The organism is Isachenkonia alkalipeptolytica (genome assembly GCF_009910325.1).
GTDB lineage: Bacteria > Bacillota > Clostridia > Peptostreptococcales > T1SED10-28 > Isachenkonia > Isachenkonia alkalipeptolytica.
Window position 1 is genome coordinate 1 of sequence record NZ_SUMG01000004.1, and the last position, 115,343, is coordinate 115,343.

Annotated in this window: 111 protein-coding genes and 2 pseudogenes (1 of these 113 running past the window's edge); 94 read left to right on the forward strand and 19 right to left on the reverse strand. The window is 44.6% G+C overall.

The features are described from left to right. Window positions 1-299 precede the first annotated feature (299 nt). A complete protein-coding gene (locus ISALK_RS04405) occupies window positions 300-1,238 on the reverse strand; it encodes a helix-turn-helix domain-containing protein (protein ID WP_160719500.1) in 939 nt (312 codons plus the stop codon). A gap of 97 nt (window positions 1,239-1,335) precedes the next feature. Between ISALK_RS04405 and ISALK_RS04410 the strand changes: the two genes are divergently transcribed. The 7 genes from ISALK_RS04410 to ISALK_RS04435 all read left to right on the forward strand — a co-directional run bounded on the left by ISALK_RS04410 (window position 1,336) and on the right by ISALK_RS04435 (window position 6,276). Next, complete coding sequence (locus ISALK_RS04410) at window positions 1,336-1,476, forward strand: hypothetical protein (protein WP_160719502.1); 141 nt, start codon at window positions 1,336-1,338, stop codon at window positions 1,474-1,476. 212 nt (window positions 1,477-1,688) lie between these two features. After that, window positions 1,689-2,090: an IS200/IS605 family transposase gene (gene tnpA / locus ISALK_RS04415; protein ID WP_160719504.1), complete on the forward strand. Its 402-nt coding sequence runs from the start codon at window positions 1,689-1,691 to the stop codon at window positions 2,088-2,090. A 10-nt stretch (window positions 2,091-2,100) separates the two neighbouring features. Then, complete coding sequence (locus ISALK_RS04420) at window positions 2,101-2,907, forward strand: RNA-guided endonuclease TnpB family protein (protein WP_371723519.1); 807 nt, start codon at window positions 2,101-2,103, stop codon at window positions 2,905-2,907. Beyond that, window positions 2,789-3,256, forward strand: a complete 468-nt coding sequence (locus ISALK_RS15510; RefSeq protein WP_371723521.1) for an RNA-guided endonuclease TnpB family protein — start codon at window positions 2,789-2,791, stop codon at window positions 3,254-3,256. Before ISALK_RS04420 ends, ISALK_RS15510 begins: the two co-directional genes overlap by 119 nt. A 154-nt stretch (window positions 3,257-3,410) precedes the next feature. Continuing rightward, window positions 3,411-4,034, forward strand: a complete 624-nt coding sequence (locus ISALK_RS04425; RefSeq protein WP_160719506.1) for a hypothetical protein — start codon at window positions 3,411-3,413, stop codon at window positions 4,032-4,034. A gap of 184 nt (window positions 4,035-4,218) precedes the next feature. After that, on the forward strand, window positions 4,219-5,664 hold the full coding sequence (locus ISALK_RS04430; protein ID WP_160719508.1) for a 4-hydroxyphenylacetate 3-hydroxylase family protein: 1,446 nt from the start codon (window positions 4,219-4,221) through the stop codon (window positions 5,662-5,664). A gap of 162 nt (window positions 5,665-5,826) precedes the next feature. Further along, the gene (locus tag ISALK_RS04435) at window positions 5,827-6,276 is read left to right on the forward strand and encodes a hypothetical protein (protein WP_160719510.1); all 450 of its coding nucleotides are present in this window, start codon (window positions 5,827-5,829) and stop codon (window positions 6,274-6,276) included. Between the two features lie 90 nt (window positions 6,277-6,366). On the opposite strand, the gene ISALK_RS04440 is transcribed toward ISALK_RS04435, so the two are convergent. Next, complete coding sequence (locus ISALK_RS04440) at window positions 6,367-7,620, reverse strand: L-lactate MFS transporter (protein WP_160719512.1); 1,254 nt, start codon at window positions 7,618-7,620, stop codon at window positions 6,367-6,369. A 191-nt stretch (window positions 7,621-7,811) separates the two neighbouring features. On the opposite strand from ISALK_RS04440, the gene ISALK_RS04445 reads away from it, so the two are divergent. From ISALK_RS04445 to ISALK_RS04480, 8 genes are all read left to right on the forward strand, one after another. Next, window positions 7,812-8,687: a radical SAM protein gene (locus ISALK_RS04445; RefSeq protein ID WP_160719514.1), complete on the forward strand. Its 876-nt coding sequence runs from the start codon at window positions 7,812-7,814 to the stop codon at window positions 8,685-8,687. Between the two features lie 231 nt (window positions 8,688-8,918). After that, window positions 8,919-9,647 carry a FadR/GntR family transcriptional regulator gene (locus ISALK_RS04450; RefSeq protein WP_160719516.1) on the forward strand — a complete coding sequence of 243 codons (729 nt, stop codon included), beginning with the start codon at window positions 8,919-8,921 and terminating at the stop codon, window positions 9,645-9,647. Between the two features lie 204 nt (window positions 9,648-9,851). After that, window positions 9,852-10,643 carry an electron transfer flavoprotein subunit beta/FixA family protein gene (locus ISALK_RS04455; protein ID WP_160719518.1) on the forward strand — a complete coding sequence of 264 codons (792 nt, stop codon included), beginning with the start codon at window positions 9,852-9,854 and terminating at the stop codon, window positions 10,641-10,643. Between the two features lie 12 nt (window positions 10,644-10,655). Then, window positions 10,656-11,852 (forward strand): FAD-binding protein, encoded by a 1,197-nt coding sequence (locus ISALK_RS04460; protein WP_160719520.1) that lies wholly within the window; start codon window positions 10,656-10,658, stop codon window positions 11,850-11,852. Next, the gene (locus tag ISALK_RS04465; RefSeq protein ID WP_160719522.1) at window positions 11,849-13,243 is read left to right on the forward strand and encodes an FAD-binding oxidoreductase; all 1,395 of its coding nucleotides are present in this window, start codon (window positions 11,849-11,851) and stop codon (window positions 13,241-13,243) included. The genes ISALK_RS04460 and ISALK_RS04465 overlap by 4 nt, the downstream gene beginning before the upstream one ends. 9 nt (window positions 13,244-13,252) lie before the next feature. Next, window positions 13,253-13,612 carry a CidA/LrgA family protein gene (locus ISALK_RS04470; RefSeq protein WP_160719524.1) on the forward strand — a complete coding sequence of 120 codons (360 nt, stop codon included), beginning with the start codon at window positions 13,253-13,255 and terminating at the stop codon, window positions 13,610-13,612. Beyond that, a complete protein-coding gene (locus ISALK_RS04475; protein ID WP_160719526.1) occupies window positions 13,600-14,292 on the forward strand; it encodes an LrgB family protein in 693 nt (230 codons plus the stop codon). Before ISALK_RS04470 ends, ISALK_RS04475 begins: the two co-directional genes overlap by 13 nt. 135 nt (window positions 14,293-14,427) lie before the next feature. Further along, the gene (locus ISALK_RS04480) at window positions 14,428-14,841 is read left to right on the forward strand and encodes a pyridoxamine 5'-phosphate oxidase family protein (protein ID WP_160719528.1); all 414 of its coding nucleotides are present in this window, start codon (window positions 14,428-14,430) and stop codon (window positions 14,839-14,841) included. A gap of 81 nt (window positions 14,842-14,922) precedes the next feature. On the opposite strand, the gene ISALK_RS04485 is transcribed toward ISALK_RS04480, so the two are convergent. After that, a complete protein-coding gene (locus tag ISALK_RS04485; RefSeq protein WP_160719530.1) occupies window positions 14,923-15,156 on the reverse strand; it encodes a G protein-coupled receptor family protein in 234 nt (77 codons plus the stop codon). Between the two features lie 297 nt (window positions 15,157-15,453). On the opposite strand from ISALK_RS04485, the gene ISALK_RS04490 reads away from it, so the two are divergent. Further along, complete coding sequence (locus ISALK_RS04490; protein WP_160719532.1) at window positions 15,454-16,683, forward strand: cysteine desulfurase-like protein; 1,230 nt, start codon at window positions 15,454-15,456, stop codon at window positions 16,681-16,683. Window positions 16,684-16,761: 78 nt separating this feature from the next. On the opposite strand, the gene ISALK_RS04495 is transcribed toward ISALK_RS04490, so the two are convergent. Beyond that, window positions 16,762-17,457: a Crp/Fnr family transcriptional regulator gene (locus ISALK_RS04495; protein WP_160719534.1), complete on the reverse strand. Its 696-nt coding sequence runs from the start codon at window positions 17,455-17,457 to the stop codon at window positions 16,762-16,764. A 118-nt stretch (window positions 17,458-17,575) separates the two neighbouring features. Between ISALK_RS04495 and ISALK_RS04500 the strand changes: the two genes are divergently transcribed. The 5 genes from ISALK_RS04500 to ISALK_RS04520 all read left to right on the forward strand — a co-directional run bounded on the left by ISALK_RS04500 (window position 17,576) and on the right by ISALK_RS04520 (window position 21,884). Beyond that, complete coding sequence (locus tag ISALK_RS04500) at window positions 17,576-18,250, forward strand: 4Fe-4S binding protein (protein ID WP_160719536.1); 675 nt, start codon at window positions 17,576-17,578, stop codon at window positions 18,248-18,250. Window positions 18,251-18,296: 46 nt separating this feature from the next. Beyond that, the gene (locus tag ISALK_RS04505; RefSeq protein ID WP_160719538.1) at window positions 18,297-18,614 is read left to right on the forward strand and encodes a cupin domain-containing protein; all 318 of its coding nucleotides are present in this window, start codon (window positions 18,297-18,299) and stop codon (window positions 18,612-18,614) included. A gap of 258 nt (window positions 18,615-18,872) precedes the next feature. Continuing rightward, window positions 18,873-19,853, forward strand: coding sequence for a M23 family metallopeptidase (locus tag ISALK_RS04510; protein ID WP_160719540.1), 981 nt, complete (start codon window positions 18,873-18,875; stop codon window positions 19,851-19,853). A gap of 10 nt (window positions 19,854-19,863) precedes the next feature. Then, complete coding sequence (locus tag ISALK_RS04515) at window positions 19,864-20,253, forward strand: bactofilin family protein (RefSeq protein ID WP_160719542.1); 390 nt, start codon at window positions 19,864-19,866, stop codon at window positions 20,251-20,253. A 296-nt stretch (window positions 20,254-20,549) separates the two neighbouring features. Further along, window positions 20,550-21,884 (forward strand): dihydrolipoyl dehydrogenase family protein, encoded by a 1,335-nt coding sequence (locus tag ISALK_RS04520; protein ID WP_160719544.1) that lies wholly within the window; start codon window positions 20,550-20,552, stop codon window positions 21,882-21,884. Window positions 21,885-21,975: 91 nt separating this feature from the next. On the opposite strand, the gene ISALK_RS04525 is transcribed toward ISALK_RS04520, so the two are convergent. Next, on the reverse strand, window positions 21,976-23,289 hold the full coding sequence (locus ISALK_RS04525) for a hypothetical protein (protein WP_160719546.1): 1,314 nt from the start codon (window positions 23,287-23,289) through the stop codon (window positions 21,976-21,978). Next, window positions 23,279-23,761 (reverse strand): RNA polymerase sigma factor, encoded by a 483-nt coding sequence (locus ISALK_RS04530; protein ID WP_160719548.1) that lies wholly within the window; start codon window positions 23,759-23,761, stop codon window positions 23,279-23,281. The genes ISALK_RS04525 and ISALK_RS04530 overlap by 11 nt, the downstream gene beginning before the upstream one ends. Before the next feature lie 271 nt (window positions 23,762-24,032). On the opposite strand from ISALK_RS04530, the gene ISALK_RS04535 reads away from it, so the two are divergent. After that, window positions 24,033-25,385 (forward strand): hypothetical protein, encoded by a 1,353-nt coding sequence (locus ISALK_RS04535; protein ID WP_160719551.1) that lies wholly within the window; start codon window positions 24,033-24,035, stop codon window positions 25,383-25,385. A 176-nt stretch (window positions 25,386-25,561) separates the two neighbouring features. Further along, window positions 25,562-28,123, forward strand: a complete 2,562-nt coding sequence (locus tag ISALK_RS04540) for a hypothetical protein (protein ID WP_160719554.1) — start codon at window positions 25,562-25,564, stop codon at window positions 28,121-28,123. Between the two features lie 140 nt (window positions 28,124-28,263). Here the strand turns inward: ISALK_RS04540 and ISALK_RS04545 are convergent, their stop codons facing one another. Next, the gene (locus ISALK_RS04545; protein WP_160719558.1) at window positions 28,264-28,527 is read right to left on the reverse strand and encodes a hypothetical protein; all 264 of its coding nucleotides are present in this window, start codon (window positions 28,525-28,527) and stop codon (window positions 28,264-28,266) included. Between the two features lie 258 nt (window positions 28,528-28,785). Here ISALK_RS04545 and ISALK_RS04550 point away from each other — a divergent pair, with 258 nt between their 5' ends. The 6 genes from ISALK_RS04550 (at window position 28,786) to carB (ending at window position 39,043) form a co-directional block, all read left to right on the forward strand. After that, window positions 28,786-29,733, forward strand: a complete 948-nt coding sequence (locus ISALK_RS04550; protein WP_160719560.1) for a hypothetical protein — start codon at window positions 28,786-28,788, stop codon at window positions 29,731-29,733. A gap of 32 nt (window positions 29,734-29,765) precedes the next feature. Continuing rightward, entirely contained in the window at window positions 29,766-32,516 is a 2,751-nt protein-coding gene (locus ISALK_RS04555; protein ID WP_160719563.1) for a hypothetical protein, read from the forward strand. Window positions 32,517-32,557: 41 nt separating this feature from the next. Continuing rightward, window positions 32,558-33,589: a methionyl-tRNA formyltransferase gene (locus ISALK_RS04560; RefSeq protein WP_160719566.1), complete on the forward strand. Its 1,032-nt coding sequence runs from the start codon at window positions 32,558-32,560 to the stop codon at window positions 33,587-33,589. A gap of 58 nt (window positions 33,590-33,647) precedes the next feature. Beyond that, window positions 33,648-34,466, forward strand: coding sequence for a VanW family protein (locus tag ISALK_RS04565; RefSeq protein ID WP_201756840.1), 819 nt, complete (start codon window positions 33,648-33,650; stop codon window positions 34,464-34,466). Between the two features lie 285 nt (window positions 34,467-34,751). After that, window positions 34,752-35,843, forward strand: coding sequence for a carbamoyl phosphate synthase small subunit (locus ISALK_RS04570; RefSeq protein WP_160719568.1), 1,092 nt, complete (start codon window positions 34,752-34,754; stop codon window positions 35,841-35,843). Then, complete coding sequence (gene carB, locus ISALK_RS04575) at window positions 35,834-39,043, forward strand: carbamoyl-phosphate synthase large subunit (RefSeq protein WP_160719571.1); 3,210 nt, start codon at window positions 35,834-35,836, stop codon at window positions 39,041-39,043. The genes ISALK_RS04570 and carB overlap by 10 nt, the downstream gene beginning before the upstream one ends. A 68-nt stretch (window positions 39,044-39,111) precedes the next feature. Here the strand turns inward: carB and ISALK_RS04580 are convergent, their stop codons facing one another. Further along, window positions 39,112-39,402, reverse strand: a complete 291-nt coding sequence (locus ISALK_RS04580) for a hypothetical protein (protein ID WP_160719574.1) — start codon at window positions 39,400-39,402, stop codon at window positions 39,112-39,114. A 620-nt stretch (window positions 39,403-40,022) separates the two neighbouring features. On the opposite strand from ISALK_RS04580, the gene ISALK_RS04585 reads away from it, so the two are divergent. Next, window positions 40,023-41,135, forward strand: a complete 1,113-nt coding sequence (locus ISALK_RS04585) for a M20 metallopeptidase family protein (protein ID WP_160719577.1) — start codon at window positions 40,023-40,025, stop codon at window positions 41,133-41,135. Window positions 41,136-41,215: 80 nt separating this feature from the next. Here ISALK_RS04585 and ISALK_RS04590 read toward each other — a convergent pair whose 3' ends face one another. Next, on the reverse strand, window positions 41,216-42,442 hold the full coding sequence (locus ISALK_RS04590; protein WP_160719580.1) for an FMN-binding protein: 1,227 nt from the start codon (window positions 42,440-42,442) through the stop codon (window positions 41,216-41,218). 255 nt (window positions 42,443-42,697) lie between these two features. On the opposite strand from ISALK_RS04590, the gene ISALK_RS04595 reads away from it, so the two are divergent. From ISALK_RS04595 to ISALK_RS04640, 10 genes and pseudogenes are all read left to right on the forward strand, one after another. Then, complete coding sequence (locus ISALK_RS04595; RefSeq protein ID WP_160719584.1) at window positions 42,698-43,159, forward strand: YbaK/EbsC family protein; 462 nt, start codon at window positions 42,698-42,700, stop codon at window positions 43,157-43,159. 225 nt (window positions 43,160-43,384) lie between these two features. Beyond that, window positions 43,385-43,636, forward strand: coding sequence for a hypothetical protein (locus ISALK_RS04600; RefSeq protein WP_160719587.1), 252 nt, complete (start codon window positions 43,385-43,387; stop codon window positions 43,634-43,636). Between the two features lie 24 nt (window positions 43,637-43,660). Continuing rightward, window positions 43,661-44,059: pseudogene (locus tag ISALK_RS04605) on the forward strand (C-GCAxxG-C-C family protein); the annotation flags it as partial. A 353-nt stretch (window positions 44,060-44,412) separates the two neighbouring features. Next, window positions 44,413-45,201: a MerR family transcriptional regulator gene (locus ISALK_RS04610; protein WP_160719589.1), complete on the forward strand. Its 789-nt coding sequence runs from the start codon at window positions 44,413-44,415 to the stop codon at window positions 45,199-45,201. After that, on the forward strand, window positions 45,201-46,085 hold the full coding sequence (locus tag ISALK_RS04615) for an ABC transporter ATP-binding protein (RefSeq protein WP_306770696.1): 885 nt from the start codon (window positions 45,201-45,203) through the stop codon (window positions 46,083-46,085). The genes ISALK_RS04610 and ISALK_RS04615 overlap by 1 nt, the downstream gene beginning before the upstream one ends. 1 nt (window position 46,086) lies before the next feature. Further along, the gene (locus ISALK_RS04620) at window positions 46,087-46,809 is read left to right on the forward strand and encodes an ABC transporter permease (RefSeq protein ID WP_160719593.1); all 723 of its coding nucleotides are present in this window, start codon (window positions 46,087-46,089) and stop codon (window positions 46,807-46,809) included. 149 nt (window positions 46,810-46,958) lie between these two features. Next, a complete protein-coding gene (locus ISALK_RS04625) occupies window positions 46,959-48,971 on the forward strand; it encodes an alpha/beta hydrolase family protein (RefSeq protein WP_160719595.1) in 2,013 nt (670 codons plus the stop codon). Between the two features lie 206 nt (window positions 48,972-49,177). Beyond that, window positions 49,178-50,251, forward strand: a complete 1,074-nt coding sequence (locus ISALK_RS04630) for a cobalamin B12-binding domain-containing protein (RefSeq protein WP_160719597.1) — start codon at window positions 49,178-49,180, stop codon at window positions 50,249-50,251. Window positions 50,252-50,392: 141 nt separating this feature from the next. Next, window positions 50,393-51,130 (forward strand): DUF429 domain-containing protein, encoded by a 738-nt coding sequence (locus ISALK_RS04635; RefSeq protein ID WP_160719599.1) that lies wholly within the window; start codon window positions 50,393-50,395, stop codon window positions 51,128-51,130. A gap of 109 nt (window positions 51,131-51,239) precedes the next feature. Next, entirely contained in the window at window positions 51,240-51,692 is a 453-nt protein-coding gene (locus tag ISALK_RS04640) for a peroxiredoxin (protein ID WP_236660273.1), read from the forward strand. Window positions 51,693-51,785: 93 nt separating this feature from the next. Here the strand turns inward: ISALK_RS04640 and ISALK_RS04645 are convergent, their stop codons facing one another. Beyond that, complete coding sequence (locus ISALK_RS04645) at window positions 51,786-52,865, reverse strand: 4Fe-4S dicluster domain-containing protein (RefSeq protein WP_160719601.1); 1,080 nt, start codon at window positions 52,863-52,865, stop codon at window positions 51,786-51,788. 86 nt (window positions 52,866-52,951) lie between these two features. Continuing rightward, window positions 52,952-53,140, reverse strand: coding sequence for a PQQ-dependent sugar dehydrogenase (locus ISALK_RS04650; RefSeq protein WP_160719603.1), 189 nt, complete (start codon window positions 53,138-53,140; stop codon window positions 52,952-52,954). 334 nt (window positions 53,141-53,474) lie between these two features. Here ISALK_RS04650 and ISALK_RS04655 point away from each other — a divergent pair, with 334 nt between their 5' ends. From ISALK_RS04655 to ISALK_RS04665, 3 genes are all read left to right on the forward strand, one after another. Continuing rightward, on the forward strand, window positions 53,475-53,618 hold the full coding sequence (locus ISALK_RS04655) for a hypothetical protein (protein WP_160719605.1): 144 nt from the start codon (window positions 53,475-53,477) through the stop codon (window positions 53,616-53,618). A 171-nt stretch (window positions 53,619-53,789) separates the two neighbouring features. After that, window positions 53,790-55,298 carry a YjjI family glycine radical enzyme gene (locus tag ISALK_RS04660; protein ID WP_160719607.1) on the forward strand — a complete coding sequence of 503 codons (1,509 nt, stop codon included), beginning with the start codon at window positions 53,790-53,792 and terminating at the stop codon, window positions 55,296-55,298. A gap of 72 nt (window positions 55,299-55,370) precedes the next feature. Further along, window positions 55,371-56,162, forward strand: coding sequence for a radical SAM protein (locus ISALK_RS04665; protein WP_236660267.1), 792 nt, complete (start codon window positions 55,371-55,373; stop codon window positions 56,160-56,162). 72 nt (window positions 56,163-56,234) lie between these two features. Here ISALK_RS04665 and ISALK_RS04670 read toward each other — a convergent pair whose 3' ends face one another. Then, window positions 56,235-57,245 carry a LacI family DNA-binding transcriptional regulator gene (locus ISALK_RS04670; protein WP_160719609.1) on the reverse strand — a complete coding sequence of 337 codons (1,011 nt, stop codon included), beginning with the start codon at window positions 57,243-57,245 and terminating at the stop codon, window positions 56,235-56,237. Between the two features lie 150 nt (window positions 57,246-57,395). On the opposite strand from ISALK_RS04670, the gene ISALK_RS04675 reads away from it, so the two are divergent. The 5 genes from ISALK_RS04675 to ISALK_RS04695 all read left to right on the forward strand — a co-directional run bounded on the left by ISALK_RS04675 (window position 57,396) and on the right by ISALK_RS04695 (window position 61,585). Then, on the forward strand, window positions 57,396-57,998 hold the full coding sequence (locus tag ISALK_RS04675; RefSeq protein WP_160719611.1) for a lactate utilization protein: 603 nt from the start codon (window positions 57,396-57,398) through the stop codon (window positions 57,996-57,998). Between the two features lie 104 nt (window positions 57,999-58,102). Continuing rightward, entirely contained in the window at window positions 58,103-58,951 is an 849-nt protein-coding gene (locus tag ISALK_RS04680) for a hypothetical protein (protein WP_160719613.1), read from the forward strand. Between the two features lie 268 nt (window positions 58,952-59,219). Further along, window positions 59,220-59,462, forward strand: a complete 243-nt coding sequence (locus ISALK_RS04685; RefSeq protein ID WP_160719615.1) for a hypothetical protein — start codon at window positions 59,220-59,222, stop codon at window positions 59,460-59,462. Window positions 59,463-59,528: 66 nt separating this feature from the next. Further along, complete coding sequence (locus ISALK_RS04690) at window positions 59,529-60,332, forward strand: hypothetical protein (RefSeq protein WP_160719617.1); 804 nt, start codon at window positions 59,529-59,531, stop codon at window positions 60,330-60,332. Next, a complete protein-coding gene (locus ISALK_RS04695; protein ID WP_160719619.1) occupies window positions 60,329-61,585 on the forward strand; it encodes a BPG-independent phosphoglycerate mutase family protein in 1,257 nt (418 codons plus the stop codon). Before ISALK_RS04690 ends, ISALK_RS04695 begins: the two co-directional genes overlap by 4 nt. Before the next feature lie 140 nt (window positions 61,586-61,725). Here the strand turns inward: ISALK_RS04695 and ISALK_RS04700 are convergent, their stop codons facing one another. Further along, window positions 61,726-62,388, reverse strand: a complete 663-nt coding sequence (locus tag ISALK_RS04700; protein WP_160719621.1) for a PHP-associated domain-containing protein — start codon at window positions 62,386-62,388, stop codon at window positions 61,726-61,728. A 232-nt stretch (window positions 62,389-62,620) separates the two neighbouring features. Here ISALK_RS04700 and ISALK_RS04705 point away from each other — a divergent pair, with 232 nt between their 5' ends. Together ISALK_RS04705 and ISALK_RS15515 are read left to right on the forward strand one after the other, a co-directional pair. Further along, window positions 62,621-62,902, forward strand: coding sequence for a hypothetical protein (locus tag ISALK_RS04705; RefSeq protein WP_160719623.1), 282 nt, complete (start codon window positions 62,621-62,623; stop codon window positions 62,900-62,902). Between the two features lie 14 nt (window positions 62,903-62,916). Next, window positions 62,917-63,006, forward strand: a complete 90-nt coding sequence (locus tag ISALK_RS15515) for a TSCPD domain-containing protein (RefSeq protein WP_160719957.1) — start codon at window positions 62,917-62,919, stop codon at window positions 63,004-63,006. Between the two features lie 127 nt (window positions 63,007-63,133). On the opposite strand, the gene ISALK_RS04715 is transcribed toward ISALK_RS15515, so the two are convergent. Continuing rightward, window positions 63,134-63,880 (reverse strand): DJ-1/PfpI/YhbO family deglycase/protease, encoded by a 747-nt coding sequence (locus ISALK_RS04715; RefSeq protein WP_160719625.1) that lies wholly within the window; start codon window positions 63,878-63,880, stop codon window positions 63,134-63,136. Window positions 63,881-64,365: 485 nt separating this feature from the next. On the opposite strand from ISALK_RS04715, the gene ISALK_RS04720 reads away from it, so the two are divergent. From ISALK_RS04720 to ISALK_RS04735, 4 genes are all read left to right on the forward strand, one after another. Continuing rightward, window positions 64,366-65,442, forward strand: coding sequence for a M24 family metallopeptidase (locus tag ISALK_RS04720; RefSeq protein ID WP_160719627.1), 1,077 nt, complete (start codon window positions 64,366-64,368; stop codon window positions 65,440-65,442). Between the two features lie 101 nt (window positions 65,443-65,543). After that, window positions 65,544-66,938 (forward strand): sodium:solute symporter family protein, encoded by a 1,395-nt coding sequence (locus ISALK_RS04725; RefSeq protein WP_160719629.1) that lies wholly within the window; start codon window positions 65,544-65,546, stop codon window positions 66,936-66,938. 238 nt (window positions 66,939-67,176) lie between these two features. After that, entirely contained in the window at window positions 67,177-68,076 is a 900-nt protein-coding gene (locus ISALK_RS04730; RefSeq protein ID WP_160719631.1) for a DMT family transporter, read from the forward strand. A 108-nt stretch (window positions 68,077-68,184) separates the two neighbouring features. Beyond that, window positions 68,185-68,715 carry a hypothetical protein gene (locus tag ISALK_RS04735; protein WP_160719633.1) on the forward strand — a complete coding sequence of 177 codons (531 nt, stop codon included), beginning with the start codon at window positions 68,185-68,187 and terminating at the stop codon, window positions 68,713-68,715. A gap of 89 nt (window positions 68,716-68,804) precedes the next feature. Here ISALK_RS04735 and ISALK_RS04740 read toward each other — a convergent pair whose 3' ends face one another. After that, window positions 68,805-70,409, reverse strand: a complete 1,605-nt coding sequence (locus ISALK_RS04740; RefSeq protein WP_160719635.1) for a Na/Pi cotransporter family protein — start codon at window positions 70,407-70,409, stop codon at window positions 68,805-68,807. Between the two features lie 187 nt (window positions 70,410-70,596). On the opposite strand from ISALK_RS04740, the gene ISALK_RS04745 reads away from it, so the two are divergent. Continuing rightward, window positions 70,597-71,721, forward strand: a complete 1,125-nt coding sequence (locus ISALK_RS04745; protein ID WP_160719637.1) for a GNAT family N-acetyltransferase — start codon at window positions 70,597-70,599, stop codon at window positions 71,719-71,721. Window positions 71,722-71,863: 142 nt separating this feature from the next. Here ISALK_RS04745 and ISALK_RS04750 read toward each other — a convergent pair whose 3' ends face one another. After that, on the reverse strand, window positions 71,864-72,157 hold the full coding sequence (locus ISALK_RS04750; RefSeq protein WP_160719639.1) for a hypothetical protein: 294 nt from the start codon (window positions 72,155-72,157) through the stop codon (window positions 71,864-71,866). A gap of 329 nt (window positions 72,158-72,486) precedes the next feature. Here ISALK_RS04750 and gnd point away from each other — a divergent pair, with 329 nt between their 5' ends. From gnd to dut, 5 genes are all read left to right on the forward strand, one after another. Then, window positions 72,487-73,389 (forward strand): phosphogluconate dehydrogenase (NAD(+)-dependent, decarboxylating), encoded by a 903-nt coding sequence (gene gnd, locus ISALK_RS04755; protein ID WP_160719641.1) that lies wholly within the window; start codon window positions 72,487-72,489, stop codon window positions 73,387-73,389. Then, complete coding sequence (zwf, locus tag ISALK_RS04760; RefSeq protein WP_160719643.1) at window positions 73,389-74,831, forward strand: glucose-6-phosphate dehydrogenase; 1,443 nt, start codon at window positions 73,389-73,391, stop codon at window positions 74,829-74,831. Before gnd ends, zwf begins: the two co-directional genes overlap by 1 nt. Before the next feature lie 25 nt (window positions 74,832-74,856). Next, window positions 74,857-75,492 (forward strand): cyclase family protein, encoded by a 636-nt coding sequence (locus ISALK_RS04765; RefSeq protein WP_160719959.1) that lies wholly within the window; start codon window positions 74,857-74,859, stop codon window positions 75,490-75,492. Window positions 75,493-75,650: 158 nt separating this feature from the next. Continuing rightward, entirely contained in the window at window positions 75,651-76,427 is a 777-nt protein-coding gene (locus ISALK_RS04770) for a PhzF family phenazine biosynthesis protein (protein WP_160719645.1), read from the forward strand. Between the two features lie 157 nt (window positions 76,428-76,584). After that, complete coding sequence (dut, locus tag ISALK_RS04775; RefSeq protein ID WP_160719647.1) at window positions 76,585-77,013, forward strand: dUTP diphosphatase; 429 nt, start codon at window positions 76,585-76,587, stop codon at window positions 77,011-77,013. A 93-nt stretch (window positions 77,014-77,106) separates the two neighbouring features. Here the strand turns inward: dut and ISALK_RS04780 are convergent, their stop codons facing one another. Both ISALK_RS04780 and ISALK_RS04785 read right to left on the reverse strand, forming a co-directional pair. Next, window positions 77,107-78,924: an alpha-amylase family glycosyl hydrolase gene (locus ISALK_RS04780; RefSeq protein WP_160719649.1), complete on the reverse strand. Its 1,818-nt coding sequence runs from the start codon at window positions 78,922-78,924 to the stop codon at window positions 77,107-77,109. A 53-nt stretch (window positions 78,925-78,977) separates the two neighbouring features. Continuing rightward, a complete protein-coding gene (locus ISALK_RS04785; RefSeq protein WP_160719651.1) occupies window positions 78,978-79,553 on the reverse strand; it encodes a VanZ family protein in 576 nt (191 codons plus the stop codon). Between the two features lie 340 nt (window positions 79,554-79,893). Here ISALK_RS04785 and ISALK_RS04790 point away from each other — a divergent pair, with 340 nt between their 5' ends. The 14 genes from ISALK_RS04790 (at window position 79,894) to ISALK_RS04855 (ending at window position 95,352) form a co-directional block, all read left to right on the forward strand. Then, on the forward strand, window positions 79,894-82,023 hold the full coding sequence (locus ISALK_RS04790) for an adenosylcobalamin-dependent ribonucleoside-diphosphate reductase (RefSeq protein ID WP_160719653.1): 2,130 nt from the start codon (window positions 79,894-79,896) through the stop codon (window positions 82,021-82,023). A 265-nt stretch (window positions 82,024-82,288) separates the two neighbouring features. Continuing rightward, window positions 82,289-83,128, forward strand: a complete 840-nt coding sequence (locus tag ISALK_RS04795) for a pirin family protein (RefSeq protein WP_160719655.1) — start codon at window positions 82,289-82,291, stop codon at window positions 83,126-83,128. Window positions 83,129-83,213: 85 nt separating this feature from the next. Continuing rightward, window positions 83,214-83,879 (forward strand): Crp/Fnr family transcriptional regulator, encoded by a 666-nt coding sequence (locus ISALK_RS04800; RefSeq protein ID WP_160719657.1) that lies wholly within the window; start codon window positions 83,214-83,216, stop codon window positions 83,877-83,879. Between the two features lie 80 nt (window positions 83,880-83,959). Then, window positions 83,960-84,451: a DUF302 domain-containing protein gene (locus tag ISALK_RS04805; protein ID WP_160719659.1), complete on the forward strand. Its 492-nt coding sequence runs from the start codon at window positions 83,960-83,962 to the stop codon at window positions 84,449-84,451. A gap of 241 nt (window positions 84,452-84,692) precedes the next feature. Continuing rightward, window positions 84,693-85,481: a hypothetical protein gene (locus ISALK_RS04810; protein ID WP_160719661.1), complete on the forward strand. Its 789-nt coding sequence runs from the start codon at window positions 84,693-84,695 to the stop codon at window positions 85,479-85,481. 293 nt (window positions 85,482-85,774) lie between these two features. Then, window positions 85,775-86,557, forward strand: coding sequence for a heliorhodopsin HeR (heR, locus tag ISALK_RS04815; RefSeq protein ID WP_160719663.1), 783 nt, complete (start codon window positions 85,775-85,777; stop codon window positions 86,555-86,557). A gap of 277 nt (window positions 86,558-86,834) precedes the next feature. Further along, the gene (gene glpK, locus ISALK_RS04820; RefSeq protein ID WP_160719665.1) at window positions 86,835-88,331 is read left to right on the forward strand and encodes a glycerol kinase GlpK; all 1,497 of its coding nucleotides are present in this window, start codon (window positions 86,835-86,837) and stop codon (window positions 88,329-88,331) included. Between the two features lie 50 nt (window positions 88,332-88,381). After that, window positions 88,382-89,821: an NAD(P)/FAD-dependent oxidoreductase gene (locus ISALK_RS04825; protein WP_160719667.1), complete on the forward strand. Its 1,440-nt coding sequence runs from the start codon at window positions 88,382-88,384 to the stop codon at window positions 89,819-89,821. After that, the gene (locus ISALK_RS04830; protein ID WP_160719671.1) at window positions 89,818-91,071 is read left to right on the forward strand and encodes an NAD(P)/FAD-dependent oxidoreductase; all 1,254 of its coding nucleotides are present in this window, start codon (window positions 89,818-89,820) and stop codon (window positions 91,069-91,071) included. The genes ISALK_RS04825 and ISALK_RS04830 overlap by 4 nt, the downstream gene beginning before the upstream one ends. After that, entirely contained in the window at window positions 91,064-91,441 is a 378-nt protein-coding gene (locus tag ISALK_RS04835) for a DUF1667 domain-containing protein (protein WP_160719675.1), read from the forward strand. Before ISALK_RS04830 ends, ISALK_RS04835 begins: the two co-directional genes overlap by 8 nt. A gap of 122 nt (window positions 91,442-91,563) precedes the next feature. Further along, on the forward strand, window positions 91,564-92,343 hold the full coding sequence (locus ISALK_RS04840; RefSeq protein WP_160719679.1) for a SurA N-terminal domain-containing protein: 780 nt from the start codon (window positions 91,564-91,566) through the stop codon (window positions 92,341-92,343). 146 nt (window positions 92,344-92,489) lie between these two features. Further along, a complete protein-coding gene (locus ISALK_RS04845) occupies window positions 92,490-92,897 on the forward strand; it encodes a glycerophosphodiester phosphodiesterase family protein (protein WP_160719681.1) in 408 nt (135 codons plus the stop codon). Window positions 92,898-93,103: 206 nt separating this feature from the next. Beyond that, complete coding sequence (locus tag ISALK_RS04850; RefSeq protein ID WP_160719684.1) at window positions 93,104-93,796, forward strand: hypothetical protein; 693 nt, start codon at window positions 93,104-93,106, stop codon at window positions 93,794-93,796. 194 nt (window positions 93,797-93,990) lie between these two features. Further along, the gene (locus tag ISALK_RS04855) at window positions 93,991-95,352 is read left to right on the forward strand and encodes an SLC13 family permease (RefSeq protein ID WP_160719688.1); all 1,362 of its coding nucleotides are present in this window, start codon (window positions 93,991-93,993) and stop codon (window positions 95,350-95,352) included. 78 nt (window positions 95,353-95,430) lie between these two features. Here the strand turns inward: ISALK_RS04855 and ISALK_RS04860 are convergent, their stop codons facing one another. Next, complete coding sequence (locus ISALK_RS04860; RefSeq protein WP_160719691.1) at window positions 95,431-95,814, reverse strand: DUF3221 domain-containing protein; 384 nt, start codon at window positions 95,812-95,814, stop codon at window positions 95,431-95,433. Window positions 95,815-96,113: 299 nt separating this feature from the next. On the opposite strand from ISALK_RS04860, the gene ISALK_RS04865 reads away from it, so the two are divergent. The 20 genes and pseudogenes from ISALK_RS04865 to ISALK_RS04955 form a co-directional block, all read left to right on the forward strand. After that, the gene (locus ISALK_RS04865; protein WP_160719694.1) at window positions 96,114-98,660 is read left to right on the forward strand and encodes a hypothetical protein; all 2,547 of its coding nucleotides are present in this window, start codon (window positions 96,114-96,116) and stop codon (window positions 98,658-98,660) included. 28 nt (window positions 98,661-98,688) lie between these two features. After that, entirely contained in the window at window positions 98,689-99,195 is a 507-nt protein-coding gene (locus tag ISALK_RS04870) for a GNAT family N-acetyltransferase (protein WP_160719697.1), read from the forward strand. Between the two features lie 131 nt (window positions 99,196-99,326). Next, on the forward strand, window positions 99,327-100,820 hold the full coding sequence (locus ISALK_RS04875; RefSeq protein ID WP_160719700.1) for a DUF1538 domain-containing protein: 1,494 nt from the start codon (window positions 99,327-99,329) through the stop codon (window positions 100,818-100,820). Beyond that, complete coding sequence (locus tag ISALK_RS04880; RefSeq protein WP_160719703.1) at window positions 100,807-101,538, forward strand: P-II family nitrogen regulator; 732 nt, start codon at window positions 100,807-100,809, stop codon at window positions 101,536-101,538. The genes ISALK_RS04875 and ISALK_RS04880 overlap by 14 nt, the downstream gene beginning before the upstream one ends. A gap of 220 nt (window positions 101,539-101,758) precedes the next feature. Further along, window positions 101,759-103,168, forward strand: a complete 1,410-nt coding sequence (locus ISALK_RS04885; RefSeq protein ID WP_160719705.1) for a dihydrolipoyl dehydrogenase family protein — start codon at window positions 101,759-101,761, stop codon at window positions 103,166-103,168. A 43-nt stretch (window positions 103,169-103,211) separates the two neighbouring features. Beyond that, window positions 103,212-103,688, forward strand: a complete 477-nt coding sequence (locus tag ISALK_RS04890) for a glycine/sarcosine/betaine reductase selenoprotein B family protein (protein WP_160719707.1) — start codon at window positions 103,212-103,214, stop codon at window positions 103,686-103,688. Between the two features lie 114 nt (window positions 103,689-103,802). Then, window positions 103,803-103,955: a hypothetical protein gene (locus ISALK_RS04895; protein ID WP_160719709.1), complete on the forward strand. Its 153-nt coding sequence runs from the start codon at window positions 103,803-103,805 to the stop codon at window positions 103,953-103,955. A gap of 12 nt (window positions 103,956-103,967) precedes the next feature. After that, on the forward strand, window positions 103,968-105,326 hold the full coding sequence (locus tag ISALK_RS04900; RefSeq protein WP_160719711.1) for a M20/M25/M40 family metallo-hydrolase: 1,359 nt from the start codon (window positions 103,968-103,970) through the stop codon (window positions 105,324-105,326). Between the two features lie 44 nt (window positions 105,327-105,370). Further along, the gene (locus tag ISALK_RS04905) at window positions 105,371-106,066 is read left to right on the forward strand and encodes a TVP38/TMEM64 family protein (RefSeq protein WP_160719713.1); all 696 of its coding nucleotides are present in this window, start codon (window positions 105,371-105,373) and stop codon (window positions 106,064-106,066) included. A 77-nt stretch (window positions 106,067-106,143) separates the two neighbouring features. Further along, the gene (locus ISALK_RS04910; protein WP_371723545.1) at window positions 106,144-107,424 is read left to right on the forward strand and encodes an ABC transporter substrate-binding protein; all 1,281 of its coding nucleotides are present in this window, start codon (window positions 106,144-106,146) and stop codon (window positions 107,422-107,424) included. A 104-nt stretch (window positions 107,425-107,528) separates the two neighbouring features. Beyond that, window positions 107,529-108,410: an ABC transporter permease gene (locus tag ISALK_RS04915; protein ID WP_160719715.1), complete on the forward strand. Its 882-nt coding sequence runs from the start codon at window positions 107,529-107,531 to the stop codon at window positions 108,408-108,410. A 1-nt stretch (window position 108,411) separates the two neighbouring features. Further along, entirely contained in the window at window positions 108,412-109,242 is an 831-nt protein-coding gene (locus ISALK_RS04920) for an ABC transporter permease (protein WP_160719717.1), read from the forward strand. Next, window positions 109,239-110,285, forward strand: a complete 1,047-nt coding sequence (locus ISALK_RS04925) for an ABC transporter ATP-binding protein (protein WP_160719719.1) — start codon at window positions 109,239-109,241, stop codon at window positions 110,283-110,285. The genes ISALK_RS04920 and ISALK_RS04925 overlap by 4 nt, the downstream gene beginning before the upstream one ends. A gap of 89 nt (window positions 110,286-110,374) precedes the next feature. After that, window positions 110,375-110,968 carry a CDP-alcohol phosphatidyltransferase family protein gene (locus ISALK_RS04930; RefSeq protein ID WP_160719721.1) on the forward strand — a complete coding sequence of 198 codons (594 nt, stop codon included), beginning with the start codon at window positions 110,375-110,377 and terminating at the stop codon, window positions 110,966-110,968. A gap of 183 nt (window positions 110,969-111,151) precedes the next feature. Then, entirely contained in the window at window positions 111,152-111,784 is a 633-nt protein-coding gene (locus tag ISALK_RS04935) for a TetR/AcrR family transcriptional regulator (protein WP_160719723.1), read from the forward strand. Further along, entirely contained in the window at window positions 111,775-112,644 is an 870-nt protein-coding gene (locus ISALK_RS04940) for a DUF6920 family protein (protein WP_160719725.1), read from the forward strand. Before ISALK_RS04935 ends, ISALK_RS04940 begins: the two co-directional genes overlap by 10 nt. 253 nt (window positions 112,645-112,897) lie before the next feature. Further along, window positions 112,898-113,509 (forward strand): histidine phosphatase family protein, encoded by a 612-nt coding sequence (locus tag ISALK_RS04945; protein WP_160719727.1) that lies wholly within the window; start codon window positions 112,898-112,900, stop codon window positions 113,507-113,509. 68 nt (window positions 113,510-113,577) lie between these two features. Then, complete coding sequence (locus tag ISALK_RS04950) at window positions 113,578-113,946, forward strand: iron chaperone (RefSeq protein ID WP_160719729.1); 369 nt, start codon at window positions 113,578-113,580, stop codon at window positions 113,944-113,946. A gap of 55 nt (window positions 113,947-114,001) precedes the next feature. Continuing rightward, a pseudogene (locus ISALK_RS15520) lies at window positions 114,002-114,526 on the forward strand (GNAT family N-acetyltransferase); the annotation flags it as partial. Next, on the forward strand, window positions 114,512-115,343 hold the 5' portion of the coding sequence (locus ISALK_RS04955; RefSeq protein WP_371723579.1) for a serine hydrolase domain-containing protein. It continues 269 nt past the right edge of the window; only the first 832 of its 1,101 coding nucleotides appear in the window; the start codon lies at window positions 114,512-114,514; its stop codon lies beyond the right edge, outside the window. The pseudogene ISALK_RS15520 and the gene ISALK_RS04955, both read left to right, overlap by 15 nt.

Genomic DNA, 115,343 nt, shown 5'->3' on the forward strand with positions numbered 1-115,343 from the left:
GCAAAGAAACATGGCCTTTCTTGCTTTTTAAATGAAATATTCAATTTTAACATAAAAAACAAATTAATATTTGAGTTTTAGACGACCGAAGCAAGGGGCGGGGTTGCATTTATACGCAACCTGACGGTGGTTTTGTGAGGTTTTAAAATTATAAATTTCGAAACCCTTTAAATCACAACAACATAGCGGATCATCGCTTAAAATCTCAGGATTAACTTTCTGAGATTTTTCTCTTGTTTTTACCCCGTCTTTAAAACAAATGTAGAGTAGAATTGTCCCTGTAGCCTTTGTTTCTCTTATTATTGCAGCTGTATTCCATATTTTTCTTTTGTTATTTCAATATATTTTTTGGCAAGGGCATGATTATTTTCGATGATCATCAGATTAACGGCTTGTTGTAAAGTATCCTTGCAATTCGGGTCTTTTAAGAAGTGCTGCGCCACACCCTTGCGAGCCAGTAAATTTGCTAAAGCATAGGTAATATGGTTATTAATACAAAAATCTATTCCCCGATTCGCATAGTCCAGGGCCTTTTCATCTTCATAGAGTGTATGGTAATTATAAGAAATATTTGCAATGATTTTTATGGCTAAGATTTTTTCGTTAAATGAAGTATATTGATTTAAAGAGAGGGAATCCAACAAATGTTCTAATAGATGGTTGGCAAATAATAGATCGTGATCATCGGAGAACGAAAGAGCAATTAATAGTAAAATTCTTTTCTCCAAGACCGTATATTGGAAGTCTATATAGTTTTGCAGTGAGAATAGAGGGTTGCTTAGGTGCATGGATTCTACGTAAAGAGATCTGCTTTTCTTTAAATTTCCCTTATAGTATTCACTAAGGCCATCAAGGATTAACAAAAATTGTTTTTTTGAGTTATAGGCAATGGGCGGCTCATTATCATGGAGTTTCCCAAACTGTTCATAATCTTTCCTCAAATTTATTAATGTCTCTTCGTTATACATTGCAATCAATTTGTCTAAACGAGCATAATAACGCATTAGTATGCTTGATGAAGAATAATTTTTATAGGCATCGATCAGATCCGTTTTGTATACTTCGGATAAAATGATTAAGGTATCAAATCTTGCAATCACTTTGCCTTGTTCAATTCTGCGTAAAGTATCAACTGACAATCCGGACATACGGGCTACATTTCCTTGTGATAATTTAAGACCTAAACGGAGTTTTTTCGCATAATCCCCAAAATCTTTGAAGTTAAACGATTCAAACAACTTTGTCAACCCCCTTAGACCCTGCACTTGTGCGGGTACTCTTTTGAATAATTTTACTATATTATATAATTAATAGCAAAGATTGGAGGGGTAAAGCATGAAAAAACGTAATGTGGGATCATTAATTTTAATATTTTTGATGGTACTAACCGTAATGTTAGCTGATCCAAGTACACAGGGACGAGATGATGACTATCCTAAAATAGGAAGCGTTGAAGAAACGGAAATCATCGGGTAAGAAATTATTATTTTGAAAGCTTGATTTGGATAGTTTATAAAATAGCCGAGAATACTCGCGACTTTAGTCGTGTAGATGAATCGGCTTCGGTTGTGGCACCGCTGTAGCGATGGATAGCAACCGTAATATGTTGTTTAATCGAACCATTAAACAGCCTCTTTGCGATAGTATTCATCCCTTACATATGTTATAATTAAGTAGAGGTGATTCCCATGGCTACCATGCATTACGGACGTGGATACGTCTATTCTATTCAGTACCATTTGGTTTGGTGCGTAAAATATCGGCATCCTATTTTGCACGGACAAATTGATGCAGATGTTAAACAACTATTAGCAAAAATTGCTTCGGATAACGATATTCAAATTATTGAGATGGAATCCGATAAAGATCATATCCATTTACTGATCGACTGTAAGCCGCAGCACGTTATCCCCAGTGTTGTTAAAGCATTTAAAGGGGTCTCCGCCAGATTACTGTTTGAAAAACATCCGGAACTTAAACAACGCCTTCGGGACGGCCACTTATGGAATTCCAGCTACTTTGTAGCAACCGTCAGTGATCATACCGAAGAACAGATCCGGAGCTACATAAAAAGTCAGAAAAAGAAATGAGGTTAAAGCCGTGCTGCGCCATAAAGCCTATAAATTTCGAATCTATCCGAATCGGGAGCAGGAGATCTTAATTGCTAAAACCATGGGATGTTCCCGTTTTGTCTACAATCATTTTTTAAGTTTGTGGAATGAAGCCTATACTAAAACCGGTAAAGGGTTAACCTATCATGCCTGCTCGGCAATGATTCCTCAAATGAAAAAAGATGAACAAACCATTTGGTTACAAGAAGTGGATAGCATTTCCCTTCAGTCCTCAGTAAAAAACCTTTCCGACGCTTTTTCCCGTTTTTTCAAAAAACAAAATAAGAGACCGCAGTTCAAAAGTAAAAAGAACCCGGTGCAAAGCTATACAACGAAAAATGTGAATAACAGTATCCGAATTGTTCATCACTCCATTAAATTACCCAAGATCGGCCTTGTGAAGTTCGCTAAAAGTCAAGACCCTAAGGGTCGGGTGTTGAATGCAACCATCCGGAAAAACGCCAGCGGTAAATACTTTGTTTCTCTTCTATTGGAAGAAGACATTCAGCCCTTGCCAAAAACCAATTCTGCGATTGGAGTGGACCTGGGTATTACGGACTTTGCCATTCTTTCTGACGGGCAAAAGATCGATAACCATAAATTTACTTCCAACATGGAAAAGAGACTACAACGGGAACAACGGAAGCTGTCAAGACGGGGTTTGCAGGCTAAAAAGAATGGGATCAATCTCTTGGAAGCGAAAAATTATCAGAAACAAAAACGCACGGTTGCCCGGTTGCCCGGTTGCCCGGTTGCACGAAAAAGTAATGAATCAACGGAGCGACTTTCTGAATAAGTTGAGTACAGAAATTATCAAAAGCCACGATATAATCTGTATTGAAGACTTACACACGAAAGGCATGCTCCGTAATCATAAACTGGCGAAAAGCATTTCCGACGTATCCTGGTCCGGTTTTGTGAGCCGGTTACAGTATAAAGCAGACTGGTATGGTCGGGAAGTCATCAAGGTGGACAAGTGGTTTCCATCCAGTCAAATTTGTTCAGCCTGTGGCCACAAGGGCGGCAAGAAACCCCTGAGTATCCGGGAATGGACTTGTCCTATTTGTGAGGCCCATCATGACCGGGGTATCAATGCCAGTAAAAATATTTTGACCGAAGGTCTACGAAAACAAGCGAAAGCTTAAATAGTATCCAAAACCGTAGGGACTACGGGGATAGCTTGGTAAAGAAGAGAAACCGCTGTAAGTAAAGAAATAGGCTTGCAAGTATGCTCTGTTCCCAAGAATCTTATGACTTCAGTCATGAGAGGTTCAAGATTAAAATGTAGGAGTTGATTTAATGAGCTTTGAAATTTACCTGATAATATGTGTGATTGGGCTAATACTGATGATGAACGGATTTCGGAAAATTCGAAGAAGAGATCTGTATACCCAAAGTCCATTGGCAGGATGGTTGATTGTTTTCGCCACCTTTGTGTTTCAGCTGTTTCAATTGGAACTCTTTGTTAATGATCTCCAGGGATCCTGGTTTCTTTACGGACTTTTGGCTATCCTTGGCATTGCAACGGTAGGCCTTTTTATCAGAGCCCTTCGCCGGGAGATGAATCAAACCCGGATTCGGATTCACAATATGGAGCCGAAGGAAGCAGAGGAAATGGTCATCGCCCAGCTTGAAGAAAAAGAAGTGGACTACAGCCTTGAAACCGGCGGTGGGAAAAGACGGATATACAGCTTCCCGATCTTTAAAGGGCAGATCATCCTGGAAAGCGATTATATTTCGAAAAACCATCAGTTAATCAGTTTTCAACAGATCAGTGAAATTCCCATGGGTCGGGAGATCATTGAAGATCTTAAAGAAGAAAGCGAAAAACGGGAACGGCCCCTCTCTATGATCCTGGGGATTCCCGATCTCTTCATGGGAGGACTGTTTTTTGTAACGGGGATAATTCTAACTCAGATATAACCCTTGAACCAATCCTCAAAGAAGTTCAAGAATCACTTACAGTAAGAATCACTTACAGTAAGAATCGCTTACAGCAAGGATCGCTTACAGTATGAAAAATTGTAAACCTTCGGGTTTCTTTTATCAACCCTAATGGGGAATCATTTGCCCAAGGTGTAGTGAAATCAAAAGAAGGAGTGATTGTATGCCGTTGAAAACCCCAAAGGAATATGAACAGAGTTTACGAGCGCTGAATCTCGAAGTATATCTCTTCGGAGAGCGGGTCAAGTCCCCGGTGGATCATCCGATTATTCGACCGTCGCTGAACTCGGTGATGAAAACCTATGAACTGGCTCGGGAAACGGAATATAAAGACTTAATGACGGTAGAGTCCAGCTTAACGGGAAAAACCGTCAACCGCTTTACCCATCTTCATCAAAGCACGGAGGAACTGATTCAAAAGGTGAAAATGCTCCGGCTCCTCGGCCAAAAAACCGGGGCATGTTTTCAGCGATGCGTGGGGATGGATGCCTTTAACGCCGTCTATTCAACGACCTATGAAACCGATCAGGTTCATGGGACGGAATATCATAAGCGATTTGTGGATTTCTTAAAATATGTCCAGGAGGAAGACCTGACCGTAGACGGGGCCATGACCGACCCGAAAGGGGACCGGGGATGTGGGCCCTCCCAGCAGGAGGATCCCGATGTGTTTTTACGGATCGTAGAAACTAGGGAGGACGGCATCGTCGTCCGAGGGGCGAAGGCCCATCAAACGGGAATCGTAAATTCCCACGAAGTGCTGGTGATGCCTACCATGGCCATGAAGGAAGAGGATAAAGACTATGCGGTATCCTTCGCCGTCCCCACAGACAGTCCCGGCATTAAAATTATATACGGGCGTCAGTCCTGCGATACCAGGAAGCTGGAGGATGGGCTGATGGACCGCGGTAACTTTAAATACGGAGGCCACGAAGCTTTGGTGGTCTTTGATGATGTGTTTGTTCCCAAGGACAGAATTTTCCTGTGCGGAGAATTTGCTCATTCCGGGACCCTGGTTGAGCGATTCGCCGGGTATCATCGACAAAGCTACGGCGGATGCAAAGTGGGAGTCGGGGACGTGCTGATCGGAGCAACCGCCTTGATTGCAGACTATAACGGGGCGGCAAAGGCCTCTCATGTAAAGGATAAGATCATTGAAATGGTTCATTTAAACGAGACCCTTTATTCCTGCGGAATCGCCTGTTCATCCCAGGGAAGCCCCACCAAGGCAGGAAACTATCAAATCGACATGCTTTTGGCCAATGTATGTAAGCAAAACGTTACAAGAATGCCCTATGAAATTGCAAGACTGGCCGAAGATTTGGCCGGGGGAAATTTTGTAACCATGCCTTCGGAGCAGGATCTTAAGAGTCCGGAGATCGGACACTATGTGAAAAAATATTATAAAGGGGCCAAGGGATCTACGGAAGATCGCTGGAAGGTGAACCGCTTAATCGAAAACATGACCCTGGGTACCGCAGCGGTGGGCTACCGAACGGAATCCATGCACGGTGCCGGTTCTCCCCAGGCCCAGCGAATTATGATCAGCCGGCAATCAAATCTTGAGGGTAAAAAAGATCTTGCAAAGGATTTGCTGGATATTGATTGACGCGTAAGCTCGTAGAAGAGCATTCCCTCAACGCTCATAAAAAGCAGGTAACCTAGAAACGGGTTTAAAGAAATTTTCAAGTGCCCCTGATTTATGTAACTTAGTTCCGGCAAATTGTCAATACAGTAACAAAATTTAATATTTGATGGGAGAGATCAAGCCATGGGTAAAAGAGTAACCATCAGCACGATTGCGATCCTGGTATTAATCCTAGTGGGATTTGGGGTTGTAAGCTGTACCGGAGAATCGAATAATCAAAATCTAACGGTATCGATTCGTAGTTACGAGGAGGTTCCCGAACGGGTACAGGAATCCATTGATGAAATGTTTGACCGAATGATCGCCGAGGATCGGGATGAAGAAAGTGCATCAATGTCCTGGGGGGAAACCCAGTATCACGTCCTTGTTCCCGGGGAAGGAAGAGCCGTGGAAATTCTGGAAATGGGGGAGGATGAAGCCAAGGGTCGAGGAAAGAAAGTGGTTTATACCTTCGTAGAACAGGAGGGAAGCGATGTAGAAGAGGAGATACAGCGATTTAAAGAGGACATGGTGATCATCGAAGTTGAAAACTATCAACCAGGGCATTTTACCCTGACGAAAAGAGGAAGCTGATCCACTTATAAAAAAATCGAATTAAAAAAAGAACCTTGCCTTTTACCGGACGAGGTTCTTTCTTTATGATAATGAAAATATAAGGAGTTCTTAGACCGATGCTTCCGTGGTTGCGGGCTCCATTGTTTTTTCGGGAGTCGGAGCCGTAACTTTTAGCGCCAAATACATTCCTACGATACTAAGGAGTCCGGAGATGACATAGCTGTAAGCATAGCCCCCGGTATAGTCCCGAATGAGTCCGCCGACTAAAGGTCCGAATACGCCGCCGATACCCCAGGCAGTGATGACAAAGCCGTAGTTCACGCCAAAGTTTTTCATTCCAAAGTAGTCTCCGGTAATGGCCGGGAAAACCGTGAGCATACCACCGAAGGTAAAGCCCACCATGGCAACGCTTAGGATTAATAATGCGGGAGTTGCCGCAAAGGGTAAAATAATGTAGGCAACCACCTGTAACAAAAACATCGAGAGCAGGGATTTGGTTCGTCCGATCTTATCGGAAATAATTCCCCACTGGAGTCTTCCGAAGGCATTGAAAACCGCATAAATCGATGCCAGCATAAAGCCGTTGGTGATTCCCGACTGTTCCAGGCCGATATTGGAAAGCTGACCGATAATCAGCAGTCCTGCAAAGGTGCCGCAGGCAAACATGGACCAGATCATTTTAAACTGTTTGGTTTTTAACATCTCACCGGATTGAAATTCCTTCGTGGCGGTGGTGGAGAAAGAGGGTTTTACCTTAATGGTTTCCGATTCCTCCGGTGCCGGGGGAAGGTAGCCTTCCGGCGGGTTTTTAATCAGTTGAGCAAGGGCCATAATACCTACGAAAAAAGAACTGCCCAATACGAAAAAGGTGGTTTCGATGCCATAATTTCCAATAAGATAAGTGGTTAAGGGGCCTACGTACACCGGGGCTAAACCGAATCCGCTAACCACGGCCCCGGAGATGACCCCTCTTTTACTGGGGTGAAACCATTTTACAGCTGCAGGGGTGGGTGCGGAATACCCGGTTCCCATGGCAATGCCAAAGATCAGTCCGAAGGTTATGGTCAGGCTTACAGGGGTTAACAGTAAACCCGATAGATTCAGGCCGATTCCCGCAAGGATTGCGCTTCCCATAATAACCTTTCGGGGTCCGAATTTATCCTGTAGCTTTCCTCCGGGAACCATGGAAAATGCGAACATGGCACAGGCCAGCATATAAGGGATTTGTGTCGCTGTGGCACTCCATCCAAGATTCATCAGGGCTGCAGAGATTACCCCCCAGGCATAGAGGGTACCGAGCATTAAGTTCACGCCTAGTCCTGCCAGTAGTACGATGATACCTTTGTTAAAAGCGGTTTTCATCCATTCAACTCCTTTTAAATTTTTATAAGATGATAACGGTCAATTATACCATCTCCCATTATACTTATTCTTATATTGATATACAATAACTTTGACAGATATATTACTATTTTATATATTTATTTTAAAAACGGGTATAAAGTGGGAAAGAACACTGTGCATCAGGAAATTATAAAATGGAGGGTTTTCCAATGCGTTATCAAGGAACCGTATACCGACCGCCCAGCGAGAGAAATAGTCTGGTGATTCAAGGAACCATCGGCTGTCCCCATAATAAATGCAGCTTTTGTACCATGTATAAAGACGTTCAATTTCGAATCCGTCCCGTGGAAGAAATCAAAAAGGATCTGGATATAGCAAAGGAGTATTACGGAGCGTTCATTGAGACCGTTTTTATCGCCGACGGCAATAGTATTTTAATGAAGACCGAGGAGCTGTTAGGGATGTTTCGCTATACCCAAGAGCTTTTCCCCAATCTTCAGCGTATCACCCTTTATGGTTCGGCAAAGTATATTCTTCTAAAATCCCCGGAAGAACTTCGACAACTGCGGGCCGCTGGTCTTAAACGGCTGCACTCGGGAATGGAGTCGGGAGACGATCAGGTATTAAAACTTTTAAATAAGGGGGCCACCGGGGAGGAAGTGATTGAAGCGGCTAAAAGATTGAAAGAAGCGGATATTGAGACCAGCCAGTACATCATGATTGGCGCCGGGGGCAAAAAGTGGTCAAAAAATCATGCTCGTAACAGCGCCAAGGTATTAAACCAATGCAATCCGGATTTTATTCGCCTCAGAACCTTTATGGTATTTCCCCGAACCCCGATCTATGAAATGTACAAGAATAAAAGCTTTCAACTCCTTACCCCCTATGAAGCCCTGGAGGAAACCAAACTTTTGATCCAAGAGTTGCAGGGAATTGACAGCATGTTGTTCAGTGATCATCCATCGAATTATTGGAATGTAGAGGGAAGGTTGCCAGAGGATAAAAAGACTATGCTTGAGGAAATCGATTATGCCTTGACCTTGGACAAATCGGTATTTCGAGATCCCAGAAGGGCCCGGCTATAAAGATAAAAAATTGACCGCTGAAAGCTAGGGTGGTTATTTTTTTGTTAAATCCTACAGAAGGTGTTGACAAACAATTCAGAAAAATGGTATTATTGAAGAAATTGGTCAGACCATAGGACCTAAAAGACCATAAGACTTCCTGGAAATCCCTAGAGCCATTAACGGAACTGATACAGGGTATGCTATAATAAATAAAAAGATGGTGTATGATTAATCGATGGAGGTATGGTCATGTTTAAACCGATAAAAAGCAAAAAAATCTATGAATCCGTAATTGAAGAAGTACAGCAAATGATTATTGAAGGCACTTTGAGTAAAGGTGATAAATTACCCACGGAGCGTGATCTTGCTGAACAGTTGAATGTAAGTCGGACCTCGGTCAGGGAAGCAATGAGAGCTTTGGAAGTTCTGGGCATTGTCCAGGTCAAGCAAGGGGGAGGGAACTTCATAAAAGAACAGTTTGACGATGCTTTAGTGGAGCCCTTATCCATGATGTTTATCCTAAATCAGAGCCACCCCCGTGAAATTGTGGAACTTCGAAGAATCATCGAAGTGGAGAGCGTTTATCGGGCAGCAGAGCGGATTTCCGATGAGGATATTAAAGAACTCAGAGTGATAATCGATCAACTAAATATTCATACAAAAAGCAGAAATGAAATCAAAAGTGCCGAATACGATAAAGAATTTCATTACAGTATTTGTCGAATTGCGGATAACTATTTGTTTTCCAACATCTTGAATATGGTTTCGAATTTGATGGATGTTTTGATCAAGGATGCAAGAGGCACCATCCTCCTGAAAGAGCATAACCGGGATGTTTTAATAGAGCAACATGAAAAGATTTTCCGTGCTTTGGCAGCCCGCAACCCTCAAGGAGCAGCGGATGCAATGAAAGAACATATTGAGTTGATTTTCGATGAATATGTATCAAGTATTGAAGAACGGAAACCCTCCGTCTGATAAAGGGGAGGGTTCGTAAAAGAGTATGTAAAAAATGCACAGGACGAATTACTAAAAGAGCGCTGTGTATTTTTTTTAACATAAATGGTTGGACCATAATACCAAAATAACAAAAGCAATTGTAACATGCAACAGAAGTACTTCAGAGAAAAATGGCAAAGGATCAATGAAAAAAGCCACACAAAAAAAGAAAGGAATGATGTAATGAAAACCTTAGTATGTATTAAGCAAGTACCGGGAACCACAGAGGTGGAAGTGGACGATAATGGGAATTTAATCCGTTCAGGTGTCGATGCGAAAATGAACCCCTATGACCTTTATGCCCTTGAAACTGCATTGAAGTTGCAAGAAGATCAAAAGGGGGAAGTGAGTGTTATAACCATGGGGCCTCCCCAATCAAAGGAAGTGATTCGAGAAGCTTATATGATGGGAGTAAATCAGGGGTTTCTTCTAACAGATCGGAGATTTGCAGGCGCCGATGTGTTGGCCACCTCCTATACGTTAGCTCAAGGGGCTTATCAGGCGGGGGATTTTGATCTCATTCTTTGTGGTAAACAGACTACCGATGGAGATACGGCCCAAGTAGGTCCGGAAATGGCAGAGTACCTTGGAATTCCCCATGTGGCCAATGTAAAAACCATTGTGGAATGTAAAGAAAACTCTTTGATTGTAGAGGTGGAAATGCCCACATCTATACAGACGGTTGAAGTGAATTTCCCCTGTTTAATCACTGTGGAGAAAGGGATATTTCAACCCAGGCTTCCATCCTACCGACTCAAGAAAAAGACGAAGTATCAAGAAATTACGGAATTATCTTTAGACCACTTTAAAGATATTAATGAAAAACGATACGGTTTATCAGGATCGCCAACTCAGGTAGAAAGGATTTTTCCTCCGGAACAGAACACCACCAGTGAACGGTGGGAAGGGGAAAATCTTGGCGATAAACTTTATCAAACCTTAGTAGACTTGAAATTTCTCTATGAAAACAAATAAAGGAGGCCCATGATGGCGAAAATAATAGTTAACCAGGAAAAAATTAAGGATATCGATGAAGCAATTAAGCTTTGCCCCTTTGATGCGATTGAGTGGAATGAAAAAGAACGGGAAGTGGGTATTACAGCTGCATGTAAAGTTTGTATGATCTGTGTGAACAAAGGGCCGGAAGGAGCCTTTGAGTTGGAGGAAGATGACATTTACATCGATAAAAGTCAATGGAAGGGGGTTGCAGTGTATGTGGATCATGATGAGGGGCAAGTCCATCCGGTTACCCATGAATTGATCGGAAAAGCAAGAGAACTGGCGGATAAAATTGGCCATCCGGTATATGCGGTTTTTATCGGATCCGATATACAGAAACAGGCGGAGGATCTTCGTTATTATGGCGTGGACGAAGTGTTTGTCTATGATAATCCTGCTTTTCAAGACTTTACAATTGAGCCTTATACCGCAGCCTTTTCCGACTTTATTGACAAGGTATCTCCCTCAACGGTTTTAGTAGGTGCAACCCCCCTGGGACGGTCCTTAGCCCCAAGGGTGGCAGCAAGGTTCAAAACCGGACTTACGGCAGACTGTACGATCCTGGATATGAAAGAGGATACGGATCTTGTACAAATCCGACCGGCCTTCGGCGGAAATATTATGGCACAAATCTGCACACCGAAACATCGCCCCCAGTTCGCAACGGTAAGGTATAAAATAATGGATGCTGCCCAACGTTTGGATAAAGCGGTTGGAAAAGTTACGAACTGTGAACCACCGAAAAACCTTGCTTCTGCGATTAGGGTTCTGGACTCTAAGGCAAAAGAAATAGAAGAGGATATCGCCGATGCAGAGGTTATAGTGGTAGCAGGAAGAGCCATAAAAAAAGAGGAAGATCTTGAAATGATCCATATGCTGGCTAAGGAATTGGGAGGAAAAGTTGCGGTTACCAGACCTCTAATTGAAGCAGGATGGGGAGATCCGAAAACCCAGATCGGCCTAAGTGGAAGAACGGTAAGACCTAAATTGATGATTACCTGCGGAGTCTCGGGCTCCGTGCAATTTAAAGCCGGCATGACAAATTCCGACTATGTTTTTGCCATTAATAAAGATCCCAATGCTGAGATTTTTCAAGTTGCTCATTATGGAATAATCGGAGATGTTTACGACGTGATACCGGAATTGTTGGCGAAGATGAAAAAATCCGAGGAGGTTATGGCATGAAATTTAAAAAAGTAGAGCAACAGGACATTGCCTTTCTAAAGTCCATTATAGAAAAAGACCGAATTTTCACCGAGGAGGAAATCAGTGAAGATTTTTCCCGGGATGAATTGGCGGGAATGAGGAATATGCCCGAGGTATTGGTGGAACCTATTTCTACCGAAGAAACCTCGAAAATAATGGAATATGCTTATGAGCAAAATATTCCGGTGACCCCAAGAGGACAGGGAACAGGCCTTGTAGGCTCGGCAGTAGCGTTGTACGGCGGGATTATGCTGAACATGAGCCGGATGAATAATATTTTAGAGCTGGACGAAGAAAACTTAACCGTTACAGTAGAACCGGGCGTTTTGTTAATGGAGCTCAGTAAGTTTGTGGAATCCAACGACCTTTTCTATCCACCGGATCCCGGAGAAAAAAGTGCTACATTGGCAGGTAATATCAACACCAACGCCGGTGGAATGCGAGCAGTGAAATATGGTGTTACCAGGGATTATGTTCGTGGGCTGGAACTTGTGCTTCCCAATGGCGAAATCATGGAAGTTGGAGGAAAGATCGTGAAAAATAGTTCCGGTTACAGCCTGAAAGATTTGATTGTAGGATCGGAAGGGACCCTGGGAATTGTTACGAAAGCAACCCTTCGATTGCTTCCACTGCCCAAGAAAACCATCAGTCTTTTGGTCCCCTTTCACAAACTGGAAACAGCCATCGAAACGGTACCTAAAATTATTAAATCTAAAAATGTACCCACGGCCATTGAGTATATGGTCAAGGATACCATCCTTTCAGCGGAAGAATATTTGGGAAAGGAATTTCCAGACAAAACCTCGGATGCGTATTTGCTACTTTCCTTTGACGGGAACTCCAAGGAAGAGGTGGAAAAGTCCTATGAAGTGGTAGCGGACATCTGTTTGGAAGCGGGGGCAATCGATGTGCTGATTTCTGAGACCCAGGAACGGCAAGAGTCCATATGGTCGGCACGGGGAGCCTTCTTGGAGGCCATAAAGTCCTCTACAACGGAAATGGATGAGTGCGATGTGGTTGTTCCCAGGAACCGGATTGCGGAGTTTGTTAAATATTCCAATGAGTTGAAAGATGAGTTTGATATTCGAATTAAGAGCTTTGGTCATGCCGGGGATGGCAATCTTCATATCTATGTTTTGCGGGATGACCTTGCAGAGGATGTTTGGAAAGATAAACTGGACAAGGTTTTTCAAAAAATGTATGATCGAGCTAGAGAGCTGAAAGGTCAAGTATCGGGAGAGCATGGAATAGGGTTTGCAAAGAAGAACTATCTTGAAGAATCTCTATCCGTAGATGCTATGACCATAATGCGAGGTATAAAAAAATCCTTTGATCCCAAGGGAGTATTAAATCCCGGGAAAGTGAGCTAGGAGGTAACTATGGTTGTTATCCGTGAATTACTGATTATTTTAGGTATTCTTTTTGTTGGAGAAGTTATTAGCCGTGGAACAGGCATGCCTGTTCCCGGTAATGTTCTAGGCCTGTTAATACTTTTAGGGTTGTTATGGGGAAAAGTTATTAAAATCGAGATGATCGAAAAATCCACTAGCTTTTTTCTGGGGTATTTGGCCTTTTTCTTTCTTCCTGCCGCTGTGGGATTGTTGGGTATTTTCCATCTGATTCGGAGTCAGTGGTGGCAAATCACTTTGATAACTATCGGAACCACGATTCTGGTTATGGTGGTAACGGGTATCACGGTGCAGTTCTTAATAAGGAGGCAGAATCGATGGAAAACCTAACATCTACACCGTTGTTCGGAATACTGATTTCCTTGATGGCCTATCAAATCGGTTTGGTGATTTTTAAACGAACAAAAATTCAAGTGTTGAATCCGATTCTAACGTCCGCATTGATTATTATTGGCGTATTGGTAATGTTTGATATACCCCTGGAAAACTATGAGGCGGGGGGAGACTATATTTTATTTTTGTTGGGACCGGCAACAGTGGTTTTGGCAGTGCCTTTGTATCGTCAGCGGGAGCTTTTGGTAAAATACTTATTTCCCATTTTAATGGGAATCACTGTGGGAGCCGCTACGTCCATTGTCAGCGTATGGTTTCTATCCCATGCCTTAAACATCGATCAGCTGGCCATCATTTCTCTCTTGCCGAAATCCGTAACCACTCCAATCGGCTTTGAAATCGCGAGACAAACCGGTGGAAATCCCGCATTGGCGGTACCCGCCATTGTGATTACCGGTGTTACCGGCGCGGTGGTCGGTCCCACGGTGCTGAGATGGTTTAGAATCAAAGAGGAGGTGGCCCAAGGGGTTTCCATGGGGACTTCCGCACATGGGCTCGGGACGGCGAAGGCCATTGAAATGGGTGAGACCCAAGGCGCCATGTCCGGTCTTTCCATTGGGGTTTCCGGCATAATAACCGTGGTACTGGTCCCCCTGTTTCTTTGGATTATGCTATAAGGAGATTTCATGAAGGATTACCATAAACCATCGGGATTAATTGTGGCCCGGTGGTTTTTTTGGGTATCTTTACAACTATACCCTACTGTGGAGGCATCAAAGTTCGATATTTTGAATTCAGAAAGGAGGAGAATAATGGAAATTACAAAGGACGTTAAAGACTTACTGAAAAATGAAAAGTTATGTACCTTAGCAACCTGCGTGGAAAACAGGCCCTATGTATCCTTGATGAACTTTACCTATGTGGAGGAAGAAAATAAAGTGATCTTAAGCACCAGAAGAGACAGTAAAAAATATAACAACATCATAAAAAATAAAAGAATTTCATTGTTATTGTTTTCCAAGTCTTCGGAACTCAGCGCCACGTTTTTGGGAAACGCAATGACTCTTGATGGGGAGGAAGAAATGTATTACCGGGATATGCATATGAAAAAAACCAACATGCCCCAGTTCATTCTGGGAGACAATATCGGGGTGGTGGTTTTCAGTATTGAACAGGTAATCATCTCCGACAAACAGGACCGGGTAACCTATATTAATAATGATTAAACCAAAGGGTAAACCAAAGGGGACGGAGGTATTTGGTACACGATGTACCGAATACCTCCGTCCCCTTTGGTTTATTGGCTATTAGTTTTCTTCCAGAAAAAAGTACAGCCAGCTTCCCCAGATCACAAGATTTGCTACAAATACCATATTGATCAGTTCCATGATGCTCCCGGGGGTTCGAAAGCCTCCTATCAAAAGGTTGGTGCCGGTGCGCCCTTCTGCGGTAGCGGTAATGGCGGCCATACCTAAATAAAGCATTACAAGAACTCCTATGATTCCTATACCTAAAGCTATTTTCGCAGGTCGCTTCATCATTAATCGCCTCCTTTTTTTATGGGTTTTTAAGCGGAATCCCTGAAGATACAAGGGATACCAAGGGTCTTTAAAACATAATAACATTTTACGGCTCTATTTTTCCAGGGCATAAACCAGGACATTAGAATAAAAGAAAATATTGATTCACCGCCACCTTCGCTTTCACCTAGTGGGTTGGGTAGTTAACAGAAGAAGACTCATCTGAAATTCCATGAATAACAGCATTAGAATTGGCAGGAATTTTATACAGAGATAACGAATATGTATAGTAAGAAACGTATAAAGGAGTTGGATACCATGAATTATCCCATCGAAGCTGTTCGAAAAAGATTTCCGGCGCTACAACGGACCTATAAAGGAAAGCCCGTGGTGTATCTGGATGGACCGGGAGGCTCTCAAACTGTGGTGGAGGCAATCAATGCAGGACGGGACTATATGATGAGGGGAGGAGCAAATCTTCACGGGGCCTTTCCCACATCGAAGGAAACCATGGAAAAAATTGCAGAGGCCAAAGAGTATGTGGCCGCACTGTTTAATGGAAAAGCGGAGGAGGTAGCCTTTGGTCCCAATGCCACCACTATGATGTTTCATGCTGCAAGGGCTGTAGCTAAGACTTGGAAGGAAGGAGATGAGATCCTTCTGACAGAATTGGAACATCATGCGAATATCGATCCCTGGAGAAAAGAGGCGGAGGATAAAAATGTGACCGTTAAGTATATCCCGCTGGATACGAAGACCTTAACCTTGGATCTTAGTTCTTTGGATCAGCTTTTGACAGAGAAAACGAAATTTGTGGCCATTGGCTTGGCTTCCAACTGCATCGGAACGATTAATGATGTGAAGACTGTATCGAAGGCGGCAAAAAAAGCGGGGGCAGTGGTGGCCGTGGATGCAGTCCACGGGATTCCTCACTTTTATGTGGACCGGGAAGCCCTGGGAGTGGACATGCTCTTTAGTTCCGTGTATAAAATGTTTGGTCCCCATGTGGGGCTGGCCATGATAAAAAAAGATCTTTTTGATCAGTTAGATCCCTATAAAATCATGCCGGCACCGGACTATGCTCCGGATAAACTGGAGATCGGGACTCAAAATCATGAAGGGATCATGGGAGTGACGGAAGCCGTAGCATTTATCGCGGATTTAGGAGAAGGCAACACCCTAAAGGAAAGAATCATATCCGGATATGAAGCAATTGAGCAGTATGAAGAAGAACTGGTGCAGTTTGTTCGTGGGGAGTTGGAAAGTATCAAAGGACTGACCTTGTACCAGGCCCCCGATTCCGTTAAGAAGACCCCGACGGTGGCTTTTCGAGTAGAGGGTATGACCCCTCGGGAGTTCACATCCCGCATGTGTGAAGAGGCCAGTGTGTTCATTGCCGACGGTCATTTTTATGCCTATCGATTAGCGGAAAAACTGGGAATTGTGGAGTCCGGATCCTTTATTCGCGCGGGGATATCGGTGTATAATACCATGGAAGAGATGAAACGATTTGTTGATGGCATCAAAGCAATTGTGAACAATAAGTGATGAAATGAACCAAAGGGGACGGAGGTATTCGGTACATCGTGTACCAAATACCTCCGTCCCCTTTGGTTCATCTTTGGTCTATTGTATCAAAGCCTCCAGCTTCTCCGGTTGCAAAAGGGTGAAGTGATTCTTATGATACCGGATCAAACCTTGATCCTTAAGGTTTTGCAGTTCTCTAGAGAGGGAGGGTCTGGGCATCCCGAGGTAATCCGCCATTTCCTGACGATTGTGGGGGAGGTTAATAGAAGGACTGCCTTGCATTCGGTATTGATCCATAAGATACATGGCTACCCGCTGTTTTAGCCGGTCATAGGATAGAATCCGAACTTTGTTGCTCATCATCCAGACCTTGTTGGAGAGAAGGCCCATCAGATTTTTTAAGAATTCCGGCTTTAATTTACACAGTCGTAGAATGGCTGTTTCGGAAATGTAGAGAATCACTGTGTTTTTTTCTGAAAAAAGAGAAGAGGGAAAGTGCTTATGATCGGAAAAAATAATGACTTCACCAAAGGTGTCTCCCGGTTTTAGTTCCGTGATCGTAGTTTCTTTTCCTGAAAGGTGCAATTTTTTTACTGCCACGGAACCTTCCAGAACCAGACTGATACCACTGCAAACCTCTCCCTCGGAAGCGATTAACGTCGGATCGGGATAAGAAATAATGTCTGCAGTAAGGTCCCGAAATATCAGTTCCAGGGAAGAGGGGGGAATGCTTTGAAACAATAGGGATTTGGAGATGGTCTGTAGTTGAGGTTTGGTTAATAAAGAATTTTTCATAAAACCCTCCTTCGTAACATTTGTTACATACTCTTATCTTACATTATATTAAAATGAAGTTAGCAATACAAGTTCAGGATGATTCTATTACGATGAATATTAAATAGGAGGTGAGAGTATGGGAAAAGAAAAGAAGAAGAACACAGGTAAAACCATAGGAAGATGGATTGTCCAAGGTTTTTTTCTACTACTTTTTACAATCTTAGCAGTGCAAGGAAGACTTCAGGCATGGATCCTTATTTTAGGCCTGGGGGTCCTGTTTAGTCTCTTTTTTGGAAGGTTATATTGCGGATGGATATGTCCTATGGGTACAGTGATGAGACTTGAATCCCGAATTTATAAAAGCCTGGGAATAAAGCGAAACAGTCCCGGGATAAAAGATTTAAAAAGTGGAAACAAAGGATATATTTCCTTATTGCAAGGATTGTTGTTAGCGGTGTTTTTCGGAGGTATGGTCGCAACTCGACGCTTCGGCCTTCAGATCAATCTGATCGTTTATCTTGTTTTGCTGGGAGCCGGGATTTCTTTGTTTTTTAAAGAAGAACTGTGGCATAGAATTTGCCCCCACGGGATTGCTAACAGCCTTACCGCGGGGATTCAGAAACTCAAAGGAAGAAAAATGGTCATTGAGAAAGAACGCTGTATCGGATGCGGAAAATGTGAGCAGGTATGCCCTAATCTGGCGATAGTGGCCTCAGGGGAGGAAAAAAAACGGCGTATTGTTACCAAAGATTGTCTGGTATGTTTTGAATGTCAAAGGGTTTGTCCGACGCAGGCCATCGCCTATCGATAATCTGTCGGCCTTCTAGGCGATATTAAAAATTGAAAGGAGTATTAAAATGAAAATTATACGAATGCAAGAAATTGAAGGAAACAAGAATCAGCGGGGAGTTACGGTTAAAAAATTGATTGATCATGATAATACCCGGGTGATGAACCTGACCTTACAACCCGAGGACCATGTCCCCCATCACAAAGTGCCCGTGGATGTGTTTTTCTATATTGTAAAAGGGAAAGGAACCATTCAGATCGGAGAGGAAACATCAACTGTTCAGGCAACGGATATCATACTTTGTCCTCCAGAGGTGGAAATGGCTTTATGGGCGGATCAAGGAGAAGAATTTAGTGTGCTTAACGTGAAAACACCGAACTTTTAACGAAAGTGGCGGCAGCATATCCCATCGGCAGGAAATTATGACAACAAACAAAAAAATATGAAAATAATCTTAACGCCTGAAGAGTTCCTTAGAACTTTAGGCGTTTTTTTAAAGCCTATTATAGAGCACTTCATGAGGATAAGGGAAAAACTGGGCGGAATTTGGGGTTTATTTTTTTTGTAGCTTACTATATACTTGTTTTTGCAGACTTCTGTGTAATTGTGTATGAAGTTTTTGGAAGATCGGCAGGAGGTAATTATGAAATTCAGAAGGAAAAAAGAAAATTCGCATTTAGCCGAGAAAGATAAAAAGCAATTCACCATAATGCTCATTCCCCACGGGAAGGGAAAGCCCAAAAGCCTGGGAATATCACTGAAAACCATGTTTTTAACCGGGATGGGACTGGTTATGACTTTAGGATTTCTAACTTTTTTTTCGACCTACTATTTCCAGGAGTACCGAAGCACCCATGATGCCCTAGACATCGCTAAGGAAGTGAGGGAAGAGGTAATTGTCGAAAATCAAAGGCAGCGTGAGGAGATAGAGGCCCTTGAAGGCTATGCCATGGATGTGGAAAAAGAGGTTTCCGATCTGGCGGATCTGCAAAAGGAAATCATCGAACTGGTAGGATTAGACAGTGAAGCCTATGCAACTTTAGAAACTAAGACAGCTCCGGTGACCCGATCGAGAAACTTAAATATCGACGGATCGAATCCATTGGACAGACAAATTGTCCAACAAGGAGGAGAAGATCTTTTAGCACCGTTAATCGAACAACGTAAGACGGAGATGACTTCCCTGATTCCGGAAGTTGAGGATCAAATCGAATACCTGGATGCAAAACCCAATGTTTTGCCCGCGGAGGGGCGGATCACCTCACCCTTTGGGGAACGGAGAGACCCTTTCAACAGGACCCTGCGTCAGCATAACGGTGTGGATATTGCCAATGATTTTAATACACCCATACATGCGGCGGGAACCGGTGTGGTAACCTTCTCCGGTTATCAGGGAAGTTACGGAAGAGTGATCGTCATCTCCCATGGGAACGGCTATGAAAGCCTTTATGCCCATAATCAGAAAAATTTGGTCTCGGAAGGGGACCGGGTTGAAAAGCATGAGGAGATAGCAAAGATGGGAAGTAGCGGTCGAAGCACCGGACCCCATGTGCACTTTGAAGTGCGGGAAAATGGAACACCCATCGATCCGAAATCAATTTTAAGAGACGAAAACGAAAACTAAGGAGGATACCATGTTTCAAAAGAAAGAGAAAAACAAAGCCGTCAGTCAACCGCCGGAAACCTTCGACACGTTAATAGGAGAAGGCAACCTGTTGGAAGGCAATCTCACAAGCCCTCAATCCTTAAGAATTGACGGGAAAGTTATCGGAGATATAAAAACCGAGGGAACCCTGCACATTGGTGAAACCGGGAGAGTAGAGGGTTCAGTCAGCGCAGTAAATGTAATATTATCCGGAATCGTGGATGGAAATATTGAAAGTTTGGAAACCCTTCGAATTACCGATAAAGGAAAACTTATAGGAAATGCAACGATTAAAACCTTAATCATTGATGAAAATGGGGTTTTTGAAGGCAATTCCAAAATGCATCAGGAAAAAAGTCAAGAGCAAGATAGCGAATAGCCAAAGGATAGACAAAAGAAGAGGCCGTTGTTTGCGTCATAATGACGCAAACAACGGCCTCTCTTTAGATTTTCTCTTTCTTGGGTTCAGGGCTACTGAGGCACGGATTTAATGATACGCATGTTTTATTCATAAAAAAGAAGGGTAAATGCTAGATGATAATAATTTGACATCATCAAAAAGCTGCTATAAAAAGAGAAGATAACCCTGATCATCTCAAGCGCTTGCACGATCATATCCAATGTGAAATTATTTTTTGCAGGAATCTACATAAAATTTAACAAGAGGTGATAAAAATGAAATATGACATTATCGTAATTGGCGGAGGTCCCGGTGGAAAGGCCTGTTCCATTGAAGCGGCCCGGCGGGGACTAAAGGTGGCCTTGGTTGAAAAAGATGGTTCCGGTGGGAATGCAATCCATCAAGGATATATACCGATGAAAATTATGCTTGATGAAATGATTAAAAACACAATCGGAAAGGATCCTATAAACTTAACCGAAAGTTTAAAAACCCTCGGGGTCAGAATGGAAAAAGCAAAAGAAGGGTGGAAGCGTTCCCTGGAGAGAGCAGGGGTGAATAGCTACTATGGTGAAGCAGAAATAATCTCTGAACAAGAAGTGAGGGTTATGGTTGATGGTGGAACAACTACTTTAATGGGAGGAAGTCTTGTGGTGGCTACGGGTTCAAAACCATCTTCGCCAATAGCCCCGCAGCTGGACGAGGGTAGGGGGATAATCTCCTATAAAGAAGTTTTGACAGGAAAGTGGCTGAGTTTAAAAGATGTGGTGATCTTAGGAGGAAATATTGAAGGCTGTGAATTTGCCACATTATTCAATAAAATGGGGGCAAGGGTTAGAATCCTGGAACTGGGAGATCGGATCATGCCAATGTGTGACCTGGACCAATCTCAATTTTTGAAGGAAGAATTTGAAAAACAAGGGATCGAAATAAAAACCAATTCTACGGTTACGGAGAGCCAATACAACAAAGAGGGTAAGCTGGAAGTGCATTGTACTAATAAAGTTGACGGTACCAGTGAAAAACTGTTGTCAGATGCTTTGTTGGTGACCGGGGCAAGTAAGCCGGTGCTACCCCGGGGGATCGAAAAACTCGATCTTGATCGGGGTGAAAACAATACGATCAAGGTTAATGAGTACCTGGAGACTACTCAAAAAGGGGTCTATGCAATAGGCGATGTGACAGGGGGTATCACTTCGGCAAACGCTGCCATCCTCGAAGGCAAAACCGCAGCCGAAATTATTGCCGGGCAAAAGAACCCTGTAAACTATAAAGGGATGAGTTATGTATGTTTTACAGATCCCCAGCTTTCCGGTGTAGGGCTAAGGGAAATAGATGCCAGGGAAAGACAGGTTAATTACCAGGTGAAAAAGGCCTATTTTTCTGAAAACATGAGGGCGATAAGCCAAGGCTATGAAAAAGGCTTTATTAAGATCCTAGTGGATGCTGATAAGCAGACGATACTGGGGGTGCATTTGGCCGGGGATGACATTGCAGAATTAATTCCTATTGGAGCCTTAGCATGCCGACAGGACTTACCTATTGAAGTAATCAGAGATTTACCCCTGGCCCATCCAACCATGACAGAAATTATCAACGAAGCATTATAGGAAAAACAGCAAAAAGGGGACGGCAGGTATTCGGTACACAGGATGTACCGAATACCTCCGTCCCCTTTGGTTCATCTTTGGTTCATTTTCGTTATTGTTCATATTCTTCGGGAATTGCAAGAACCTCAATGGGAACTATAAGCATTTGACCCTCTTCACTTTCGTAGTTTTCATCAGGGTCTTCTATATGAATATACAAACGGTAAATCGGTGACAAGTAACGGGCGGTGGTGTAACTATAGTAAAACACCTCTGCCCTTACAATGTGTTCAAGTTTCAGTTCCTGTCCAAAAATTTCTCGGCCTTTCCGTTCTTCAACAATGTATTCCAGGGACCGAAGAGGAATTTCATCCAACACCTCAAAGGGCTCTAAGTGATAATAGGGAATTGAGATCCGCGGTGGATCCAGCAGATCACCCTCTGAATAATTTGATGCACTGTAGCCAAACCGGGTCTGATTGAATTGATCATGAAAAAACTGTTCTATAGGGTTTTCCGCGGTTTCCACGTATGTTACGGAGGAACTCAACCGATTGTTGTCATCGATACGATAACTAAGTTCTCTTTGAGGGCTCTGATAGTTGAGAAGATCGGAAACCATGGGATAGTAATACTCCTGATAGAACTCCATAGCTTCTTCCACGTTTTTTTCCTGAAAGGACTCTCGATTAATATTCTCCGGATATCCAACGTTGGAGATGTATATTTCTAGATTCGGTGTCATAAATATCTGGAGTCCGTTCTCCAGAGTGATACTGCTATTGTCCTTTTCCGCAACTTCCAGCCCCAATTTTTTGGCGATTTCCGTTAGGATAGATTGAATCTCTTCATATTCTTCGGGAGTGTACATACCCGGCATACCTGTAGGAACAGGGTTAATAAACACCGGCATGGATTCAATACCAAGCTCCTGCAACTCATCAATGTCTATATTCCTAGATAAAGGGCTATCCTGGAGTTTAAGTTCCAGTTCCGATAAATCGTCAACCAGGAACATAGGATCTCCCATTCCTCCCGGATCAGGGGGAATCTCAAAGGTAATATATTTTTCATCCTCCGGCTCCTCAATCTCTTCTTCATCCGGTTCTTCAGCGAGATCTTCATCCTCATCCTCTTCCTTTGGCTCTTCAATAACTTCTTCATCCTTGTCCCGGTCATCCTCATCCTCTACCATCTCTTCATCCTTTTCTTCATCCCCGTGCAGGGAGTCCTGTCCGCCCCAATCAAGAAACTCCTGCAGTAATAAAAAAGAGGTGATCAGCACAAGAATTCCTGCGGCAAGGGCAATCATCTGTCGGCGTTTCTTTTGTTTCTTTTTTTGATAAATCCCCTGAAGCATCCGGTCTTTATCGTCCTTATTTAAATCAATGGAGGTAAAAGCCTCACGAAAGCCTTTATTTTTCATTTTCTTCACCTCCCAGTGTCTTCTTCAACATTTCCCGACCCCTTGCCAGCTGAGAACGGACAGTGGGCTCCTTTGTCATCAGTAATTTAGCAATTTCCACCGAGCTGTAGCCTTCATAATAATATAGATAAATCGGGGTTTTGTACTTCTCCGGCAGTGCAAGAATTTCATCAAACACTTCGAACTCATAGTGATCCCGGTGTTTGACTTGCTCTAATCGGTCGTCGTCCCCGGTGCGTTTTTTTCGAAACCAATACTTCAATTTGTTTTTACAGATATTTGAGGCGGTCACAATAAACCAACCCTTTTCATGGCTTTCGCCGTTAAAGGGAGGGGCTTTTTCCATTGCCTTAAGAAAGGTCTCCTGAAGGGCATCTTCCGCCTCGGAGGAATTTTTCATGAACATATAGCATACCCTAAAAACGGGATCAGCGTTCCGTCGGTAAATCTCTTCAAATTCTTCCTTAGCCATAGAAAGCAAAACCGGACACCTCTCTTTCGGGATTGTTTAAACTCGCTGTTATAAAGGATACAATCGGCAAGACCGATTCGTTGCAAAATATTGTTCAATTGCTAAAATATAAAGTCGTCTTTAAAACCCTAGCATAAATACGTTGAATTTTCAATCAATAAAAAAGTTTGCAACGGATTCATCGCTTCGGTTGTGTCCTAAGTAGAACCCCATTTTTATAAGGGATGTTAAAAGGCGATTATAGCAGGGGGAAAACTAAGGAGGGAATACTATGTATAAGGGAACAGGAATGGAGAAGGGACCGGCAATCATTATTTTTATAGCAATTATAGGAATCCTCATGATGGGCTGTACCGAGGAAGAGGCATTAAACAACGGTCAGGAAGAGGGAGCTCAAGAGGAAACCGATGCGTGGGAAAATGAATCCGGTTTGGAAGAGGCGAAGGACGAAGAAGAAAACCAAGAGGATGAGAGCATGGGTAGGGAAATCAACGAGGTTTCGAAAGATGAGCTTCAAGATTTGGAAGTTTTGAATTATGAAATAAAAGAACGATGGACACTCTCCAATGATGAAAAATATATTCTGACAGAAATCCCCACAGCACCGGGGACGGTACATCAGATTTCGGATTTTGATGAGTGGAAAAGAGATTATGATGCTCAAGCAGAGTTAAGGGACAATAAAGAACATTTGGATTCCCTGGGAGTTGTCGTGCCATTGTTATCAGACGCGATGATCGACCCCGAAGACACCAGATCCACTCGATTGGAAAATCACCCGATAGATGCCGACTTATTTATCAGTACAATCAACCTATATGAGATTTCGCCGGATGGAAAGCAACTTCTCTACAGAGCCTTTATGTATGACGAAGAAGGGCAGCATGAAGGTCCTGACGGAATTTCCCAAACCTTTATTGCAAACTTTGGCATCCCAGTGGAGCCAAAAGAGATGGCCATAGGGAATGAATCTTTTCAAATAAACCCCTTTTGGTCAGAAAGCAGCGAGGAAATTTATTATGTTCTCGAGGATGGGTTGTATTCCTATCATATGCATGAAGATAGGGAAAAACTTGTACTCCCTTCTGAAGACCTGCCGGGGATCCCAAGGGAAAAGGACGAGGGAGATCGGAGCGAAATCTTTTATGATAACTACCGCAGTGATCAGGGGACCTATCTCTACTATGTCTATGAGGATAAAATTATGAAAGTCACCTTCGGCGGTGAACCTGAAGCGGAAATCTTGTATGAAGGCATTGAAGGGGAAGAGATAGAGGAAATGACAGTGCTGCAAGAAGACCTTTTGCTTGTGTCCTATGAATCGGGCATTTTCAATAAAGATGATGTTCTGCTCTTTAACGGCGAGAAAATAGAAATTGAAAAATCCATCCATAAAGCAAGTTTTCATAGTTATCATATCAGTGAATCCGGGGATATTTTTCTTCTTTTTATCGATCGTGACGGAGCGGAAGTACAGATCTTTGAACGGGATTTAAATAAAGAGAAGGCCTACCGGCTACCTGATTCCTTTGGTCATTCCTCTGTCTTAGGGGAAGTACCTGGTGAAAAGGGAGAATTGGCTGTGATCGGCGAAGGAGTGTACTACCCGCTTTCAAAGGAGTAATATCAAAAAACAGGAGACAATGGTGCAAATGGGCAGGGGCAACAGACTTGTTGAACAAGGCTGAAAGAAAATTATTGAAATTCCCATATTGTTATAATAGTATGAAGGAAAGTTGTATGAATATTTTGTCAAAAACCAGTCGCGGTAATTGTGGCGGTAATTAAGGAGGACTCTATATGAAGGATCTCAACAAAGAAGGAAAAGGAATGCTAATTATTATTCCTGTGATTCTACTGGCAGTGGTCGCTATGAGTTTGATCAATAACCGAACGACGAGGGAACGGGAAATGAAAGAAAGCATGGAAACCGCGGTAAAAGAACAGATTGCAGTTGGGATAGAAGAGGCCAGCGGATATCGTTTTCAAGAGGAACTGGAAACCATTGAATTTTTAGGGTTAGATGATATTAACGAAACCCGTTCCGGGGAAGCAACAGCTCGGGTAAATATTGGAATGATCAATCTTCCGAATTTATTGGAAGAATTTCTGGTAGATATGGATATTCAGGATCACTTAAAGGAGGGGCGGGATTATTATACTCGGGAGTATGAAGCGTTAAAAGAGGCCTACATGGATAAATCACCCCATGTTTTTTCCCCGGATGTGGAATTTCGCGAGAGTGACGAAGGAGAGTGGGAAGTTGTCTCGGAGGAAGACTTGAAAATCCATTCTGCAAACCGGGATATCCCGCTGTTTTATTACGGAGGATTGCAATTCTTATCCAAGAGCTTTGATAATGAAACTCCCTTCAATGATGATATGAAAAATGATCCGAAGGTACAATCGTTGGTCGCCTTCTATCAAAGGAAGTTGACCGCCGGAGGCCTTACCGTGGAAAGAGAAGGCGGCGAAGAAAAGCATCATTACGCCATTGGATATGAAGGATACGATCCCGCATCCCTCCATCAGGAAATTGAAACTATGCTTTTGTCGAAGTTTAATGATGGGGAGCTTCGAAAAGAAAATCACCGGGAGGGGGTCGGCCAAATAAAAGAGGTAATGGAGGACTTTTTCGATCAGGAAGATTTTAAAAAACAAAGCCTGGGAGAGATCACCCTAGAGGAAAAGGGCATCGGATTTGCCCTGGAAAGGGATTACCAAACCATAGAAAATCCTCACACAAAACTTGCGGAGTACCTGGAATTTATGAGTACCCCCTATGAAATTCCGGAATTCTTTACGGCGGGGTATCAGGAATTTGAAATCCGCCCAGAAGAAGAGCACCTGATTATTACCGGTATTGGTCAAGAGGAGGAAGAAAAAATCATTCTCTCGGGAAAGATTTCCGCCGGCCATCAGTTTGAAGGCTGGACCCTGAATGAGGAAGAACTGGAAAAGGGCAAGACCGTTACAGTGGAAAGAGAAGAACTGGATCTTCTTGAAAGTCATCAGAGCTTTGATTTTGCCAAGGTTTATCATAAAGAAAATGTATCCTCAAAGATGCTTCCAGTAAATACAGAGGATGGATCCGGATTTATTAATCCGGAGGGAAAAGCGGTGGTGGAACCTGTAGAAGGACTCTATCATTCTGCCTCAATGGATCAAGGAATACCCCAGGACGTCTATAATCTGCCCCTTATATTCTGTATACGCATTGAAGAAGGGGAACAGCCGGTGGATTATGTAATTGACGAAGAAGGTAAAGTGCATAAAGATGTGAGCTATGAAGAAATACGAGAAATAAGGGAAGCGGCACGAAGGTCTTCCAATAACGATCAAAATCAAAAGAATCGGTGGATGGAACCCTATGAAGAAAACGGTTTGTGGGGGGTAAAGCTGAAAGAGGGAGTGGCTACCGGGGAGTATGATAGCAAAATCATCATTGAACCTCAGTATGATGAAGTGAGGATCCCATTACCTCAGACAAGGAGGCAGCCCCCTACGGAACTGAAGGAAAACCAACAGACGGTTATTGCGGTAAAGGATGGGAAAGAGAGACTTATAAATCAAGAAAACGAAGGTTTACTGGATAAAGATTACGATGAAATAAAACATTTACTTTCCTTTGATCAGGAAGAACAGGGTTTTAGTCGAAGCATCTTTTCCATTAAATCCGGAGACCAATACGGGTTTTATATTCTTACAGAGGATACTTCATGGTTGGAAGAACCGAGCGTTGATGCAATAGGGCTGGATACTGAAGGAAACAGGAGGGATTATAGGAACCGATATCCTCATATGCCGAGGTACTTTGCTGCAGAAAAAGACGGCAAGTGGGCCGCTGTAGATGTTAAAGCCTTGGAGTATGCTACGGATTTTCTATTTGATGAACCCGGTGCATTAGAAGAGGGAACTTGGATCAATCATTATGACAGTGATGTAATTCAAGGAGTTATGACCGTTAATGAACAGGAAGGACTATATGATTTTTATCATAACCGATGGATTGTAGAACCGGGAGAAGAACAAGGGGAGATATACTTACTGCAGGATGATCGCAGAAGAGTAGAGCGGGATGGAAAGATGGGATACAAGGACGAAAAAAATGAATGGTTTATCGAACCGAAATATGAAATACCCGGTGAATATGACCAAGGGGGAGACTTTTATATGGGATTTGCCGGAGTTTCCACCGCAGAGGAGCGAAGGATCATTGATCAAAAGGGGGAAGTGATCTATCAAGAGCCCCTTAGGGGAGAAACAAACAACTTCACTATCCGTTACATCCCCGAGCTGGAACTGCTAAAAGGGGGAAGTCATGTGTACTTTACCTTAGAAGGGGAGCTGATTTATCCTTAGACCAAAGGGGGCGGAGGTATCCGGTTTATTGCAAAAAAAGGTGGCATAGAAAAACCGCCTTAAGTTCTCATCAATGGATGGAGATTTAGGCGGTTAATCTCTTCTTCCTATTCTGATGTTTATCATTGGTTCTAATTTTTTTATCCGAAGAAGTTTCCATAGTGGTAGTTCTCCTTCGCCTTTTGGATGTCTTTTTCCACTTCTCTATGGTTTAAGATCTGGGCTACTTTATCATGGGCTTTGTTAAAAATCAATGTAAGCTTTCGGCTGTTAGTTTTATCGATGGTAACGTTAAAGGTTTCGTTCTGTGCTTTTAAAGTTTTCTCCATTTGTTCTCCCTCCTTTATTTGTTCGATTTTTGTGGTGATGGTTTCAAATCCGTTCATTTCTAAAATGTTTTCCAATGTAATCGCTCCTTTTTTTATATTTTATGTAGCTTTTGATCTTGTGTATATTATAGTACGGATATTGAATTTCAATAACCGTCTAAGGTCTTCTTTTAAGTCATCCTGCAGGGCATTTATCAATCGGTCTTGGGGCGGAGTCAAACTCCTGTCGAAGAATGATGAAGGGAAATCATTGAAAGTAAAACGTCCCTATGTTAGGGTTAAAAAAGAAGTGCGAAAATTATGATAAATCCCAAAAATACGAGGAGGCTAAGAATGACAAAGGGGACTAAAGAAGTTTGGACGCTTAAAAAAGTAGGACTGCTTATTCTAATCTTACTGCTGGCCGCATCTGTTACAGCCTGCAGAGAGACCGATGAGGAACCGGCAGAAGAGGTTATAGAAGAAAAACGTGAAGAAGATGAAAACAGTGAGGAAGAAACTGAAGAACTTGAAGAGGATAGGGAAAACTTCGAAGAAATTAAAACCGCTTTAAAGGAGGAACAATGGAGTGTTGCCGGGGAACTTATTTCAAAGCTTTCCGGCGAAGGTAAAAATGCGGTGTTTAAATGGGATGAAGAATATTCGAACATAGGCAGCAGAGATCGGGTTATTGAAGCACTGTCCAAGGGAGTGGTAGTAACGGAAGAAATGGCGAAGGAATATATGGACGGCGTCATGAAAAACCGTTTTGAACCTCTGGATGAGGAAGTGCTACAAGGTTCAAAAGAAGGTCTTTTAGAATGGTTTCAGTCGATGGAAAGCTGGAGAATGGATGAGGTCATTCTATTTCATAATAACTTTTTAAATATAACCGATGAGATTAAACCGGACAGGTTAGAAACCGTAGTTTTGACAGAAGAAGCCTTAATGGAAGCGGAGCCTTTTGAGGAATATGTCCACCGTTGGTTTTATGGACATTCGGATAACGACGGTTCTGATCTGTGGAGGGGCGTAACACCTTTACAGATTACAGACGTAGATTTGGCTAGTGCTATGGGGGCGACTTTTGGTCCTTTGCACCCTGCCATCGAACTGCTTGCAGAAGAAAATGACCTTGTGGATACTGAGCTGAAGGATGATAGTCTGGTTCTAGTCATTGAAAATATTCAAGAAGGATATAGTTTATCTCCCGGAACATATGAACTTACTTATGAAATCGAAGAGGTGGAAGAGAAAAAATTCGGAGTACGAGGTTATGAAGTCAATGAAATCAGTAATTAAACATCGATATTCAATGATTAAGGGGGACTTTGATGAAGGATTTAAATAAGGAAGGAAAAAGAATGTTAATGATAATCCCTGTGATTCTTATCGTAGTGGTGGCTCTGAGTTTATTCAATACCCGAACGACGAGGGAAAGCGAAATGAAAGAAGGCATGGAAGCGGCGGTTCGAGAACATATTTCCAGTGGAATAGAAGAGGCCGACGGATACCGTTTTCAAGAGGAATTGGAAACCATTGAATTTTTAGGGTTAGAGGATGTTAAGGAAACCCGTTCCGGAGAAGCAACCGCCCAAGTAAATATTGGAATGATCAACCTTCCCGATCTTTTAGAAGAATATCTGGTTGGCATGAGTATCCACGATCTTTTAGAGGAGGACCGGGATTATTATACCCGGGAGTATGAAGCATTAAAAGAGATCTACTTAGACAAACCACCTCACGTTTTTTCCGTAGATGTGGAATTTAGAGAAAAGGATCAAGGTCAGTGGGAAATTGCCTCGGAGGAAGCCTTAGAAGTCCATTCTGCAAATCGGGATATTCCCCAGTTTTATTACTGGAGGCATCAATCTCTATCAACATTATTTGATGAAGAGATCCCCTTCGATGAAGAGATGGGAAATGCAGAGAAAGCAAAAGAACTGATATCTTATTATGAAAAGAAAGTGAAAGCTGGGGAATTTACCCTGGACAGGAAAGAGGGTGACGGGAAAAATCATTATGCCATTGAATATCCGTTATATGATCAAGCAGTCTTAAAACAAGAAATCGAAAGCATGTTACTGTCGGAACTTCATGATGAGGATCTTGGAGAAGATCGCAGTGGAGAAGGGATCCATAAAATACAGGAAATAATGCAGTCTTTTTTCGATGAGAAAGATATGGAAAAACAAGAGGTTAAAGAGATCACATTAGAGGAAAAAGGTATCGGATTCGCCCTGGAGGCAAGTGATAGTGGAGAAATGGAGCACTCTTCCGTAAAACTCAATGATTACTTAAACTTTCTGAACAAACCTTATGAAATTCCTGGTTTTTTTATAGAGGGCTACGAGGATTTTGAAATCCGTCCCGAGGAAGAACGCCTAATTATTACGAGGATTAATGAAAAAGAGGAAGATGAAATTGTACTTCTGGGGGACGCATACACCGGCTATCAATTTCGGTGGACCCTAAGGGGTGAAGATCTCGAGGAGGATCATGAGATTACTGTGAATAGACAAGACCTCGATCATTTGGAAAGTCATCAAGAGGAGCGACCGGATTTTCTAGTGGAAGATTTGAATTTTGCATGGGAAGGAGCCTTGGACTTTGAGGCCGATGCTGTTCATGACTGGCTGTTAACCGAAAAAGAAATTCATTTTCTCTACGAGAAGGAAGAAGCTCTGCATTATCAATCATTTAATGTGGAAAGTGGAAAGGAAATCGCCCGAAAAAGGGTGGAAGGGGCACCAGAACTGCCAAATATTGATCGAATGCTTGGTTTTGAAATGACTCTTAACAGTTTCAATGGCCGTATCTATGCTCTTATTGGTCAAAACCTCAGGATTACCGAAGATCAGTGGGAAGGGTTGCCTAAAGAGCTTAAAAATGAGCAGAGTATGCGGGTAATTGATCTTGAAGATGATGAAATACTTCTTTCTGAAACACCGGTAATCGAAGAGTATACCATTCCTGAAGTGGGATCTCCTTCGAGAACTTATTTGCCGGGCTTTGTCTATGATGTAACGGCGGACGGCCGCTATTTGATGATCCTTCATTCCTTTCCTGCTATGAGCAGCTGGAATAATTTTCTTAATTTCTCAACAGCTCACGAAAATGAGGATATTGAAGAGCAGAATCAGGAAGTATTAAGTCAAATGGAAGATGCCCCTTTATGGGTTTATGATATGAAAGACCGGGAGCTGACGGAGATTCCTTACGGGGATGAAATTGACGCCCTTGTACCCTATGATGTGGATGGTCTGGAGAATGGCAAGAATATGATATTTACCGAACAGGAGGGCTGGCTGACCTTAGATATTGAACAACAGCAGGTTCGAAAAACCGGAGAGGGCGGCACCTACCGAAGAACAGAGCCCGGAGCACCGGGAGTAGAGCAGTATGAATCCGGACAGATTTTTGGTGACAACCTCTTTTTTACAACGGTTCGTGAGGCAGCTGAAGTCGGTGGTATTCCTTCCTTTCATTATCTATGGAATATAGAAGGAGAGGAACTTCAGCATGTAGGGATCCTTGGACCAAATCAATATTCCAACCAGAGGTACTATTTTAATCACCAGACGGAAGAGATCGTTGTAAATAGTGGTGAGGAAATAACGGAAGATGAAACGGGTGCGGGTAGAGACGAGCAAGAGTTCGTGGAAAGAATCTACCGTATTACTTTTGAGGAGGAGAAGGCATCAAAAAATCAGGGAGATGAGCCGGTAAAAAGTTTCATGGATTTGGAAGGTTTTGAAGTTGTGGATGTGATGGAATTTCCCATCGGTAACTATCAGGAAAGCTATGATCGTTTAAGTACTTTGGGACATGGACATAGCTCCCATCCAATAAAAGATTATGCTCACCTTGGCTATGGGGTTCTTGCTGGGTCAACTCTTGAGAATTTTTCTCCATTCAACGAAACTTTCCATTATGTATATAAAAATAGTGAAGGGGAAGACAAGATTGTAAGCATTGATAAGGCCAACAAAGTTCTCAATACCGACACCCATATCATGATCATCAATGATGATCGACTGAGAGGCTATGCAATTGATGAATTCTTTGGTGCGTTAGAAGAGTAGATCGTTCAAATTCGAAAGAAAATGAGGTGAAACCCATAATCATGAAGATTCTTTATTTCGGCACCAATCATGCGAAATCCATAAAACCCCTTATGGAATTAGACCGAGAACATCAAATCGTCGGTGTGTTGGAGTGGAGCCCGAAGGGTAGTGCTTCGAAAGAATTTCTTCGGCAAATTTATCATTATGGAAAGAATTTTCGCGGTGGGATTAAAACCTTAAGGAGCTTTGCGAAAAGGAAAAACATCCCTCATATCAACACCCAGTCTTGTCCAATGGATACAGGGGAATTTCAAGAAAAAGCAAAGGAACTTCAGCCTGAACTGATCTGTGTATCCTATTTCGGGGACCGGATCCCCTTAAACATTTTAGAAATTCCAAAGTATGGAGGAATCAATGCCCACGGGTCCTATCTTCCTAATTACCGGGGTGCCATTCCCTGGTTCTGGCAGTACTACCATATGGAAAAGGAGGGCGGCGTAACCATCCATCGCCTGACGGAAAGGGAAGACGAGGGGGAAATCCTGCTTCAAGAGAAGTTTCCCATTGAATTAGGCTTAAAAGAAGAGGCGTTGCTGCACCGGATTACAGAACTAGCCACAAAGCTGATGACAAAGACTGTTCGGGAGATAGAGCAGGCGGGAAAGATCCAAGGAAAGAGCAAGGGAAAGCAACCGGAGGAAAAGCCTACAAAACAAAGCCATCATGGAAAGGGGCAGCGCAAAAAACACGAGGAAACTTCAAGGAATCTGTTCAAAGGCCGCTGTATTCAGCGGGGAGAGAAATTCATCGACTGGGAGAACTGGGATGTTAAGCGGGTATATCATTTTCTTCGAGGTACCGGCGCCATGGAGCTTAACCCTCCATACTTAGGCGGGTTTTGGGAAGTTGTCGATTACCGGGAACTAAAAGGACCCTCAGAGAATACCCCGTTAATGGCAAAAGGATTACAACCGGGGGATATCGAAAAAAGCAAAGAGGGATACCGGCTGATTTGCAAAAATGGAGAAGTCCGGTTGAAATCCCGTTGGTCAATGAAAGATTTGATAAGACAACTGCTAACTGCAAGATGAGATTCTGAGTTGATGGCAATATCGAAACACCAAGCAATTTCATAAGGAGGTTATCTATTTGCAGCCGATTCAGCGCAGCAAGTTCCGACTATTACTCGGAAAAAACTATTATACCCTAAGAAAACATCTTCAGTGGCAGTTTTCCAAGGAGCCATATGCCCATCGACAGGAAAAGGAAATCCGCCCCCATCTGTATTTCAGCCATAGAACCCCCTTATATCGAAAACTGAAAAACGTGGATATGTGGCTTCAGGAAAACAAAGTGACAAATCTAAAAATCGCCATTAAAAGATTAAACGGCCTGGTGCTATATCCGGGTGAGACTCTGTCCTACTGGAAACGAATCGGAAATCCCACCGCAAAAAAAGGGTATCTAAAAGGAATGCAGCTCTCCCATGGAAGTTTTATTGCCAATGTGGGAGGAGGGCTTTGTCAGCTTTCCAATCTTATTTACTGGATGACCCTTCATACACCGCTGAGGGTTACCGAGAGAAATCGTCATAGCTACGATGTGTTTCCCGACGTGAAGAGAAAGCAGCCCTTTGGCAGCGGTGCCACTTGTGTGTATAATTATGTGGATCTGCAGATTAAAAATGAGACCGACACCCCGATGCAGCTTTGTTTGGAAGTAAGTGACACTCATCTGATCGGCGCATGGCGGGGAGAAGCGGCTTTAAAAAACAACTATGAAGTCTATGAAAAAGAACACTGGGTAACCCATGAATACTGGGGAGGCTATCTTCGCCATAATATCATTCACCGGAAAGTGAAAAATTCCCAGGGGGTTATGATTGATGATCAGTACGTTACGGAGAATCATGCCATCATGATGTATCAGCCTTTTTTGGAACAGGGAGAATTGAAGGGGGAAGGTTAAATATCAGAATAATAAAAATAAACATAAATGCATAAATATCTATTGACAACTTAAGCCCCCTTTGGTATGATTACTGAAATCATAAGATCTTTTAAGATAGTCCAGAGAGGCTAACAAGGATTTTCATAGAATACATACATTCTATTTCCTTTAGGTGTCATCGGATATCATGCAGATATCTTTACGATATCCCTAAGCCTTGTCTCTTTTTTTGGACAGGGCTTATTTTTATGCATGGGGTGAACACTTAAGATCTTACGGTAATCTGCAATAGGAGGAATAGATATGAAGGCAAAACTGGTGTTGGAAGATGGAAAAACCTATCAAGGGGAGTTCATCGGAAGGGAAAAGGAGGTGTTGGGTGAGGTGGTGTTTAACACGGGAATGAACGGATATCAGGAACTGATGACGGATCCCTCCTACACCAACCAAATCGTGGTGATGACCTATCCCGAGATCGGAAACTATGGATTTAACGGGGAGGACGTCGAATCAAAGGCCCCGAAGGTACAAGCCCTTATTGTAAAGGAACTGTGTACACATCCGAGCAACTACCGATCCTTGGGAGGCTTGGAGGAATATATGGACAATCACCGGATCGCAGGCATAAAAGGTGTGGATACCAGAAGCTTAACCCGCTATATTCGAGCCAAAGGTTCCATGAGGGGAAGGATTTTACCCCAGTGGGATCCAGCAAACCGGGAAAAGGGGGAAACTGAAAACCGAACAATTAAGATGGAAAATCCGGTGGACTCCGTGACAACAAAAAGGTCTTATGCATTAGGGGAAGCCTCGGGAGTTCCGATTGCGGTGATGGATTTCGGTATCAAGAAAGGAATCCTAAAAGAGTTAGTTAAACGGGGTTTTCGTATCACCGTTTATCCAGCAAGAACCCAAGCCCAAGAGATCCTTTCCAAAAGACCCGGGGGAATCCTGTTATCCAATGGTCCGGGAAATCCGAAGGATCTGGTAGACGTGATCCCGGAGATGAAAAAACTGATCGATTCCAAAACCCCAATCATGGGGATTTGTCTAGGACATCAGCTTCTGAATCTGGCCTACGGCGGAGATACGATTAAACTTCCCTTTGGTCATCGGGGAGGGAACCATCCGGTAAAGGATCTGGAAACGGGAAAGGTAAGGATTACTTCCCAGAACCACAGCTATACCGTGGATGCTCAAAAAGTGCCGAAAAACATGAAAGTGACTCATATCAACTTAAATGACGGCAGCGTTGAAGGACTCTGTCATCAAACCGATCCGGTATTTTCCGTGCAGTATCATCCTGAAGCTTCCCCCGGCCCCATGGATTCGCAGGAATTGTTCGACCAATTCTATGGAATGACAGAAAAAAGCGGGGTGATGGGATGTCTGTAGATCAAAAGTTAAAAAAGGTAGTGGTAATCGGATCGGGCCCTATTATTGTAGGACAGGCGGCAGAATTTGACTATGCGGGAACCCAGGCCTGCCTGGCACTGAAAGAAGAGGGCATTGAAGTGGTCCTGATCAACTCCAATCCCGCCACCATTATGACGGATACCAAAATCGCGGACCGGGTGTATATGGAGCCCTTAACATCGGATTTTGTGAAAAAAATCCTGGGAAAGGAGCAACCCGAAGGTTTGTTGCCTACCTTGGGGGGACAGGTGGCCCTGAATCTCGCCGTGGACCTAGCGGAAGAGGGGTTTTTGGATAAAGAGGGGATTAAACTGTTGGGTACCCAGCCGGAGGCTATTCAGCAAGCCGAGGACCGGGACCTGTTTAACCGGCTACTGGGGAAGATTAGTGAGCCCATTGCCGAGAGCAAAGTCGTCACCAGCTTGGAGGATGCCATGGATTACGGCGAAGAAATCGGTTATCCGTTGATTGTGCGACCCGCCTATACCATGGGGGGCACCGGCGGCGGCATTGCTGAAAATAAAGAGGCGCTTAAGACGATTGCCGCTCTGGGAATCAAAAGCAGTCGGGTGGGACAAATACTGGTGGAGCGATGCGTAGCCGGCTGGAAAGAGGTGGAGTTTGAGGTTATTCGGGATAAGAAGGACACCTGTATTGCGGTTTGCAGCATGGAAAATGTGGATCCGGTGGGGGTTCATACCGGAGACAGTATTGTGGCGGCGCCCAGTCAAACCCTGGCAAACAAGGAGTATCAGCTGCTAAGAAGCGCATCGTTAAAAATCATTCGGGCGCTGAAGGTGGAAGGAGGGTGTAACGTACAGTTTGCCCTGGACCCCAAAAGCATGGACTATATCGTCATTGAAGTAAACCCTAGGGTGAGCCGCTCCAGTGCCTTGGCTTCCAAAGCTACGGGGTATCCCATTGCACGAATTGCGGCTAAAATCGCCGTAGGTCTTACCCTGGACGAAATACCCAATCCTGTAACCGGAATCGGTCACTCGGCCTTCGAGCCCAGTCTGGATTATGTGGTGGTGAAAATTCCCCGATGGCCCTTTGACAAATTTAAAAAGGCGAACCGACAGCTGGGAACCCAGATGAAGGCCACGGGGGAGGTCATGGCCCTGGACCGAAGCTTTGAGGGAGCACTGATGAAGGGGATCCGGTCCCTGGAGCTTGAACGGGAAAGCATCCTGTTGCCGGAGCTTGTGGCCCTGGGAAAAGAGGAACTGTTAAAGCGTATCCTTTACAGAGATGACGAGCGGATGTTTTATATTGCGGCGGGGATATTTGCCGGAATTAGTCTTCCCTGGATCCACAACAAAACCGGTATGGATTTCTTTTTCTTAAAGAAAATCGAAAATCTGGTGGAAACAGAAAAGGAAATACAGTCCCTGAAAGGGAACGGTTTCCAGGGAATGTCCCCGGAACTTTTGAAAAAGGCGAAAGCCATGAACCTTTCCGATGCTGTGATCGCCAAACACTTAGGGATGGAGGAGAAGAATTTTCGAGAACAGAGAAAAAAGCGGGGGGTGACAGCGGCCTATCATATGGTGGACACCTGTGCCGGAGAATTCGAAGCCAAAACCCCCTACTTTTACGGCAGCTATGGAGGGAAAAATGAAACCCGTCCCTCCAGGAAGAAAAAGGTGTTGATTTTAGGTTCCGGGCCCATTCGGATTGGCCAGGGAGTGGAGTTCGACTACTGCACCGTTCATGCTCTTTGGACCCTGAAAGAGCTTGGTATTGAATCCATTGTGATCAATAACAATCCCGAGACCGTCAGCACCGATTACAACGCATCGGATCGATTGTATTTCGAACCCCTTACTCCGGAGGATGTGATGAACGTCATTGACATCGAAGAACCCGACGGAGTGATGATACAGTTCGGCGGACAGACGGCCATCAATCTGGGAGAGGAATTGGCAAAACATGGGGTCAAGATACTGGGCACCTCCATGGATTCCATCGACTTAGCAGAAGACCGGGATAAATTCAATCAGCTGATGGAGTCTTTGGATATTTCCATGCCCCGGGGAAAAACCGCAAGGACGGAAAAAGAAGCCTTGCAGGCGGCAAAGAGTATTGGTTTTCCGTTGGTGATCCGTCCCTCCTATGTGCTGGGCGGGCAGAATATGGAAATTATTTATAGGGAAGAAGAGCTGAAAAACTATATGGAAACCTCTGTATTTGTTACGCCGAGGCATCCGGTGCTTCTAGATCAATACCTCCAGGGAATGGAAGTGGAAGTGGATGCCGTCTCCGACGGCAGGGAAGTGATGATTCCTGCGATCATGGAACATATGGAGCGGGCCGGTGTCCACTCGGGGGACAGCATCGGTGTGGTACCGCCTCTTCGTCTGAGCGACGGACAGAAAACCCGGCTTTATGAGAGCACCCGAAAAATTTCCCGAGGGCTGGGGATTAGAGGATTGATTAATCTTCAGTATGTAATTCATGGGAAAAAAATCCTTCTCCTGGAAGTCAATCCCCGGTCCAGCCGGACGGTACCCTTCTTAAGTAAAGTTACCGGTATTCCCATGATCAACCTTGCAACAAAGGCAGCGATGGGCATGACCTTAGAAGAAATGGGAATAACCCCGGGAGTGGCGGAGGAAATATCCTTCTACGGGGTAAAGGTCCCGGTATTTTCCTTCGGGAAGCTTCTTCAAGTGGAGCCCTCCCTGGGGCCGGAAATGAAATCCACCGGGGAATCCATCGGAATGGAAGCTTCGTACCCGAAAGCTCTTTATAAAGCCCTGTTGGCTTCGGGGCTTAAGGTTCCCCTGGACGGCAGGTTGCTGGTAACCATTGCGGATAAAGACAAGGAAGAAGCAATGCCTCTGATAAAAGGATTTCACCAAAAAGGCTTCAGTTTTTCCGCCACCGCCGGAACCGCCAAGAGAATGGGCGAGAGGGGGATCCCGGCACGGGAAGTCGGGATGGTTGGCGAGGAGCAAGGAAATGTGCTGGATTTGATTCGGACAGGCAAGGTGGATATGGTCATTAATACCCCGGTTAAAGGAAAGCAGTGGAAACGGGACGGATTTAAAATTCGCAGGGCGGCAGTGGAGGCCGGGATTCCCTGTATTACATCTTTAGATACCGCGAAGGGGATTTTAGAAGTTATCGATGCCTTATCTCTGAATTTGGTGGAAATCCAAGACACCATCTTTTAAGAGGGAAAGATCAAGGGGAAGCAATAAAAAAGGAGGTTACGGAACTAAAAACTGTTCCGTAACCTCCTTTAAGTTTGGATTTTCTTAAAAATACCCCCAAAGAGGATCTGAAGGCCACCGAAAATCACAAAGAAAACGATGAACTGCATCAACATCTCTCTAGAACCTTCAAAGTCCTCCAGGAAACTGCGAATTAGAATAAAGAATACTGAAGCCATAAATGTGGTCAGGCCATGCCTGAGCCAATCCCGTTTTGTCCAATGCTTAGCTTTCCCGAAAATAGGACCACCTCCTTTTTTCCTAGAATAACATCTGTCTTTGGTAGGATCAAGGGATAAACTGGGGATCATTCCAACCAACTAAAAAACCGCCTTAAGTTCCCATCATTTGATGGATTTTTCGGCGGTTATTTTTTACTTATCATTATTATGATTTTAGACAGTCTTAAGGTTTTATCCCATGAAGTTTCCATAGTGGTAGTTCTCCTTCGCCTTTTGGATGTCTTTTTCCACTTCTCTATGGTTTAAGATCTGTGCTACTTTATCATGGGCTTTGCTAAAAATCAATGTAAGCTTTCGGCTATTTGATTTATCGATGGTAACGTTAAAGGTTTCATTTTGTGCTTGTAAGGTTTTTTTCCATTTGTTCTCCCTCCTTTATCTGTTCGATTTTTGTAGTAATGGTTTCAAATCCGTTCACTTCTAAAATATTTTCCAATGGAATCGCTCCTTTATTTATATTTTATGTAGCCTTTGATCTTGTCTTTATTATAGTATGGATGCTAATGGGAAATAACCGTCGGAGGTCTTCTTGTAAGTCAGCCTCAAGGGTGTTTGTTGATCGGCCTTTGGGCGGAGAGCCACTGCAGTGGAAGAATGACCGGGGAAAAACATTGAAACCGGGATATCCCTGTGTTAGGGTAAAACAAGAAGTGCGAAAATTATGGTAACGATACATTCGTAAAAAGGAGCAATGAGCCATGAATAAGAAAAATCTTACAAAGGTCATCGAGTTACGTCATCGGCTGCATCAGTATCCGGAGTTGTCCATGGAGGAAAAAAGGACTAAGGAAACCCTTATCGGGTTCTTAAAAGAACATACGAAGCTTGAGATCCGGGATCGGGGTCGATGGTTTTATGCGGTATATCGGAAAAAGGAAGGGCTAAAAAACACCGCATTTCGGGCGGACTTTGATGCGATTAAAATGAAGGAAGGAATCAACCTTCCCTACGGATCCCGGAATCCGGGGGTCGCCCATAAATGCGGCCACGACGGCCACGCTGCTGCCCTTGTTGCACTGGCTATGGAAGTGGATCAACAGGGAGCAGATCAAAATCTGTTCTTTCTTTTCCAACATGCCGAGGAGATTGCCAAAGGGGCAAGGGAGTGCAGGGAGGTTATCGATGAAGAGAAGATTGATGAAATCTTTGCTTTTCATAATAGAAGCGGCGCTCCAAGACACGCCGTTCAAGTGATTGACGGAACTACCAACTTTGGCTCTGTGGGAATGATAATTGAAATGAAAGGGTCACCCACCCATGCCAGTCAGCCGGAATTCGGGAAGAATCCGGCCTACGCCATAGCAAGAGTGATTACGAAACTGGAGAAAATTACGGAAAAGCCCAGCAGTCAAGGATTGCTTCTCAGCACCGTAGTGGGAGTAGAGGTGGGGGAAGGCGCATTCGGAATCGCTGCATCAGAGGGCAAACTACTCATTACTTTTAGGGGAGAAATAGAGGCGGAGCTGGAGGGTTTATTACGCAACGTTGAAAAAATGGCAAGCATGGAAGCAGCATCCGACGGATTGGATATTAAAATTTCCTATGAAGACCGCTTCCCTGTGACCTCCAATAATAAAAAGAGCGTGGATAAAGTAAGACGGGTTGCCAAAGACAATGGGTTAACTGTAATTGAACTGAAGGAAGGTATGCGTGGATCCGAGGATTTTGGTTATTATCTGGAAAAAACCCGGGGGGCACTGTTTTTTATCGGAAACGGAGAAAATCATCCGGAAATTCACACCGAGGAATATGATTTTCCCGACGAGATCATAGAGACTGCGGTGAAAATGTTCAAAGGATTATTAAAATAGCACAAAGCAAAGGGAGGGGAGGTGTTTAAGTCATAGTGACTAAACACCTCCCCTCCCTTTGGTTATCTACGAGCAAAGATTTAGTAAATGCCCCGATTGAATCCGTCTTTAATTGCGGATAATACTTTGTTTGCCCGAAGGGTGGCTCCGGTGTAGACATCAATATCATCGATAAACTCTTCCGGGTAATATAGGTCGAACAGAGCATCCAGAGGTTGACCATCCAGATGGGCCAGTACATATTCGTACTGTACGGTAACGGGGTAATGTTCATCCCCCTCCTCCAACTCGTGGTAGTAAGTGTCCCCGTATTCTAAATGACGGTAAGTTAAATCGGTAAACTCTCCGTCCATTACATAAAATTGAACACTGACCTGCTGTTGGCCCCGCTCTCCGTAAACCCCCCGATAACGTCCTGTAGGATAGTCTGCGATCTCCCGGTCATAGTCCTCATCGGCAGGTTGGTATAGTCCTCGGTTAAGAGCATCCATCATCGAGGAGAAAACCTTGCTCGCTCGAAGGGTGGCTCCGGTAAACCCGTCAATGTCCTCAACAAACTCATCGGGGCCCGGCTCATGCAGATCAAACATCGTGGGAAGGTCACTGTCCTCAAGATAGTCTAAAACCTGCTCGTGTTGCAGTTTGATGGGGTATATACTATCTCCTTCCTCTGCCTCAAGATAATAGTTCCCCGCATAGTAAAGGTGGCGATAGCTTAAGTCCTGAAAAGTATTGTCGATTAGTTCAAACTCAATATTTAGTTGCTGGTCCCCGGTGTCAGAAAAAAATCCTCGGTAGGTTCCATCATCATATTCCCCGATCTCCCGGTTGAAATCCTCATTGGCAGGGGCGTAAAGTCCTCGGTTCAATCCATCCTGGATGGCAGAGCGGATTTTGGTGCCTCTTACAGTTGCGCCGCTGAATCCTTCATAATCATCGAGTAGTTCTCCCGGGCGGTAAAGATCATCAATATCATCGGGACTTCTTCCGGTTAAATACTCCAAGGCCTGCTCATGTTGGGAACGAATGGGATAGAAGGTATCGCCGGGTTCCGCTGAAAGATAATCATTGCTGGCGTAAAAAAGATTTCGATAACTCATGTCGGTAAAAACTCCGTTTTCCAAGTCGAATTCAATACTGATCTGCTGGTTTCCTTGATCCTCATAGACGCCCCGGTAAGTTCCGTCGTCATAATCATGGGTGATATCCACGTCATCCGGGGGTCCGTTGGGATCCGAGACAAAGATAAACAAAAGAACGATACTGACAGCCGCTAAAACTAAAACTGCTAAAACATGGTTTTTCATAGAATTCCCTCCCTGAAAGCACACTCTTTCCAATTCACGGACAGATATTCCTCATAAAGCAATATCGATTAGAGTACTATTGAAATTGAAGGATTATTATGGTTATACCCGGAATTAGTATATGTATGCAATGCTGGTTAATTAATTGACGAAAAAATTAGTAGGAAATAAAAAAACAGAGGATTTATGTGGATCTTTGTAGAATAAATTAAAGAGGAAAACAAATCATGAAAAGATCAACTAGGAGGGAATAGCATGTCTTTTGAAGATGTTAAAAAGTATTTTGTGGATAAAGGGCTGGGAAGTCGGGTAGAGGTTTTGAATACGTCCAGTGCAACGGTGGAAATGGCAGCCGATGCCTTGGGGTGTGAAGCGAAGCAAATTGCAAAAACACTATCCTTTATAGTGGATAAATCCCCGATATTGGTGGTAGCCGCCGGAAATGTAAAAATGGACAATAAAAAATTTAAAAGCCACTTCGGCAGACGGCCGAAAATGATTCCCGGAAAATCCGTAAAGGAACTGATCGGACATGACGTGGGAGGGGTTTGTCCCTTTGTTGTAAAGTCCGGGGTGAAGATCTACCTGGATGTTTCCCTGAAACAAAATGACCTTGTTTATCCCGCCGCCGGTAGCGAGAATAGCCTGGTTAAGCTCTCCATAGAGGAGTTGGAAGAGCATACCGGTTTTGAAGGATGGGTGGATGTGGGAAAGTAAACTAAGCAGAAAGAGGACGGAGGTGTTTGAGTCATCATGACTCAAACACCTTCGTCTCCTTTCTGCTATGCGCTATAAGCGTTACTTATGAACCATAGTAAAGTCTTATTTTATCTTTTGGCTTGTATTGGATATAATGATATTAACAAATAATTAACAAGTTGGCTATGCTAAAACATTCGTGAACAATTTAAAAATAGCCTCAAGATAAAAAGGAGGATCATAATGAACAGCGAAAAGAAAAATTTAACCCGTAAAGACTTCTTAAAAGGAATGGGGACCACTTTGGCAGGAGCGACTCTTCTTGGAGGAATGGGAAGTGTCCTTGCAGGATGCAGTGAAGCGGAAGTTGCTGAAGCGAAGGAATCAATGGGATTGGATGCAAAGCAGGTTGAATACCCTGTAGCCTATACAAGAATGGATCCCGATAAAGCAGCGGAAAGAGCCTATAAGTTTTATAAAGAAAAAGGCGGATGAGGGGTCGGTACAGCCGAAGGTCTTTTCGGTTACTTAGCGGAAGAAGTAGGATACCCTTACAATCAAATCCCAACAATGATGTATCGTTCTTTTTCAGGCGGGTTTGCTTTGGAAGCTTCCTTATGTGGAACCTTGGCAGTAGCGGCGGGTTTTATCGGTTTAGTTGCCGGTGATAAGCAAAATGCATTGGTAAAAGAGCTTTTTGACTGGTATAAAACTGCAGAACTGCCGGTGTACAATCCGGATTTCCCGGACCATGAAGTGACGGTGGCGGAATCCACAATGTGTTATGACTCAGTATCCAAATTTATTCAAAAGGAAGATGTTGCCTTTGGATCTCCGGAACGATCCAGCCGATGTGCAGGGGTTGCAGCGGAGGTTGTTCGAAAAACAGCAACCATGTTAAATCGGGAATTTGCTTAAATCAGTGAATCCATAGTAAATCATAAACATCAACTCCCCTTTAATTTAATAAAGTAATAGACCATGATACCGAAAATCCTTTTGGTATCATGGTTTTTTTTGCAAAAATACGTCTGAATTTCGAGTGAATCCATTGTATAACCGAAAGGAATCCAACGATCGAAAAATATTCAAATAATTATAAAAAAAGCATTGCTCATTACGTTACGTAATGTAGTAAAATGATAGTAACAAATACATAAAGCGATACTTTTATACTTTCGAATAAAAAAGAGAAGAACATAGAAAAACAGTAAAAGTGAGAAAATCGGTAATGGAAAAACTTGAAGGCTGTGAAAAAAGGAGGCTTGAATATGCTTGATAAAGAAAAAAAGCTGACCGTTGGAGAAGTGGCAAAGAAATTGAATGTGACCGTTCGAACCATTCAGTATTACGACCAGATCGGTTTGGTAACACCGACGGAGTTTACCGAAGGGGGCCGGCGGCTCTACAGTGTACGGGACTATGTAAAGCTCCATCAGATCCTCAGTTTGAAAGAATTCGGATTCAGCCTGAAGGAGATTAAAGAACAGCTGATGCCGGCGGGAACCGTGGAGGAAATGAATAAGTATTTAATCAAACAGGAAGCCCTGATTGAAGAGGAAATCAAAAGAAATCAGGTGACCTATGAACTGCTTCATAAATTTCGGAAAGAAATGAATCAACTGGGGAAAGTGGACTGGGAAGTGTTTCTGGAAATTATTCATCTGCTGAGAAATCAGGACGAACATTACTGGATTGTTAAATACCTGGATAAGGATCTCTATGAAAAAATCAAGGAACGGACGGTAAAGGAGGAAGGGCAGCACTATATTAAAAGAATGAAAGCCCTTTGCGATCAGGCGAAAGCATTACAAGATCAAGGGATTTTACCGGATTCCGAGGAAGGCATGGCCATAGCAAAGCAGTGGTGGGATGAGATTATGGGTTTTACCAAAGGGGATATGAAAATGATTCAGCAGTTGACGGAACTGACGGAAAAAAGCAGAGAAGAGAAGCCAACAGAGTTTTTACAGGTTTTTCGCAGCGTGGAGAAGTATATATCCAAAGCCCTGGCGGCCTATTTCGAGGAAAATGCCATTGAGTTAAAGGAGGAAAAATGATGATCGAAGTAAATAATTTGGTAAAAAGTTACGGTAAAGAAACCGTATTAAAGGGCATCAGTTTTACGGTGGAAGAAGGGGAGATTTTCGCATTGCTGGGACCCAACGGGGCTGGGAAAACCACCACCCTGGAATGTCTGGAAGGTCTTCGGGAGTATGATCTGGGGGAGGTTCAAGTCTTTGGAGAAAACCCGAAAAAAGCCATTGAAGGGGGAACCATCGGTGTTCAGTTGCAGTCCTCTTCTCTTCCGGCAAACCTCTCCGTAAAGGACTCCATGAAACTCTTTTGCCATTGGAATCAAATAAAATACCGAAAGGATTTGCTCGAAAACTTAGGTCTTGATGTATTGGAAAACAAAGCCTATAAAACCCTGTCCACGGGCCAGAAAAGACGACTGCATTTGGCCCTGGCCTTAACCCACCGGCCGAAGGTATTATTTTTGGATGAGCCCACCGCTGGATTGGACGTAGAGGCCCGGGTAAGCCTCCATGATGAAATTCGAAAACTGAAAAAGGGGGGCACCACCATCATTCTGGCTTCCCACGACATGGCGGAGGTGGAAGCCCTGTGTGACCGGGTGGGAATCCTGGTTCAAGGAGAGCTCCGGTCTATGGGAACCCCGGGAGAGATCATCCGGGAAGTGGAAAAAGAACAGTGGATTGAGGTGCAGTGGAAAGAGGAATTGTCGAATCCTGTATTTCAGCATCTCTTTGATCATCAAATCATTCAAGGGGTCCATCGGTTTAAAACAGAGAAACAATTGGAAGGGCTGCGGGAAATTTTGGATTTTACGGAAAACAACCAACTAAACTTATCGGACTTAAGAATCCAAAAACCTACCCTGGAACAGCGGTTTATTCAAATTGCCAAGGGAGGCATGTAAAATGATGAAAAGCTATTTATTCACCCTTTATTTAAAAACCAAGCTGGATTTAAAAAGCGCGGAAATACTGATCACCTATTACGCAGTCCCCCTGTTGTTTTTCCTGGTTATGGGGGCGGTATTCACCTCTACCATGCCCGAGGCCAAGGAAACATTGATTGCATCCATGGCGATTTTTGCCGTAACCATGGGGGCCTTAATTGGGACTCCCTCCGGAATCCTAGAGTATATGGGAACGGATCTGCGAAAAACCTTTAAATCCGTAGGAATCCCCCTGCATACCATTATCAGTACCACGGTAATTTCCGGGCTGGTGAATCTTTCCGTGATGAGTGTAGTCATTTTTATTATCGCTCCAATGGCTTACGACGCAACAAGACCGCAGAATTTAGGCGTATTTATCCTTGGGTTGATTGCCTTTACCTTGACTACCCTACTGATAGGAATTCTGATCGGACTTTATGGGAAAACCACTTCCCAAGTGACCATGCTATCCCAGGTGATTTTCCTGCCTTCCATGATGCTTTCGGGAATTATGTTTCCTCTGGAAATGCTGCCCACACCTCTGGAATACGCTGGGATGATCCTCCCCACCACCCATGGAATGAAAATTCTAAGCGGCAACCCCTTGGAGGTTTCCAGTTTACTGATCATACTGGGCATGATCCTGGGGGCGACGGGATTGATTGCTTATAAGCTGGAAAAATTGAAAATGGACTTTTAGAGGAGATTCTTCGGGGAAAAAGCTGTGATTTCAAGGGATGAATGGTTCCCAATATTGTATCTGAAAAAAAACCTTCGTTATACTAAAGAAATTCAGGGTATAAGTTACCCAGTATGACGAAGGTTATTTAATACAAGGAGGAGGATTTGATGATTGGCACAAAAATTGATGACATTGCCCGTTACAAATTTTTATCGGGAGTCCAGCACGCTCCCAACGGAGAATACGCGTGTTTCGTTGTGCACCAGGGAAATCTGGAGGATAACGAATACCAGTCCAATATTTGGCTGTACAAAACCAAGGAAGACAAGTACATCCGCTTAACCGGTCTGGATAAAGAAACCAGCTATATTTGGCTGAAGGATAACGAAACCATTTTATTTCCCGCCCTCAGGGATGAAAAGGACAAAGAAAAGAAGGAGTCGGGAGAAGCGTTTACCCAGTATTATCAACTGAACATCCACGGAGGTGAGGCTCAAAAATCCTTTCGAATCCCCAAAAGCGTCCACCAGATCAAACAAATTGACCCGAATACCTTTATTTTTACCGCGGGATACAATGCTACAAAAAAGGATGTAAGCACCCTCGATGAGGAGGAGAAGAAAAAGGAACTCAAAAAAAGAAAAGAAGAAAAGGACTATGAAGTCCTGGACGAGATCCCCTTTTGGACCAATGGAAAGGGCTTTTCCAACAAAGACCGGAATCGTCTTTATCTTTATTACCGGGATACGGAAAAAATCGAAGCCTTAACCGGAGAGGACACCACCATTGGCGGGTTCAATCTCAGTGAAGATCAAACCCAAGTGGTCTATACCGCCACCACTTATAAAGATAAGATGCCATTAACCAATAAAGTATATCTACAAAACCTGGCCTCCAAGGAAGTTAGGGAAATCAGTCCCGATGAGGACTTCAGCTACGGATATGTAAACTTTATTACCGAAGATCAGGTGATTTGTACCGGGAAGGATCATAAGAGCTATGGATTAAATGAAAACCCCCAGTTCCATCGGATTGATATTAATACCCGATCAAGAACAAACCTTACACCGGACTTTGATCGAAGCATCGGAAACTCCGTGGGTTCCGATTGCCGATACGGCGGATCTGTGGCGGGAACCATTCAAAAGGAAGGAGATCATGTATACTTTACCACTACGGAAGGGTACAGTTCCTATTTAAATCGGATCGATACCCAGGGGAATATGGAAAGAATCATTGAAACCACCGGTACCGTGGACGACTACTCGGTAAAAGGGGACTCGCTCCTGTTTATCGGTCTAAGAGGCCTGAAACTCCAGGAATTGTATAAACAACAGGGAAAAGAAGAAACCGCCTTAACCGATTTTAATCAGTGGGTGGAAAAAGAGCGAAAGCTTTCAACCCCTGAAGCCTTAACCGTTAAAACCGCCGAAGGGGTGGAAATTGACGGGTGGGTAATGCGTCCCGTGGACTTCGACGAAAAGAAAAAGTACCCGGGGATTCTGAATATCCATGGGGGTCCCAAAACCGTTTATGGAGAAAATTTCTTTCATGAAATGCAGTACTGGGCCGGTGAGGGATATGTAGTTTTCTTCTCGAATCCTCGAGGGGGAGATGGTAAGGGCAACAAATTTGCCGATATTCGAGGGAAATACGGAACCATTGATTACGAAGATTTGATGAAATTTACCGATGAAGTACTGGAAAAGTATAACTTCATCGATGAAAATAGGGTTGGCGTAACCGGAGGTTCCTACGGCGGATTTATGACTAACTGGATTATCGGTCATACCCACCGATTTAAAGCGGCGGCCTCCCAGCGAAGTATTTCCAACTGGATTTCAAAATTCAATACGACGGATATCGGATACTTTTTCGTGGAGGATCAAAATCAAACTACTCCCTGGGAAGACCATGAAAAGATCTGGGAACAGTCTCCGCTGAAATATGCAAATAAGGTAAAAACCCCGACACTCTTTATTCACGCCGAGGAAGACTACCGATGCTGGGTGGTGGAAGGATTGCAGATGTTCACTGCCCTGAAATATCATGGGGTGGACGCCAGGATGTGCATGTTTAGAGACGAGAACCATGAACTCAGTCGAAGTGGGAAACCGAAGCACCGGGTTCGAAGATTAAAAGAAATAACCGACTGGTTTGATCATTATCTGAGATCCTAAAAATACCAAAATTCTACAGGTGAATAGGAAAAAAAGAACTCCGGAACAATCGGGGTTCTTTTTTGAGGGTTGTTGGAAGAGGGATAAAAAAACGGAGAGGTACACGGTCCGGTATACATAGGCTCAACTTTAAATTGGCACAGTTTCTTAATTGTGTTATATTTAGACTGAAAGTGTAGCGAAACCATAATAAAGGGGACGATCCCATGAGTTTACTGATGAATTATGCCGATGAGAGATTTGTAGAGATTGCTCAGAAGGTCTTTACAGAACAATTTAAACGGGATCCACAGCTCGAAGACGAGATGGATGAACGTAGAAAAAAACTGATGTATGACGATGTGGTCTATAATATCAGTTATTTGATGACCGCGGTTTACTTTAAGGACCAAAAAATATTTGAAGGATATGCAATCTGGATTTACGAACTGTTATGTAATTTAATGAAAGACTTGGACCGGGATCGAATTATGACGCAAATGAACGATCATTATAGAATTCTATCGGAAATATTAAATCAAGAGGGAGAGGCACTGCTCTCCGAAGAAGAACAGGAAACCGCAACAGCGTACTTGAATCTTGCCATTGAGGTCACGGAAAAAGCAGAAACGAAGATCCGTTATTCTACACAGTTTAAAGAAGGGGCCCACTATGAGATTCGAAAAATGTATCTGGAGGCTTTAATGAGAAACGAAACTAGAGAGGCCCATAGAGTGATAATAGAGGCTAGGGAAGAGGGTGTGCCTCTGGTTGAAATTTATGATACGATACTTGGAAAAACCATGCATGAAGTAGGGGAGTTGTGGCACCGCCATGTGATCACGGTGGATAAGGAACACTATATGACAGCGGTCACACAAGCAGTAATGGCAAGTTTTTATAGTGAAATTTTCTCGCAACCGAGAAAAAATAAAAGGATGGTATCCTGTGCGGTAGGCAGTGAACTTCATGAATTAGGGATCCGAATGCTTTCCGATCTCTTTGAAGAAAAGGGATGGGATACCTACTACTTAGGCGCCGCTTTGCCGGAAGAGTCCATTCTACATGCCATCGGCGAGCATGAACCGCAACTCCTTGCCCTGTCCGTAACAATGCCCCTTCATCTTCCGGTTTGTGAAAGAATTGTGGCAAGAATAAAAGAGACCTATCCGAAGGTTAAAATTGCCGTGGGAGGACATGCGTTCATTAATACCAATGAATTGTGGAAACGCTGGGGTATAGATTATTATTCCACCACAGGTAGAGAACTCATAGACTGGGCAGAAGAAGAATTTCAATAACCTTTCATATAGAAAACTAAGAATCGTTAAGGGTTATTACAGTGGGTATTTTGAGATTGTATCAGCGGAAAGAGTATGCGTTATGATTTATTTTGCTTGTGATATATCAAGGTATAGTGGTCCAAAAAAGGGGAAAAGAATATGATGTTTATAGGAATCGATCTGGCCTGGACCTATAAGAAGGAAACGGGAATCTGCATCCTGGATGAGTCCGGAGAGGTCCGGTATTTGGAATCGAAAGTATTCAATAATCAAGAGTTATTGCAGTTGATCAGGGACCATGCTTATGAAGGGATTGCTGTTGCCATCGACGCTCCCCTTGTGGTGAAAAACGAGACCGGATCCCGGGAAGCGGAACGGGCATTAATGCGGGGGCGAATTCACGGGCATCGCCTGTTTGCATTTATGGCCAGCCGAAGGTTTTTAATCAACAACTTCGGAGAAATTCGGGGAGAGAAGCTAGCCGGGATGATTCTTGAGGCATTCCCCCAAATGGACTTTCGTTTATCCCCGGAACCGGGACAATCCACAATTGTGGAATCCTTCCCTACGGGAATTTGTGTGGGACTTTTTCCGGATATCGCCCCTGTGAAATATAAAAGGAAAAGTAAGATTCCCTACGCGGAAACCAAAGGTGAAATGGAGCGCCTCCTCCATCAACTAGCGGTGCTGGAAGACAAGGGGACCGTAAAAGGCCTCTCGCCAAAGCTTTATTCAGAAGGGTTTGAGCTCAACAAGAAAAACCATAAACACCTGGAAGACAAAATCGATGCCTTTCTCTGTGCCTATGGTTTATTTGCTGTTTTTCAGGAAATGGCTGAGCCCAGAATTTTCGGTGATATACCGGAAGGATTTATTATGATTCCTGTCAAGAATTAATAGGGGAAAGGAAGTACAAAAAGGGTATATATACCCCGGAGTATATTTTGATCAGTATTTTTTACGAAATAATAAAAAGTTGGAAGGAGGCAATTACATGAGCAAAATGATGGAAGGAAACCCCGCCCCAGTCTTTGATCTGCCCGTTACAGGAGGGGGAAATGTAACCAGGGATGAACTGAAAGGAAAGAAGTATATACTCTACTTTTACCCGAAGGACAACACCCCGGGATGACAGACGGAAGCCTCTGAGTTCAGAGACAGCTATGAAGAATTGAAAGGTTTGGGTTATGAAATCTTCGGTATCAGTAAGGACGGAATGAAAAGTCACGATAAGTTTAAAGAGAAGAACATGCTTCCCTTTGAGCTGATCAGTGATCAGGAAAAAGAGCTTCATCAGGCCTTCGATGTATTGAAGGAAAAGAATATGTTCGGAAAAAAAGTCATGGGTACGGAACGGTCCACCTTTATCATCGATGAAGAGGGCATGGTGGTCAAGGCCTTTCGAGGGGTGAAATCCAAGGGACATGTGGCCGATGTTTTAGAATATCTGAAGGGTTAAAAGTTGACAAGAGACGTTGACAGGGGGACGGAGTTTTTGTCATCCGGTAATGGGGATGACAAAAACTCCGTCCCCCTGTCAACTCTTTTGTCCTTAATCCTTAGGGTGGGAGGTAAACCACTTGACCGGATCCCGATTCACCGGTCGTAGAGGATGTTTTTGGTTGAAATCCCTGAGAAGTTGACGCATCACTTCAGGAGAATCCCCCATTTTCCTCACGCTCTCCTGGTCAAGACCGATGCTGAAGGGGCAGCTGGCCACACAGATGCCACAGTCGGTACCGAGCATTCGCCAGCGCTGATAGCAGGCGGTGTCAGAAATTCTCCACCGGGGTTCGCCGTCAATGAGTGTTTGCTCTCCCGAGGGGATGGCTTTTCCGGGGCAGGACTGGGCGCAGCGCTTGCATAGCCGGCAAAACTCCGGGATCCCGAAGGACTCTTTATTATCAGCCACCAGGGGCAGGTCAGTGGTAACAACGCCCAGGCGCACCCGGGGACCGTATTCCTTGGTAATTAACAGTCCATGGCGGCCGATTTCACCGAGACCCGCATCTTCTGCAACCAAGGGCGCGATCAGCAGGTAATTGCCGTCCATGTGGTTTCGCGCCTGATATCCTAAGGATCGGATATAATAAGAAATCATCATGCCGATTACCGCCGTATCCACGTAGCCCTTTACTGCAGCCAAGGCTTCGGGAACATCCGGGGCGTGAAAGATCATCTCCTTATCCATCTCCACGGCAAAAACAATACCGTAGGGATGGTCACAGTCTACTTCGTTCCCATAACTTTCGGCTTCCCTACCCCGATGGGAATAAAAGTGCCGCGGGTTCATCGGAGCGATCCCGGTGAGCTTCGCTCCATAAAAGCCGGCCAGCCCTTTTAACAGCTTTGTCATTTCATCGGGGGAAGGAAGCGGGGTTTTTTCGGAGGCCGGAGCACCTTCGCTAAGGTGCTTCATTTCCGACAAAAACTGAAAGGCGGACCCAACCAAGGGTGTATGCACCGAATGGAAGGTGGCGCTTCCGGCCCCGCCCAGGGGAGCCATGGCCCGTAGAGCATCATCAGATTCCTTCAGCTCCGGGTGCTCATTATAATACTCCCGGTACTCCGGGGTTCCGGGGGTTAAATTCATACGGGCAAACATATTATCTCGTTCATCATACTTTTTCATAAATACCATCCTCTCCAAAGGGGTGTGTCTTTAAATATCTCATCATCTTAAGAATTAGTCAAGGAATGCCTGATGATCAACCGGGACTACTGCGGCGTGACCCGAATTAAAAGATCGTCCTCCTCCCCGGGAGTTCCCAGTCCGTCTTGGTTACTGGTGGAGATATACAGGGAGCCTTCATGGTAGGTGATCGCCCGAATTCTACCCCAGTCCCGGAACAGGTCCTCTTCACCGGTGAGGGAGCCTTCCCCGTCGAAGGTGAAGCGTTTTACCATTTCACTTCGTAGTCCGGAAACATACAGTGCGGGACCATATTATTGAAGGGAATTATAGGGCCGGGGAAGATCATATGGAGAAAATGAAAACCCCGGAAATGGATCGCCTTATTGAAGAGATTATTGGGAAACATTCGGTATAATATTTTTAAATCAGGAGGGAAAACACATTAAAGGTATTATTATGTGATTTTTGAAAAAGTCTCTGGAGAGTTTATTAATATTGAAAATCCTTACTTTGAGCCCTGCAAAGAAGAGATCTCGATTATGAAATAAAACTTTCAGGGCCCAAGGGATCGGAGGGATTTTCTCCTGTGGCATTTATCCCTCGGCTATGGCCATGGCAGGATTTTTCTTTGATCTTCATATTCTTCTTCCCTATTTATCCGGCGGGCTGATTTTTTTAGGACTGTTTCTCTTCGGACTGAAAAAGCATTCCTTCCTCACCGACGGGGAAAAAACCGAATCCATGGAATGAAGTTGACGGCCCCGATTTTCGGGGCTTTACTCTTTGTACCCTTTTTGGTACAATGGGGTTAACAATTATGGTTAAACGTTTGACCAAGAGATGTAAACAAAGGTGAAACCAGTGGTAAAACCAAAGATGTAACCAGGTCAAAGACGTTTAGGAACTACAGGAGGGATGGAAATGTTTGATAAAGACAGTGCCTATGAAATACTAACCTCACAAAAGCTGACCCATGAACAAAAATTGATGCAGCTGGCCAAAGCGGCGGAAAACGGGATCGATGTCCTGGAAATATCGGATTCCATGGAAAAGCACTTTGAAAACGGCAGTATCCATGATTTATTTGAAGGGGGTGCCCCCTATCGTCCCCGTTACATTATGCCTGATTACCAAAAGTTTATTCGAAGGGGAAGTGAATTCCTAAAAATCGATCCACCGAAGGATTTGGACGAATTGATTTTCGCCTTGATGACGATCTATCGTCACACCCCTTCAATTACGAATTTTCCCGTGTACCTGGGGAACTTGGATCAATTAATCGAACCCTTTATCGGAGAGCTTTCCGATCAGGAGGTCATTAAGAAACTTACGCTGTTTTTCAATTATCTGGACCGAACCATTACTGACTCTTTCTCTCATGGAAACATCGGACCCAAGGAGAGTCGGGGCGGATATCTGATTTTGGAGGCGGAGAAAGGACTGCAAAATGCAGTGCCGAACTTTACGGTGAAGTACGACCCGGACCAGACCTCGGATCAGTTTATGAAAAAGGCCATTGAGACCTCCCTTGCCTGTTCCAATCCTGCGATTTGTAATCACAGGGCCAACCGGGAAGTCTATGAAGGGGAATACGGAATTTCAAGTTGCTATAACATTCTTCCCGTAAAGGGAGGGGCCTATACCCTAACCCGATTAACGCTGACAAAACTTGCGGAAGTCGCTGACGGTGTGGATAATTTCATGGAGGACTTACTCCCTGAGGTCACGGAACTGATCGGAGAGTACATGGCTCAACGGATCCGATTTATGGTGGAAAAATCCGGATTTTTTGAAAGCAGTTTTCTGGTGAAGGAAGGACTGATTTCGAAGGATCGATTCGTGGGTATGTTTGGGGTAACCGGCCTTGCGGAAGCGGTGAATACCTTGTTAAAAGACCGGGGCCTAATCTATGGAAAGGACCGGGAGGCCGATGAACTGGGAACAAGCATCCTGGAACGGGTGAAATTCCTGGTGGATAAATTGGAAGCACCCTACTCTCCTGTTACAGGGGGGAAATACGTGCTTCATGCCCAGGTGGGAATTGATACGGACCTGGGGGTAACCTCCGGAGTACGGATCCCCGTAGGGGACGAACCCGAGGACTTTATCGAACATCTGAGACATTCTTCAAGATACCATAAGTATTTTCCCGCCGGAGTGGGGGATATTTTCCCGATTGCAACCCATGTGGATGCCAACTTGGATTCTCTGTTGGACGTGGTAAAGGGCGCCATGGAGATAGGGGTGCATTACATGTCCTTTTACGCCGCGGATTCGGATTTGGTACGGATCACCGGTTACTTGGTAAAACGAAGCGAGATGGAAAAATATGAGAAGAATCAAGCGGTGCTCCAAAACACCACTCATTTAGGAGCCCCCAGTTATAAGGTTAATAAACTTGCAGAGCGGAAGGTCCGAATGACGGATTAAATAACGAATGAAATGACGGATGAACCAAAAGTCAGCGGAAAGTACTGGTTTGTCCAGTTGGGAGTTGGAATCATGGCACACAGTGATAAAAATCAAAACGCCGATAAGGAGAAAATCATGAACCATGATAACAAGGAATCCACCGGAAAAAACAACGATAAGGTACCGATCAATCGGATCATTCCCGTATCCACGGTGGATGGTCCCGGTGCTAGGACCGCGGTGTTTGTCCAGGGGTGCAACTTAGTCTGTGAGTTCTGTCATAACCCGGAGACCCAGGCTATTGAAGGTCATAATTTGCCCCGAAAGACCGCGGCCGAGGTTTTTGAGGAAATTCGACCTAACCTCCCTTTTATTCGGGGCATCACCGTATCCGGTGGAGAATGCGCTTTGTATCCCCGGTTTTTAACAGCGCTGTTTACCCTGGCTAAGGCGGAGGGGCTAACGACTTTGATGGACACCAACGGTTCCATCGATCTAAGCGGTTTTTCAGAACTCATGAAGGTCATCGACGGAGTGATGCTGGATATTAAGGCCTGGGATCCGGAGGTTTTTTATCGGCTCACCGGGAAAAAAGCCACCGGGGCCTTACCGGTAAACCTCCATTACCTGGCCTCTACGGGAAAGCTTGAAGAAATCCGTCTGGTTTGTCAGGAAAACTGGGTGGACATTGAAACGGCTTTAAACAAAGTGGCAGAGAAGATTCCCCGGTACTACGGAAAAATCCCGTTGAAACTGATCGCTTTTCGTAGCCACGGCGTTACAGGAAAGATGAAAAAAGCAGCAAGCCCCGGCCCGGATCGGATGGAGGCATATAAAAAAATTGCCGAGGAGCTGGGATACGAAAGAATCATCGTTAAATAAATATTTTCATAAAGAAGCACCCCTGTGAAAGACGGTCTTAAAGGCCTTCATAGGGGTGTTTTTATAATGTTGCTAAGGTTTTGTAAGCTCATCAACACTATCCCGCTCAATAAAGGTAGGTTGGAGCAGGGTTTCGGTAATTTTCCCGTTTTCCCTTAAGGTTCGATAAGCATGAAAGGAGGCATCCGCCAGCAAAGCCGCATCCTGAATCACCGTGGTAACCGCAAGGCCGAAGGTGAAGTCTTCGGCGACATTGTCGTTGCTGACCAAAGACAGGTCCTTCGGCACGGATTTCCCCTGTTCCCGCAGGGCTTTTAAAAAGCCCAGGGTCATTCGATCGTTGCAGGAAAATACAGCGGTAACCTCGGTTTCCAAGAGGGCTTTTCCCCCCTGATAACCGCTGTTGTAGTCGTAGTCTCCATAAAAAATCCATGAACCCTCGGGAACGCAACCTTTTTCGTTAAGCGCTCTTCGATAACCCTGTAGCCGATCGGCGGGATGCCCTTGGATTATAGGAGGGGCAATGATTCCGATTTTTTGATGGCCTTTGGAAAGCAAGTGCCCCGTTGCTTCGTAGGCCCCCTGTTCATTATCAAAAACCACTTTACTGTAAGGGAGGGAGGTAAAGGCCCGGTCCACCTGGATCAACGGAATAGAAAGCTTGGTCAGCTTCTCCTTTACCCGATGGTCGTTAAAGGCTTCGAAACTGGGGCAGTAAAAAATGGCCTCCACCTGGCGGGAGGAAAGAACATCCAGCAGCCGAAGATCCCCTTCGGCCTGTTCATTACTGTTTAAGATTAACAATACGCTTCCCTGGTGTAGACAGTGTTTTTCCAGATGTTTGGCTAGCCTGGAGAAGTAGGGATTTTCAATATCCGGTACGATCAGACCGATTAGACCGGAGCGGTTGGTAACCAGGGCCCTGGCCGCCGGGTTGGCCCGGTAGTTCATTCCCTCGGCGACGGCGAGGATTTCTTTTCGTTTTTTGTCGCTGATACGAATAGGTTTTCCGTTCAGCACCTTTGATACTGCAGTGATGGAAACACCGGTGGCATCGGCGATGTCTTTCAGGGTGGTTTTCATCGGATCATCCTTTCCTTACGGTTTTTTACTATTATATCACAGGGAAAGGGTGTGCGGAAAACAGGGGAAGGCATTGAGTAATTTTTGTGGTATGATAATATTTAAGTTTAGTATATTCAGAAAAATACATTTTGAAAAGGGGGAAGACCAATGAAGTATGACCGCCTGATTCGTAATCTGGAAAAAAATCGTTACAAAGTATCCTACTTCCAGGATGCCAAGGAAGCGACAAAATACCTTGAACAGGAAATTCAGGGAGTAACGGTGGGCTTTGGAGATTCCGAAACTTTGTCCGTTTTGAATCTGCAACGGATCCTGGCAAAAAACAATACCGCGATTGACCCATCCACCGGTGATAAGGATACTTTTGTGGAGATCGGTAAAAAAACTCTGACCACCGAAGTGTTTCTTACGTCGGTCAACGGGGTGGCGGAAACCGGAGAGATGGTCAACATCGACGGTACCGGTAACCGGGTGGCGGGATCAATTTTCGGTCATAGGAAAGTATATTTCATCTTTGGAACCAATAAGATTGAATCCACCCTGGACCAGGCGATTTGGCGGGCGAGGAACATCGCAGCTCCCCAAAATGCCAAGCGCCTGGGGCTGAAAACCCCCTGCGCCATAAAAGGGGATCGCTGTTATGAGTGTGACAGTGAAGACCGGATCTGCAACACCATGAATATCCATCTGAAAAAAATGAATAATACCCGGGCGGAAGTGATCATCATCAACAAACCCCTGGGTCTTTAGTTGTTGTAACCGAACTGCGGAGAAGTTCCCAATTCTATAAGCGGTGGGAGTTTGTTATGATACTGCTCTTCAAAAAAGTTGGAAACCATAGAAGGAGGCAAAAAATGGCATTTAATGTATGCAACAAAAAAGGCGAGCATATAGGGGTAACCTTCGGCAAAGGATGGCCCTTAGATGATTTTCGAATAGGAGAGGAAAATCGAAGGGTAACCTATGTGGCCCTTACGGATCAGCGGATTGAGGATTGGAATTTAAACTATGAAAAACTGGAAAAGCAACTGGCGGAAAGACACAGCGCCAAAAGCCTATTCGGAAAAATAAAGGAAGAGGCCTTGGAAGAGGAGCTGAAAAAATACTGGGAAGAGGAAAAATCCCGGATGGAGGCTTCCGGGGAGGAAAATATGTATCAGGGCCTGAAAGAAGCCTCCCAAGGAGAGGGGTACCGGAGTCTTTACCGGGACTTTCAGCCCCGGGAGTATGATCCCTACTTTCTTTATCGACTGTATCATTTGAAAAACCGCTTTGACTTGGAGTCCTATTGGCTGGGAGAAGCATTAAACATTCAAGGGTTTGTGATGTATGATCTGAAGGAGGGAGTTCTCTATGATGAAAAAACCCTGCTCTTGGAAGAACCTCTGGACTATATAGAAACAACGGAGAGTTATAAAGGCCAAAAGCCGATTCACTGTGTGATTGCCCAACGGCCCGAGGTTAAAATTCTGGGAATGGGGGTCGGGGAAGGGCTTTTGCTGGGGGCCTCCCTGGGAGATCTCGGTGGACGAAACCATGTACATTATACGAAGTTAAAGCTGTTATCGGGGAATACGGTTTTTTCCACCGAAGTACCGATTCATATCCACGGGAAGAAGGGACTGGGTCTTACCATGTATGTAAACCGGAAAAAAAACACCCCTTCGGCATTTATCTGTGATGGGGTTATATATACTGCTTGACCGATCGATCTAATAGTTAATAGGGATTGTGGGTCAATATAAGAACAGGGGGATCTGATGCTTTAGAAAAGGATTATTGGAATCCTTGTGGCAGGGAGAATGATATACGACGGCTACGGATTGATCTTGTGGAGTGGGGAGAGTTCAGAGCCGTTGATGTTGATGAGTAATCTCGTTGAAAAACGATTGAAATCATCGGGTATGGGTATTTGATATAGTATATATCCACTCACTTAGGCACTTACAACAAGAAGGAAGGAGGGGTTGAATGGATCATATTTTTATCGTCGGTGGCGTTTTGTTCTTTTTATTCTTTTTTGTCAGCTTCTTTCTTCAAAAAGCCCGGCTTCCTTCCCTGTTATCCTATATATTTCTGGGGGTTGCCCTGTCTTCCCTCCTTACGGAATCGGAGTTGAACATTCTGTACCAAAGGGGACGGAGGTTTTTGGTTCATCTTCTAGCCCGAATAGGGCGGAGTCTTCCTGTAATCTTCAGGAAAGAAGTTTTCTAAAATACCGGGCACCACAGGTGATACCCAAGGATATCTGCTTAAAACCGTTGTAAAAGGAGTGTTGACATGGAACATTTTAATCAGTCTAAGAAAGAAATTGAACAAATACTAACATCGCTGCCGAAGGAAACCGTAATCGGAGAATTTTCCGGAAGAGACAGTGTTGCAGCGATTCTAAAAGCCCTGGAATCCCCAAAGATCAACCATATACTTCCGATTATGTCCTTTGCCGGTACTGAATACGGAAATTTAGAAGGGTTGCGGGAAAATGAAGAACGACTGCGCCGCCGGGTGAATGAACTGTACGGAGAGAAGAAAACCCTCCATCCCACAGTGATTTTCAGCAGTCCGAAACTTTGGAGCGTGTTAAACGGACGTCCTGTAAAAAGTCTGATTGAGCGCTATGGATTTTACACCCCCTGCATTGGTTGTCATATGTACTTTCACTTACTGCGGGTCCCCATGGCCCGGCGTTTAGGGGGCAGGATCATTTCCGGGGAGCGGGTCAGCCACGAAGGAAAAATCAAGCTGAATCAATTGGATGCCTCCTTGGGCGCCTATCATAAAGTGTTGAAAAATCTTGGGGTGGAACTGCTCTTTCCCATTCGGGATATCGTCGAAGGAGCAGCTATTGAAGAACTTCTGGGATGGCAGTGGGAAGAAGGAAAGGAACACCCGGCCTGTATGTACAGCGGGAACTATCGACAGATGGACGGAGTAACGGATTACTCACTGGAAGGACTTCTGACTTTTTTAGAGGAATTTTTGGTGCCGGTTTCCATAGCCCTTGGTAAAATTCTAATCGAAGACCCCGATGCCTCTTTAGAAAAACTTCAGCAACCCTTGCAGGATTGGGAGGTAAAATTATGAAAACCATCGTAACTCTTTTAGACGGTGTAGGGGATCTGGTCTGTGATGAACTGGGAGGAAAAACTCCCTTGGAGTATGCAAATACACCGAACTTAGACCGTATGGCTTCCTTGGGAGAGACGGGAATCATGATCCCTTACCGACTGGGGGTGCCCATCGGCACAGATTTTGCCCATTACCGGTTGTTGGGTTATCAGGAAGAAAGTTATCCGGGGCGGTCGATTGTTGACGGTCTCGCTTTTGACGTTCCGTTACATAAAGACCGTTTGTATATGGTCACCTCTTGGGCCTCAGTATATAAAGAGGAGAATTATGAAATACAAACCCGGTATCTGATGGATTTGTCTAAAGAAGATAGTTTAGAAATTGGTAGAATATTGCCCGGAAGCTTTCAAGGGTATGGTCTGCACTGGCATTATACCAACAATGGACATGGAATTTTGGAAATTTCAGGTAACAATGTGACAACAAAGATCTCAGATCCCGACGGGATCTATCCCCTGGGATACGTTCTCCAATCGGAACCCTATGGCACCATAGATCCTGAGGCGAAAAGCACATCGGGTATGATTAATGAGCTGATGAAAGAGGTGCACCGTCGGCTGAAGGATCATCCCGTTAATAAGAAAAGAGAAGAACAGGGACTGGAGCCGGCGAACTTTTTGCTTCCTAAATGGGCGGGAACCCCGGGGGAGATTCTCGGGTTTGCAGAGGAAAATGGTATGGCCGGAGAAATTATCGGATCCAGTGCGATGATTCGGGGCATTGCCCGTCTGTTGAAAATGGAATACACCCCCTACAACACCTTTGCCGAGGGGGTTGAAAAAGCCCTGGCTTCCTCTGCGGAATACATCCATTTGCATACCAAAGAGACGGATCAGGCCGCCCATACCAAGGACCCCTTTCAGAAAGTAAAGGTGTTGGAAAAAATTGATCCTTTGCTTGCTCCCCTAATCGATTACGGGTTGAAAGAGGATGTTCTTTTAATTGTTACCGGGGATCATACCACCCCCAGCATCGGACCGATGATCCACAGCGGAGATCCGGTGCCGATTGTATTTCTCGGAAAGCAACTTCGCGTAGATGATGTACAACGATTTGATGAACGCTCCTGCACAAAGGGGAGTATCCGAATGAAGGGTGAAGACTTTATACCGATGATTCTCAATTATCATGGGAGGAGTCTTTTTCATGATTTTCGAGTGGGGGGAAGAAAGTCCAAATACCTACCTTCAAAGTTGAATAAGCTCTAAGGACTTTCTCGAAGGTAATCTTTTTTTCAGGACACTGAACGATTTGGATGAAACAATGAAAATTCAGGGAATATAATGGATTAGATAAGTGAGAAGACATAAAGATAGGAAAGACATAAAAAAGCCTCTAGATTTCTAATCTAGAGGTTGTTTGCACTAACCGCTCTTTGAGGAACTTTTACTGTGGTCACGGGCTGATAGCCTTTTGCTGTCCACTGAACCGGATAAACCTGTCGGGACTTTATAGCTTCGATTAAATCCTTTTCACAGTGGATCGATGAGGTAAAGCAAGTGGCCATTTTGCCAAGATCCTTTATTTGATGGGCATCGCTGGCACCGATGATGGGCATATTGATATCGCCGGCCATGAAAAGGGCCTGTTCATTTTTTTTCGGCTCCGTGGTGCCGTTAAAGGCTTCAACGGCCCAAAACCCTTCTAAATCATAGCTATGATCCCTAAGGCTTCGGAAATTATTGCGATAGGGATGGGCGGCAATGGCAACGCCGTCGGCCTCTTCAACCAAATTAAGTAGTTTCTGGGCGGATAGGGTTTCCTCAGGAATATCATCTAAGCCGAAGACCACAAAGTCTCCTTCAGCGGTAAAAATTTCCGCCCCCACAAAGATGGGAAAATCCACTTTCTCGCTGTACTTCTTGGCAAAATCCTTAATATTATTATTATCGTGATCGGTGATGCAAATCCCGTCAAGACCCAACTTGCGTGCTTGCCAAACCGCATCTTCCAGGGAAAGAACACTGTCACCGGAATGTCTTTTTTCGTGGACATGAAGATCAATAATCATTTGTAAGCACCCCAATCCGAAGATTTATTCTTGAACATATAACGTCTTAAGTTTACCGAAGTTTAGAGGATAAATCCAATGAAATATTTTTATGGGATTTATGTTAATGATAAATAATTCAAATAGTTCCTTCGGAAACTCGGTGATCCGATGAAAATATATCATTCAAAAAAAAGGATAAATCCATGGGCTTGTAGAATAAAGTAAGGAAAGAAGGTTAAGGGGGATTGGTATGAAAGAGAAAAATGATTTTGAAAAGGATATGGAGAACTTAGAGGATTGGCAGGAAAAACAGTACAGTCCCGGACATTACATCGGAACCGGAAAGGTTCCCCGACCCATATTAGCGGTGAGTAAACATCCTAAACTCTTGATTGTGGCGGGAGCAATAGGGTTGCTGTTGCCCATGGCAGCCCTTATTTTTGGCGATGTGCTTTTTAGAGAGATTGCTTTTTTGTTTTTTGTTCCCCTGGTTTTTCTGATCGGCGGGATTCTTCGGATCAGGGGACGGTAAATTCTTCCCAGGGGATTCGATGCGGAGGGAAAAATACTTCCTGTCCCGATCAGTTATCCCTGGCTTTAGAAAATTATAGGTGTTCAGGTACTCAATCTGCATAAACTAATCCGTATAAGGACCCCTGGATAGCAACCAACAAAAACTAATGAAAGCCGCGTGAAGGATCGATCCGTTGATCGGATCTTCACGCGGTTTTTCAATAGAAAGAACCAAAGCTTTCGTTGGAATTTACTTTTGAGTAGATAAGGCTTCAATGATGGCCTGGTTAAACAGCGGGAGATCCCCGGGTTCCCGGGAAGTAATAAGGTTTCTGTCGACGAATACCGCTTCGTTTACGAATTCGCCACCGGCTTCAAAAATAGCATCCTCTACAAAATCCATAGCCGTAAGCGTTCTGCCCTCCAGCACACCGGCTCCTGCTAACAGGTAAGGTCCCCGGCAAATGGTTGCCACCGGCTTTTTTGTTTCCATAAAGTCCCGGACAAAGGCTAAGGCCTGTTCATTTAAATTCAGTACTCTGGGACTGTTGCCACCGGGAATGATTAAAATGTCGTAATCGGTAATCTCCGCATCTTCGATCAGCTTTTCGATATCCAGGGTGGTATTGGTGTTATAGGCCGCTATCTCTCCAATCTCCGGCCCGACTAGGACACATTCCACTCCGTGACGCTCCAGGTATGCTAAAGGACTGGTGGTTTCAGCATCATGAAATCCGTTGGCAAGTAAAAATATGGCTTTCATGCCGGTTAAATCAGGAGGATCCATGGCTTCTTCACTTTCCCTTTTTTCATCGGGATCTTCTAGCGAATCTTCCACGACCTCTTCTTTTTCTTCGTCGGTCTCTTCCCCTTCGGTAAGCTCTTCCAAAGGGTTTTCCTCAGTTTCGGCTGAAGATTCCTCCATCTCATTGTTGCAGCCAGGATTGAACAGTGTTACACAAAATATTATGACGCATAAACAGACATTTTTTTTCATTTTCAACCTCCTTTATATTCTATTAAAAGGAAACTTAGCGGGGCAAATAGAAATGTTGAAATTTCTGATGAGACTGGGAATACGCAAAATCTATACTTGGATATAATTATATAGGGTGCTTTAGTTGAAAAAAACCGTCGGAGGAACTGATTGAATTCCTCCGGTAGAGGGAAAAGGGGTCCGACTTCAGGCGGAGGGAGGTTTAAAAATAGGCGTTAAGAACGATGGATATACCCTGTTGGGGGCATGAGCCAGCAAGAAAAATAGAGGGAAGTATAAAAAATGTTTTTGTTTTTATTATGATATATAATACATACAAAAAAAACCATTTAATGTTTTTAGAATACAAAAAATATTGAGAAATCCCTAAATTACAAGTATTTTAAGGATTTGGTTGAAAGTTCGCTGAAAAGGTGTTAATATTTTTACTTGTGGTTTTAAGAAGAAAAACCAAGTATAATAAAAAAATGAAAAGGAGGGAACCCATGGATAAAGCGCGAATTGAAAAAGTGATTCATGCCATGGAGCAGGAGAATATGGAGCAACTGATCATCTCCGATGCCCCGTCGATTTACTATTTAACCGGTTTATGGATCCATTCCCAGGAAAGAATGTTGGCCCTGGTCCTAAGCGTAAAGAGTGAACCGGTGCTGTTTGTTAACGAGCTTTTCCCCCTGGAAGAGGGCCTCGAGTTAAAGGTTCAGCGGTATAGCGACACCGACGATCCCATTGGTCTTCTGGCAAAGCATATAACGGAAGGTAAGGAAGTCGGGATTGATAAAAACTGGCCCGCCGGTTTTTTAATCGATTTGACCCAAGCCTCTCCGGAGATTACTGTGAAAAAAGGGTCTTATCTGGTGGACAGGGTTCGTATGATTAAAGATCCCCAAGAAATCCGGAAAATGAAAGCCGTCTCAAGGATTAATGACCAGGCAATGGAACGGCTGACGGAGGAAATTCCCAAAAGATTGACGGAAAAACAAATGACCAAGTGCTTGGAAGAGATTTATCAGGAACTGGGCGGGGAAGGTTTTTCCTTTGATCCTATTGTGGCCTATGGAAAAAACGGTGCCAATCCCCATCACAGCCCGGGAGAAGACCGGCCTCAGGAAGGGGACAGCGTACTGATCGACATCGGCTGTCATAAGGATTCCTACTCCGCGGATATGACCCGGACCTTGTTTTATAAGAAAATTTCCGAAGAACAAAAGAAGGTTTACGAAATCGTACAGGAGGCCAACCGTGTAGCGATAGCTAAAGTACGACCGGGAGCAAAGTTCTCTGATATTGATTTGGCTGCTCGGGAGGTGATCGAAAAAAACGGTTACGGGAAGCACTTTACCCACCGAACAGGACACTCCATCGGGATCGAGGTTCATGAGTATGGAGATGTATCCATGACCAACCATGACCGGATGCAACCGGGGATGATTTTCTCTGTGGAGCCGGGAATATATCTATCCGGGGATTTCGGCGTGCGTATTGAGGATTTGGTCCTGGTTACGGAAACCGGCGCGGAAGTACTGAATCATGTAACCAAAGAGCCGGTGGTTATTGATTAAATCACCGGTATCCCCCATGCTAAGGCAGACCAAGCTAGAGCATTAGAATGAACTATATCACAAAACAAAATTAGAAATTACACACTTTAGGAGGAGACAACATGGAACTTGATCATAATCCAGCAATGCTGGTATTTTTAGGAATTTATTTTTTAGTGATTATCGGAATCGGATGGCATTATTCTAAGAAGGTAAAAGACAGCAAAGACTTTATGTTGGCCGGAGGAAGCTTAGGGCCGGTGGTGTTAATGGGTACACTGATTGCCACTTGGGTAGGAAGCGGAACCGTAACCGGGGGAGGAAACTCCATAGCCTATGACTTTGGACTGTGGCCCGCCATACTCTTCGGACTGACCAGTTTGATCGGTGTGGGAATTCTCTACATCATCGCACCGAAGATTCGGGCAGCGGGAAAGTATACCATTGCGGAAGCCATGGAGGATCGCTACGGTGAAGGGGCAAAGATACTTGCCAGTGCCATCATCATTCTGGCTTTTATCGGAATTGTATCCTATCAGTTTACGGGACTGGGCATGGTGCTGAACGTGACCACGGGCATGTCTGTGGAGCTTGGAACCATTATTGCAGCGGTACTGATTATTTTCCTTGCAACTATTGGCGGACTGATGTCCGTAGCCCCTACCGACGCCCTCAGCGCATTTTTGATCCTGTTCGGAATTATTGTCGGTGTACCAATCGCCATTGGAACCGCCGGAGGCTGGAGCAATGTGGTGGCGGAAGTCCCGGAATCCAGCTTGACGGTTCTGGGGGATTTATCGGTAATGCAGTTTATCGGCTTGGTGATCCCGACCCTATTTTTATTACTGGGGGACCAGAATATGTATCAGCGTTTGGCATCCTCTAAAGGGGATTCCGAAACAAAACTGGGAACCATCGGCTGGGGAATCGGTCTGGTAGTGATCTATCCCGCCATCGCCATTATTGCCTTTACCGCCCGGGTTAATTTCCCGGATATCGCCGCGGGACAAGCACTGATTGCAACGACCACGATTATGCCCTTAATGGTGGGTGGGCTGCTCCTTGCGGCAATCACCGCCTTCATCATTACCACAGGAAGCTCCTATTTGTTGTCCGCAGCAACAAACATCACCATGGATATTTACGGGAATTATATTAAACCCGAGGCAACCAGTAAAGAAAAACTGGTCTTTACAAGGATCATGATCCCGATTATCGGGGTGCTGGCTTATGTACTTATTCAATATTTCCCGTCGATTCTTGCGGCCCAGATGTATGCCTACACTGTGTACGCTGCAGGAATTACTCCAGCAATTTTAGCCGTATTTTTATGGAATAAGCGGGTAACGAAGGCCGGCGGGGTATCGTCTATGATCGCCGGTGTGATCGCCACTTTGGTTGTGGAATTTGGAAATTTGATTCCCTACGACGCTGCGGTGGTATCGGTGCCGATTGCTATAGTGGTGCTGATTGTGGTAACCCTTCTGACAAAACCGGAAAAGCGAATAGAGCAGTAAGGACAACAATTAAGATAGTATTGTAACAAACCATTTAAGGTTATTAGAAGTTGAGCGGTGGGAGAAATCCCTTTTAAAATCGTCTAGGCATATTATCATATGCTTAGGCGATTTTTTATACTATTGATTTGTGCTGTTAAAAGGGAGGGGATTTTGGGTATGGATTGTGGTATAGCTTATTCTAAGACTAATACTTAGATCGGTGGATTTTGTCAGGTCATTTAAAAGGAGGGACACTATGAAATATAAAGGAGTAGCGTTAATCATGTTTGCTGCTATCTGCTGGGGCATTAGCGGAGGCATCGGAGATATATTAATCAGTAAGGGATGGGATCCCATTGTGATCTCCTTTTACCGGGGAGCTGTGGCGTGGTTATGCTTTATCCTTTGGTTTCTCTTCCATCCCAGATTGAACTGGATTACATCGATTCGGTTTCATATATGGGCGATACTGGCGGGGATCGGTGTTGCGGGGAACTTCACTTTTTATTTTCTCAGCATTGAAGCGGCCAGCGTTGCGGTGGCCGTTACCTTAATGTATACAGCGCCGGTGTTTGTTCTTTTGATATCCTTTATCCTGGGGGTGGAAAGGTCTACCTGGTTCAAATGGGCATGCATTGTGGTTGTGCTGATGGGGATCATTCTTCTTACCGGAGCTTATGATATGGAATCGATTTCAACGAGTTTTTTTGGCACGGCAGCCGGGATTACCGCCGGACTTTCCTACGTACTGTTTATCTTCGGGTTTAAAAACGCCTCGGCCATCGGAAAGCCCCAGGCCACGTTGATGAGTGCTTTTTTTGCCTTTTCATTTATACTTTTTCTTATTATGGATAAGGAGCAGGCGGCTCATGTGCTTCAGTCAGGGGATATCGGATGGTTTATCCTGCTGGGAATATTAGGGGCGGGGGTTTCTTTTATTCTTTATGTAGTAGGGATTCGAAGAACCGCTCCCACCACCGCTTCCATGGTGGCCATGGTAGAGCCGGTAACCGCATCCTTATTCGGTATTTTACTTTTGGGCAATCCTCTGGCCGCTATGGAGCTACTGGGGATGGTGCTGATTCTCTTTACCACAACGCTGTTCAGTGTGAAGCAAAGCACGGAAAAAGCTCAGGAGGCCGCAAAGAAAGCTTAGAGTTCTTGCTGAAATAATCTTTGGGGATTTCATCTTTGATAAAGAAATATTTTGTTGAATATGGTAAGATATTATCAGTGTTGAGTAAACTAACGGAGGCCTTAGAATATGTATTCAAAAGTCAAAGCCCTGGGTGCTGAGAAACTACGAAAGTATGTAGGCATTCCAAAAGTACTGTATAATAAATTAAGGGATACCAGTAGTAAAGAAGCGGTTTATGAAAGTGTGATCATCGGCCTTACGATCCTGGTGTTAAGTCTTTCGGCCCTGGATTTATTTCTTATCACAAGTGTGGCCTACACCTCCTTTGTGGAAGTTTTTGATCTATTGGTCTGCGCGGTGTTTGCCCTGGACCTATGGCGGCGATACCGGCAGGAAAAATCAGAACTTTCATCTTCCGCATTTATCAAGCGGCATGGCATAGAAATTTTTGCTATTATACCCCTGGATGTAGCCTTCAGGGCATTCCGTCTGGTTCGGATTTTTCGTTTTGCAAAGCTCGGTCGCTTATCAAAGCTTGGGCGGGCAGGGAATCTTGTTTTAAAGTTTCTCAATAAATTCGCCAATCCCAGCTATCTTCGCTATAAACGGTTTAAGACCTTGATTCAGTCGAAGGGAATGAAGGATGAATCAAAATAGACCAAATAGACCAAAGTAAACCAAAGGGGACGGAGGTATTCGGTACATGATGTACCGAATACCTCCGTCCCCTTTGATAGAGCTGCTTTTTAGAAATCTCCCGTGACCACCTCAGCGAGGTTGGTGGCATGGTCCGCCACCCGTTGGAGATTGCTGATCAGATCCAAAAATATAACGCCGGACTTGGGAACACATAACTTCTGATGAATTCGGTCCGTATGGTTTTTTCGCAAACTTCGCTCTTTCATTCGCACGTCCCGACTCTCCTCAATTATTTGTCTGGCCAACTCCTGATCTTCTTTTTCAAAAGCGGTTATGGCCCGCTCCAACATCCCATCCACTAAACCGTAAAATTCTTTCAGTTCCTCAATGGCATGATCGGAAAAAACCAAATCCTCATCGATTTTTCCCTCGGCCAGTTCAATGATATTTTCCGCATGATCTCCCACCCGTTCCAAATCGCTGCTGACATGCATCAATGCGGTTATGGCCTGGGACTGGTCCCGTCCCAGGGAACTTTGGCCGATTTCTGCAAGAAATGTAGTGATTTCCTTATCCAGACTGTCGATTAAGTCTTCCTTTTGCATTGTGGAATCGATCATTCCCCGATCCCGGTTATAGAGAATGGTCATGGAATCCGTCAACATTTCCCGAGCGATACGGGCCATTCGAAGGAGTTCCTGTCTTGCCACACCGATGGCGGCGGTTGTGGAACCTAAAAGTCGTTTGTTAAGGTTTTTCGTTCCGGACTCCACTACCTGTTCTTCACCGGGGAGAATTCTGGTAACCAGACGAAGAAGGGGTTGAATGAAGGGAAAGAACACCACGACGTTCAACACATTAAAAATAGTATGGGCGTTGGCCACCTGTCGGGTAACCGTATCGCCGGTGTAGGATATTAGGTGGACGAAGGGATTGAACAGCAACAAAGCCAACAACACCCCGGAAACTTTGACAGTAACAATGGCTAATACCGCCCGTCTAGAGGTCAGGTTTGTTCCGATGCTGGCAAGGGCAGCGGTAATGCTGGTTCCGATATTAGCTCCCAGGACTATGGCAATGGCAGAGGGGGTATCGATCATCCCCTGCAAAGTCATGGCGATGACCACGCCGGCAGTGGCACTACTGCTTTGAATCATTGCGGTGAATATCGCCCCAGCCAGAACACCTAAAGGGGGAATGGCACCGAAGCTGGCTAACATACTGATAAAAGGCGGATGTTCCCGGAGGGGATACATGGCATCGGACATGACCTGCAGTCCTAAAAACAATAATCCGAAGCCCAGTATTGCCTGTCCGATGGATTTATAAATGCGTTTTGTGGTAAAAAGATGGATCCCTGCACCGATACCGATTACCGGAAAGGTAATTACGTAAATATCAAAGGAAATCAACTGGGCGGTGAAGGTGGTCCCGATATTGGCTCCCAGCATGGTTCCTAAAGCCTGGGAAAGAGTCATCAGCCCGGAATTGGCAAAACTGACCACCATTACATTGGTGGTGCTACTGCTTTGCACCAGTATGGTAACCAGGGCTCCCGTCAAGGTGGCCATGAAGGGGTTGGAAGTGAGAACCTCCAGTATTCTTCGTAGGCGATCCCCCGCCGCTTTTTGCAGTCCCGAGGCCATGGTCTTCATGCCGAAAAGAAATAGTCCCAATCCTCCGACCATGCCTGTAAATATAGAAAAAAACATTATAGTCCCTCCCGCTCTATGTAGAATTATTTTGTAAGGATTAAAGCATACCATAATACTATTCTAGAAAAAAGTGAATTCTCCTTTTTAAAATGAAATTTTTTTTGAGAGATCTAGACTGGGGTGGTTTTCTTTTAAAACCCGGGGTATAGTATCAGTAAATATTCAGTTTACAGGAGGGATAACTGTGCCAATTGTTGCTAAAGGAAAGAAAACCGCAATACGACCCATTACCCTGGAGGATGCGGAAATATTCGCCCGGTGGTGGAATGACGGCAGGGTCATGAAAGATGTAGGGTTTCCTGAAGGGTTGGGGATTTCCCTGGAAAAAGTTCGGGAGGATTTTCAAAAAGAGATCCGGGAGGGAAAGAAGGGTTTTCCGGATTCCCGAAGATTTGTAATTCTGGACCGCTTGACGGATCAACCCGTGGGGGAGATTTCCTTCGGAAAAATCGATTACAGTAAGCGAAGCTGCCGGATCGGTATGAAAATCGGGAAGGTTACAGAACAGGGCAAAGGTCTTGGAGCCGATGCATTGCAAACTTTTATGGATTATCTTTATGATCGTTATGGTTTTTGGTCCATAGATATCGATGTTCTTTCGGATAATCAACGGGCTTTGGGGCTGTACCAAAAGGTGGGCTTTGTGATCGAGGAAGAAGTACAAAACTATTGGACGGATCCCTCAGGGAATCACCGGGACGTGGTGTTTTTAAAGCATCAAAGAGAGCCGAGGAAATTAGTGGATTATTTGAACAAGCGCTGCAGTGTTCGGGATTTCGGAAAAGAGGCCGTGGGGGAGACTGTCATCGACGAAGTGTTGGAAGCCGGACGGCTCTCCCCTTCAGGAGGCAATGAACAGCCCTGGAAATTTGCTCTGATTCAAAATCGAGAGCTGATGGAAAGAATCGTTGAAAGTGCTTACAATCAGGTATGGATGTTGGATGCAAGCTTTTGGGTGGTGCTGATTACCAAGATAGTTTCCGATGATAGAGGGGGGCGGGATATCCAAAAGTCCCGATTTCCCCAATATGAAGACCAAATTGACGAAATGGATCAAGCCTTTTACGCCAGGCTTAATCAGGAGGAGCATCAGACAAAGATCCCCGGTACTCATATGGTGTTGGCGGCGCTGGAACACGGGGTAGGTTCCACTTGGGTATCCTATTTTAAAGTGGATGAGGTTCAAGAGCTCTTAGGACTGTCCTCAAATGAAATTCCCTCAGAAATCCTGGCCTTCGGTTATCCCCAGAAACCGATGAAATCCACGGGCAAAAAGCCCATGGAAAGTATTCTTCTTCGATATGATTAAAAAGAGTAAACAGGCTGCACCGGGGCAGGTTCGCCTATTATACCCAGGCTGTGTCCCGGTGTTTTTTATCTACAGGGAAAGACCTTCAGCTCAGCCCTGTTCTTAGCTTTGTCCCTTGAGGGTAAGGCCCTCGATTAGAATCTTACATGTTATCTTTTACATACTCAATGCCCTGATCGGTAATTTCTATATGATATTTTAGAGGCAAACGTTGAATGGCCACGTACTGATCCTCTTCTAAGGATTTGTATGCAGATTCGGTGATCGTAAAGGCATTTTTAATATCCTGATCAAAGGAATGATAATTCGTTCGCTTGTCGATTCGCTCTAAGGAGATATAGTAGGGTTTCCCCAAGGGGGCGTTCTCCGTATATTTTCGATAGAGTTCTGTGAGTAAATTCATTTTCAGTCTTTGAAATTTTTCAGCGGATGACATTCTTCCATCTCCCTTCAATATCGATTTTACCGTAAGTATGCTCGGTTACTTAAAAACTTCCCGGCAAAACTCCCGGTCACTAATCTCTTCTTTTACTCCCGGTGGTTTAGAAATGATTCATTCAAATAATACCCATTATTGATCTGTTAAAAACCAAAGAGAAATGAAACGTAGAAAGACTCGGGCCTCCCCTTGAGGCAAAAGCGTTTGTTTAAAGACCCCGGGGGTATAAACCATAATAGGAAATTTTCCGGGGATAGAGAAACCTCAATACAAGAAAAGATTATACTTTGAACTTTTTCACCCCGGCACTAAAAGGAGGAAAAATAATGGAAATCGGTTTGCTGGGATTAGGAAAAATGGGATATGCTTTGGCGCTGAACATGCACGGGAAGGGACATAGGGTAATCGGTTACAATCGAAGTATGGATAGGGTACGGTCCTTGGAAAATGAAGGGGCTCTGGGGGCTACCTCATTGGAAAATCTGGTCAATCAACTGTCAAAGCCCCGGGTGGTATGGCTGATGGTTCCCGCGGGGGAGGCGGTGGAAGAGGTGCTTCGGGATCTGCTGCCCCTCCTGGAAAAGGGGGACATCCTCATTGACGGCGGGAACTCCAACTACAAAGATACCTTAAGACGGGCAGAGGAACTGAAATCCCAGGGAATTCATATGATGGATATCGGAACCAGCGGAGGTATTGAAGGGGCCCGCCACGGAGCCTGTATGATGGTGGGGGGAAACCAAGAGGAGTATGGTAAATTGGAAAGCCTGCTCCAAGACATTTGCCTAGAGGATGGATTGGCCCATGTAGGTCCTGTGGGGGCGGGGCATTATGTGAAAATGATTCATAACGGTATAGAATACGGCATGATGCAGGCCATTGGGGAGGGCTTTGAAATCCTGAAGGAAAGTCCCTTTGATGTGGACTACGGACAGATAGCCCAGGTGTGGCGTCATGGTTCGGTGATTCGGGGATGGCTGATGGACCTGACCCATAAAGCCTTTGTTGAGGATCCGGAACTGTCCTCGATCAAAGGAGTGGTTCATGCCTCTGGGGAAGGTCTATGGAGTGTGCAGGAAGCCCTGGCCCTGTCGATACCGGCTCCGGTTATGACCGCTGCTTTATTTACCCGTTACCGATCCCAACAGCAGGATACCTTTTCCGGGAAGGTGGTTGCCGGGCTTCGTAATCAATTTGGGGGTCACGGCACCATAAAGGATGAGTCCTGATGGAGGGCTGTTTGCTGGTTATCTTCGGAGCCACCGGGGATTTAACCTATCGCAAGCTTCTTCCTGCCCTGTATCAACTGGAAAAGAAAGCACTGTTGGCAAAAAATTTCGGACTGGTAGCAGTGGCACGGAAAAAAATTTCTACGAACACCTATATACAGGAAGCCCAAAAAGCAGTGAAAGTCCATACCGGTGAAGAATATGAAGGATTGGTTTGGGATCGGTTGAAGCAGCGTATTCACTATCACCAGCTGGAATTTAATATAGATGGAGACTACGAATCTTTAAAAAAAGTGTTGGAAAATCTTGATCGGGATATAGATGGGGAGGGGAATCGGCTGTTTTATTTGGCCGTAGCTCCTGAATATTTCAGCAACATCGCCGGGGCCATTAAAAGGATGGACTTATACCGGAAAAATCAAGGGTGGAAACGGTTGATGGTGGAAAAACCCTTCGGTAGTGACCTAAAATCCGCAACCAGTTTGAATGAAGCCCTGACATTGGCCTTTGAAGAAAAAGAGATTTATCGGGTGGATCATTATCTGATGAAAGAGATGGTACAGAATCTTATAATGATTCGGGCGGCCAACCAAATTTTTGAACCTACCTGGAATCGTGAGCATATCGATCATGTGCAGATCATATCCACGGAATCGGAGGGGGTAGGCCGGCGGGGGGAATACTATGATCAAGCCGGTGCTCTCCGGGACATGGTGCAAAATCACATGCTCCAGATGGTGGCTCTGGCGGCGGTGGATCTGCCGGGAAATCTTACGGCGAAAAATCTCCGAGAAGAAAAAGTTCGAGTGCTTCAAAGTTTGATCCCTTTTAAAGAGGACAGCATAGAAGAGCAAATGGTCCTGGGACAGTACCAAGGTTATCAGCAGGAACCGGGGGTGAGGGAAGAATCATCTACGGAAACCTATGTAGCCCTGCGGCTATTTTTAAATCATCCTAGGTGGCTGGGTGTTCCCTTTTATTTGAAAACCGGCAAAGGAATGAAGGATAAGACCGCACGAATCATCATCCAGTATAAACTACCCATGGGGTCCTGTTGCTTGGGAAAAAACAAAAAAATTGAACAGCCTAATCGATTGAGGATTAATATTCAGCCCCAGGAGGGAGTTGTATTGAGCTTTAATACCAAACAGCCGGGAACGGTGGACACCATAAGACCTGTTACCATGGACTTTTGTCAAAACTGTTTAATCGGCATGAATACCCCCGAGGCTTATGAAAAGCTTCTCGGCGACGCCATCAAGGGGGATCAGACCCTGTTTACCCACTGGGAAGAGGTGGAGGCCTCCTGGAAATGGGTGGATACCTTAATCGATTGGCGTAAACGGCATCCGTTGGAAGTTCGGAATTATAAGAAAGCATCTCAGGGTCCGAAGGAAGGGGCGGAGCTGGTGGACCGGGAACCGGGGAGGCAGTGGTTGTAGACGATTAAAAGGATTAAAGGCGGTGATGAACGTGTTATCCATTAATAAAATTATTGATATCAGTATGGAAATATCCGAAGAAATGACGGTTTATAAAAACAGGGAGGAAAATCGTCCGAAAATTGAAGTAACCCGGGACTTTAAAAACAGTGATGCCTATGAGACCACGATGACTGTGGGGATGCATACGGGAACCCATCTGGATAGACCTTTGCACATGATTGAAGAGGGGGAAACCATGGATTCCCTAACCCCGGATCGGTTAGTGGTGCCCTGTCAGGTATTGGACATGACAGCGGTGGAAGAGGGGATTACAAAGGAGGACCTGGAAGGAAAAAAAATCCCTCGGGATCATTTTATACTGTTAAAGACAAAAAATTCCTTTGAGGAACATTTTAATTTTTCCTTTGTTTATCTTGCGGCCTCCGGGGCGGAGTTTTTAAAAGCCCAGGGGATCATCGGGGTGGGCATCGATGCCCTGGGCATCGAGCGGGAACAGCCGGAAAAAAACACCCATAAAATACTTTTGGAAAAGGATATCATGATCCTTGAAGGCTTAAGACTGAAGGATGCGGAGGAGGGGGCGTATCTCCTGATCGCCCCGCCGCTGAAAATCAAAGGGGCCGAAGCGGCCCCGGTACGAGCCCTGCTCGTAAGATAGCCCAGAGGGTAGCTCACTCAAAGGTAGCTCAAAGGGGACGGAGGTATTTGGGCTATCGTGACTCAAATACCCCCGTCCCTTTTGGGCTAGTCCCTTTTGGGCTAGTCCCTTTTGAGCTACTTTGAGCAATTATTGAAAATAAAGAAAGGAGAATGACCATGAAATACTATGTTGTGGATGCTTTTAGTGAGAATATCTTTGGAGGAAACCCTGCGGGGGTTTGCATTTTAGAAGAGCCCATCGAAAAAGAACTGATGCAGCAGATCGCCGCGGAGAACAACTTATCGGAAACCGCCTTTGTATTCGAGGTGGCCGACGGCTATGAGTTGAAATGGTTTACCCCCACGGCGGAGGTGGATCTCTGCGGTCATGCCACCTTGGCCACCGCCCATATTATAGCCACAAAGATCCATCCCGATGTCAAAAGGATGAAATTTAATACCCTAAGCGGAATTTTGGAAGTGGAAAAACAGGGAGAGCTGTATCGGATGAATTTTCCAAGTCGTAAGCCGAAGCTGGCCATGTGGACCAATGATATGGAAGCGGCCTTAGGCATTAAACAAGGGAAGGCCTACTTATCCCGGGATCTGGTAATCCCTCTGGAAAATGAAAAGATGGTTAAAGAAGTACGACCGGATTTTAAAAAATTGGCGATGCTGGATCACGGTATGGGTGTGATTGTTACCGCTAAGGGAGAGGATGTGGACTTTGTATCCCGCTGCTTTTATCCAAAGATCGGGGTTGATGAGGATCCCGTCACCGGTTCTGCCCATGCGGCCCTTACCCCCTACTGGAGCGAAGTTTTGAATAAAAAAGTGATGGTGGCCAAGCAACTCTCCAAAAGAGGAGGGACGGTGTATTGTGAGGACCAAGGGGAACGTGTGGTAGTAAGTGGAAAAGCAAGTACTTATCTTGAGGGAGAAATAATTTTATAAAGCTCAAGGATTAAGGGCAATGGTATAGTCCATGGGTTCGGCAGTATTTTATATGGGAGAATGATTTCTCCGTAAAGATATAGTATAATAGAAAAGTAAGTCCACTGAACTGTCGGTGGACTTTTCTTAAGACAGCTATTAACTTGGAGGGATTATTATGATAATGAAAATTGAATTAACCGATGAAAATGCTAAATTACCGGATTATGCCCATGAAGGGGACGCAGGTATGGACTTATATGCCGTAGAAAGTGTTACACTGCAACCGGGAGAACGAAAACTTGTGGGAACGGGGTTGAAAATTCAGCTACCACCCAATACAGAAGCCCAAATTAGACCAAAGAGCGGCCTGGCACTGAAAAACGGGATCACCCTGTTAAACACTCCGGGTACCGTTGATGAGGGCTACCGAGGAGAGGTCGAGGTAATATTAATCAATCACTCCCGGGAAGCCTACTCCGTGGAAATCGGGCAAAAAATCGCCCAAATGGTTATTATGCCGGTAACCCGGGTTACCGTGGAAAAGGTGGATCACCTAGAGGACAGTGTTCGGGGACAAGGGGGCTTCGGGTCTACCGGTCTTTAATAAAGCAAACCAAAGGGGACGGAGGTAAACGGTACATGATGTACCGCTTACCTCCGTCCCCTTTGGTTCGTCCCCTTGGTTTATTCCTTTGGTTTATTCCAGCTTCTCTACCACTTCCAGCAGCACAATGCCTTTATCGCCGGCATCCACATCCAGGGTTTCGCCTTCAACGGTATAGACTTTGTTTTGATAAGCCTCCCGCAGAAGTTCCCCTTCCTCAAAAAGCTCACCGACGGGTAAGGTAACGGAACCTTCCTCTCCGAGGGATACCATCACCCGGTTATGTTGATGATTCCCGGGGGAGACCCTTGTGAAAACAAAGGGTTCGGTACTAAGGGTAGTGTGATACCCGGCGCCCACAGCGGGGTTTCGACTTCGAAACTGCCCGAGTTTTTGGAAGTGATGAAGCAGGTCTTCATCGAGATTATCCCAGTCCATGGAGGACCTGGTGCCCATGGTGGCGTCGCTTCCGCCGTCTCCGGCTTCCCGGGCCACTTCGTCGCCGTAAAAAATTTTAACCATTCCCGGTAGAAGCATTAAATATGTGCCGCCCTCCTCCAAACGGTCCCGGGGGTAAAGGGAAGTGTCGTGTTGGGATAAATAACTGAGCACGGTAAAGTCCTCCACCCGGTTAATGGCTTCGGAATAGTTCTCGAAAATCCTCGGCATTCGTTCGAGGGCATAAGCGGGACCGTCCCGGCGTTCTCCTTGAAAGGTAAAGTTGATCAAGGCGTCAAAACCCCGGTCGTAGTAATGATTACGGTTTAAGCCATGGCCCCAGACTTCTCCGAGAAAGAAAAAGTCCTCTTCAAAGGTCGCGCCGGGCAGTTCCGGATTTTCCGAACGAAAGGTCTGTAGGGCTTCATTGCTGCGTTCCTTCAACTCTTCCCAGCGTTCAATCTCCACATGTTTGGCCGTATCAATCCGAAAGCCGTTGATGCCGAACTCCTCCACCCAGGCCGCCAGCCATTTGGAGATGTAATCGGCGGGAGGTATTTCAAGGTCCCGGCGAAGATCTGAAGCCCCAGGAACAATCCACTCCTCGTATTCGGAATCCTCTTCGATTTCCCATTTGGTTTCAAGAATCGGCGGCAGACCTAAATCCTTTTCCACTTCCGTTCGAATATCCGGAAGGCCGTAAAGGTTTTGGGTGTATACCGTATCTCCGGGGGGATGGTAGCCGGGAAGGTCCGCCCGCACCCAGTCGCCCCACCAGTTCTCCCAGGCGGCGGGATCCTCCCAGTCCACCGCTTCGGTCCACTTGTGAAAATCCTCCCCTTCCCCGGGAAGGAGATCCTTAGGATCCTCAAGTGACGGGGAAAGCCCCCCGTAATTATAGTCCAGCATATCCTGCAGATTCGGATAGCCTACGTGATTCATCACCACATCCAAAAATACCCGGATTTCCTGTTCGTGGGCGGTGTTGATAAAGGTGCGAAACTCCTCCACGGTACCGAAGTTCCGGTCCATCATGGTCCAATCCAAGGCGTAGTAGCCGTGAAAACCATAGTGGGCAAAATCACCGCGATTGCCGCCGCCGATATAACCGTGGGCCTGTTCATAAGGGGCAGATACCCATAAAACGTCCACTCCCAGATCTTGAAAATAACCCTCTTCCAACTTCTTCGTAAGCCCTGCATAGTCCCCACCGTGAAAAGTGGCAATGTCATTTCCCAGGGCATCCACCGACTCTCTGCCGTAGGAATGATTATTATCGGAATTGCCGTCGTAAAATCGGTCGGTCATGGCAAAATAAACCGTGGCGTTGTCGTAGGAAAAATCCGGGGAATTAATCACTTGATAATCTTCGGAGGCACTTTCACTATCGGAGTCGCTACAACCGCTCAGAAGAATTATTGTAAAGATGAACAGCAATACATATAAAAACAATGGTTTATGATTTTTGGGCATGGTTTTTCCTCCTTGATGTTTTTGTAGTAGTAATTCCTAGGAATGGGGTGAAATCATTCCAGCTCTTTTTTGATTCCTTCGGGGCGAAAATAGCGGTAGCGCTCCCCGCTGGTAATGATCAGGGCAAAGATGATCACCAGGATTCCTAAGGAGACCCCTACCATATTGATCATGACGTCAAAGAGGGACCCGGTACGGCCGGGCACAAAGGATTGACGAATCTCATCGAGAAGGGCAAAGACAAATCCTCCGGTAAAGGAAAGAAAAAGGCTGAGGGCTTTGCTCGAGATATATTGATAAAGCAAAAAGAAAAGTACCAGAGTCAGGGTGAAGAATACGATGATATGAGCCAGTTTACGAAGGAAAAATTCGATAATGGCTGGATTTCTTCGGATATACAATAAGAAGTCCTGCATTACCGTATCGATGGGGGCTAAATAAGAGGACCCGCCCTCTACCGGCAATCGGGCAGCGATGAATTCCGAGAGCCTTAAAAAAACCACATCAAAGCTTCTGGTAAAATCTAAAATATGGCGAAGCACGGGAAGCACCCGGAGGTCAGGTATAGAGGATGCGATATAAATGAAACCTAAAACACCGATTACGGTTAACCAAGCGACTTTTTTCATGATGATCCCCCTTTAATTATGTATCTGAAAAACTTTGTTGATATTTATTCATTATACTATATGGGAGGGAAGAATTTCCACAAAAACAAATTGTCTGAAGCTGGCTTGAATAACTCCATCCCCTTGGAGTCACTGTGAAAAATAATTTCCGCCTCTCTTGTAAAAACTTAAATTTTATGCTAAATTATATATATGTTGTATGTATAGAGTTTTTAAAACACTATATATAGGTTTGTTGATTATTTTACATATCAAGGTTTCCATGATAAAATGATCAATTCGTAGAAGAAATAATATTTAAAATTAATAATTCATACTAGAAACGAAAGGGGTAACAGCGATGCTAAGAGTTGAAAAACGGAATGGGAAGATTGTAGATTTCGAAGCGGAAAAAATCATCACGGCGGTTAAAAAGGCCATGAATGAAACGGAAGATGGTGTGGATGAGGCTTTGGCGAAATCCATCGGGGAAGAGGCCATTGAAGCCTTCAGTGGAAAAGATGTGGTAAACATTGAGGAAATTCAGGATTATGTGGAACTGCAGTTGATGAAATCCAGACCGGAGGTTGCAAGAAAGTATATTGTATACCGACAGGAACGGGCCATCCTAAGGGAACAGGGTTGGAGTATGACGGATTTGCAGCGGGACATTTATGAAAAAAAATACCGCTACGATGCAGAGACCTTCGATGAGTTCTTAGACCGGGTAGCCGTGGAAAACGGTCCTGTGAAAAAGGCGATTAAAGATAAAAAATTCATGCCCGCAGGAAGAATTCTGGTGGGACGAGGTCTGGATAAACTGGGCAGAAAAATCACCCTTAGTAACTGTTACGTAATGCCGAAGGTGGAGGATAATATCGAATCCATTTTTGATACGGCAAAGTACTTAGCAAGAACCTATTCTTACGGCGGAGGGGTAGGCCTGACCCTTTCCAACCTTCGACCGAAGGATGCGAAAGTGAATAATGCAGCGAATACCACTACCGGCGCCGTAAGCTTTATGGATTTATACTCCTTGGTTACGGGGCTGATCGGAATGCGTGGACGAAGGGGAGCCTTGATGCTGAACCTGGACTGCGATCACCCGGATATTGAAGAGTTTATCAATGTGAAAAATATTCAGGACAAAGTGACCTTTGCCAACATTTCTGTCAACGTAACCGATGAATTTTTACAGGCGGTACGGGAAGACCGGGATTTTGAGTTGTACTTCAAGGTGGAATCCTCGGGGGAGGAAATCCGAAAAGTAGTACGGGCGAAGGACTTGTTCAACAAACTGGCTCATAACAACTGGAACATGGCGGAGCCGGGAATCCTCTATAAAGACCGGATTGATTCCTGGCACTTGATGAGTGAGGATAAAAGCTTTGAATTTGCAGGAGTAAACCCCTGCGCCGAGGAAACTTTGCCGGCTTTTGGAAGCTGCAACCTATCCTCCATAAACTTAAGTCGTTTTGTCAAGCACCCCTTCACGAAGTATGCCCGGTTTGAGTTTGAGAAGTTTGGGGAAATGGTTAGAAACGGCGTGATCTATCTAAATGAAATTCTAGATGAAAATATGAATCTTCATCCCTTAGAGCAGCAACGGGAAATGTCCCGGGATCTCCGACAAATCGGCCTTGGAATCATGGGTCTTGCGGATATGTTCATTAAAATGGGAGTGCGCTACGGAAGCAGTGAATCCCTTTCCCTGATCCACCAAATCGGACGGATTATGATCAATGAAGCCTTACGACAATCCGCTTTGATGGCGGAAGCCGACGGACCTTTTCCACGATTCAACAAGGAAGCGGTGCTGAAATCTCCCTTCCTCCAGGAAAATGCCGATGAAGATGTTTTGGAGCTGATTGAAGAACATGGCCTGAGAAACTCTCAACTGCTTACTATTCCTCCAACAGGAAGCATTGCAACCTTGGTGGGCTGTAGTAACGGAGTGGAACCGATTTTCCAGGTAGCTTATACCAGAAAATCCGAATCCTTGCATCATGAAGATACTTATTACAAAGTTTTTACCCCCATCGTTAAAGAATATATGAATGCCAACAACCTTTCCTATGAGGATGATCTGCCGGATCATATCGTAACCACTTCCAATCTGGACTATAAAGAGCGGATTGAAGTACAGGCAACCTGGCAGCAATACATTGATGCCAGCATTTCCTCTACGGTGAATGTGCCAAATGAATTTACCGTGGAGCAGGTGGAGGATCTTTACCTCTTTGCCGGGGAACGAGGGTTAAAAGGCATTACCATCTACCGAGACGGATGCGCTCGAAGCGGAATTCTGATTACGGATCACAAAAAGGATAAGAAAAATCGAATTGAAGAGTTGCAAGAAGAAATCAACCTGTTAGCCGGTGAACAAATCAAAGAAGATCCCGACACCTGCCCTATGTGCGGAGGAAAGCTGAACCGCTCTGGGGGTTGCTCTGAGTGTCAGGACTGCGGATACAGCCCCTGCTCGATTTAACAAAGCTTTTTATAAAGGAATCAATCACTGTATGTATACGGTGGTTGATTTTTTTATTGGCCCGTGGATCTAAAACCTTCGGGAATTTATCAGAAATTCTGGTATGAATCGAAACAGGCCGAAGAAGTCCCCGTTTTTTCTTCAGAAAGAGGGGTAGATATATCATTAGGACATAAATTATTATGCTGAACGGTAATACCGGTATCGGTTTTCAACCGTTGGATTTAAAATCAAAGGCAGGAAAATAACCAGGGAGGGAATATGTATGGAGCGCAAAGTAAAAAAGGAAGTAACGGGATTTCGAACGAAGGACGGGGCGGGAGTCAGCTTGGTAAGAGTCTTGGGCCCGGATTCCATCAGCGATTACGATCCGATTCTAATGCTGGATTCCTTTGACAGTACTAATCCGGAAGATTACACCAAGGGTTTTCCCCTACATCCCCATCGAGGAATTGAAACCATCAGCTATGTTTATCGGGGACAGATGACCCATAGGGACAGCCTGGGAAATGAGGATACCATCGGAGACGGAGAAGTGCAGTGGATGACAGCGGGCTCCGGAATTATGCATGAAGAGCGACTGCCGGCATCGGAACGGTTGTTGGGGGTACAGCTTTGGCTAAATCTTCCGGCAAAGGATAAAATGATAGCCCCGGCCTATAACAGTATAAAGCGGAATCAGATTCAGGAGATCCCTTTAGAAAAGGGAAAACTTCGTCTTTTAGCAGGAGAATATAAGGAATATAAAGGCTACCAAAGTATGTATTTGCCTCTGAATTACTATGATATCCATTTGGATGCCGGTGCCTCCATAACCATCGACACAAAAGAGGACCGGTCAATTATGCTTTTCACCCTTTCAGGACAAGCCATGGTTGGAGATGAAAAAATTCAGGAAAAAACTGCGGTTAAGCTTACAGAAGGGGATCAGGTGAGGATTAACGCCAGGGATCAAAGGGCCCAGGTACTTTATGTCAGCTCCACCTTGTTGGATGAGCCCGTAGCCTGGGGCGGACCCATTGTGATGAATACCAAAGAAGAACTGAATCAAGCCTTCAGTGATTTAGATCAGGGTACCTTTTTAAAAGAGGAAATTGATTACTAAAGCAAAGAGCGTTTTAAAACAGCGGCTAATAAAATAATAATGGTATCTGAAAAAAAATCAGGGGCTACCGGAGAAGGAGAAAATTATGGAAGCGGAATTTCAAGAGATATTACCCTTTTTCACCATCTTAAATAAGGAAGAAAAAGAGGAGTTTCAACGACAAAGCGAAATCCTAAAGGGGGATCCGGGTAAAGTGATTGTGGAAGCCGGGGTGGTCTGTCAAAAGGTTTATTTTGTTTTGGAAGGGAGTCTTCGTGTGTTTCAATTGTCGGAAGAAGGAAGAGAGATGACCCTGTATCGGGCGAGAAAAGGAGAAGCCTGTCTGTTTTCTTTAACCTGTATCATGAAAGAGGAAGCATTGAATACCATAACCGTAGTGGAGAAAAAAGCTAAACTGGTAGGCATTCCCGTGGACTACTTTGAAAAGCTGATGTCAGAGAACATAGAGTTTCAACGATACTTTCTTCGTAGACTGCTGCGTAAAATTTCAAGTCTGATGAGTCGAACGGAAGCGGTAACCTTTCTTTCCATTGAACAGCGCCTGGCAAAATATCTTCAGGACCACTTTTTGAATAATTCTTCCACTACCCTGGCCACCACCCACGAAAAAATCGCCGCAGAAATCGGCACCGCCAGGGAAGTGATCAGCCGGATGTTGAAAACCTTTCAGGAAGAGGAGGTAATCACGCTTTCCCGGGGGAAAATCACCCTTCTTTCTCGAAAAAAGCTGAAAAATAAGCTCCCTCTGTGATTTAGTCACGGTAAAGAAAAAGTTTCTCTGATAAGATGTACTCAGATTAACAAACAAACATCTTAGAGGAGGAATGAACCATGAGTAAAAAACAACGAAATCAAACGATTATATTTATAGTGATCGCTTTAGTGGCTGGAGGACTGTTGACGGGATTTACCCTATACCAAAGTGCACCGAATGCCATGATGATGGAAGACGAAAGCCCCTATGGTTTTGAAGAAACCGTGGAACGCTTTAAAGATGAAGTGGAAGCCGCCGGTTGGTCCGTTGCGGGCATGCACGATATGCAGGAAATTCTGGACGGCCACGGATTTGAAGTGGACAGAATTGAAATCTACGAATTATGCTCATCCCAGTACTCCGCAATGATTTTGGAAGAAGACGATGAACGGATCGTGTCACCCTTAATGCCCTGCAGAATTTCCATCTATGAGAAATCCGATGGCAACACCTATATTTCAAGAATGAATTCAAAGCTAATGGCACGACCCTTCGGAGGCATCATCAACGAGGTTATGCAACAGGCAGCGGATGAGACAGAGGAAATTTTGGATAAAGTATTAGAGTGAAATTTTAAAAACCGGTTATCAATTCTAAAAGGCCCCTTGGGGCCTTTTATTTTGGTAAATTTATGATTAAAGGTGAAAAACAAAGTTTTCACAATGAAAATCAACAAGGAGAAAGGATTGAAGATAAACAACCCGGGGTATAAATACTAATGTATCCAACTAGAAGTTTTTTCTTAAGGTTAACGCCAGGTCATGTTCGAGTTAATTTTCTAAGATAAAGTATAAGCAAAGGAGGAAAATCATGAAACCAACGAAAAGAAAAACACTACTAATCCTTATGATTATCATTATGATTCCCCTGTTGGCTTTCTACGGATGCGGCGGAGAAGATAATGATGAGGAAATGACCGAGGAAACTACCGGCGAGGAAGAAGAGCTTGATGAAACGGAGACTCCCGGTGAAGAAGAACCCGATGATGAGGGTGAAAACGGTGAAGAGGATCCTGGAGATGAAGACCAGGAGTCCGGAGAAGACCGGGATCTGGAAAGTATTTTCGGATCCATGGATTATCCTGTGAACTTTTCCTATGAAATGACCATGGAATCGGAAGCTATGGATAGCTTTACCACTCGACTGTGGATTATGGATGACATGTTTCGCAGCGAAGGAGAGTGGGAGGGACAAACCTTTATCAGTATCCAGGATGATGAATATTACTATATGCTGGACCCCGATACCATGACGGCTATGCGTTTTCCTTCGGATCAGGAGCCTCCTATGGAAGAAGATGCGGAGGATGAGCCCCGGGCCGATGAGTTTATGATCGAAGAGGACTGGGATCGACTGACCTATCACGAAGATGAGGAAATTAACGGAGTAGCCACCTATGTGGTCAGTGACAGTTATGATGAGGTGGAATTAAGAATGTGGATTCATCAGGAGTACGGGATCCCCATGAGAATTGAAAGCACCGGACCGGATCCTGATGATAACTATGTAATGGAGGTATCTAACCTTAAAGTGGGAGAAGTGACGGAAGAGGATTTTGAAATTCCCGATGATTATGAAATCGTGGATTTCGGCAACTAATTTCACCCTGCCCGGAGCCTTATATTTCAATGAGGTTTCGGGTTTTACATTACATAGAAAAGTATCCTTTGGAAATTATCAACTTGAAAATTAAAGTTGCCAACGGTCCAACTTTTTCAGTTAAACCGCGAAAGACTAAAGTCCTGCTTATTTTCGTGTGTTCATAGCAAAAAGTCCGGTGTAATTGGTCGAAGACTGATTTAAAAAACCCTTCGGCGGGTATATACAAGTATCTTGAAAAACATAAAAAAAATGTATTCTGATTTATACAACTAAAGAAAGAAGGTGCTTGTATGTCAAAAGAAATAACCCATGCTTCCTTAAAACGATTTAATACCATTATGGGGTTTCTACACTTGATTCAAGGATTGCTAATGTTGGGATTTGCCCTGTTCATCGACCGGATTGCGGAGTTTCGAATTCCCTTATGGTCTTACTTTTTAACCTTTGATCAAACCCAGATGCGCTTGGTTACGGAACCTAATCAGTTAGGGGAGCTGCCCTTCGGTATTATGGTCTCCCTGTTTTTATTCCTATCCGCCGCGGCCCACTTTATTATTGTGAGCCCCTGGGGTAATCCGATTTACAACCGGGACTTAGATCGGGGAATGAACCGATTTCGCTGGTATGAGTATGCGCTGAGCTCCTCCTTAATGATCGTCCTGATTGCTCTGTTATTCGGAGTATATGGCATCGGGGCCCTGTTGTTAATAGTAGCGGCCAATGCTTCCATGAATCTCTTCGGTCTGGATATGGAGGAGATCAATCAGTATACGGAAAAAACCAATTGGAAGCCCTTTATCTTCGGAAGCTTTGCAGGTATCGTTCCCTGGATCGTAATTCTTCTATATGCCTTTGGAAATGCCAATCCTGCCGAGGTGCCCTGGTTTGTTTATGCGTTGGTGGGAAGTTATTTCATATTTTTCAATCTGTTCCCCATTAATATGATTTTACAGTATAAAAAAGTGGGGAAATGGAAGAATTATTTATACGGGGAAAGGGGATACATTATTCTCAGCCTTGTGGCCAAATCCGTATTGGCATGGATCGCTTTTGCAGGAGTAATGCAGCCGTAAAATATCTGAATAATTCAATTTCACCTTGACACCTGATCATCCCTCCGATATACTTTTTATAAACAATTGCATATTAAAATGAAACAAGGACAATGGAGACAAAAAAGGAGAGTCGTTGAGGCGGCTCTTTTATTTTTTGTCCTTTTTTGTGGGAATTTTCAAGGGAAGAGAGGATTCCAAAGGTCTCTATCTTATCAGTTACTTTACCGCTGAGTTCGGGTATCAACCAAAGTAAGACTTATGAAAGGCAAATTATTATTATAGAGGAGGAGTTTCATTGAAAAATTATATTATGGCCCTAGATCAGGGAACCACCAGCTCCAGAGCAATCATTTTTGACCAAGAGGGAAATAACGTCGGTACCAGTCAAACGGAATTTACCCAGATTTACCCGAAGGCCGGATGGGTGGAGCACGACGCCATGGAAATCTGGGGGACCCAAAGCGGAATGGCCCGGCAGGTGTTGGAAGTCAATGGCATACGCCCGGAAGAAGTGGCGGCCATCGGAATTACCAACCAACGGGAAACCACCGTGGTATGGGACAGAGAAACGGGAAGACCGATCTACAATGCCATTGTCTGGCAGTGCCGACGGACCTCGGATATCTGTGATGACTTGAAAGCCTTGGGAATGACCGATATTGTACGGAAAAAGACGGGGTTGGTGATTGATGCTTATTTTTCCGGCACGAAAATCAAGTGGCTCCTGGACAATGTGGAGGGGGCCAGGGAAAAGGCGGAAGCGGGAAAGCTCCTTTTTGGTACCATCGACACCTGGCTGATCTGGAATCTCACCCGGGGAAAGGTCCATGTTACGGACTACAGCAATGCCTCACGAACGATGCTGTTTAATATTCACACCCTTCAGTGGGACGAGGAACTCTTAGAGGTCCTAGACATTCCAAAATCCATGCTTCCTGAAGTAAAACCTTCCAGTGAAGTCTACGGTTACACCGATGAACAAACCTTTGGCGGGGCGAGAATCCCCATTGCAGGAGATGCAGGGGACCAGCAGGCGGCCCTGTTCGGACAGGCCTGTTTTGAACCGGGGATGGCAAAGAACACCTACGGCACCGGTTGTTTTATGCTGATGAATACAGGAGAAGAGCCCATTGCCTCGGAGAACGGTCTGCTGACCACCATCGCCTGGGGACGGGAAGGTAAGGTTACCTACGCTCTGGAAGGAAGTATTTTCATCGCTGGAGCCTCCATTCAGTGGCTACGGGATGAGCTGCGGTTGATTTATGATGCGGCCCAAAGTGAGTACTATGCAAATTTGGTGGAGGACACCAACGGCGTTTATGTGGTACCCGCCTTTACGGGACTGGGGGCCCCCTACTGGGATATGTACGCCAGGGGAACCATCGTGGGCCTCACCCGGGGGGTAAAACGGGAGCATATCGTCCGAGCCACCTTAGAATCCATTGCCTACCAAACCCGGGATGTCCTCAGCGCTATGGAGGAGGATTCCAGCATTAAGCTGAAGACCCTGAAAGTGGACGGCGGGGCCTCGGCGAATAATTTCCTGATGGATTTTCAAGCGGATATTTTAGGAGTTCCGGTAAAAAGAACCTCCGTGGAGGAAACCACCGCCTTAGGTGCCGCATACTTAGCCGGCCTTGCCGTAGGATTCTGGAAGGACCTGGATGAAATTAAGGAAAAATGGGAAATGGACCGGGAGTTTATACCCGAGATGGAAGAGGAAAAAAAGGAAGAATTATACCGAAAATGGACCAAGGCCGTGGAATGCTCCGCGGGCTGGGAAAAAAAGTAGCTCGCCACAAATATCCTGGAAGAAATGATCCCGCTGAAGGAGGAAAATCAATGTACGATGTAATCATTATCGGGGCAGGGGTGATTGGAACCGCCGTTGCCCGGGAGTTATCGAAATATCAGGGAAGGGTGGCCATCCTGGAGAAAAATCCCGAAGTATGTCAAGGAACCACCAAGGCCAACAGTGCCATTGTGCATGGAGGATACGACGCCCGGCACGGAACCCTGAAAGGAAAGCTCAATAAACGGGGAGTTGAGCTGTATCCCGGTCTTGCCAAGGCGCTTAACTTTCCCTATCAACGCTGCGGCTCCATGGTGCTGGCCTTTAACCGGGAAGAAGAGCAAAAACTTTGGGCCTTAATGGAAAACGGAAAGAAAAACGGTGTGGAAGGCTTGGAATTGTTAACCGGGGAGGAAGTCCGACAAATAGAGCCGGGGATTGCTCCGGAGGTTACGAAGGTTTTGTATGCGAAAAACGCCGGGATTACCTGTCCTTTTAATATGACCTTCGCCCTGTTGGAAAATGCCATGGAAAACGGAACGGAACTCTTTGTGAATACCGAGGTGAAAGGCATTAAGGAGTTCGGGGAAGGGTTAAGCCTTTTCACACCTCAGGGGGAATTTCAAGGAAAAATGGTGATCAATGCCGCCGGGGTACATTCCGACAGGATCGCTGAAATGATAGGGGACCGGAACTATAAAATCACTCCAAATCGAGGGGAATACCGGATTCTGGACCGAAAAGCAGGGGATACGGTCTCCCATGTGATTTTTCAAACCCCGACCCCCGACGGAAAAGGGGTGTTGGTGGCCCCGACGGTCCACGGAAACATCATTGTAGGGCCCACCTCCGACGGTATTGACAGTCCGGAAGATACCCGGACAACTAAGGCGGGTATCGAAAAAGTGGACCGCTCCGCAAGCAAAGCCGTACCGAAGGTTCCCTTGAGGGAGAGCATTCGAATATTCTCGGGAATACGAGCCTCCGTTGAAGGGAGCGATTTTATCATAGAACCCTCTAAGACTGCAAAGGGGCTCATGCATTTAATCGGCATTGACAGCCCAGGACTGGCTTCGGCACCGGCCATAGGAGAAATGGTGGTAGGGGAAATCCAAGAAAGGCTGTCCCTGGAAAAAAAGCAGAACTTTATCGAAAAGCGTAGAGCCATTCCCCACTTTGAGGCCTTGAGCAACGGGGAAAAAGAGGGGCTTTTGAAGGCGAATCCCCGGTATAAAAAGATTATCTGCCGCTGTGAGATGATCACCGAAGGAGAAATCCTGGAGGCCATCCACCGACGGGGAGGGGCCACCACCCTGGACGGGATTAAACGAAGGGTACGACCGGGATCCGGTCGCTGCCAGGGGGGATTCTGCGGCCCCCGGGTGTTGGAGATTTTATCCCGGGAGCTTCAAATTCCCATGGAGGAGATTCGTAAAGAAGGCACGGATTCCAAACTGCTGAGCGGGAAGTTGAAAGGAGCATTAAAATGATGAAGGACGTAATTGTAATCGGAGGAGGTCCCGCCGGCCTTGGAGCGGCCCTAGAGGCGAAAAAAGCCGGAGCAACGTCCGTTGTGGTGCTGGAGCGGGACCGGGAACTGGGCGGTATTCTTAATCAGTGTATCCATAACGGTTTCGGACTCCAGGAATTCAAGGAGGAGCTCACCGGTCCCGAGTATGCCCAGCGATTTATTAACCAAGTGAAGGGGGAAGACATCGAGGTGCATCTGAATACCATGGTGCTGGACGTAACGGAGGATCGTAGGGTGACGGTCCTGGGAGACGAGGGAATCCAAGAAATTCGAGGGAAAGCCGTGGTCCTTGCCATGGGCTGTCGGGAGCGAACCTCGGGCGCCATTGATCTTCAGGGCTACCGGCCCGCAGGGGTTTATAATGCAGGGATGGCCCAGCGGATTTTAAATATGGAAGGCTACCAGGTGGGCAAGGAAGTGGTGATTTACGGTTCCGGTGACATCGGCCTGATCATGGCCCGGAGAATGACCTTAGAGGGGGCCAAGGTCATGGCCGTAGTGGAAGTGATGCCCCATTCCAGCGGACTTTATCGAAACATTGCCCAGTGCCTGGAGGATTACGATATTCCCCTGCTTCTGCGTCATCAGATCGAAGAAGTTCATGGTAAGGACCGCATCGAAGGGGTGCGTATCAGCAAAATTGATGAGCAGTGGCAGCCCATCGAAGGGACTCAGCAAACCATATCCTGCGATACGTTGTTGCTTTCCGTGGGACTGATACCGGAAAATGAATTGTCGGAGAAAGCCCGGGTTTCCCTGGATCCTAGAACCAAGGGAGCCGTGGTCAAAAGTACCATGGAAACCGATGTGCCGGGAATCTTTTCCTGCGGCAATGTGCTCCATGTCCATGATATTGTGGATTTTGTCACCGAGGAAAGCCGCATCGCCGGAAGAAACGCCGCCCGCTTTGCGGCGGGAGCCCTGCCCCGGGGCAAAGAAGTGCTCACAAACCCGGGAAAAGGGGTTACCTATACCCTGCCCCATCGGATTATGTTGGAGGATCCCGACGGCGTCACCCTGTTTTTACGAAGTGATGTGATCTATAAAAAGGCCCGGGTGAAGGTAAAGGAGGGGGAGCGAATCGTAAAGGAAAAAAGAGAGCGCTTGATCGTTCCCTCGGAAATGGTACAGATCAACCTGAGTCCGGAGGATTTGAGCTCCCTGACAGGAGAGATTATCGTAGAGATCGAAGGTGAAGAAAATGACTAAATTTGTGGAAAAGGAAATTACCTGCATTGCCTGCCCCATGGGCTGCAAGCTGGAAATTACCATGGAGGAAGACAAGTATATGATTGAAGGCTATAAATGCAAAAAAGGATTGGAATACGGAGAACAAGAGCTCAAAGACCCCAGAAGGATTATTACCACCACCTTTACCGTCAAGGGCGGCTTTCTCCCCTTAGTTCCCGTAAAGACGGACCGCCCCCTGCCCAAAGGGAAGATCTTCGAATTAATGAAGGCGATCGACCGGGCTTTTGTGGAGGCGCCGGTTAAGATGGGGCAGATTCTGATGGAGGATTTTCAGGATACAGGGGTAAACATTGTGGCAACCCGTGACCTTCCTTTGAAGGAGTTGTAAGTTGATAGTCAGCACGGGAATAAAGGTGTTTTAATACTTGACAAACCTCTCTATAGATACTACACTATGCAACAAGATATTATTAACACAAACTAGAAGCACAATCTATAGGAGGTTTTATGTTGAAGAAAAAAATTATTACAATGTTAGCGTTAGCTTTGGTGGGACTATTTGTACTGACCGCCTGCGGTGATGGAGAAGTGGAAAACGGAGACAATGGAGAAAACGATGAAGGCACAGCTCAAAGTGAAGATGCTCTTGGGGAAATGCAACAGGAAGAAATAGATATGGATGATTTTGAAGAGTCCGATGTTTTCCTTCGAGTGAACGATGATGAAATAACCTTTGCTGAGTTTGAAGAGGAGTTTGAACGAAGCAAGGAAATGGCAGAAACTCAGTATGGTATGGATTTTGACGATGAAGATGCAGCGGTTATGATCCCTCAGCTTCAGCAACAGGCTGTAGAGTCTATAATTACCCAACACGTAATGTTGCAGGAAGCCGAAGACCAAGATATTGAAGTTACCGATGAAGACGTAGAAGAGAATGTTGAAGAGCTGAAAGTACAATTTGATGGCGAAGAAGGTCTAGAACAGGCCATGGAAGCGGAAGGTCTTACCGATGACTCTTTACGGGAATTCCTTTACGAGAACCTGATGATTGAAAATCTCATGAGTCGGAACCTGGACTTAGACAATATTGAAGTTACGGAAGAAGAAAAGGAAGCCTATTATGCACAACTTCAGGAAAGCTGGGAAGAGCAAGGACAAGAAGAGGTCCCCTATGAAGATGTGGAAGACCAGATTACCGAACAGCTTCAACAACAACAGATCCAGGAAAAGCAGATGGAATACGTTGAAGAGTTGATGGCGGAAGCTGATATCGACAGACTGTATCAATAATTAAACAGAGAAAAATCAATAAGAAATAACTGAACCGCCTTTTCGGATCCCTCTTGGGAAACCGGAAAGGTGTTTTTTTTAGTGATTGTAATATCAATGATACATTTGTCTGTTATCCTTTGGCCAAGACTAAAAACAGACAAAATATGCTCTTTTTATTTATTATAACGGAGTACTTGATCGCTTTAGAGCTTCAGCTTCACCCGGTAATCACTCTGGTCGCATTGACCCTGGGAAGCGGAGGATTATCCGTTCTTGCCACGAATTTCATCAGCCGGTTCACTTGGGGCACTTATCCGGATATTATGACCGCTCAAATTCTGTATTTTGCCCTGGGAGATATAGCTTCTCTGGATGTGGATTACTTAACGGTTTATAAGGGTATGCTTAGTGATGAACTGGTAAAAAAAGTTAAACAAGAAGATAAAGATCTCTTTGTCTGGACCGTAAATTCTGAAGGGTCGATCCGGGAAGTATTGCAATATGATATTAAAGGAATTATTACGGATTATCCTCTGCGGGTTCGCGAGATTATGGGACGGGGAAATGAATAAAATCAAGACACTATGCCTGTGTTTTTATCCCGAATGAGGATAAATACACAGGTTCTTTTCCGGAAAATTTTCAGCCTGGGCACAGCGACTTATTTTCTTTGAAAACCCTGGAATTACATCAATATTTGATTGGAAGGTGTGGAATATTGGTATAAATACATAAAACAGCAATAATAGATGGTTCTTTAAGCCGGGGGGAGAGAATAATGATTAATAAAAATAGATGGGTACTCCTCATGGTAATTCTCACGATGATCTTTTTTAGCGGTTGTAGAAGAGGTGAAGAGGAAAAGCCGGAAGGTACGGAGGAAACGGAAATAGAGGTTCTTATTAAAGATCCAAGTAATTGGGTTTACTTTAGGGAGTCTTCCTTTGAACGGTTGTTGGAACATCGAAGATACACAGACCGCCGACTATCCTATGAAGACCTCTACCGGGAGATTGATTACCGTTTGATGATGGAAGAAGAGGCCGTGCTGGATTTATTCGGTTCTCCCAATGAAAAAGTGGAAGACCTCTTTGCCTATCAGATGTATATTTTGGAATACGACGGACTGATCATCCAAATCAACGATTATGATCATGGCGTTTATGCCACAGGTTATTATATAAGAAGTCCGGAATTCACAGGACCTAGGGGAACTTACGTGGGACAAAGTGCCGGTGAAGTGTTGTTAGCCTATCCTCTTCCGGAGAAGGAAGCTGTTTTAGGGGAACAGGGACAGGTCTACTGGGGTGATGAAACCGAGTACTACGGTGCCCATATGGGGGCGATACACCATTTGGAGGACGGAGAGATCACAGAAATCCGTTATGCCGAGGGTACCGGATTTGCAGGGGTGGCCTATGAAATTTTCGAAGGCGTGGTACAATCCATCTATTTTTTTGAAATGAATTAAACACCAAAGTCCTTAAGGGATCCTCGGGGATCTTCAGGGCTTTTTTTATTGTATTTCAGCGAGAATACTTTTTTTAAAGCCCTTTCTCCAACATCGAAATTCTTGGGTGTTCAATAATTTCTTGTTTTTTAAAGGATTTCGGGAAGACAATGTAGAATTAATTACTATATCATACCGAGAAGGCTGGGATACTTATGAGAAATAATCAGATCCTTAAATTGGGACTAAGTTTTTTACTTCCCGGAATCCTGTTTTTTTTCCCGCCGCTGCAAATGGATTCGAATCAGGGGGTTGTTTTATCGGCTCTAGTGTTAACCGTCACATGGTGGGCAACGGGCATCGTAAAAAAATCCGTGGCATCTCTATTTTTGTTGACGGTGTTTTCATTTTGGGGGAGTACACCCCTGGTAGAAATTTTTCGGTTTCCCTTGTCGGAGAATTTTGTATTGGTTTTATTTTCCTTTATATTCACCGAAGGGATTATGAACAGTGGACTACCGGAGAAAATAATAGAACCCGCGTTGGAAAAAGGGGGTAAGGAAATTCGCTCCTTGCTTTGGATGATCATCGGACTGAATGTTTTGTTGATTTTTGTAATCCCCCAGCCCTTTGCCAGAATTATTATCCTCGGGACCATACTAAAAGGGTTTTTCCAAGGGCGAAAGCTTGGTCAGGACCTGATTGAGGTATTAATGCTTTTTACCTTTGCCGCAGCCATTGTGGTAAACATGATGTTCCTTCGAGGGGATATCATCTTGAACAATGCTTTGATTGCCATTGCTGGCATTGAAATTTCCGAAGGTTTATGGATCCGAATCATGACGGTGCCCACGCTGATCTTTATCGGTTTGACCTATTTGCTGTTTTACATACTGTTTAAGCAAGTGCTGTTGACCTATCCCGTAACCGAAAAAACGTTAAAACACCCTTATCAAGAAACCTACCTGACAAAAAAGGATAAAAGAAACCTCCGGCTGATTCTCGCTGTGGTTTTTCTTTGGATGGCGGAGCCCTTTCACGGCATGGGATCCCCGGCGGTAATTGTTTTCGGAACGGCAATGCTGGCCTTGGTGGGCTTGATTAAGAAAAGGGGTGTAGGAGCCGTGAATTTTGAGCTTTTGATTTTTATCACCGCCGCCTTTTCCATCGGGGCGGTTATGACCAACAGCGGTGTGGCGGAAATCCTGTTGTTGCCCTTGAAAGGTTTGCTACCGGAGGAATTCGGTGTCCTATATCTTTTAGTTATTATGGTGATCTCCATGGTCATGCATATGATTCTCGGGAGTAACATCACAACCCTTTCCGTGGTAGTTCCCGGCCTGATGCTGATCGGTGAAGGCGTAATACCTGCCTTGGGACTTGTTTTTGTCATACATGTTTCCGTATCCACCCATTATTTACTACCCTTCCATAATGTAATCCTATTAATTGGAAACGGAAAAGGTTTATTTGGCAGCAGACTGGTTAGCCGATATGGTGTGGGACTCACCCTTTTGATGCCCGTGGTTCTGCTGGGGGTCTATTATATTTGGTGGCGCATTATCGGTTTACTGTAAACTAATAATTCGTAGCCATACAGTAGAGCGAATGTTTACCATAACTTGAAAGGAATAAGAGGAATGAATCGCCGGAGTTTAGGGCTCATCAAGGATGGTTATCCCTGCGGCATCCGCCTGTTGGGGGAAGCTGTCCATGACTTCCCGGGAACGAACCTCCACGTATTGTCCTACTGCGTAGTCCTCTACATCGTTTACGTTATACCAAACCGCAATCAGGTCCCGGTCATCGGAGGCTTCTACGCTTTTTTCCAACAGTTCTTCTTCAGACAGTTCGCCGATATCTTCCCGGTCAACATGACTGATCACGTAGATCCGCTCTTCGGTAATATCCACAATGTAGCCTTCCTGACTTCGGACGGTGGGATCCAGGGAGGTTCCGCAGGAAGCGGTAAACACCACAAGGAATAAAGCAACAGATAAAAGTTTTAGTTTGCGACGGTTAAATAAAGGATTAAACATAAAGATTCTCCTTTCTTGAATTTTCGTGTCTCGTTCATGTCCGGTTACGGTTAACCCTGGTTGTTGCCAAAGGGCTTTTACCAAAGGGCCTTTACCAACTTGATACCCATAAGACGATAATGTTAAAGAAAATGTTCCGATTTGCAGGGAAAAGACATATAGTATATGAAAAAGAGTTGGAATGTCAAATAATGACGAAGGAAATTTTTGATACAGCAGCACCGCTGTGGTATTATAAATAAGGATTCATGAATCGATCTACATAATAATATTTGATCAAGAGGCAGAAGGGGGATTTTATGAAGTATAACAACCGGGAAGTGAAATGGTTTTTAGGAATTGTGATTGTGCTACTGATTGCTGTAATCGTTGGAAGTGTATATATAAGTCGAACCGGAGAGGCCGAGGCTAAAAATGAAGCGCTGGAAAATGCTTTTAGGGAAGCAAAGCATGAAATGGCAGAGGAATACGACGATGAACTTGCAGAAAACATAGAGATTCACGAGCTGATTGAGGTCGCCGATGGAAGGAATGAAATATCCTATGAAGTGATTCTCACACGGCCTAATCTCACGGAGGTGTATGACCGTTTATATGAAGGGGTGATCGATGAAGAGGTTTGGGAAGAGGAATCCATGGAGGAGGCTGTAGAGCGGATCTATGCCGAGGCCCTGGAAGATGCCTCCCGAGAGAGCATGGCTCTTCCGGAAGAAATTCGAATTTCAAGACAGAATAGAGGCAACTGGCGAGCGGAAAATCCCGAGGCTTTCTATTTTGTGATCCCACAGAATCCCACATCCTATATCGCAGATGATTTACAAAAGATTAAAGATTTTATGGACTTTACCGTGGTCAGTGATGAACTTCCTGAGGGATCCTTGGAAAAAGAGGTAGCAAAAACCCTAATGGATAAGGATTTTTTTCGTGATTTCGGCTTTGTGTTTACCCAGAGTTCCGAAGGGGATACTTACCGTCTTCAGGTATCCTTAAAGGGCTTTTATCAAGAGGAGGCATTGGATGATCTGATCACGGAAGAAGATTTCCGGGAGTATCGGGGAGAAATCCATAGCCAAGAGGAGTTAGTGAATATCATTGTGGAAACCATGGAGGAGGAGGCAACAAGAACCCTGGGGATCCATTCTTTAGAACTCCGGGAATATGAAAGACCCACCGACGAACTCTTCGGCTATGAGCTGCTTTATCGAAGCGGCTATCCTGAGGATTTTCTGGGGGAATATATCGATGAAGAAGGGGTATTTGAAATACGGAGCCTATACCTGGAGTCCTTAAAACGATACTACTTAAGTATTCAAATAGATCATGTACTGGATAGGGCGGATCCTGCCTGGGTAGAGGAGTTCAGTGATAAAAACCCCTTACAGGTGGCGGTAGATAGTGACGAGATTGCTGTTTTATTTTCCGATAATCAGGAACTGGTTTTCCAAACCTATGATTTTCAAAACGGTGAGCTTACGGGACAGTCGGTTATAGCCGAGGACTACCCTGTGATTTTATATGCTGAGCTTGAAGAGTATAAGGACTATGAAATTGAGCGGCACCGGGATTATTATATAGTTACGGATCAATCCGTCAGGGATCAGTGGTGGATTTTACAAAGAGGAGAAGAGGAACTTTTCCTTCGGAGCAATGGAGCCCTAGAAACAGGTGGGGAGTTCGTTACTTACACCGAGGAATTTTTACTGGAGAATGACAATGTGTTTTCCATCATCTCCCATGAAGAGGATGACCTCGATGGAAATTTTACTGTGAAAGTAAAAAATCATACCCAAGATACCACCGAAGAGGTATATTTTGACGAAAGAATCCCTGGGGAATACTTTTTAAGCCCCGGCCATGGAATCATGCTGATGTATCCCGTCGTGGATAGGACAGAAGAGGGGGGAACTTCGGAAGCCTCATTAACCCTTTATGATTTTGAAAAAGAAGAAATTATAGAGCCGGAAGAATTCCCTGAAGAACTACAAGAGGCTAACATTACCCAGGTGGAAGCGATTAATGAGGACCGGCTACTGGTGGTTACCGGAGCTAGAGATTTCTGGGAGTTTAATATGGTGGAGAACAGCTTTTTGCCCTCGGAACTCACGGAAGCTTTAGAGCCTGTCTATGAAACCAAAGAAGAAAGAGGGATCCATGAAGTCCGTTATGACTTTCACCCCATGGAAGAGAATTATTACTTCCTGGAAATCCTGGGTCTTTCCAGCGGAGGGATGATCAGGGACCGAAGTATGATTCTAAAGGATTATGAGGGAATCCTGGAGGCAGTTATTGAAGTAAACCATAGCAGCGAGCAGGGAAGAAGTGTCTTGAACTACGAAATCGGTAACGATCTATTAATCGCTGCAGAACAATCTTTAGGAGAAGATAGTAGACGGATGGATGTAACCCTGATGGAGATATCCTATAACGCCTTGGATGAAATAGAAGAAGTAACTTCCCTGGAAACTATTGAAGAATTCATTCGTGAAGGCTACGCTTCGGTACTCGCTACCTATGAAGAACCCATTGAGAACGATGGTAAGGAGCACTTTACCATATCCATGGACAGTTTGATGAACCGATCTTTTATGGATTTTCCCGCGGGGATTTACTATGACCGGGAAACCGGGGATTTACTGATTGAAAGCAGCAGTGGCAGATATTCGATGAATGGCTTTTTAAGACACTTTAAAGATGGGGGCAACGAAGCAAAGACGCCTCCTTTATGGAATTACGACGACTTGTATATAAATCACGAACATGAGTGGGTTTATTACCAAGATGAGCGGGGAATGCTGGTGTATGAATTGGAGGCGTTTATTCCCGCATTGGTTCAGGAAAGAAATTAAGAAGAATAAATATGAGGAGGCGGAAAATATGAATAGTTACCGAACCAATATTGAAGGCTTTGAAATACGATTTGCCACAGAGGAAGATGTGCCCCTTATTTTAGAATTTATTAAAGCCCTAGCGGAGTATGAAAAGATGTTGGATGAAGTGGTGGCCACAGAGAAAGGGCTTAAACAGTCGATTTTTGTCCAAAAGCAGGCGGAGGTAATCATTGGAGAAGAAAAAGGAAAACCTGTAGGTTTTGCCCTGTTTTTCCATAACTACTCCACTTTTTTAGGGAAAGCCAACCTCTATCTCGAAGACCTTTTCGTAAAACCTGAGTACCGGGGAAAGGGTTACGGTAAAACCCTGTTATCCTTTTTAGGGAAAATTGCAGTGGACAGAGACTGCGGACGACTGGATTGGTGGTGTCTTGATTGGAACACCACATCCATCGAGTTTTATAAAGAGATGGGGGCCGTTCCCATGGATGAATGGACGGTGTACCGGGTAGAAGGGGAGCAACTGCAAAGACTTTCCAAGTTCTGTGATTAATCGGTGATAATCTTGCTGTATAAAGATCTGCTCCTATGGAATAGGGCAGGTCTTTACTTAAGTTCTTTTGCATAAGTATCAGAACTATCCTATAATTAAAGGGAAGCGCCACATACCTAAGGAGGGGTACCGTGAATATTTTCAGTGAAAAAATTAAGGAAGTATTCTTTGCCATACTGCCCATTACATTAATTGTTGTGATTCTGCGATTGACCATTGTTCCGATAGACAATCATTTGATGGGTAAATTTTTACTGGGTTCTGTGTTTATCCTGTTCGGACTGACCCTTTTTTTAATCGGTGTGGACCTGGGAATCGCCCCCTTAGGTTCTCTTCTAAGTTCCGTAATTACTAAGAAAAACAAACTATGGCTGGTGATTACAGCCGCCTTTGTCCTCGGGTTTATTATATCCATTGCGGAACCGGGGCTCTTGATCCTCGGTAACCAAATCGACGCCTTGACGGCAGGAGTGATTTCAAGTTTTACGATTTTAACCGTGGTGTCCTTAGGCATCGGAGTGTTTATGATATTAGGATTTTTACGACTGATTTATAACATCCCTTTACATGTAATTCTTCTGGGTTCCTATGGGATCATCCTGGTACTGGGGCTTTTTACGTCCCCCGAGTTTTTAGCCATCGCCTTTGACAGCTCCGGCTCCACCACCGGAGTGTTGGCCGTGCCCTTTATACTGTCCCTTTCTTTGGGAATTACCGCCATGAAAAAGGACAGCAAAGCATCGGAAAAGGACAGTTTCGGACTGGTTGCCATCGTCTCCGTGGGGGCGGTGATCTCGGTTATGATCCTGAATCTTTTTACAGAAGTAGAGGAATTTGCCGCCGTGGAAATTGCGGAAGTGACCTTCGGGGATTCGGTTATCGGGGCTTTTATCAATGCGGTTCCCGGAGCTTTTTTAGAAAGTCTTTTCGTCTTTGCCCCCTTGGTTGCCATATTCCTATTGATTCGTTTTACCTGGCCTATTAAAAAAGAGGCCCTAAGAAAAATGACCTTGGGTTTTATCTATGCCTTGATCGGTTTAAGTTTATTTCTGGTGGGGGTGAATACCGGATTTATGGCAGTGGGCAGTGAGATCGGATCTTTCCTGGTGGGGCTTGACACCTACTTTTACTTAATCCTAATCGGCTTTATCCTGGGTGTGGCTACGATTTTAGCGGAGCCTGCGGTCTACGTGCTGACCCATCAGATTGAAGACGTTACCTCCGGGTATGTAAAGAAAAATATCGTCCTCGTTGCTCTGGCCCTGGGAGTGGGACTGGCCATCTCCCTTTCTCTTTTACGAATCGTGGTTCCGGAAATTCAGCTGTGGCATTACTTATTAACCGGCTACCTGTTTGCGATGATACTGACCTTTATTACACCGAAACTGTTTGTGGGAATCGCTTTTGATGCCGGAGGAGTAGCCACCGGGCCCATGACCGCCACTTTTATCCTGGCCTTTATCAACGGTGCGGCCTATGACCATCCCACCGCCGATGTACTGGTGGACGGATTCGGGATGATAGCCATGGTGGCCTTAATGCCCATAATCACCCTGCAAATCCTGGGAACGATCTTTAAACTGAAAACCGTAAAGAAGGGGGTCAACGGCAATGGAAAATCATAAGAATGCAAAAAAAGAGAAAGATATAGAAAAACAGGATGATCTGAAAGGGGAACAAGATACACCTAAGGAAGCTTTCAAACTTCATGTGGTAATCGTGCACCATGGTCTGGGAAGCAAAGTGATTCAGCTGGCTAAGCAGTGCGGCATTCCGGGAGGAACGGTAATCCTTGGAAAGGGCACTGCCCCAAATCGATTGTTGAAATTTTTAGCTTTGGCGGATTATCGAAAGGAAATTGTACTGGTGCTGGGTAAACAAAGTCATGGAGAGCTCTTTTTAAGAAAGGTTACGGAGAAACTGAAATTTAAAAAGCCTAATAGTGGGATTGCATTTTCCATTCCCGTCAATCAAATAATCGGATCCAAATACGGGGCGGATGCAAGGCCTAGGGAAAATACCAGTGGAGGTGGGAAGATGGATATGTATCAATCAATTTTTGTAATCGTAGATCGGGGAAATGCCAAAGAAGTGGTGGACGCCGCTAATGACTCGGGAGCAAAGGGAGCCACGGTGGTCAATGCCCGGGGTTCGGGAATTCACGAAACCAGCAAACTATTTGCCTTTGAAATCGAGCCGGAAAAAGAAATTGTCATGATCCTGGTAAAGCAAGACATTACCGAAAAGGTTACCAAGGCCATTAAAGAGCAGTCATCCATCGACGAGGCAGGGAAGGGTATTATGTTTGTCCAGCCCGTGGATGAGGTGTATGGTATACAGTAAGGATATAGGGAAAGCAGAAGGGTATAAAAACATATGAAGATATTATGTTAAGTTTTTTAAAATTTATATAAAGGGAATCGGATCCCATCCTAGGATGGGATCTTTTTACGTGTGAAAACCGATACATTGGGTAAAATATCAGTATTAGAGAATTAAAACACCATGAAACTTCCAAAAGGGGTATTGGTTTTGAGGTAGGTGGATAAAAGGAGGGATCTCCATGAAATATGACTTTCATACCATTGTGATCGGGGCCGGCAGTGCCGGGCTGATGACAGCAGGTATTTTAACAAATCTTGGTGCAAAGGTGGCCTTAATAGAAAAAAATAAAATGGGGGGCGATTGCTTAAATACAGGATGTGTTCCCAGTAAATCCCTGCTGTATCGGGTGGAAAAAGGGGCAGATTTTTCCGAGATGATGAATCAAATCCAACAGACCATTGAAAAAATTGCCCCCCATGATTCCGTTGAACGTTTCGAGAATATGGGAGTCTCGGTATTGAAAGGGAGTGGGAAGTTGCTGGATGATCACCGGGTGGAAGTCGTACTAAATGAAAGTGACGGGCCCCACCGGGTAATCAGCGGTAAAAACATTGTCCTGGCCACGGGATCAAAACCCCGGATACCAGAATTGGATGGTTTACAGAGAATACCATATCTAACCAATGAGAATCTCTTCTCAATGGAAGAACTACCAAAGCGGTTTATTATTTGGGGGGGAGGCCCGATTTCCATGGAAATCGGCCAAGCCTTTGGAAAACTCGGTAGTGAGGTGGTCATTATATCGAGGGGACGGCACCTTTTTAAAAGGGATGAGCCCGAGGTAGATCCTGTGATGAAAGATATTTTAGCAAAAGAAGGGATCCGTTTTTACCTTGGGTATGAACCGGTAAAAATTCGGGAGACAGCAGAAAACCAGGGGGAAAAAGATTTCAACCTGACCCTTCGAAATCGAAATACCGGAGAAGAAAAAGAGTTAACGGGAGACAAGTTTCTGATCGCCCTTGGAAGAATCTCCTCCACCGAAGGTTTAGGCCTGAAGAATGGGGGCGTAGAAGTGAATGAAAAAGGGTATGTAAAAGTAAATAAGCATTTGCAGACTTCCACAAAGAACATTTATGCCTGCGGTGATGTTGTGGGGGAATATCAATTCACCCACATGGGCGGTTACGAGGCGGAGATTGTTTCGAAAAATCTGTTGCTTCCGATTCAAGCAAAGGCGGATTACAGCAAGGCCGTCTGGACCACCTACACGAAACCCCAGGTTGCTCATAGCGGTTTTACGGAAGCTTCCGCAAAAAAAGGGGGAAAACTGGGAAAGCCCCTGTATAAAAGCTTTGAAGAGGTGGATCGTAGCATTATAGAAGAGGACAGGAAGGGATTTGTAAAAATTATCCTGGATAGAAAAGGTCGGATTATTGGAGGCACCATAGTTTCCAATGAGGCAGGAGAAATGATCGGTATGGTTTCCCTAGCCATCAATAAAAAAATGAAACTATCCGCCTTTCAGAGCTTGATTTACGCCTATCCCACAAAGTCGGAAATTTATAAAAGTCTTGCAGTTGATCATCTTCAGGACTCCGTTCGTCCCTGGCAGCGAAAATTACTGAAAAAATGGCTTTCTCGATAGAAGAAATAAACTATAGACTCCATAAAACAACGAGGTGAGATAAATGGCAAAGGACGGAAAGGGAATTATTGAAAAAATCATAGGAAAGGCCGTAGAAATAAGACCTTCCAAGCATTATGATGCTCCGGTGATTGCACCGGTAAAAAAGAATTTGAAAGAATCCAGGGTGGCCATAGTTACCACTGCGGGGGTACACTTAAAGGAAGACGACCCCTTTGACACAACAGGTAGTGATCCAACCTACCGCGTCGTTCCCGGAGATGCGAAAATGGAGGATTTGATGATTACCCACGGGCACTACGACGACAGTCAGGCCCATTTGGATATTAATGTGGTCTTTCCCATCGATCGTTTACGGGAATTGAAAGAAGAAGGGGTCATTGGATCCATTGCGGAAAACTTTTATACCTTTCGGGGCTACATTCCCAAAACCCGACCCTTGATAAAAAAGAGCGCTCCGGAAGTGGCAAAGGCCCTGGTTAAAGACCAGGTGGATATCGCCATACTAACCCCCGGCTGATATATTTGTCATCAGTCTGTAGGGCTGATACAGCGGGAAATTGAAAAGCAGGGAATCCGCACCGCATCGATTATGCACTTGCCGAAGGTCGGAAAGAAGGTCCGGCCACCGCGGATGATGCATATTCGCTTTCCCCTGGGAAAAACTTTCGGTATGGCGGGGGAGGCAGATCTGCAGCGAAGCATATTAATGAATTTATTGCAATTCGCCTTGGAAGGGGCAGCGGAGAGTACCGTGGAACTGCCTTATCGTTGGAAGCGACCGTAGGGGAGGGGTTTTATGTCAATCGAAAAAGTACAGGCCAGGATTAAGGAATTGGAAGAGGAGTATTTGGAAATTTTAAAAGGGTTGGTAAGACAGAAGAGCATTAGTACGGAAGACATTGGTGTTAGAGAATGTGCTGATTTATTAAAAGGCATTATGGAAAAGGCGGGGATCGATACAGCGATCTATGAGACCGGGGGACAACCGGTGGTTTACGGCGAAGTCAAGAGAGAGAACTCCGAGAGTATAACGATATTATTTTACGGGCATTATGATGTTCAGCCGCCGGAACCCCTTGACAAATGGGACAGTCCACCCTTCGAGCCTGGGGTTCGGAAGGGACGGATCTATGGAAGAGGTACCGGGGACAATAAGGGTCAATTAATTACCCATGTCTTAGCGGTAAAAACTTATTTGGAGACGCTGGGCTCTCTTCCTGTTAATGTAAAGTTTCTCTTTGAAGGGGAGGAGGAAATTGGGAGTCCCAATCTGATTCCTTTCGTACAGAAACATCAGGAGTTGCTGAAGGCGGATTTGGTACTGACCTCTGACGGACCGATGCATGAAAGCGGGGCTCCGTTAATCGCTTTTGGCGTTCGGGGTGTCATGAACTTTGACCTGCACCTGAAAACCGCCTCCACGGACAATCATTCCGGTAATAAAGGAGGGGTGATTCCCAATGCCATATGGGAAATGGTGGAGTTTTTATCAACCATGAAAGATGAAAAAGACCAGGTGCTGATTTCCGGTTTCTATGATGACGTGGTTGCGCCTACAGCCTATGAGCGTGAGTTGATCAATAATCTACCCTATGATCCTGACCGACTGGCTACAGTATACGGGGTTGATAAAATCCATCATGAGAAAGAAGACTTTTATTCCCGGTTACTGTTTAAACCCACATTAACCATCAACGGTATCCGAGGAGGTCATATCGGGGAAGGGACAAAAAACATCATTCCCTGCGAATCAACGGCGAAGATGGAAATTCGACTGGTGTACGATCAGGAGCCCGAAGACCTGATAAATAAGGTGAAGGACCATATTCAACGGTACAATCCAAGCATTCGTCTCACTCGGGAGGAAGAGGATATGCGACCTTCTAAAACATCCGCAGAGCTGGACATTTCCAAGGCAGTGATCCGAAGTGTAGAGCAAACCTTCAGTGAAAAACCTGTGGTTTACCCCGGGATGGGAGGAAGTTTACCGGATTATGTTTGGACAAAGGTTCTTGGGGTTCCATCCATTATGATTCCCTATGCAAATGCCGATGAAGCCAACCACGCACCGAATGAGAATTTAAAGCTGGATTGTTTCTATAACGGGATTCATACCAGTGCCCGTATTATTTATGAGTTGGGGAAAAACCTGTAACCCAGGGAATTGGGAGATTATAGGCCTATTGGAGGAAGCAAAGCATGAAAAAAGAATATAAAAAGTTACTGCTGGTGGCCGCAGGATTGATTCTGGCCTTTATTGGCATTCGAGTAACCGGGCTCCATGAATACATTAGTTTGGACAATGCAAGACAGTTGGAAACATGGGTAAGTCAGTACGGAATGATGGGTCCGGTGGTATTTATTATAATTTATATTTTAGCTTGTATAGTGTTTTTACCGGGACTTCCCGTTACGATTGTAGGTGCTTTGGCTTTTGGAGCAGTGCGAGGAGCCGTCTTTTCATCCATCGGGTCGATTCTCGGAGCCACGGCGGCTTTTCTGATTGCCCGATACGCCGCTCGAGACATGGTGGAAAAATGGATTGAGGGAAATAGACAGTTTGAAAAGATTGATAAAGGGGTACAAAAAAATGGATGGCGGATGCTCATGATTACCCGAATGGTTCCTCTTTTCCCTTTTAATTTACAAAATTTTGCCTATGGATTGACAAAAATTAAACTACGGACTTATATTCTGGTATCCTGGATCTGTATGCTGCCCGGGGTAATTGCCTACAACTTTATGGCCGGTTCTGTGGTAAGCGGTGAAGGGGATTTGAGAAAAACATTTCTATATCTGGCTATCGGTGCTCTTTTCTTTGTGATTATATCCTTTATTCCCGGTTATCTCAGTAAAAAGCGGGGAGAGGAAATGGAAGAGTATAAAATAAAATAGAAGGCCTAATGATCATCAGTAAAAAATTGATCATTAGGCTGAAAAACCTAGTATACGAAAGGCAGGGAGGTTTACCAGTGGGGATAATCAGAAAAAACAAGTCCGGATACAGAAGGAAAATCAGCAGCGACACTAAAGCAAGCCTGCTCTTAGGAATGGTTTTAATAGTAACCGCTTTTTTTGTTTATGGATGCGAAGAAGAGGGGGCGAAAGACCTGGACCTGAAAACTATGTCATGGGAAGAGATTTTGGAGGAAGCGGAAGGAACGCAAGTCAATTTTTACGGATGGGGAGGGGACCAGGCGGTCAATAACTGGATAAACGGCTTTCTAGCCCACCGTATGATGGAAAAATATGATATTACCCTGGAATGGGTGCCGATGAATATTGATGAGATTTTAAATAAACTACAGGGAGAAAAGCAGGCAGAGGCTTTGGGAACCGTAGACATGATATGGATTAACGGGGAGAATTTCTTTACCGCAAAAACCAATGATCTGTTATACGGACCTTTTACCGATGCTCTTCCGAATTTCAACCATTATATTGACGATGAGGACGTGGAAGTACAGTACGATTTCGGTTTTCCTACGGAAGGGTACGAAGCCCCCTTTGGAAAAGCGCAGTTTGTTATGATCTACGACGAGGAGAAAACTCCGAATCCTCCAACAAGCCATGAAGCGTTGCTGGCCTATGCGAAAGAACATCCGGGAGAGATTACCTTTCCCGCACCTCCGGATTTTACCGGAAGTGTATTTATCCGAAACATCATCTACGACATTGTGGGGCATGAACAGTTTCTAGAGATGGAGGCCGATGAAGACCTGGTAAGGGAAGCCATCAAACCGGCCATGGAGTATTTTAAAGAGCTTAAGCCCTATTTATGGCGGGAAGGAAAGACTTATCCCGCAACCATTGCTCAACTGGAAAATATGTATGCCGACGGTGAAGTCCGTATGGTGATGGCCTATAATTCCAATCTAGTTTCCCAGCGAATCAGCTCCGGGGTCTTTCCCGAGACATCCGCCAGTGTCATTTTTCATAAGGGCACCATCGGCAACGGACATTTTATCGGGGTACCTTTTAACAGTCCAAACCTAGCCGGGGCTCTGGTTACAATCAATGAAATCTTAACCCCGGAAGTTCAAGCCAGTAAGTACGAGCCTGCTAACTGGGGAGATTTACCGGTGCTGGATAACGACAAATTATCCGAAGAGGAGCAGGAAATCTTTGAAGCGGTTAAACTGGGGGAAGGGGTCCTGCCTCAAGAGGTCTTGCTGGACAATCGCCTTCCGGAAGTTCCCGCACCCTTGGTTCCGCTGATTGACCGAATTTGGATGGAAACTATATTGGGGTAAAACCGAAAGCTCGTAAAAGTTGTAGCACTAACCTTTACAGTTAAATTATGTAAATTCAGGTTGTGGTTTATAGAATAAAAACTGCAGTTTAAAGGAAGATCGTGATGTTACCAGTAAAAAAAACTTGGCTAAAGCCATATATCTATCTTCTTCCGGTGCTGAGTATTTTGTTTTTTGTGTTCACTTTAGGACTGGGAATCAGTATTTTCCAGAGTCTCGGATATTATCCCGGAATTGGTCTATATGATATTACCCTTGATTATTACCGGGAAGTTTTTAGCAGCGAAAGCTTCTTTTCCGCTTTAATGTTCAGTTTGCGGGTAGCTTTAATATCTTCGCTACTGGCTGCAGTCATCGGTGTGAGTCTTGCCTATCTATTGGTAATGCAACAAAAGGAGAGGCGGGGACTTCAGGCTTTATTAAAGCTTCCCATCATCGTGCCTCATCTGGTTGCGGCATTTTTGATATTTACGCTTTTTTCTCAAAGCGGAATGCTTGCAAGACTGGGCGTTTTAATGGGTTTCATTGAAGAGTCCCGGGAATTTCCCGGGTTGATTTTCGATTCTCGAGGGGTTGGGGTGATTCTGGCCTACGTATGGAAGGGAGCTCCTTTTATTTTTTTAATCGTCTATCAGGTGTTGCGATCCATCGAAACAGACATGGTGGAGGCGGCCAGTAATTTAGGGGCCAAGGGAGGGGATCTTTTTTTTCGAATCTTTCTTCCCTTATCCCTGCCCAGTGTGTTTTCCACCTTTATTATTCTCTTCGCCTTCTCCTTCGGTTCCTACGAAATCCCTTTTCTGTTGGGCCCTACATCCCCACGGGCTTTGCCGGTCCTTGCTTACGTAGAACACATTAATCCCGACTGGACTAACCGACCTTACGCCATGGCTATGAACATGGTACTTGCAGGAATTTCCGTAATATTGGTATGGCTCTATCATTGGGTGTTTAAGCGGTATCGGCACTATAGAAAGAGGCGATAATATGGAAAAAAGGCTGAGTGGAATGCTGTTTATTATTCTAAGTCTTACTTTTATCTTACCCCTGGTGATGGTCCTGATATGGTCCGTAACCGTATCCTGGCCTTTCCCGGAAATCATCCCCCAAGAACTGAGTTTGCGAGGCCTTCGAGAAATTTTTAAGCCGGGGAGCCGGGCTCTGGAAAGTCTTATTACCAGCATTAGAATTTCCTTATTTGTAATGATTTTAACTTTGGGGATTACCATACCGGGAGGGAAGGCTTTAGGGATTTATCAGTTCCCCGGAAAAGGTTTTATTAAAATATTTGTGCTGGCACCGTTGATTGTATCTCCGGTGGCCGTGGGTATGGGGATACAGGGAACTTTTATCCGGATGGGGCTTACCAATACAGAGTTGGGGGTGACTCTAATTCACATTGTCCCCGCAATCCCTTACGGAGTTCGAATTTTTACCAATATCTTTGAGTTAGTGGGGGATGAGATGGAGGAACAGGGGAAGGTTCTTGGTGCCGGAAGTTTTCAAACCTTTATTCATATCACTCTGCCCACGATTAGGCCGGGTATCCTTTCCGCCGGCAGTATGATTTTTATCATCTCCTTCAGTCAGTACTTTTTAACTTTTTTAATCGGCGGCGGCCGTGTGCAAACCTTTCCCCTGTTAATGGTCCCCTATATTCAGAGCGGTGATCGGATGATGGCGGCAAGCTACAGCTTGGTATTCATTGCGGTAGCCTTATTAGCTCTACTAATAATAGAGAAAATGTTACGGTTATATTACAGTAAAAACAGCGGCATTGCCGGTGTATTTTATAGGAGAAAACAGGTGAAATCATGAAGGAAGTATACTTACAAGATATCAGCAAAAAGTATGGAAAAGAAGAGACGATCAAAAACTTAACGCTTAAGGTAAATAAAGGAGAGATGATCTCCCTTCTAGGTCCTTCGGGTTGTGGAAAAACCACGACCTTAAAGATTATCGCCGGCTTGGTGGCAGCGGACCAGGGCAAGGTTTTTATTGACGGTTTGGCTGTAGATCATCTGCCGACGCAAAAACGGGGAGCGGTGATCGTCTTTCAGGATCACCGATTGTTTCCTCATATGACCGTGGGAGGCAATATCGAGTTCGGGCTTCGCATGCAGCGGGTTCCAAAAGAAATTCGGCGAAAAAAGGTACAGGAGATGTTGAAATTTGTAGGGTTACAGGACCACGGTGGGAAATTTCCCGGAGAGATCTCCGGGGGACAAAAACAACGGGTGGCCATAGCTCGAGGGCTGATTGTAAGTCCGAAGGTGCTCCTGTTAGACGAACCCTTCTCTAACTTGGATCAGCGCTTGAAAGAGGAAATGCGAAATTTTATCGTGGATATACAAAGAAAGCTTAAAATCACTACTATTTTGGTATCACATGATAAGGAAGACTCTCTTGTTACTTCGAGTAAAATTGGGGTGATGTTTGACGGAGAACTAAAACAGTACGGGACGCCGGAGGAACTTTACGAAACGCCAAAGACCTTGGAGATTGCCCGGTTTTTCGGAGAGGTTAATGAAATTCCCATAGAAAAAATCGATGATGTCTGGGTTTATACGGTCCTGGGGATTTTTCCGAAAATACGAGCATTACAAACCATTGAAAAAAGCAGCAAACTACTCCTTCGCCCGGAGGCTTTGGTTCTGTCAAAAGAGGACAAAGAAGCCTACGGTGACCGTGGCGTAGACGGCAAAATCATGAATCGAATTTATGCTGGGGAGAAAACCTATTACGAATTTGACGTCAAAGGGTTTCGAGGCAAAGCTTCGGTGATGGGCAAAGGCTTGTGGCAAATCGGAGATTCGGTTAGGGTAAGCACTTCGGAAGAATCGATGATTGTTTGTGAATAAAAGGAACAATAATGCAAATTGAAGTTGTAAGCTGTAAATCTCGAATTTGTTGCCGCCTATGGCCATAAATTTTTAGGGAGGTGAGAAATATGATTGATACAAAGTTACGACCGGCGTTTAATCGATTCTTCGAAAAAATGGCGGAAGTGATGATCAAAATGAACTGCACCCCGGATCAGATCACGGTTATTGCCTTTATCCTAGGAGTTTTTGCGGCTATTTTAACTGCCGGGAAGAATCCCGTAATCGCTCTAGCACTGCTTTGGCTGTCGGGCCTAATGGATGTCTTGGATGGAACCGTTGCGAGGTTAACAAAAAGAACCTCTGCCGGCGGCGCCCTGTTGGATCTGATCTTAGACCGCATGGTGGAGGCGGCAATGATTTTCGGTTTTCACTACTGGATGCCCGAGTATACCTGGATGTACCTGTTTTTTCTGACCGGGGTCATTTTTAATTTTTCCACCTTTCTCGCTGCCGGGTCCCTATATCAAAATCTTGGTGAAAAAAGCATACACTATGATTCCGGGCTGCTGGAGCGAACCGAGACCTTTATATTTTTCAGCCTAGTGCTTATATTTCCTCATCTTACCTTTTACTTATTCTTAATTTTTAATGTGTTAATGTTTGTAACCGGTATAGGACGTTTCTACGGAATTTACCGGTTCGGCGAGCAGAGCAATTGAAAGCCTCAAGGTTCTTAATAAAGAGTCAGGGGCTTTTTCCTATGTAATAAGTTTGACAAGATCGTAAGCTTTTGGTAAAATAAACATTGTTTAATTAAACGACGTTTAACAATGGTTTGATTGTAAGTACTAAGTGAAATGAAATGCTGTATTACATACTGCGATTAAATGAGGAGGGTTGATATGCGTACAAAAATGGAGGAGTCCAAACGCAGTGCAATTAAAGAGAAGATGCTTCAGAGTGCAGAGGGTATTGTGGAAGAAGAAGGATTTGAAGGGATATCCATGCGAGAAGTTGCAAAGCGTTCCGGCTACACACCGGGTAGCATCTATCAGTATTTTGAGAATAAAGATGTGTTGATCCGGGAGTTAATAAAATCAGGGTATAAAAGGATTATGAAGGCGATCAATCAGAAGCTGGATGAAAAGATGACAATAGAGGAACAGATTATTCAGCGATTTACTTCCTATATAGGGGCAGCTTTAAACATGCGCGAATATTATAAAGCAGTGATGTTCAGCGAAGACCCAAAAATTATTGAAATGACCGCTGTGTTACATTCAGAGGAATCCCATGAACAACGGGGTATCAATAAGCTGGAGAAGGCAATAGAAAAAGGTATGGAGAGAGGAGAGTTTCTAAAGGGAGATCCGACTATCATTGCAAAGATTTGTTGGACGGCTAATTACGGCCTTCTATTAAGAATCATAATTGAAGATATTCAAGATAAAAAAGTGATTCAAGAACTTATTCAAGAACAGTTCCGGTTATTATTTCAAGGACTGAGAAAAAAGGAGATAATAAAATGGGAATAAAAGATTTTTTCGTCCAATATTGGTGGTTGGTTTTACTGGGGATGGTAGTAGTGATTATTTTGTCCTTTATCGGAGGGAGTTTTCTAATGAGTAATCGGATTTCCAAGGAAATTGATCAGCTAATGTCCATGGATTCCAAGAAAGAAGTCCGAGATGAATCTCGGATTACTCAGGAAGATTTAGAGGGTCTTCCGGAACCGGTGAAAAGATGGTTGCTTTCTGTCGGCGTTGTGGGAAAGAAAAAAGTACGATCTGTAGAATTTTCTCAGCGGGGAGATATGAAATTGGAACCTGATCAAAAGCATTGGCTAGAGGCAAAGGCAAAACAATATATCCGGGTGGATCAGCCGGGATTTCTTTGGCATGTGGATTTACCTATGATCCCGTTAATCAATACGAAAGGAAGAGATTTGTTTTATGAAGGGAACAGCTTAATGGAGGTTCGCATCGGTTCCTTGATCCCTGTGGTAAATGCGAAAGATAGTAAAAAACTGGATGAATCGGCACTTCACCGTTTTTTACTGGAGATACCTTTGTATCCCACTGCTGCTCTAGAGGATTATATGACCTGGGAAGCTATCGATCAGGAAAGTGCAAAAGGGATATTAACGTATAAAAACATGACCGTTGCAGCAGATTTTTATTTTCAAGAAGATGGCACCTTAGAAATGATGGAAAGTCTTCGGTACAAAGATCACGATGAACAGGCAAAACGGATTCCCTGTATCGGAAGGATTAATGATCATAAGGAGTATAACGGTATAAAGATCCCAACGAAGGTGGAGATTACTTGGGTTATGGATGACATACCGTTTACCTGGTATAAATTGGAGAACTATGATGTGAAATTTGAAGATTAGCAGAAAAAAATAATCGGTCCGAATAATTCTATGGAGTATAAGCATCGCTTTGGGTAAAATTTACTTGTTAGCGGTGCTGTTTTTTTTATCAAGAACTCCGCCTTTAGACGGAGAGATAATCCGCCCTTATGTCCTTACAAAATTCTGAAAATTTAATATACTATAAAGTATGGCCTTTGAACACAGAGGCTATATAACTTCTGAAGGGAATTAAAGTAACAGGTTTCTTGAAAAATTCCAGAAAGGTGGTCCAATGAAAAAAATCATTACGATCCAACACACCCAGTCGATTCATCACACCAACGGTATGGTAGGCTCCTGGACAGATTGGGATTTGTCGGCTTTAGGTATGGAGCAGGCTGTTAGAATCGGGAAGAGACTTAAAGAAGAAATTAAGGAAGATAAATATGTAATGTATGCATCGGATCTTCTACGGGCAAAACATACGGCAGAAATTATCGGTAAGCAGATAAATATTCAGCCGATCATTACAGAAGAACTCCGAGAAAGGAACCTGGGCAAAGCTGTTGGAAAGTCAGTTGCTTGGTTAAGGGAAAATATGGAGTGTCTAGAAAAAACGATTGAGGATAAAATGTTCTCCGATGGAGAGTCCCGAAAGGAAGTGTGGGAACGCCTCCTGCCCTTTTACAGAAAGATTATGGAAAGTGAAGATGAAAACCTAATCATCGTCTCTCACGGGGACACGTTGAGTATTTTTCATGCTATTTGGTTGGGGTTAAATATGGACCAGCTAAATTTCTGTAATCTCCACGGGGCTGCGGGAGGGGTGTCAAAGATGCATCAAGACAATCAAGGAAGACACGTTCTTAGCAGACTAAGCGATATGTCCTACATCAAAACTTGATTCTGTGGCTTCATGGAGTTGCGTAAAGAGAAAGGAAAGGGGAATAAATAAAGCAGGAGGTGTTAGGAATGAAGGATTTTAATGATTTATTAAACACCATAGAGGAACCGAAAAAAAGAGAAAGATTAGAAGAAATCTTTACCCACATTTCCGGGAAATTTCCGGAATTAGAACGGGAAATTAAATGGAATCAGCCGATGTTTACTCACCATGGTACCTATATTATCGGATTTAGCGTAGCAAAACACCATATTGCCGTTTCTCCGGAGGCTGAAGTTCTTGACTTCTTTGAGGAAACTATTAAAGAGGCAGGGTATCAGCGCACTAAAATGCTTTATAAAATTAAATGGTCTCAATCTGTTAGCTATGATTTGCTGGATAAAATGATTACCTACAATTTAGAGGATAAGAAAGATACTACGAGCTTTTGGCGTTAGGTTTGCCACAAGAAACATAAAAATCACATTATAGTATTTAAGGAGTGGATGAAAAGTGGAAATTATAGCATTTGATAAAAAGAGTGAAGCCTACATACAGGCCGGAGCCGAGCTGTTAAGAGAAAATTTTCCTGAAAGCTATAGCGACGATTCGTTACAAGAGATGAATAACGTTTTAAGTAAAGACCGGATAGCCCTAATGGCCATTGGAGATGGAGAATTTCTGGGTTTTGTGGGAGCCATTCCACAGTACGAATCCACAGGTTGGGAACTGCATCCCTTAGTGGTGGACGGGTCCAAGCGATCCAAGGGAGTGGGTAGGAAATTGGTTGAAACCTTGGAACGGGAAGTTGCAAATAGGGGAGGTATTATGATTTATCTTGGAACCGATGATGAGCGGTTTCAAACCTCTCTTAGTGATACGGACTTATTTGAGGATACTTACCGAAAAATCGAAAATATTAAGAACTACGGCAACCATCCCTATGAATTCTATCAAAAACTCGGTTACCAAATCGTCGGGGTACTGCCCGACGCCAATGGATATAGAAAACCGGATATACTGATGGCTAAAAGGATTAGAAGTTCTGAGAAAGATTCATTGATTGATGAAAGAGAGGAATCTTTAAACCATGGGTTATCCGAGAAAAAACGCAGGGAACTGGAGTGGAAAATTAAGGGGATTGAGGATTTCTCAGGAGTCGTTTCTATTAAAAAAGGGAAAGATAGCTTTTATCAAGAGGCCTTCGGTTATGCAGATTTAAGTAATCGTCGATACAATTACAAGGATACAAGATTCGGAATTGCCTCGGGAGCAAAATTCTTTACGGCCCTGGGGATCGGGAAATTGATCGACGAAGGGAAGATTTCCTATGAAGACCGATTAAGGGATCTTACCAATCTTTTCCCGAATTTTCATTCCGATGTAAAAATCAAACATCTATTGAGCCACACCTCGGGCATACCCGATTACTTTGACGAAGAGGTAATAGATGATTTCAGTGAACTTTGGATCGAACAACCGATGTATCTGTTACGGGAACCCAGGGACTTTCTTCCACTGCTTACTCAAGGAAATACGATGTTCTCACCGGGAGAGAAATTTCACTACAACAACGGGGCCTACATCATACTCGGAATCATCATCGAAGAGATATGCGAAGAGAAATTCACGGATTTTATTGAAAAACATATTTTAAATCCCGCTGATATGAAAAACTCCGGATACTTTCCCATGGATCGTTTACCGGGAAATACTGCCCTGGGGTATTATAACAATCAGCAGGGAGAGATGATTTCCAATATCTATTCGGTTCCTGTAGTGGGGGGACCCGACGGCGGGGTATTTGTCACCGCAGAGGATATGAGCCGTTTATGGCAAAAGCTATTTAATGGAG

Excerpts from the sequence above, each read along its gene's own strand:
- ISALK_RS04945 (WP_160719727.1), top strand. The coding sequence starts at position 112,898 with ATGAAAAAAATCATTACGATCCAACACACCCAGTCGATTCATCACACC.
- ISALK_RS04495 (WP_160719534.1), bottom strand. The coding sequence starts at position 17,457 with ATGAAAAATTCTTTATTAACCAAACCTCAACTACAGACCATCTCCAAA.
- ISALK_RS04435 (WP_160719510.1), top strand. The coding sequence starts at position 5,827 with ATGGGTAAAAGAGTAACCATCAGCACGATTGCGATCCTGGTATTAATC.
- ISALK_RS04835 (WP_160719675.1), top strand. The coding sequence starts at position 91,064 with ATGACTAAATTTGTGGAAAAGGAAATTACCTGCATTGCCTGCCCCATG.
- ISALK_RS04785 (WP_160719651.1), bottom strand. The coding sequence starts at position 79,553 with ATGAAAAAAGTCGCTTGGTTAACCGTAATCGGTGTTTTAGGTTTCATT.
- ISALK_RS04735 (WP_160719633.1), top strand. The coding sequence starts at position 68,185 with ATGTATTCAAAAGTCAAAGCCCTGGGTGCTGAGAAACTACGAAAGTAT.
- ISALK_RS04490 (WP_160719532.1), top strand. The coding sequence starts at position 15,454 with ATGAATTATCCCATCGAAGCTGTTCGAAAAAGATTTCCGGCGCTACAA.
- ISALK_RS04590 (WP_160719580.1), bottom strand. The coding sequence starts at position 42,442 with ATGAAAAACCATGTTTTAGCAGTTTTAGTTTTAGCGGCTGTCAGTATC.
- ISALK_RS04830 (WP_160719671.1), top strand. The coding sequence starts at position 89,818 with ATGATGAAGGACGTAATTGTAATCGGAGGAGGTCCCGCCGGCCTTGGA.
- ISALK_RS04890 (WP_160719707.1), top strand. The coding sequence starts at position 103,212 with ATGGCAAAGGACGGAAAGGGAATTATTGAAAAAATCATAGGAAAGGCC.
- ISALK_RS04845 (WP_160719681.1), top strand. The coding sequence starts at position 92,490 with ATGCTCTTTTTATTTATTATAACGGAGTACTTGATCGCTTTAGAGCTT.
- ISALK_RS04470 (WP_160719524.1), top strand. The coding sequence starts at position 13,253 with ATGGTTGTTATCCGTGAATTACTGATTATTTTAGGTATTCTTTTTGTT.
- ISALK_RS04450 (WP_160719516.1), top strand. The coding sequence starts at position 8,919 with ATGTTTAAACCGATAAAAAGCAAAAAAATCTATGAATCCGTAATTGAA.
- ISALK_RS04690 (WP_160719617.1), top strand. The coding sequence starts at position 59,529 with ATGGAACATTTTAATCAGTCTAAGAAAGAAATTGAACAAATACTAACA.
- ISALK_RS04585 (WP_160719577.1), top strand. The coding sequence starts at position 40,023 with ATGAATAAGAAAAATCTTACAAAGGTCATCGAGTTACGTCATCGGCTG.
- ISALK_RS04720 (WP_160719627.1), top strand. The coding sequence starts at position 64,366 with ATGGATAAAGCGCGAATTGAAAAAGTGATTCATGCCATGGAGCAGGAG.
- zwf (WP_160719643.1), top strand. The coding sequence starts at position 73,389 with ATGGAGGGCTGTTTGCTGGTTATCTTCGGAGCCACCGGGGATTTAACC.
- ISALK_RS04410 (WP_160719502.1), top strand. The coding sequence starts at position 1,336 with ATGAAAAAACGTAATGTGGGATCATTAATTTTAATATTTTTGATGGTA.
- ISALK_RS04930 (WP_160719721.1), top strand. The coding sequence starts at position 110,375 with ATGATTGATACAAAGTTACGACCGGCGTTTAATCGATTCTTCGAAAAA.
- ISALK_RS04560 (WP_160719566.1), top strand. The coding sequence starts at position 32,558 with ATGAAGATTCTTTATTTCGGCACCAATCATGCGAAATCCATAAAACCC.
- ISALK_RS04515 (WP_160719542.1), top strand. The coding sequence starts at position 19,864 with ATGTTTCAAAAGAAAGAGAAAAACAAAGCCGTCAGTCAACCGCCGGAA.
- ISALK_RS04750 (WP_160719639.1), bottom strand. The coding sequence starts at position 72,157 with ATGTCATCCGCTGAAAAATTTCAAAGACTGAAAATGAATTTACTCACA.
- ISALK_RS04850 (WP_160719684.1), top strand. The coding sequence starts at position 93,104 with ATGATTAATAAAAATAGATGGGTACTCCTCATGGTAATTCTCACGATG.
- ISALK_RS04900 (WP_160719711.1), top strand. The coding sequence starts at position 103,968 with ATGTCAATCGAAAAAGTACAGGCCAGGATTAAGGAATTGGAAGAGGAG.
- ISALK_RS04915 (WP_160719715.1), top strand. The coding sequence starts at position 107,529 with ATGTTACCAGTAAAAAAAACTTGGCTAAAGCCATATATCTATCTTCTT.
- ISALK_RS04905 (WP_160719713.1), top strand. The coding sequence starts at position 105,371 with ATGAAAAAAGAATATAAAAAGTTACTGCTGGTGGCCGCAGGATTGATT.
- ISALK_RS04625 (WP_160719595.1), top strand. The coding sequence starts at position 46,959 with ATGATTGGCACAAAAATTGATGACATTGCCCGTTACAAATTTTTATCG.
- ISALK_RS04610 (WP_160719589.1), top strand. The coding sequence starts at position 44,413 with ATGCTTGATAAAGAAAAAAAGCTGACCGTTGGAGAAGTGGCAAAGAAA.
- ISALK_RS04780 (WP_160719649.1), bottom strand. The coding sequence starts at position 78,924 with ATGCCCAAAAATCATAAACCATTGTTTTTATATGTATTGCTGTTCATC.
- ISALK_RS04855 (WP_160719688.1), top strand. The coding sequence starts at position 93,991 with ATGAGAAATAATCAGATCCTTAAATTGGGACTAAGTTTTTTACTTCCC.
- ISALK_RS04675 (WP_160719611.1), top strand. The coding sequence starts at position 57,396 with ATGAAGTATGACCGCCTGATTCGTAATCTGGAAAAAAATCGTTACAAA.
- ISALK_RS04695 (WP_160719619.1), top strand. The coding sequence starts at position 60,329 with ATGAAAACCATCGTAACTCTTTTAGACGGTGTAGGGGATCTGGTCTGT.
- ISALK_RS04525 (WP_160719546.1), bottom strand. The coding sequence starts at position 23,289 with ATGAAAAATAAAGGCTTTCGTGAGGCTTTTACCTCCATTGATTTAAAT.
- ISALK_RS04510 (WP_160719540.1), top strand. The coding sequence starts at position 18,873 with ATGAAATTCAGAAGGAAAAAAGAAAATTCGCATTTAGCCGAGAAAGAT.
- carB (WP_160719571.1), top strand. The coding sequence starts at position 35,834 with ATGTCTGTAGATCAAAAGTTAAAAAAGGTAGTGGTAATCGGATCGGGC.
- ISALK_RS04680 (WP_160719613.1), top strand. The coding sequence starts at position 58,103 with ATGGCATTTAATGTATGCAACAAAAAAGGCGAGCATATAGGGGTAACC.
- heR (WP_160719663.1), top strand. The coding sequence starts at position 85,775 with ATGTCAAAAGAAATAACCCATGCTTCCTTAAAACGATTTAATACCATT.
- ISALK_RS04925 (WP_160719719.1), top strand. The coding sequence starts at position 109,239 with ATGAAGGAAGTATACTTACAAGATATCAGCAAAAAGTATGGAAAAGAA.
- ISALK_RS04920 (WP_160719717.1), top strand. The coding sequence starts at position 108,412 with ATGGAAAAAAGGCTGAGTGGAATGCTGTTTATTATTCTAAGTCTTACT.
- ISALK_RS04935 (WP_160719723.1), top strand. The coding sequence starts at position 111,152 with ATGCGTACAAAAATGGAGGAGTCCAAACGCAGTGCAATTAAAGAGAAG.
- ISALK_RS04800 (WP_160719657.1), top strand. The coding sequence starts at position 83,214 with ATGGAAGCGGAATTTCAAGAGATATTACCCTTTTTCACCATCTTAAAT.
- ISALK_RS04530 (WP_160719548.1), bottom strand. The coding sequence starts at position 23,761 with ATGGCTAAGGAAGAATTTGAAGAGATTTACCGACGGAACGCTGATCCC.
- ISALK_RS04595 (WP_160719584.1), top strand. The coding sequence starts at position 42,698 with ATGTCTTTTGAAGATGTTAAAAAGTATTTTGTGGATAAAGGGCTGGGA.
- ISALK_RS04805 (WP_160719659.1), top strand. The coding sequence starts at position 83,960 with ATGAGTAAAAAACAACGAAATCAAACGATTATATTTATAGTGATCGCT.
- ISALK_RS04485 (WP_160719530.1), bottom strand. The coding sequence starts at position 15,156 with ATGATGAAGCGACCTGCGAAAATAGCTTTAGGTATAGGAATCATAGGA.
- ISALK_RS04655 (WP_160719605.1), top strand. The coding sequence starts at position 53,475 with ATGGCCATGGCAGGATTTTTCTTTGATCTTCATATTCTTCTTCCCTAT.
- ISALK_RS04555 (WP_160719563.1), top strand. The coding sequence starts at position 29,766 with ATGAAGGATTTAAATAAGGAAGGAAAAAGAATGTTAATGATAATCCCT.
- ISALK_RS04660 (WP_160719607.1), top strand. The coding sequence starts at position 53,790 with ATGTTTGATAAAGACAGTGCCTATGAAATACTAACCTCACAAAAGCTG.
- ISALK_RS04440 (WP_160719512.1), bottom strand. The coding sequence starts at position 7,620 with ATGAAAACCGCTTTTAACAAAGGTATCATCGTACTACTGGCAGGACTA.
- ISALK_RS04670 (WP_160719609.1), bottom strand. The coding sequence starts at position 57,245 with ATGAAAACCACCCTGAAAGACATCGCCGATGCCACCGGTGTTTCCATC.
- ISALK_RS04740 (WP_160719635.1), bottom strand. The coding sequence starts at position 70,409 with ATGTTTTTTTCTATATTTACAGGCATGGTCGGAGGATTGGGACTATTT.
- ISALK_RS04895 (WP_160719709.1), top strand. The coding sequence starts at position 103,803 with ATGATGCATATTCGCTTTCCCCTGGGAAAAACTTTCGGTATGGCGGGG.
- ISALK_RS04620 (WP_160719593.1), top strand. The coding sequence starts at position 46,087 with ATGATGAAAAGCTATTTATTCACCCTTTATTTAAAAACCAAGCTGGAT.
- ISALK_RS04860 (WP_160719691.1), bottom strand. The coding sequence starts at position 95,814 with ATGTTTAATCCTTTATTTAACCGTCGCAAACTAAAACTTTTATCTGTT.
- ISALK_RS04430 (WP_160719508.1), top strand. The coding sequence starts at position 4,219 with ATGCCGTTGAAAACCCCAAAGGAATATGAACAGAGTTTACGAGCGCTG.
- ISALK_RS04730 (WP_160719631.1), top strand. The coding sequence starts at position 67,177 with ATGAAATATAAAGGAGTAGCGTTAATCATGTTTGCTGCTATCTGCTGG.
- ISALK_RS04870 (WP_160719697.1), top strand. The coding sequence starts at position 98,689 with ATGAATAGTTACCGAACCAATATTGAAGGCTTTGAAATACGATTTGCC.
- ISALK_RS04480 (WP_160719528.1), top strand. The coding sequence starts at position 14,428 with ATGGAAATTACAAAGGACGTTAAAGACTTACTGAAAAATGAAAAGTTA.
- ISALK_RS04645 (WP_160719601.1), bottom strand. The coding sequence starts at position 52,865 with ATGAAAAAGTATGATGAACGAGATAATATGTTTGCCCGTATGAATTTA.
- ISALK_RS04790 (WP_160719653.1), top strand. The coding sequence starts at position 79,894 with ATGCTAAGAGTTGAAAAACGGAATGGGAAGATTGTAGATTTCGAAGCG.
- ISALK_RS04615 (WP_306770696.1), top strand. The coding sequence starts at position 45,201 with ATGATCGAAGTAAATAATTTGGTAAAAAGTTACGGTAAAGAAACCGTA.
- ISALK_RS04635 (WP_160719599.1), top strand. The coding sequence starts at position 50,393 with ATGATGTTTATAGGAATCGATCTGGCCTGGACCTATAAGAAGGAAACG.
- ISALK_RS04460 (WP_160719520.1), top strand. The coding sequence starts at position 10,656 with ATGGCGAAAATAATAGTTAACCAGGAAAAAATTAAGGATATCGATGAA.
- ISALK_RS04455 (WP_160719518.1), top strand. The coding sequence starts at position 9,852 with ATGAAAACCTTAGTATGTATTAAGCAAGTACCGGGAACCACAGAGGTG.
- dut (WP_160719647.1), top strand. The coding sequence starts at position 76,585 with ATGATAATGAAAATTGAATTAACCGATGAAAATGCTAAATTACCGGAT.
- ISALK_RS04795 (WP_160719655.1), top strand. The coding sequence starts at position 82,289 with ATGGAGCGCAAAGTAAAAAAGGAAGTAACGGGATTTCGAACGAAGGAC.
- ISALK_RS04865 (WP_160719694.1), top strand. The coding sequence starts at position 96,114 with ATGAAGTATAACAACCGGGAAGTGAAATGGTTTTTAGGAATTGTGATT.
- ISALK_RS04950 (WP_160719729.1), top strand. The coding sequence starts at position 113,578 with ATGAAGGATTTTAATGATTTATTAAACACCATAGAGGAACCGAAAAAA.
- ISALK_RS04475 (WP_160719526.1), top strand. The coding sequence starts at position 13,600 with ATGGAAAACCTAACATCTACACCGTTGTTCGGAATACTGATTTCCTTG.
- ISALK_RS04705 (WP_160719623.1), top strand. The coding sequence starts at position 62,621 with ATGAAAGAGAAAAATGATTTTGAAAAGGATATGGAGAACTTAGAGGAT.
- ISALK_RS04425 (WP_160719506.1), top strand. The coding sequence starts at position 3,411 with ATGAGCTTTGAAATTTACCTGATAATATGTGTGATTGGGCTAATACTG.
- ISALK_RS04810 (WP_160719661.1), top strand. The coding sequence starts at position 84,693 with ATGAAACCAACGAAAAGAAAAACACTACTAATCCTTATGATTATCATT.
- ISALK_RS04825 (WP_160719667.1), top strand. The coding sequence starts at position 88,382 with ATGTACGATGTAATCATTATCGGGGCAGGGGTGATTGGAACCGCCGTT.
- ISALK_RS04665 (WP_236660267.1), top strand. The coding sequence starts at position 55,371 with ATGGCACACAGTGATAAAAATCAAAACGCCGATAAGGAGAAAATCATG.
- ISALK_RS04445 (WP_160719514.1), top strand. The coding sequence starts at position 7,812 with ATGCGTTATCAAGGAACCGTATACCGACCGCCCAGCGAGAGAAATAGT.
- ISALK_RS04725 (WP_160719629.1), top strand. The coding sequence starts at position 65,544 with ATGGAACTTGATCATAATCCAGCAATGCTGGTATTTTTAGGAATTTAT.
- ISALK_RS04880 (WP_160719703.1), top strand. The coding sequence starts at position 100,807 with ATGGAAAATCATAAGAATGCAAAAAAAGAGAAAGATATAGAAAAACAG.
- ISALK_RS04535 (WP_160719551.1), top strand. The coding sequence starts at position 24,033 with ATGTATAAGGGAACAGGAATGGAGAAGGGACCGGCAATCATTATTTTT.
- ISALK_RS04500 (WP_160719536.1), top strand. The coding sequence starts at position 17,576 with ATGGGAAAAGAAAAGAAGAAGAACACAGGTAAAACCATAGGAAGATGG.
- ISALK_RS04550 (WP_160719560.1), top strand. The coding sequence starts at position 28,786 with ATGACAAAGGGGACTAAAGAAGTTTGGACGCTTAAAAAAGTAGGACTG.
- ISALK_RS04630 (WP_160719597.1), top strand. The coding sequence starts at position 49,178 with ATGAGTTTACTGATGAATTATGCCGATGAGAGATTTGTAGAGATTGCT.
- ISALK_RS04520 (WP_160719544.1), top strand. The coding sequence starts at position 20,550 with ATGAAATATGACATTATCGTAATTGGCGGAGGTCCCGGTGGAAAGGCC.
- ISALK_RS04570 (WP_160719568.1), top strand. The coding sequence starts at position 34,752 with ATGAAGGCAAAACTGGTGTTGGAAGATGGAAAAACCTATCAAGGGGAG.
- ISALK_RS04765 (WP_160719959.1), top strand. The coding sequence starts at position 74,857 with ATGAACGTGTTATCCATTAATAAAATTATTGATATCAGTATGGAAATA.
- ISALK_RS04540 (WP_160719554.1), top strand. The coding sequence starts at position 25,562 with ATGAAGGATCTCAACAAAGAAGGAAAAGGAATGCTAATTATTATTCCT.
- gnd (WP_160719641.1), top strand. The coding sequence starts at position 72,487 with ATGGAAATCGGTTTGCTGGGATTAGGAAAAATGGGATATGCTTTGGCG.
- tnpA (WP_160719504.1), top strand. The coding sequence starts at position 1,689 with ATGGCTACCATGCATTACGGACGTGGATACGTCTATTCTATTCAGTAC.
- ISALK_RS04600 (WP_160719587.1), top strand. The coding sequence starts at position 43,385 with ATGAACAGCGAAAAGAAAAATTTAACCCGTAAAGACTTCTTAAAAGGA.
- ISALK_RS04685 (WP_160719615.1), top strand. The coding sequence starts at position 59,220 with ATGGATCATATTTTTATCGTCGGTGGCGTTTTGTTCTTTTTATTCTTT.
- ISALK_RS04505 (WP_160719538.1), top strand. The coding sequence starts at position 18,297 with ATGAAAATTATACGAATGCAAGAAATTGAAGGAAACAAGAATCAGCGG.
- ISALK_RS04885 (WP_160719705.1), top strand. The coding sequence starts at position 101,759 with ATGAAATATGACTTTCATACCATTGTGATCGGGGCCGGCAGTGCCGGG.
- ISALK_RS04770 (WP_160719645.1), top strand. The coding sequence starts at position 75,651 with ATGAAATACTATGTTGTGGATGCTTTTAGTGAGAATATCTTTGGAGGA.
- ISALK_RS15510 (WP_371723521.1), top strand. The coding sequence starts at position 2,789 with ATGGGATCAATCTCTTGGAAGCGAAAAATTATCAGAAACAAAAACGCA.
- ISALK_RS04465 (WP_160719522.1), top strand. The coding sequence starts at position 11,849 with ATGAAATTTAAAAAAGTAGAGCAACAGGACATTGCCTTTCTAAAGTCC.
- ISALK_RS04700 (WP_160719621.1), bottom strand. The coding sequence starts at position 62,388 with ATGATTATTGATCTTCATGTCCACGAAAAAAGACATTCCGGTGACAGT.
- ISALK_RS04715 (WP_160719625.1), bottom strand. The coding sequence starts at position 63,880 with ATGAAAAAAAATGTCTGTTTATGCGTCATAATATTTTGTGTAACACTG.
- ISALK_RS04650 (WP_160719603.1), bottom strand. The coding sequence starts at position 53,140 with ATGGTAAAACGCTTCACCTTCGACGGGGAAGGCTCCCTCACCGGTGAA.
- ISALK_RS04940 (WP_160719725.1), top strand. The coding sequence starts at position 111,775 with ATGGGAATAAAAGATTTTTTCGTCCAATATTGGTGGTTGGTTTTACTG.